Raw genomic sequence first — 110211 nt, forward strand, 5'->3', positions numbered from 1 at the left:
TGATCGACGAGCAGGGCAACGAGCTGCCTGTCGGCGAACGTGGCGAACTCTGTGTGAAAGGTCCGCAAGTGATGAAGGGGTACTGGCAGCGTCCTGAGGCCACCGAGGAGATTCTCGATGCCGAAGGCTGGCTGAAGACCGGCGACATCGCGGTGATCGACGAGGACGGCTTCGTGCGTATCGTCGATCGCAAGAAGGACCTGATCCTGGTCTCTGGCTTCAATGTCTACCCCAACGAGATCGAAGACGTGGTGATGGCCCATCCGAAGGTGGCCAGTTGCGCGGCGGTGGGCATTCCCGACGAGAAGTCCGGCGAGGCGGTGAAGCTGTTCGTGGTGGCCCGCGACCCCAGCCTGTCGGTCGAGGAGCTCAAGGCCTACTGCAAGGAAAACCTCACCGGATACAAAATTCCGCGACAGATTGTGCTCAAGGATGCATTACCGATGACGCCTGTGGGTAAAATCCTCCGTCGTGAGCTGCGCGAAATCGCCTGATAGCCTTACAAGGCTCTGAAACGGGCATTTGCCGGGGACAGGAAAGACCGTGACCGAGACTAATGTCTCGGTCATTTTTTTGACCGAATAGGTCATGTTTGGTGCTGGTCTGCCTCTGGCAAAGCTGATAATCTCGGCGCGCCTAATAGCCCTGGGTCCAGGGTTAGCGAGCAGATCACAACAAGATGCCGCCATGAGCGGTGAAGATTAGCTGTTGCTTAGGAGTGGGCTTCCATGATCGAAAACTTCTGGAAGGACAAGTACCCAGCGGGTATTGCTGCCGAGATCAATCCCGACCAGTACCCGAACATCCTGTCGGTACTGAAGGAGTCCTGCCAACGTTTTGCCACCAAGCCCGCGTTCACCAACCTGGGCAAGACCCTGACCTACGGCGAGCTGTACAAGCTGTCCGGCGACTTCGCCGCCTACCTGCAGCAGCACACCGATCTCAAGCCCGGCGACCGCATCGCCGTCCAGTTGCCCAACGTCCTGCAATACCCGATCGTGGTCTTCGGCGCCATGCGCGCCGGCCTCATCGTGGTCAACACCAACCCGCTGTACACCGCGCGCGAACTGGAACACCAGTTCAACGACTCCGGCGCCAAGGCGGTGGTCTGCCTGGCCAACATGGCCCACCTGGTCGAGGGCGTACTGCCGAAGACCGGCGTCAAGCAGGTGATCGTCACCGAAGTCGGCGACATCCTGCCGCCGCTGAAGCGCTTCATCGTCAACTTCGTGGTCAAGCACATCAAGAAGATGGTGCCGGCCTACAGCCTGCCGCAAGCCACCAAGCTGACCGACGCGCTGGCCAGGGGCGCCGGCAAGTCGTTCCAGGAAGCCGCGCCGCAGGCCGACGACGTCGCCGTGCTGCAATACACCGGCGGCACCACCGGGGTCGCCAAGGGCGCCATGCTGACCCACCGCAACCTGGTGGCCAACATGTTGCAGTGCAAGGCGCTGATGGGCGCCAACCTCAACGAGGGCTGCGAGATCCTCATCGCGCCGCTGCCGCTGTACCACATCTATGCCTTCACCTTCCATTGCATGGCGATGATGCTCACCGGCAACCACAACATCCTGATCACCAACCCGCGCGACCTGCCGTCGATGCTCAAGGACCTCGGCCAGTGGAAGTTCACCGGCTTCGTCGGCCTGAACACCCTGTTCGTCGCCCTGTGCAACAACGAGACCTTCCGCAAGCTGGACTTCTCCGCGCTGAAACTGACCCTCTCCGGCGGCATGGCACTGCAGCTGGCCACCGCGGAGCGCTGGAAGGAAGTCACCGGCTGCGCCATCTGCGAAGGCTACGGCATGACCGAGACCGCGCCGGTGGTATCGGTCAACCCGTTCCAGAACATCCAGGTCGGCACCATCGGTATTCCGGTGCCCTCGACCCTGTGCAAGGTGATCGGCGACGACGGCCAGGAAGTGCCCCTGGGCGAGCGCGGCGAACTCTGCGTGAAAGGCCCGCAGGTGATGAAGGGCTACTGGCAGCGCCAGGAAGCCACCGACGAGATCCTCGACGCCGATGGTTGGCTGAAGACCGGCGATATCGCGATCATCCAGGAAGACGGCTACATGCGCATCGTCGACCGGAAGAAGGACATGATCCTGGTCTCCGGCTTCAATGTTTACCCGAACGAGCTGGAAGACGTGCTGGCGACCCTGCCGGGCGTCCTGCAGTGTGCCGCGATCGGCATCCCCGACGAGAAGTCCGGCGAGTCGATCAAGGTCTTCGTGGTGGTCAAGCCGGGGGCGACCCTGACCAAGGAACAGGTCATGCAGCACATGCATGACAACCTGACCGGCTACAAGCGGCCGAAGGCCGTGGAGTTCCGCGACAGCCTGCCGACCACCAACGTCGGCAAGATCCTGCGCCGCGAACTGCGCGACGAAGAGCTGAAGAAAGCGGGCCAGAAGTAAGTCCGCCGTTGCCTGAAGAAGCCCCGCCGATGCGGGGCTTCTTCGTTGCAGGCAGTCGGTTGCGGGGTGAGCGGGCCTGTGCGGACGTGCCTGCAGCGCATCACCTGCCGGAGGAAACCCCCATGGCCCGCCTCGATCCTGCCCTGGCCGAAGAAATACGCCGTCTGCCGATCAGCCGGCGTCTGGAGCTGATCCAGGCATTGCTGGATCGCGCCGGCCCCGAGGTGCTCAAGCGACTGGGGCGCTGAGAGGGCCATTGCCCACCAGCAGCGTCGGCCGTATCGCGGCAGCGAGCGTTAACCGGGATTCGTCCTCTTCCGCTCAAATCTGCGACAATTCCGAATATTTTTCGCCTCGGCAGTGGCCGGAGCTTCTTCCCGTCCTCCGCGACTGCGGCACGCTCACAGCATTCGAAAAGCCTAGATGACCGACCAGACTCCTTCCCTCGACCAACTCGTCCGGCGCCTCGACCAGGCCCAGATCAGCGACCGCCACCGCTTGCGCCGGCAGCTCCACGAACTGCGCAAGCAGCCCGACGACGCGCGCCTGGCGCAGTGGGTCGAGCGCTTCCAGGCCTCGTGCGCCAAGGTCGAGGCGCGGCGCGCCAGCGTGCCGGCGATCCGCTACGACGACAGCCTGCCGATCGCCGCCAAGCGCGACGAGATCAAGGCCGCCATCGCCGCCCACCAGGTGGTGGTGATCGCCGGCGAGACCGGCTCGGGCAAGACCACCCAGTTGCCGAAGATCTGCCTGGAGCTGGGGCGCGGCATCCACGGCCTGATCGGCCATACCCAGCCGCGTCGGCTGGCGGCGCGCAGCGTGGCGACGCGGGTCGCGGAAGAGATCGGCACGCCGCTGGGCGCGCTGGTCGGCTACCAGGTGCGCTTCGAGGACCAGAGCGACGACAGCACCCTGGTCAAGCTGATGACCGACGGCATCCTCCTGGCCGAGACCCAGCACGACCGCTACCTGGAGCGCTACGACACGCTGATCGTCGACGAAGCCCACGAGCGCAGCCTGAACATCGACTTCCTCCTCGGCTACCTGAAGACCCTGTTGCACCGGCGTCCGGACCTGAAGCTGATCATCACCTCGGCGACCATCGACCTGGAGCGTTTCTCCCGGCATTTCGACGGCGCCCCGGTGATCGAGGTTTCCGGCCGCACCTATCCGGTGGAGACCTGGTACCGGCCGCTGGCGGCGGAAACCGACGAGGAGGGCAACCGGGTCGAGGACGACCTGTCGGTGGACCAGGGCATCCTCGCCGCCCTCGACGAGATCGCCGCCCACGAACGCGAGGTCGGCAAGCGGCCCGGCGACGTGCTGGTGTTCCTCCCCGGCGAGCGGGAGATCCGCGACGCCGCGGAGATGCTGCGCAAGGCCAACCTGCGCCACACCGAAGTGCTGCCGCTGTACGCGCGACTGACCCCGGCCGAGCAGCAGAAGATCTTCCAGCCGCGCCCGGGACGCAAGATCGTGCTGTCCACCAACGTCGCGGAAACCTCGCTGACGGTGCCGGGCATCCGTTACGTGATCGACAGCGGCACCGCGCGGATCAGCCGCTACAGCTACCGCGCCAAGGTCCAGCGGCTGCCCATCGAGGCGGTGTCGCAGGCCAGCGCCAACCAGCGCAAGGGCCGTTGCGGACGGGTCGAGCCGGGCATATGCGTGCGTCTCTACAGCGAGGAGGACTTCAACGCGCGTCCGGCCTTCACCGACCCGGAAATCCTCCGCACCAACCTGGCCGCGGTGATCCTGCAGATGCTGCACCTGCGCCTCGGCGACATCGAGGCGTTCCCCTTCATCGAGCCGCCGGACGGCAAGGCGATCAAGGACGGCTTCACCCTTCTGCAGGAACTGTCGGCGGTCAACCGCGAAGGCCAGCTGACCCCGCTGGGGCGCCAACTGGCGCGCCTGCCGATCGACCCGAGGCTGGGCCGCATGCTGCTGGAGGCGGCCCAGCAGGGTAGCCTCGAGGAAGTGTTGACGGTGGCCAGCGCGCTGTCCGTGCAGGACCCGCGCGAGCGTCCGGTGGAGCGGCAGCAGGCCGCCGACCAGGCGCACGCGCAATGGAAGGATCCGGATTCCGACTTCGCCGCGCTGATCAATCTCTGGCGTGGCTTCGAGGAACAGCGCCAGGCGCTGGGCTCCAACGCCCTGCGCAGCTGGTGCCGGAAGAACTTCCTCAACTACCTGCGCCTGCGTGAGTGGCGCGACGCCCATCGCCAACTGACCCTGATCTGCCGCGAACTGAAGCTGCCGTTCGGGCGTCCGGCCAAGGCCGAGGCGCGCAAGCCGGAGGCGAAGAAAGGCGCGTCGGCCGACAACGAACGCGAGGTTCCGGGGATCGATTACGCGGCGGTCCACAAAGCGATCCTGTCCGGCCTGCTCAGCCAGATCGGGCAGAAGGCCGAGGAAGGCGACTACCTCGGCGCTCGCCAGCGACGTTTCTGGATCCATCCGTCCAGCGGCATCGCTCGCAAGCGCCCGCAATGGATCATGGCCGCGGAACTGGTGGAGACCACCAAGCTGTTCGCCCGAATGGTCGCGAAGATCGAGCCGGACTGGCTGGAGCCGCTGGCCGGGCACCTTATCAAGACCAACCACTTCGAGCCGCACTGGGAGAAGCGTCGCGGCCAGGTGGTGGCGTTCGAGCAGGTCACCCTCTACGGCCTCATCGTCATCGGTCGACGTCCGGTGCACTATGGTCCGATCGACCCGCCGGTGGCGCGCGAGCTGTTCATCCGCGAAGGCCTGGTGCGCGGCGAGATCAACAGCCGCGCCAGGTGCCTGAGCGCCAACCGGCAGTTGCTGGAAAAGCTCGACGAGCTGGAAGCCAAGGCACGCCGGCGCGACATCCTGGCCGACGAGGAAACCCTGTTCGCCTATTACGACGCGCGCCTGCCGGCGGACATCTACCAGACCGCCAGTTTCGAGAAATGGTACGCCCGCGAGCGGCAGAACCAGCCGGACCTGCTGCTGATGCGCGAGGAAGACGTGCTGGCCCGCGAAGCCAGCGAAGTCACTGCGGCGCAGTACCCGGATCGCCTGCGCCTGGGCGATCTGCACCTGTCGCTGAGCTACCAGTTCGAGCCCGGCACCGCGCGCGACGGCGTCACCGTGCGGGTACCGGCGCCGCTGCTGCCGCAATTGCCGGCCGAACGCATCGACTGGCTGGTGCCCGGCCTGCTCTACGACAAGGCGGTGGCGCTGGTGCGCAACCTGCCGAAGGCGATCCGCAAGAGCTTCGTGCCGGTACCGGACTTCGTCCGCGCCGCCCTGGAGCGCATCACCTTCGGCGAAGGTTCGCTGCCGCAGGCGCTGGGCCGCGAGCTTCAGCGCATGACCGGCGTGCGGGTAGCCGATGAGGCCTGGGCCGAGGCGGCGACGCAGTTGGACGATCACCTGCGGATGAACATCGAGGTGGTCGACGCCCAGGGCAAGTTCCTCGGCGAGGGCCGCGACCTGGCCGAACTCACCGCGCGTTTCGCCGAAGCCAGCCAGGCGGCCCTGGCGATACCCCAGGCCGACAAGGAACAGCAGCGTCCGGTGGAGGCCAAGGCCTTCGCCAGCGTCGCCGAGAAGGCCCAGCAGAAGGTCGCCGGATTGTCGATGACGGTATACCCGGCGCTGGTGGAGGAGCAGGGCGAGGTCAAGGAAGGGCGCTTCCCGACCCAGGCCGAGGCCGACTACCAACACCGCCGCGCCCTGCAACGACTGCTGTTGCAGCAACTGGCCGAGCCGGCCAAGTACCTGCGCGCCAAGCTGCCGGGGCAGACCGAGATGGGCCTGCTGTACCGCGAGCTGGGACGGGTCGAGGCGCTGGTCGAGGACATCCTCCTGGCCAGTCTCGACAGTTGCGTGCTGCAGGGCGAAGGCCTGCCGCGCGACGGCGCCGCCCTGGCCGCGCTGGCCGAGCGCAAGCGCGCTGCCTGGAACGAGCACGCCGAGCGCCTGGCACGCCTGGTGCTGGATATCCTCAAGCTCTGGCACGGCCTGCAGAAGCGCTTCAAGGGCAAGGTCGAGCTGGCCATGACCGTGCCGCTGAACGACGTCAAGGGCCAACTGGCCAACCTGGTGTATCCGGGGTTCGTCCGCGCCACCCCGCTGGAGTGGTTGAAGGAGTATCCGCGTTACCTCAAGGCCATCGAGCAGCGCCTGGACAAGGTCGCCGGCCAGGTCCAGCGCGACCGGGTGTGGAGCGGCGAGCTGGGCGAACTCTGGGCGCAATACCAGGCGCGCCTCGCCAAGCACGCCCAGGAAGGCAAGCGCGACGCCGAGTTGCAGGTGTATCGCTGGATGCTGGAGGAGTACCGGGTCTCGTTGTTCGCCCAGCAACTGGGGACCCGGCTGCCGGTCTCGGACAAGCGCCTGGCCAAGCAGTGGAGCCAGGTCGAGGGCTAGTTCCAGGGATGCCGCGCGAAATGAAAAAGGCGCGCCGGTCGAAACCGGCGCGCCTTTTTCGTTCTGGTCCGATCAGTCGCGCAGGTTCAGTGCGCGACGGATGGTGAAGAACAGGTCGGTCTGGTCGGTCAGGCCGGTGACATTGGCGGCCTGCGGGCCGTAGGCGGCGATGCGCAACTGGGTGCCGGTGTGCTCCTGGGAGCCTTCCTCGGAGTTGCCGTAGCTGATCGCCAGCGGCGCGCCGTCCTTGGTCGTGAGCAGTTGGGTCAGCCCCGGCGCGGCGGTTTCCGGCGGGATGATCTGGCTGGAGTGGGCGTGGTCGGCGGTGACGATCACCAGGGTCTCGCCATCGGCCTTGGCGAAGGCCAGGGCCTTCTGCACGGCTTCGTCGAGGTCGACGGTCTCGCCGATCTGGCCGCACGGATTCGCGGCGTGGTCCTGTTTGTCGATGGACGCGCCCTCGACCTGCAGGAAGAAGCCGTTCGGATTGTCCTTCAGCAGCTCGATGGCCTTGCTGGTCATTTGCGCCAGGGTCGGGATGTCGGCGGTGCGCTTCGGGTTCGCCTCGCAGCTCACCGCCGGCTGGTTCAGGTTGCCGTGGTAGGTGGCGGTCGGACCGAGCCAGCGCACCGGCATGTTGCCCGGCGCGAACAGGCCGATCAGCGGCTGCTTCTGGTTGGCGCGGCGCACGGCTTTCAGCTCGTCGAGGTTCTCGACGATCCGGTAGCCGCGGGCTTCGGCCTGGGCGCGGAGGGTCTTGCCGGCATAGCGGCCAGCCTTGGCGGTTTCCGCGAAGGTCGCGGCGCCGCCGCCGAGGACCACGTCAGGGCGGGTCTTCAGCCACTGCTCGGTGATCGAGCCGGCGCCGCCGTTCTCCAGGGCATTGCTCGGGCACTGCTTGCTGGTGGCTTCTGGGCCGTAGCACTTGCGAGCGGTGACGTGGGCGAGCAGGGCGGCGGGGGTGGCGTCCTGCAGCTCGGCGCTGGAGACGTTGCCGGTGGCCTTGCCGTTGAGCTTGGCCAGCTCCAGCAGGTTGCGGTGTGGCTGTTCGTGGATATCCACGCCGATTGCGCCGTTGTACGACTTGACCCCGGTGGTCCAGGCGGTGGCGGAGGCGGCGGAATCGGTCACGTAGTCCGGCAGGCCGCTGTCCTTGTGCAGGGAGTAGTGGGTGTACTGGCCGGTCAGCGGCAGCGCATCGATACCCTTGAAGTAGCCGCCCGCGCCGCGCGCGTAGTTGCGCGCCACGGTGATCTCGGAGTCGCCCATGCCGTCGCCGATCAGCAGGATCACGTTCTTCGCCTTCTTCTTCGACAGCGACTGCTTCAGGGCCTGGGTCAGGTCCTGCTCGACGCGCCGTGCGCCGCCGTATTCGCTGAGTTCGCCACGGGCCTGGCGGTTGAACAGCGACGGATCGTCCTGGCGCGCCTGGGCCGGCAAGGCGCTGCCGAGCACGGCCATGGAGACGGCAAGAGAGAGGGCGAGGGGATAACCTGGGGTCATGACGCATTTCCCTATGTTGAGGAGGTGGCTGTGCGAGACGGCGGGGCCATCCGGCGAGTGCTACGAAAGTAGGGAAGGGTGATGACGGGCTTGTGACAATTTCTTTCGAAGTGTGTGGAGCGCGCGACGCATCACGTCGTGACGAGCGGGGAGCGAGCCGGTATGGTGCGCAGGTCTATTCCGGTTCGTTCAAGGAAAGCCTTCATGAGTCTGCACGGCGTTTACGATTCCCAGAACATCTTCGCCAAGATCATTCGCGGCGAAGCTCCCTGCTACAAGGTCTACGAAGACGAGGACGTGCTCGCCTTCCTCGATCTGTTCCCGCAGTCCTACGGGCATACCCTGGTGATTCCCAAGCACGCCGAGGCGCGCAACCTGCTCGAGATCGATGCGCAGAACCTGGCCAAGGTCATGGCCGTGGTCCAGCGCCTGACCCGCGCCCTGGTCGAGGAGGTGCAGCCGGACGGCGTGCAGGTCGCCCAGTTCAATGGTGCCCCCGCCGGGCAGACGGTCTTCCACATCCATTTCCACATCGTCCCGCGCTTCAGTGGCGAGAACCTCGGCATCCATGCGGCGAAGCAGGGCGACCCGGAAGTGCTCGCACAACTTCAGGAGCGTTTGGCGCAGCGTCTGCAAGGCTGATTGCGCATGGGCCGGCCCGGTTCGGGGGCGGTCCTTCGCTCGTCGGATTTTTCTGAAATATTTTGTTACATACTGTCGAGGGTCAGGCGCGCCGCGGTTTTCCGGCGATGTGCGCAACAATTTGCACAGTTTTTTTGACGTAGCATCCGCGCGATCACGCACTTCGGATCGAGCACGGCGAACAGGGACGCCAGCCGTGCAGGTTTTTCGAGAAACAGGGGACAGCGGATGTTCAACCCGGCCAACCAGACCCACTTCAGCCTCAGCCTCGACGGCCTCCGCCATGACCTGCAGGTCCTCGCCTTCAACGGCCACGAAGGCATCAGTCGCCCCTACCGTTTCGAACTCGAACTGGTCGGAGAGCGTGCCGGCCTCGACCTCGAAGCGTTCCTGCACCGGCCCGCCTTCCTCGCCTTCACCCCGCAGGGCCAGGGTGTCCACGGCCTGGTCTACGGCGCCGCCCAGGCCGACGCGGGCAAGCGCCTGACCCGCTATCGCCTCACCCTCGTGCCGCAACTGGCCTACCTCGCGCAGCGCAGCAACCAGCGGATCTTCCAGCACCTCACGGTGCCGCAGATCGTCGCCCTGATCCTCGAGGAGCACGGCATCCTCGCCGACGCCTACCGCTTCCAGCTCGGCACCCGGTATCCCGAGCGCGAATACTGCGTGCAGTACGACGAAAGCGACCTGCATTTCGTCCAGCGCCTCTGTGCCGAAGAGGGCATCCATTTCCATTTCCGGCACAGCGCCGAGGCGCACCTGCTGGTGTTCGGCGACAACCAGACGGTGTTCCCCCGCCTGGGCCGTCCCACCGCCTACGTGCACGACAGCGGGCTGGTCGCCGACGAACCGGTGATCAAGCGCTTCAGCCTGCGCCTGGCCAGCCGCACCACGCGCACCACTCGCCGCGACTACGACTTCGAGAAGCCGCGGCTGCTGCTGGAGGCCGGCAATCGCCCCGCTGCCGACGCCCCGGCCGAGCCGGACCTGGAGGACTACGACTACCCCGGTCGCTTCGTCGATCGCCAGCGCGGCAAGCTGCTCAGCCAGCGCGCCCTGGAGCGGCACCGCGCCGACCGGCGCCTGGGCGAAGGGGTCAGCGACCAGCCGCTGCTGGTCAGCGGGCATTTCCTGGAGATCGCCGAGCACCCGCGCGCGGAGTGGAACGACCTGTGGCTGCTCAGCGAAGTCTTCCACGAAGGCAAGCAGCCGCAGGTGCTGGAAGAGAACGTTACCTCCGACACGTCGGCCAGCACGGACGACTTCCAGCAGGGCTACCGCAACCGCTTCCTCGCGACGCCCTGGGAGGTGTTCTTCCGCCCGCCGCTGGAGCACCCGAAGCCGCGCGTACTGGGCAGCCAGACCGCGGTGGTGACCGGCCCGCCAGGCGAGGAAATCCACTGCGACCGCTACGGCCGGGTCAGGGTGCAGTTCCACTGGGACCGCGAGGGCCAGGGCGACGACAAGAGCAGTTGCTGGCTGCGCGTAGCCAGCGGTTGGGCCGGCAACGGCTATGGCGGCATCGTCATTCCGCGGGTCGGCATGGAAGTGCTGGTGGACTTCCTGGAAGGCGATCCCGACCAGCCGCTGGTCAGCGGCTGCGTCTACCACGCCGCCCACCCGGTGCCCTACGAGTTGCCGGCGAACCAGACCCGCAGCGTCTTCAAGAGCCTCAGCAGCCCTGGCGGTGGTGGCTACAACGAGCTGCGCATCGAGGATCGCAAGGGCCAGGAACAGATCTTCGTCCATGCCCAGCGCGACTGGGACGAGAACATCGAGCACGACCAGAAGATCCGCGTCGGCCACGAACGCCACGACACCGTGGAGGCGAACAGCTACAGCGAGTTCAAGGCCGAGGAGCATCACACCGTGCACGGAGAGCGCAAGGTCGAGCTGAAGGCCGATGACCATCTGACGGTCGGCGACAGCCAGCACGTGAAGCTCGGTCGTGCCTACCTGGCCAGGGCCGGGCGCGAGATCCACCTGAAGGCCGGGCAGAAGATGGTGATCGAGGCTGACAGCGAACTGACGGTGAAGGCCGGCGGCAGCTTCATCCGGCTCGACGCAAGCGGCATCGCCATCAGCGGCCCGCTGGCACGGATCAATGCAGGCGGCGCGCCGGGAAGCGGCTCGGGGATCGCGATCAAGATGCCGCGGGTGCCGGGCATGGCCGACCAGGACAGCCCCGGCGCGCCACCCGAGGCGGTCGCGGCCAACCTGCCGCCGCGGCAACCGGTTTGCGAAGAGTGCCTGCTACAGGCGAAGAAAAGAGGCCAGGCGCTCGCCGAGCGCTGAGGAACCGCGATGACGCCGAACCCCCGCCATTGGGCCAGCGAGCTGTGGCAGCGCTCCCGCGATCGCGGCTTGCAGACCCACATCGATGTGCTGGTCGACGCTACCGGGCTGGACGACTATCCCTTGCTTACCGAGCATGCGCGGCAAAGCGATCCTCCGGCGCTGTTCAAATTGCTGGAGCAAACCCCGGAGGCCGCCCTGGCCGACGAGGGCCCACTGCTGCTGCGCCTGGAAGACGGCCACGCGGCCTGGCTGGACGAACTGCTCGAACGCATCGACTGCCGCCGCCACCTGATGCTCCTGTTCAGCCCCTGGCCGTTGCCGCGCCTGGGCGAGCACCTGCGCAGCTGCACCCAGGCCGAGTGGAACCAGGGCCGTTCCAGCGGCGTGCTGCGTTTCTACGATCCGGGCCTGTTCATGGCCGTCAGCGACATGCTCGACCCCCGGCAGAGCCGTTACCTGCATGCCCCGGTTTCCAGCTGGCACTGGCTGGACCGCGACGGCCGGCCGAGGGCGCTGGCCGGTCATTACCAGGCCCACGAGACGCCGCCGCTGCAGGCGGCCCTCCGCCTGGAAGCGCATCAAGTCGCCGCCTTGCGCGCCTGGAGCGAGGCCGAAGCCTACCGCCGCGAATACTTCGTGCTGCCCCGCGAGCATGGCCTGGGCGGCCAGGAAAGCCTGCTCCAGCATCTGGTCCAGGCGCACCTGGCCGCCGACCGCCAGGGCTTGCAGGACTTCGACCAGCGCGATGCCTTCGTCGCCCAGTGGCTGCGCGAACAGACCCCCGGCCCCGGCTTTTCCCCGGCGGGAACGAGTCGCGCATGAACGCGCGTGGCATCGGCCTTCCCGCCCTGCTTCCGGGGCCCCTGCTGGCCGCAGGCTGCCAGAGCGGGCCAGACATGCTGGCGGCGCCGGTGATGGGTTCCAACCATACGTCCGCGGCGATCAATTGGTTTTCGGTGAATGGGGCGGGTGGACCGCGTTTAGACCCTTATCAGGGGGATGGTAGCCAGGTTTGTTGCGGAGTGATTCCAAAGAAGTGGAATCCAAATTTGAAAGCTGTCGTGGAATGGGAGAAAGATCCCAAACCGCACGCCGCTATAAGGCGAGATAAATATGGACGGCTGGATAAAGATGATTACTTGAGACATGCCTCAAGCTACACCCGACACAAGATGATCGTGGATATACCTAGATGTAGTGAAAAAATATGCCTGTTGCAGGTGCATTTCCTCCCGTGCGACCAGGTCGCGGTCTCAACAACCTATTACAGCCAGGGGCATCCAGAGTATCCAGATAGAAAGTATTTTCAGAAGAGAGAGCCTTCATGCAAAAGCTCTTGAATGCAAAGGGGTTAAGGACACCTGTTTGGCTGATTGCTTTACTGATAGGTTTTTTGTTTTTACAAGCGTGCCAGGCAGGCCCTGATATGGTGTCTACTCCTATCGGAGGATACAACCATACTTCGGCGGCTATTAACAGATTCAGTGTAAATGGTGCTGGCGGATTAAACCTTGGTCCATTTCAGGGGGGAGCAGGGCAGGTATGTTGTGGTGTCGTTCCTAGAGTTTGGAAGCCGGGCTTGAAGGCAACCGTAGAGTGGGAGGTAGATCCTGAGTCAGGGGCTTATAAAGACTGGCCGGAAAGATATTTTCAGATGGCTGGAGAAAACGTATGAGAGGGCATGGACTCTTGTATGTTCGTCATAAGGAAACTGTCGATATACCTTCTTGTGATAGTAAGGGGATTTGTTCGCTAAAAATACACTTTCTTCCATGTGATAAGGTTGCTACTTCAGTTGCCTGTTATACGCCGTTTCATCCTGAATATCCGAATAAAGGTTACTTTGATATGAGGGGTATGTCATGCAGAAGTTGATGAACTTGATCTGTGTGGGAAATAAAAAGTCCATTGGGCTGGTGGCTTTTCTCAGCACCTTCTTTGGGCTGGTGGCATGCCAAGCTGGGCCTGAAGTGCTGTCTGCACCTATCATGGGTTACAACCATACTCCGGCGGCGATTAACGAATTTACGGTGAATGGTGCTGGCGGACCGAACTTAGGTCCTTATCAGGGAGATGGTAGTCAAGTTTGTTGTGGGGTAATTCCAAAGAGATGGAATCCAAATTTGAAAGTTATTGTGGAATGGGAGAAGGATCCCAATCCCCGTGCCGTTATAAAACGAGATAAATATGGGCGGTTGGATGAGAGTGATTATTTGAGGCATGCCTCAAGTTACACCCGTCACAAGGCGACTGTGAATGTGCCTAGGTATGATGAAAAGGTGTGCTTGCTGCAGGTGCACTTCTTGCCGTGTGACGAGGTGGCTGTTTCTACGACTTGTTATGGGCCAAATCATCCAAAATATCCTGATAAGGCCTATTTCGAGATGAGAAAGTCAACGATATGTCCGGCTAACTGAAGGCAGGTGGGAAGATGCCTAATTTTGGATTTCATATAGCACCCACCCATCCTGTGGCAGGGCGCCTGATTTATGATTCTAAAAAATTATCAGAAAATATATTAAAGCAGCAGAGCGATGAACGGGTTTTTTCAAGGGTGCAAGAGCAAAAAAGGCTTTCTGAAGGTGACGTAGTCGGTGGTGCGCCTTGCTGTAAAGCTATCCATATTACACTTGGTTTTGATGGGACTAATAATAACGATAAGGCTGATGATTCATCGGTTTCTCCATCTTGCAGTAATGTCGCTAGGCTAATTCATGCAAGTATTGGGAGCGGCGATGATATAAACAGTAGGGGGATTTTTAAGTACTATTGCCCAGGTGTGGGTACGGTGTTTCCGGATATTAAAGAATTTACGCCTTCAAACATGGGGTTAATTGGTGCTGAGGGAGGCGAAAATCGAATAAACTGGGGGCTGGTTCAGTTAGTTGATGCTCTTTTCTATACTTTATTAAAAAGTAGGCTTAAACTAAATGAGGTTCAGGGCCTAGTAGAAGAAATGTCCACTAACTGGACCGTCAGTACGCTCACTGGTGGTTTATTGGAAAACGGCGAGAAAAAACGCCGAGCTGCCTTGGAGCCAAAACTCAAGGAACTGGAAGAAAAGCTTCGACAGCGTCAGAACTCTGGACAGAAACCGCATATCCTGGCCATGCGCTTGTATGTTTACGGATTCTCCCGTGGGGCGGCAGAAGCACGAGCCTTTGCCAACTGGCTGCAGGAGCTAACCCGGGTCAGCGATGCCGATGGTCGGGTGGAATATCGCTTTGCCGGTCTGCCGATCTCGATCGAGTTCCTCGGCCTTTTCGATACCGTGGCGGCAGTTGGGCTGGCGGATAGTGCGCCGTTCGCTGCCGGGCATATGGATTGGGCCGATGACACCATGCGCCTGCCCGATGAGGCCCTCTCCCAGTGCCTGCCGACCATCCTGCCGGAAGACTGTTCTTTTCTGAAACGTTGCGTGCATCTGGTTTCCTGTCATGAGCAGCGTGCCAGTTTTCCACTCGATTCGATCCGCCGTCGTGACATGGATGCCAACGGACGTCGGACGGGGCCCTCCTGCTACCGGAAGTGGACGGTGGAATATGCTTATCCTGGTGTTCACTCGGATGTTGGTGGCGGTTATGGCGTCGGCAACCAGGGGAAAGCTGTGGGAGGTTCGGAATCTCTGCTATCCCAGATAGCGTTGCAGCATATGTATGCGGAGGCTTTCGAGGCAGGTGCTCCTTTGCAAGTTCCAGCACCTGCCGTCCATCCAGACTTTCATGAAGATTGGCGGGTAATGGTGCCCAAGATTGAAGCGGAGTTCAGCGTCTCCGAAGAACTCGCCACCCGTTTCAACGCCTGGCAGGCCCAGGCCAAGGCCGGCCCCCTGGAAGAGGTGATCCGTCGCGAGACCGCGTTGATCACCGCCTGGCGCATCGACCGCTATGCCGGCGGGCTGCGCAGCAAGGCGTTCTTCGCCAATGTCCCGCCGGACATGCCGGAAGCCCAGCAGAAGGCCTGGGAGGCCCTGCACAAGCGGCGTAGCCGGGAGTACGCGGCCGCCCAGCAGGGCGAGCCGCTCCCGCCGATGAGCGCCGCCGAACAGGCGGAGTGGGATCGCAACGTGGCGCTGATCGGCGGCGAGGACCAACTGCGCGACCTGCGGGTGGAGAAGCAGTTCGACCCGCCGCTGGACCAGCGCCAACTGCTCGGCGCCGCCGCCGAATTCGCCCATGACTACAAGGGCGACTGGGGCGTGCTCGACGACGGCATGACGGTGGGGGGAGTGATCGACCTACTGCTCGGCGGCACCGTATTCCTGATCAACGAGGAAGACGAAGCCGAGGAATACAGCCAGATCCACCGCGACGGCAGCGCGCGCTACCACCAGTTGTTCAGCGCTCCCGACCGGGTGGCGCCGGGCCAGGAAAAACTGGTGGCGCTGTTCGACGATCAGGTGCACGACTCCCGCGCCTGGTTCATGAACACTTCGGCGATAGGCCCGCGAGAACCTTTCACCGACTACTTCCGCTATCGCCTGGTGCATTTCGACAACGAGTCGAACAAGCGGCTCTCGGTACTGGCCACCGCCGGGCGGGTGGTAGGCGTCGGGGTGATGCTGGCCAGCGTCGGCCTCAGCGTCAAGCGTCGCGATCCGCGGATGCTGCTCGGGCTGTTCCTGCCATCGCTGGCGCGTCCGCTGCTGAGCGGCAAGGTCGGCCTGCCGGAGATCAGCGCCTTCGACCCGCTGACCGGGATCGCCTTGCCGATGGTCGGCGGGGCGGCGCTGGACAACCTGCGGGCCTTCACCCGCGAGCCTGGCGACAAGGTCGAGCAGATCGGCCAGTTGCCGCCACCGCCGCCGCTGGCGGTCGCGGCGGTGCAATCGCCTGCATTGCAGCAGGTGCTGCTGGCTCAGCAGACCGTGGAGGCGCTCAAGGCGCGCGACCTGGGCAGCCTGGCCGGGCTGGTGGCCAAGGCCGAACTCACCCAGGCGCCCGCGGCGGCGACCCCGGCCTGGCTCGCCGAGGCGAAGCAGGCCTTGCAGGACATGGGCACGGAGCAGGCGCAACCGCCGGGCCCCGGCTCGGCGCCGGGCTGGCTGCAGCGCGGCAAGGACCTGATGGAATCGCTTTGAACCTCGACCGGGCGAACGCGGCCGACCTGTCGCCCCGGATCATTCGGCGCGGATGTCGAACCCGCTACTGGCCTCGCTGACGATGCGGAAGCGCGCGTTGCCGTCCGCGGCGATCCGGGTTCTCAGCTCGCGGTTCAGCAGGCCCTTGCCGCAGAGAGTGTCGTCCTGGGTATCGATGCCGATACCGACCACATGCTCGCCCGCCGGCACCTGGAAGCTGGCTTCCTCGCCGACGCCGATGCGCGCGGCGACCTGGCGGTCGATAAGGAACGCCACGTAGCAGCCGCCGCCCAGGTAGCCATAGTCGCGGTGGACTTCCAGCCGGCCGCCACCACTCACCGGTTGCTGGTAGCCGAGCAGGCGTTCGGCGGGGATCGCCCGGGTCTTCTCGGCGGGAACCGAGGAACAGCCAGCCAGGAGGAAAAGGATCGCTACGGCGTACATCGGGCGCATGAAGGCTCTCCGTCGAAAGGTTTCCTCAGGCTAGCCCAGTTTCACTGGAGCGCGGAGCGACGGGGCGGAGTGGGCTAGAATGCCTGGCCTGTTCTCCGGGAGCGACTACCGATGCGCCAGGCCCTGCTGATCGTCGACGTGCAACCCTGTTTCGCCCCGCCGGACTGGCTGCTGGAAGGCATTGGCCAACTGCTCGGGCGGATGCCCTCGGTGGCCAGCGTCGAGCGCCATGACGAATCCCGTACGCCGTTCCAGCGCCAGCTCGGCTGGCGACCGCCGCTCGACGATGCCTGCCTGGTGGCGGCCGACCGGGTCTTCGTCAAGCATGGCTACCTGCCGACGGCGGAACTCGTCGACCATCTGCGTGCGCTGCGAGCGGAACGGGTGCTGGTCTGCGGCATCCAGGCCGACACCTGCGTGCTCGCCGCCGGCTTCGCCCTGTTCGACGCCGGCCTGCAACCGACCCTGGTCGGCGACCTGGTGCTCGGCTCCTCGCTGGATCGCTCGGGGGAGCTGGGTGTGCGCCTGTGGAAGCATCATTTCGGCCAGGTCGTCAGCCTGGCCGAGGTGCTGGCGGATTGAGGCTCAGTGGGGCCGGCTGAGCAGCGCGACCGTGGCCTCGGCATTCATCATCCGCGCCGCCGCCAGCGGCGTCAGCCCGGCGGCGTCCTGGGCGTCACGACGGGCGCCGTGGGCCAGCAGGCTGGCGGCGACCTCGGCCTGGTTGAACATGGCCGCCATCATCAGTGCGGTCTTGCCGTCGGCCGAGGCGCCCTCGACGTCGGCGCCGCCGGCGAGGAGCAGTTCGACCATCGCCAGGTCGCCCTTGAACGCAGCGCCGGCCAGCGGTGTCTGCCCGGCCAGGTTGCGCAGGTCCGGGTCGGCCTTGTAGGCCAGCAGCAGGCGTACCGTGTCGGCGTGGCCATGGTAGCTGGCCAGCATCAGCAGGCTATCGCCCTTGTGGTTGCGCAGGTTCGGCGGCAGGCCCTGTTGCAGCAGTTGCTCGAGGCGCTGGCTGTTGCCCTGGCGGGCCAGGTCGAACAGCTGGTGGACGAACTCCTGGGTTTCCATATCCAGTTCTGGGCGAGGGCTATCGGTCATGGGGCTGCTTCCTTGTGAATACCGGGTTTGCCGAATGATAGGCGGCCTTGCCGAGGTGGGCTGTTGAGCATTGCCTATGGGGCGGGTTGGCAAATTCAATCGATGGTTGGGGTGGGAAGGTGCCAGCCTGCTGTGACCGGAAGCCGGCCTGGTTGCGTCGTCTTTACAGTTCGATACGGATATCGGTGGCGAAAACGGGGAAAATAAACCGATCGTGCGCCTATCGGCTGTGCCCGGCGCGCACTCTGGAATATCCTTGTCGCCTTCGATACCACTGAGCGGTGCGCGCGCTTGCCGAAGCGAGGCGGTGGCACACTGCGCAATGGCCGACCTTGCCCGGGCCCTGTACGAAAGCGCGCCTCCAACGTCTTTTCGTAGAGCGCCCGGCATCGCCGCGAGCGAACCCGTTTCCGGTGCCGGCCCCAGGCGGGCACCGCTATGCCTAATCGGCCCCGTTCGACGGCGGCCCAGCGAGAGAAGAGGAACAACTGTGCATAAAGCCGTCATCAGCGGAACCGGTCTTTATACTCCGCCCTACAGCATCTCCAACGACGAGCTGGTGGAGAGCTTCAATACCTTCGTGCGCCAGTACAACGACCAGCACGCCGAGGCCATCGCCAAGGGCGAACTGGAGGCGCTGGCCGAGTCCAGCTCGGCGTTCATCGAGAAGGCGTCCGGCATCAAGAGCCGCTTCGTGATGAACAAGGAAGGCATCCTCGACCCGCAGCGCATGGTTCCGTACCTTCCCGAGCGCAGCAACGACGAGTGGTCGATCCTCTGCGAGATGGCCGTGGCCGCCGCCAGGGAGGCGCTGCAGCGTGCCGGCCGCAGCGCCGCCGACATCGACGGGGTGATCGTCGCCTGCTCCAACCTGCAGCGCGCCTACCCGGCGATCGCGGTGGAGGTGCAGGCCGCGCTGGGCATCCAGGGCTACGGCTACGACATGAACGTGGCCTGCTCCTCGGCCACCTTCGGTATCCAGGCCGCCACCACCGCGATCCAGACCGGCCAGGCGCGGGCGATCCTGATGGTCAACCCGGAGATCTGCACCGGCCACCTGAACTTCCGCGACCGCGACAGCCACTTCATCTTCGGCGACGCCTGCACCGCGGTGATCGTCGAGCGCGCCGACCTGGCCGTGTCGAAGCACCAGTTCGACATCGTCAGCACCAGGCTGCTGACCCAGTTCTCCAACAACATCCGCAACAACTTCGGCTTCCTCAACCGCGCCGACGAGAGCGGTATTGGCAAGCGCGACAAGCTGTTCGTCCAGGAAGGCCGCAAGGTGTTCAAGGATGTCTGCCCGATGGTCGCCGAGCTGATCGGCGAGCACCTGGCGGCCAATGAAATCCAGGTCGCCGAGGTCAAGCGCTTCTGGCTGCACCAGGCCAACCTGAACATGAACCTGCTGATCACCCGCAAGCTGCTCGGCCGCGACGCCGAGGCGCACGAGGCGCCGGTGATCCTCGACAGCTACGCGAATACCAGTTCCGCCGGCTCGGTGATCGCCCTGCACAAGCACCAGGATGACCTGCCCAGCGGCGCCATCGGGGTGCTCAGCTCGTTCGGCGCCGGTTACTCGATCGGTAGCGTGATCCTGCGTAAACACTGATCGTGGCGGCGCCTACCGACGCCGAGCTGCTGCCGCGCCTGCTGGCCGGCGAGCAGCGAGCCTTCCGCGAGCTGGTTGGCGCCTACCAGGGCGCCATGCGGGCCGTGGCCTGGGCGATCATCGGCAGATCGCATACCGAGGAAGTGGTGCAGGACGCCTGGCTTGCGGCGGTTCGCGGGCTGGACGGGTTCCAGGGGCGTTCGAGCCTGAAGACCTGGCTGCTGACCATCACCGCCAATACCGCCAAGAGCCGCTTGCGCCAGGTTCGCCGGGAAGTTTTCCTCGACGACCTGCCGGGGCCCCATGGTACGGTGGATGAGCAGCGCTTTGCCGCCGACGGTCACTGGAGCCAGCCGCCGCACGCCTGGCACGAGGATTCGCCGGAAGCCCTGCTCACCGAGGGCGAACTGCGCGATTGCCTGGACAAGACCCTCAACGGTCTGTCCGAGCTGCAGCGCAGCGTGCTGACCCTGCGCGAACGCCAGGGCTTGGAGCTGGAGGAAATCCGTGATCTCCTGGATATCACGCTTTCCAATGTCCGGGTGCTGCTGCATCGCGCCCGCCTGAAGGTCTTCGCCACCCTGGAGCATTTCGAGGAGACCGGCCAATGCTGAGTTGCAAGGAACTGGTCGCCCGGTCCAGCGACTTTCTCGATGGGCAACTGGACTTCCGCGGACAACTGGCGGTGCGCAGCCACCTGCTCATGTGCCGGCATTGCCGGCGCTTCATCCGCCAGATGCGCCTGACCCAGGCGACCGTGCGCCATCTGCCGGAAGGGCAGGGGCCGGAACTCGACCGCCTGGCCGCGCATCTCTCCGAGTTGCGCAAGGACGCCGCGCGGCGCTGAGCCGGGGTACCCTCGACACCAAGCCGCCGCCCGCGATTCGTGGGCGGCGGCTTTTTCGTTTCCGCTATCCGGCGTGGGCGAACCGAACCCGGCCTGGCGTGGGCGGCTCTCTCTTCCGCGTGACGAGGTCGAGGAGTGTGGCTGGGCTTGGCGGATATCGCTGCGCGATATGCGCCCTACGGAGGGGCGGCAATCCGTTTCGCTGGGCGGGCATCCGAAGTCGAGGAGAATGCCTGGGACCTGGCGGATATCGCCGCCCGATATTTCTCCAGCGGGGCAAACCCTGACGCCAGGTGAAGGGACGGGAAATTTTTTTCGACGCCGCTGTAACGCCGCCGGGGGTGCTCCGTCCATTGGGGCGAGGACGCCATACCGGCGCCCGCTACCAACTTCAGGAGTTACCCATGAAAAAGATTTCCCTCGCTTCCTCCGTCGTCGGCGCTGCTCTGCTCGGCGTAGCCAGTGTCGGCGCGCATGCCGCGCAGAATCCCTTCGCCGTGCAGGAGCTGAGCAGCGGCTACAGCGTGGCTGCCGCCGAGAAGGCCAAGGAAGGTTCCTGCGGCGAGGCCAAGTGCGGTGCCGACAAGGGCAAGCGCGAAGCCTCCAAGGCCGGTCATGAAGGCAGCTGCGGTGCGGATCGCAAGGCCAAGGAAGGTTCCTGCGGTGGCGAGAAGAAGGCCGGCGAAGGCAACTGCGGCGCCGACAAGAAGAAGTCGTAAGGCCTGAGGAGACGGACCATGCAACGGGAATTCGTCAGCGGCGCCGGGCTAGGCCTGCGTCGCGCGCTGCTGGAGCCGCTCGGCGCCGGCGACGAGGGCCGGGTCGACTTCCTCGAAGTCGCCCCGGAGAACTGGATCGGCATCGGCGGCCGTCTCGGCCGCCAGTTCCGCGAGCTGACCGAGCGCCTGCCGTTCCTCTGCCATGGTCTGTCTCTCAACCTCGGCGGCTACGCCCCGCTGGACATGTCGTTGCTGCGCGCGATCAAGGGGTTCATCGAGCAGCATGGCATCCGTGCCTACAGCGAGCACCTGTCGGCCTGCGCCGACGACGGCCAGCTCTACGACCTGATGCCGCTGCCGTTCAGCGACGAGTCGGTGCGCCGGGTCGCCGAACGGGTCCGGGTGGTACAGGACGTCCTCGAGCGGCCGTTGATCGTCGAGAACGTCTCGGCGTATGCGCGCTTGCCGGGCGAGCTGGAAGAGGTCGATTTCGTCCGCGCGGTACTGGAGGAAGCCGATTGCCAATTGCTGCTGGACGTCAACAACGTCTACGTCAACGCCTGCAACTTCGGTTTCGACGCCCACGCCTACATCGCCGCGATGCCCAGCCGGAGGATCGCCTACCTGCACATGGCCGGGCACGACGAACAGGGCGCCAGCCTGAAGATCGATACCCATGGCGCGCCGGTCTGCGATCCGGTCTGGGAACTGCTGGCACATGCCTATGCCTGCCATGGCGAACGCCCGACGCTGCTGGAGCGCGATTTCAACCTCCCGCCACTGAGCGAGCTGTATGCCGAAACCGATCGCATCCGCGAGCTGCAGCGGCGCAGCGGTGAAGCGCAACTGCGCAGCCTGGGGTACGGCACATGAACCACACGACCTTGCAACGGCGTTTCGCCGCACGTATCCGCGATCCGCAGCAGGCCTTGCCGCCCGGCATCGCGACGGAGCGCATGGCGATCTACGAGGAACTGTTCTTCAACAACCTGGACGGTTTCATCAGCAGCGGTTTCCCGGTCCTGCGCCGGTTGTTCGACGAGCCGCGCTGGCATCGCCTGGTGCGTGCCTTCATGCGCGAGCATCGCTGCCGCACACCGTACTTCAGCCAATTGGGCGAGGAGTTCATCGGCTGGCTGCAGGACGGCTACCGCGCGGAGGAGGGCGATCCGCCCTTTCTGCTGGAGCTGGCTCACTACGAGTGGGTCGAGCTGGCCCTGTCGCTGGCCGAGGCGCCTGTCGAGACGCTGCCGCAGGCCTGGTCGTGGTCGCCACTGGCCTGGCCGCTGGCCTATCGCTGGCCGGTCCATCGCCTGGGGCCGAGCCATCGGCCGGTGGAGCCGCCGGCCGAGCCGACCTGCCTGCTGGTCTGGCGCGATCCGGCGGAGCGGGTGCGCTTCCTGCACCTGTCGCCATTCGCCTATCGCCTCGCGCAGCGCCTGAGCGAGGAGGGGGAGGCGTCGGTGACGCTGCTGCCGTTGTTGCGCGAGTTGGCCGGAAGCTGCGGCCTGAGCGCCGACGCGGAGTATTTCGAAAATGCCTTCGCCTTGCTGGAGGACTGGCACGCCCAGGGCATCCTCATGGGCGAGGGCGCTCTGGAGTGACGATGAAGACTGTCTTCTTGCGTTTACAGCATGCCCTCGACGTCACCCGTCGAGCGGATTTCCTCGCCCCGCTGGCGCTGCGCCTGTACCTGGCGCCGGTGTTCTGGATGGCCGGCAGCCAGAAGCTGGCGGACATGCCGGCCACCATCGAGTGGTTCGGCAATCCCGACTGGGGACTCGGTCTGCCGTTTCCCGAACTGCTGGCCTGGCTCGCCGCGCTGAGCGAGGCCGGTGGCGCCGTGCTGCTGTTGTGCGGCCTGGCCGTGCGCTGGATCAGCCTGCCGCTGATGGTGACCATGCTGGTAGCGATCTTCGCCGTGCACTGGCCGAACGGCTGGCAGGCGATCGCCGATCCGTCCGCGCCGTTCGCCAACGCCCAGGTGCTGGAGGCCGGCGAGAAGCTGGTGCGGGCCCGGGAAATCCTGCGCGAATACGGCAACTACGACTGGCTGACGTCGAGCGGAAGCTTCGCCATCGTCAACAACGGCATCGAGTTCGCCGCGACCTACCTGGTGATGTTGCTCGCGCTGTTCTTCGGCGGCGCTGGCAAGTGGCTTTCTGCTGACTTCTGGATTGCGCGAAAATTGCGCTGAGATTTCTACCCATATCGAATAACCCGAAAGGCCCGTAGTAGAGGGCTTTTCGCGTTATTCGCATTGGAGATAAAAAGTTCCTCTGTAATGAAACATTTATCTCCATGCAATTTGGCTGCAATCTGCCATCGCCAAGATTCCCCCCAACACAAAGGGGCCGCCTTACGGCCAGCGCGGAACAAGGGGCGCGCTGTAGCCAGGCACTCGCGTGTTGCCAATGCACACACCATTAAGGGGAAATCTTCGATGATCCGTAAGCACTCGCTCGGCTTCGTTGCCAGCGCTCTGGCTCTGGCCGTATCTGCCCAGGCGTTCGCCGGCACCGTGACCACCGACGGCGCCGATATCGTGATCAAGACCAAGGGCGGCCTCGAAGTCGCCACCACCGACAAGGAATTCAGCTTCAAGCTGGGCGGTCGCCTGCAGGCCGACTACAGCCGTTTCGACGGTTTCTATACCAAGAATGGCAACACCGCCGACGCCGCCTACTTCCGCCGCGCCTTCATCGAACTCGGCGGCACCGCGTACAAGGACTGGAAATACCAGATCAACTTCGACCTGTCGCACAACACCGGCAGCTCCGACAACGGCTATTTCGACGAAGCTTCGGTCACTTACACCGGCTTCAATCCGGTCAACCTGAAGTTCGGTCGCTTCGACCCCGACTTCGGCCTGGAAAAGGCCACCAGCTCCAAGTGGGTGACCGCTCCCGAGCGTAACGCCGCCTACGAACTGGCCGACTGGATCAACACCCACCAGGACGGCATGGGCGCCCAGGTCAACTCGACCCTCGCCGACATGGCCTACCTGTCCGCCGGCGTATCCGCCAAGGACGCCGACGACAGCGACGGCGACAGCGTCAAGCAGTTCAACTTCCGCGGCGTGTTCGCGCCGATGCACGAAGCCGGCAATGTTCTGCATGTCGGCGTGAACTATGCCTACCGCGACCTCGACGACACCGCCTTCGACTCGCGCATCCGTCCGCGCCTGGGCATGCGCGGCATCGCCACCAGCGGCGGCAACGACGCCGGTGACAACGGCAACCGCGCGACCTTCGGCGGCGTCTCCAACTCGCCGGCCGGTTCCTACAAGGACGACAGCGTCTGGGGCCTGGAAGGCGCCTGGGCGATGGGCCCGTTCTCGGCCCAGGCCGAATACCTGGCACGCAAGCTGAAGGCCGATGACAACGCCTACAAGGACATCAAGGCCAAGGGTTACTACGCGCAACTGGCCTACACCCTGACCGGCGAGTCCCGCCAGTACAAGCTGGAGGGCGCCAAGTTCGACTCCGTCAAGCCGGAAAACAAGGAAATCGGCGCCTGGGAAGTGTTCTACCGCTACGACAACATCAAGGTGGAAGACGACAACGTCGTCGCCGATACCGCCACTCGCGAAGTCGGCGACACCAAGGCCAAGGCCCACAACCTGGGTGTGAACTGGTACGTCAACGATGCGGTGAAGATCAGCGCGGCCTACGTCAAGGCGAAGACCGACAAGATCACCAACAACAATGGCGACGATGACGGCGACGGCTTCGTGACCCGTTTGCAGTACGTGTTCTAAGAAGCGACAACGATCTGCTCCTGTTTTCGGCCTCGCTCCGGCGAGGTCTTTTTAATCGCTTCCTTACCCGGTTGTGGCGATGTTGGCAGCCTGCAACCGGGTCTTTCTTTCGTTACAGGTCCACCCGCAGGTACTGGCAGGAATATCCGAAAGCCAGACGGTTATCGGCAGAAACTCTTGAGTTTCATTGCAGTCATGCAATCTTCGCAAGGTTGCCGCAATATATGAAACAAGCTGTTACATCTGTCGCCCGGACCTGATGCCTCTAGGCCTGCGCCCTTATCCGACGGCCTCATCCAGGCGCTATCCGGCTGCCTGTCACAAAAGCTTTCGCGCTTTGCAGTCTCGCTGTCACAACCCATCCAGATGATCCCCCTCCAGCAGCGCCGGCCGGCGACAGAACCGGCCGTTTCCGCGCTGCTCAAGACCATTCGAAATCCGAACAGGGGACTTACCTGATGATTCGCAGACACTCGTGCAAAGGGGTGGGGAGCAGTGTTGCCTGGAGTTTGCTGGGCCTGGCGATTTCCGCGCAGAGCCTGGCCGGGACCGTGACCACCGACGGTGCCGACATCGTGATCAAGACCAAGGGCGGCCTCGAAGTCGCCACCACCGACAAGGAATTCAGCTTCAAGCTCGGCGGCCGCCTGCAGGCCGACTACGGCCGCTTCGACGGCTACTACACGAACAACGGCAATACCGCCGATGCCGCCTACTTCCGCCGCGCCTACCTGGAATTCGGCGGCACCGTCTACCGTGACTGGAAGTACCAGATCAACTACGACCTGTCGCGCAACGTCGGCAACGACAGCGCCGGCTACTTCGACGAAGCCTCGGTCACCTATACCGGCTTCAATCCGGTCAACCTGAAGTTCGGCCGCTTCTACACCGACTTCGGCCTGGAAAAGGCCACCAGCTCCAAATGGGTCACCGCGCTGGAGCGCAACCTCACCTACGACATCGCCGACTGGGTCAACGACAACGTCGGTACCGGTATCCAGGCCAGCTCGGTGGTGGGCGGCATGGCTTTCCTCTCGGGCAGCGTGTTCAGCGAGAACAACAACGATACCGACGGCGACAGCGTCAAGCGCTACAACCTGCGCGGCGTGTTCGCGCCGCTGCACGAGCCGGGCAACGTGGTGCACCTGGGCCTGCAATACGCCTATCGCGACCTGGAGGACAGCGCGGTGGATACCCGGATCCGCCCGCGCATGGGCATGCGCGGCGTCTCCACCAATGGCGGCAACGATGCCGGCAGCAATGGCAACCGTGGCCTGTTCGGCGGCAGTTCGGCAGTCGAGGGGCTGTGGAAGGACGACTCGGTCTGGGGCCTGGAAGGCGCCTGGGCGCTGGGTGCCTTCTCGGCCCAGGCCGAGTACCTGCGGCGCACGGTCAAGGCCGAGCGCGACCGCGAGGATCTCAAGGCCTCCGGCTATTACGCGCAACTGGCCTACACCCTCACCGGCGAGCCGCGCCTCTACAAGCTGGACGGCGCCAAGTTCGACACCATCAAGCCGGAGAACAAGGAAATCGGCGCCTGGGAGCTGTTCTACCGCTACGACTCGATCAAGGTCGAGGATGACAACATCGTCGTCGACAGCGCCACCCGCGAGGTCGGCGACGCCAAGGGCAAGACCCATACCCTGGGCGTCAACTGGTACGCCAACGAGGCGGTGAAGGTTTCCGCCAACTACGTCAAGGCGAAGACCGACAAGATCAGCAATGCCAACGGCGACGATAGCGGCGATGGCCTGGTGATGCGCCTGCAGTACGTGTTCTGAGGCGGTCGGGCCCCGTCCGGCGGGTGGGGCCCGTTTCCGCAGGATGTTACCCGCGTCATGAAATTGCCTGGTGGATGTCCGGGCGGGCCGCCCAGCTTGACCCAGGGCACAGATCGCATGGCGGCATCTGGCTATGCTGGTCCCTCGGAAACGCTCTGGGAGGGACTGATGATCGGCTGGGGACGTGCCTGTATTGGCGTCGGGGGGCTGCTGTTGCTGGGCCAGTTGCTGGGGGGCGCCCTGCTGCTCGCGGACGACGGCGAAGCGACGCTGGCGGTCGAACACTTCTGGCAATTCGTCTTCCTGATCCCGGCGATCCTGGTGGCACTGGGAATGTTCGTCCTGCAGCATCACGTGGGTTCCTTCGCCCAGTTGTACCGCCGGCGTCTCGATGGCGCCTCCTACCTGCTGGTCTCCTGCGGCATCGCCCTGGTCCTGGGCAAGCTCTGCGTCCTGCTGCTCGCCTGAGCCCCTCGCGCGGCCCGGCATGTCCGGGTTTGCCCGAGGCATTCAGCTTCCTGATTTAGCCGGAGGCCGCTGAAACCCTTGGTTACACTGGCCTTCATCACACGAACAGGAAGGCAGGACCCCTATGCAAAACCGCATGATGATCACCGGTGCCGGCTCCGGGCTGGGGCGCGAAATCGCCCTGCGCTGGGCGCGTGACGGCTGGCGCCTGGCGCTGGCCGACGTCAACGAAGCCGGCCTGGCGGAAAGCCTGAAACTGGTGCGCGAGGCGGGTGGCGATGGCTTCACCCAGCGTTGCGACGTACGCGACTACAGTCAACTGACCGCGCTGGCGCAGAGCTGCGAGGAGAAGTTCGGCGGCATCGACGTCATCGTCAACAACGCCGGGGTCGCCTCCGGCGGTTTCTTCGGCGAGCTGTCCCTGGAGGACTGGGACTGGCAGATCGCGATCAACCTGATGGGCGTGGTCAAGGGCTGCAAGGCCTTCCTGCCGCTGCTGGAGCGAAGCAAGGGCAAGATCGTCAACATCGCCTCGATGGCGGCGTTGATGCAGGGCCCGGCGATGAGCAACTACAACGTGGCCAAGGCCGGGGTGGTGGCGCTTTCGGAAAGCCTGCTGGTAGAGCTGGCGCTGGTCGAGGTCGGCGTCCATGTGGTCTGCCCTTCGTTCTTCCAGACCAACCTGCTGGACTCTTTCCGCGGCCCGAGCCCCGAGATGAAGCACCAGGTCGGCAAGCTGCTGGAGAGTTCGCCGATCAGCGCCGCCGACATCGCCGACTACATCCACGCCGAAGTGGCCAAGGGCAGCTTCCTGATCCTGCCCCACGAGCAGGCGCGGATGGCCTGGAGGATCAAGCAGCAGAACCCCCAGGCGATCTATGACGAGATGACCGCGATGGCCGGCAAGATGCAGGCCAAGCGTCAGCGCCAGGCCTGAGGGGAAATGGCTGCAGGCCAGCAGGGGCGCGGCTTTGCACCATTGCGGTGCGGCGCAGATAGTGCTTGCCCAAGGCGGTGCGATCGAGTAGCTTGAGTCACCGGCCTGCCTGCCGAAGTACGTTGGACCCCACAAGAAGCCTCGCTCATTTGCGAGGCTTTTTGCTTTTCCGGCCTCGCGCCCTGTGCTAGAAGGCTGCCTCTGCGAGTCCGTTCTGTTCTGGAGTACCCCTGTGGAGTCTGAATCCATCGTCTATGGCTGCATCCGCGACTGGCCGGGCGATTCGATGGAACGGCGCATGCGCCGTGCCGCCAACCGCCGCGTGCTGGACAGCCTGCCGGGCGGCGAGGCCTGGCCGTTCCTCGGCCGCGAGATGTTCAGCCGCTGCGAGCAGTCCGGGGCCGGGCTCTACCAGACCCAGATCATCCACTTCGGTGCCAGCTACCAGGCCATCGAATACGAGTGGAGCCTGTGGGTCGAGCAGTTCGAGGCGTTGCTCAGGCGCCTCTACTGGGCCAGCGCGGTGGTCCACCTGGAGACCGAAGTGAACGGCAGCCATACCTTTCGCTGGGAGTCCGAGCGTGGCTTCCATACCCCCCAGGAGAGCGACCTGCAGGTCCGCTGCGCCTGGGAGCGGGAGGGCGGGCGGCGGTGATCAACTACCTCTGGTTCGTCCTCGCGGCGTTCTGCGAGATCGCCGGCTGCTACGCCTTCTATCTCTGGCTGCGGCTGGGCAAGAGCGCCCTGTGGGTGCTGCCCGGCCTGCTCAGCCTGACCCTGTTCGCCTTGCTGCTGACCCGCGTGGAGGCCAGCTACGCCGGCCGCGCCTATGCCGCCTATGGCGGCATCTACGTCGCCGCGTCGCTGTTCTGGCTGGCTTTCGTCGAGCGCTCGCGGCCGCTATGGAGCGACTGGCTGGGCGTGGCCTTGTGCGTGGTCGGTGCCAGCGTCGTGCTGTTCGGCCCGCGCCTGTCGCAGTGACTCAGGCGGGGTGGGCGGCGCGCCCGTCACGGGCGTCGGACCCCGCCGTCCCGGGCCGCCGCACCCCGAACCGGCGGATCACTGCGAAGTGTTGCGCTGTACGTCACCTTTTTCCTGATCCAGTTCCTTGAGCATCTGCGCGTAGGCATCGCAATCGCTCGGCCGGTTCTGTTCCGAGCGGGCTTCCTGGCGCTGGCGCAACTGCTCGTTGAGTTCCCTGGCCCGTTGCGGGTTCTTCTGGGTGATCGAGGCGACCTTGGTGGCGACTTCCTTGCCCATCTTTTCCGCCTCCGCTTCGGAACAGGCGAAGACCGGCGTGGCGACCAGCAGGGCGCAGGCGCTGGCGAGGGCGAAAAGCGGTTTCATGGCGTACTCCTGTGGGGTGGTCCTGAGCGGTGGAGCCCGGTCGAGCCGACAAAGTTCAGCCGCAACGCCGGACGGCGACCGATTCGAACCCTCGCGGCGGGTTGCGGGTCGCACGCATAGAGAGGGTGCGAAGGACCCTCGTCGCTTATGCCGCAGGAGGTATGCCATGACTCACGATTGGGATCTGGTCGAACGGTTGCTGCTGGAGGTCCGGCAGTCCGCCCATGAGAACTTCGCCCCGCGCGCCCATGCCGAACGCCTGGCCGAGGAACGCTCCCAGGCCGGGCAGCGGGTCGGCGACATGGATGCGTTGAAGCAGAAGGCCGCCGACTACGAGGCGATCCTGCTGGAGGGCGGCTTCATCGAGCCGCGTCCGGAAGAGCAGGGCGGCAATGGCGAGAACTTCGTCCTCACGCCGCGCGGCGAGCGCCTGCTCGGCCTGATCGGCGGCGAGACGCCGAAGGCCGCCGAGGCTCGCCGGCTGCTCGAGGAGAACGGCAGCAAAGCGCTGCACGCCGAGCGCTTCGACCGTTTCGTCGCCGGGCTCTGAAACTGCGCCCGACGGGCGATCGGCGGGGCTTGTGAGTCGCCCGCGGCGCCACCATAGTGCGGAGCATGATGCCTATTTCATCCTCTTCCGCCCGCCGCGCCGAGCCGGCTCCGCGGCCCCTGGCGGAGTTCCATCCCGCCGTCCGCCAGTGGTTCGAACGCCACTTCGCCGCGCCCACGCCGGCCCAGGTCGAGGCCTGGCCGGCGATCCGCGAGGGGCTTTCGACCCTGGTCGCCGCGCCCACCGGTTCGGGCAAGACCCTGACCGCCTTCCTCGCCGCCATCGATGCCCTGGTGGTGGAGGGGATGGCCGCCGGCGGCGAGTTGGCGGATGCCACCCAGGTGGTCTATGTCTCGCCGCTGAAAGCGCTGTCCAACGACATCCGCATCAACCTGGAGCAACCGCTGGCTGGCATCCGCGAGGAACTGGCGCGTCTCGGCCTGCCCGACGTCGATATCCGTAGCGCGGTGCGCACCGGCGATACGCCGCAGGTCGAACGCGGAGCGATGCGCAAGCGCCCGCCGCACATCCTGGTCACCACGCCCGAATCGCTGTACATCCTGCTCGGCTCGGAGTCGGGCCGGCAGATGCTCGCCGGGGTGCGCAGCGTGATCGTCGACGAGATCCATGCCCTGGCCGGCAGCAAGCGCGGCAGCCACCTGGCGCTGTCGCTGGAGCGCCTGCAGGCGCTGTGTCCGCGACCGCTGCTGCGGATCGGGCTGTCCGCCACGCAGAAGCCGATCGAGAAGGTCGCGCGCTTCCTCGTCGGCGCCAGCGGCAATCCGCGCGATCCGGCCTGCCGGATCGTCGACATCGGCTATACGCGCCCCCGCGACCTGGGCATCGAGGTACCGCCGGTGGCGCTGGAAGCGGTGATGTCCAACGACACCTGGGAGCTGGTCTACGACCGCCTGGCGCACCTGGCCGGCGAGCACCGCACCACCCTGGTGTTCGTCAACACCCGGCGCATGGCCGAGCGGGTCACCCGCTTCCTCGCCGAACGCCTCGGCAGCCGCCAGGTGGCGGCCCACCACGGCAGCCTGGCCAAGGAGCTGCGCCTGGATGCCGAGCAGCGCCTCAAGGCCGGGCAATTGAAGGTACTGGTGGCGACCGCCTCGCTGGAGCTGGGCATCGATATCGGCGACGTCGAGCTGGTCTGCCAGTTGTCGTCGCCGCGCTCCATCGCCGCCTTCCTGCAACGGGTCGGGCGTTCCGGGCACAGTGTCGGCGGCACCCCCAAGGGCCGGTTGTTTCCGACCTCCCGCGACGACCTGGTGGAATGCGCGGCGCTGCTCGACAGCGTGCGCCGTGGCGAGCTGGACAGCCTGGTGCTGCCACGCCAGCCGCTGGACGTGCTGGCGCAGCAGATCGTCGCCGAAGTGGCCTGCCAGGAGTGGCGCGAGGACGACCTCTATCGCCTGGTGATCCGCGCCGAACCCTACGCCGGGCTGGAGCGCGAGCGCTTCGACGAAGTCCTGCGGATGCTTGCCGAGGGCTACCACTCACGCCTCGGCGTGCGCGGCGCCTATCTCCATCGCGATGCGCTCAACGGCCTGCTCCGTGGCCGCCGTGGCGCGCGGCTGACCGCGCTGACCTCGGGCGGGACCATTCCCGATACCGGCGACTACAGCGTGCTGCTGGAGCCGCAGGGCCTGCTGGTGGGGACGGTCAACGAAGATTTCGCGGTGGAGAGCCTGGCCGGCGACGTGTTCCAGCTGGGCAACACCTCGTACCGGATCATCCGCATCGAGCCGGGACGGGTGCGGGTCGAGGACGCCCAGGGCCAGCCGCCGAACATTCCGTTCTGGCTGGGTGAGGCGCCGGGGCGCAGCGACGAGCTGTCGGCCAGCGTGGCGCGCCTGCGCGACACCCTCGATGAGCTGCTCTGCGAAGGCCAGGCATTGCCGGAAGGGCAGCGGCTGGAGCCAGCCATCGCCTGGCTCGGCGCCACCCTCGGGCTGGACGATGGCGCCGCGCGGCAGATCGTCGAGTACCTGGCCCGCGCCCGCCAGGCCCTGGGTGGCCTGCCCGGGAGCCGGCGGCTGGTGATGGAACGCTTCTTCGACGAATCCGGCGGCATGCAACTGATCATCCACAGTCCCCACGGCAGCCGCCTCAACCGCGCCTGGGGCCTGGCGCTGCGCAAGCGTTTCTGCCGCAGCTTCAACTTCGAGCTGCAGGCGGCGGCCACCGAGGACGCGATCATCCTCTCGCTGTCCACCAGCCACAGCTTTCCCCTCGACGAGGTCTGGCGCTACCTGCATTCGGTGAGCGCCGAGCACCTGTTGGTACAGGCCGTGCTCGACGCGCCGCTGTTCGGCGTGCGCTGGCGCTGGAACCTGACCACCTCGCTCGGTTTGCCGCGCTATGCCGGCGGTCGCAAGGTGCCGCCGCAACTGCTGCGGATGAAGAGCGAGGATCTGCTGGCCAGCGTGTTCCCCGACCAGGTGGCGTGCCTGGAGAATATCGTCGGCGAGCGCGAGGTGCCCAATCACCCGCTGGTGGCGCAGACCCTTGACGACTGCCTGCACGAGGCGATGGATTGCGAGGGCTGGCTGGCCCTGCTGCGCGACATGGAGAGCGGCGCGGTGGACTTGCTGGCGCGCGACCTGCCGGCGCCTTCGGCGTTGGCGGCGGAGATACTCACCGCGCGTCCCTACGCCTATCTCGACGATGCGCCGCTGGAGGAGCGGCGTACCCAGGCGGTACAGAATCGCCGCTGGAGCGATCCCGAGTCCGCCGACGACCTCGGCGCCCTGGACCTTGAGGCGATCGAGGCGGTGCGTGGCGAGGCCTGGCCGGAAGCGCGCAACGCCGACGAGATGCATGAGGCGCTGAACAGCCTGGGCTTCCTCACCTCGGGCGAGGCCGAGGCCAATCCGGGCTGGGGGGAATGGCTTGCGCAACTGTCGGAGCAACGCCGCGCCGGACGCCTGGACTGCGCAGGCAGCATTCTCTGGCTGGCGGCAGAGCGCCTGCCGGCGATGCGCCTGGTGCATCCCGCGGCGAAGGTGCCCGACGCTTTCCAGGCGCCTCGCGGCTATCCGCCGCCGGACTCGGCGGAAGCGGCGACCGTGGAGCTGACCCGCGCCCGCCTGGGTGGCTTCGGGCCGCGCACGGCCGGGCAGTTGGCGACCGACCTGGGCATCGGTCTGGCCGACCAGCAGTACGCGTTGGCCGCCCTGGAGCGCGAAGGCTATGTGCTGCGTGGCCGCTTCCGTCCTGGCGCGACGGAAGAGGAGTGGTGCGAACGCCATCTGCTGGCGCGCATCCATCGCTATACGGTGAAGCGCCTGCGCCGGGAAATCGAGCCGGTGCAGCGCGCCGATTTCATGCGTTTCCTGTTCGACTGGCAGCGCCTGGCGCCGGGCACCCGTGGCCGGGGAGCGGAGTCCCTGGCTACGGTGGTCGAGCAACTGGAAGGCTTCCAGGCCGCGGCGGCCGCCTGGGAAAGCGAACTGCTGGCAGCGCGGGTGGCCGACTACGCCAGCCATTGGCTGGACCAGCTGTGCCGTTCCGGACGCATCGTCTGGGCGCGCCTGGCCGGACGCAGCAAGGCCGCCGGCGGTCCGCTGCGCAGCGCGCCGATCGTGCTCCTGCCGCGCCGCGAGCTGGGGCTCTGGAGCGTCCTGCAGCGCGACGCGCCGGAGCCGGAACTGTCGCCGCGCGCGGCCAGGGTACTGGAGGTGCTGCGCGAGCAGGGTGCATCGTTCTTCGACGAACTGAGCCAGGACGCCCACCTGCTGCGCAGCGAGCTGGAGAACGCCCTCGGCGAGCTGGTCTCGGTCGGCCGGGTCAACGCCGACAGCTTCGCCGGGCTGCGCACCCTGCTGATGCCGGCGGACAAGCGCAGCCGCCAGGAGCGCCGCTCGCGCGGCCTGCCGGGCGGCATGCAGGACGCCGGGCGCTGGGCGCCGCTGCGCCGGGCGAAGGCGGAAGAGGCGGGGCAGCGTTTGCCGGCGGAGGTCCTCGAACATGTCGCCCGGACCTTGCTGCGGCGCTATGGGGTGGTCGCCTGGCGCCTGCTGGAGCGCGAGGCCGACTGGCTGCCGCCGTGGCGCGAGCTGCTGCGCGTCTACCATCGCCTGGAAGCGCGCGGCGAGATTCGCGGCGGGCGCTTCATCGCCGGCCTGGCCGGCGAGCAGTTCGCCTTGGCGGAAGCGGTCGGCCTGTTGCGCGAGGTGCGCAAGCGGCCGCCGGATGGGGCGATGCTGGTGGTGTCGGCAGTCGATCCGTTGAACCTGGTCGGCGGCCTGCTACCCGGCGAACGGGTGCCGGCGGTGACCGGCAACCGCCTGCTCTATCGAGACGGAGCGCCGCTGGCGGCGCTGGTAGCCGGCAAGGTGCGGATGCTCGCGGAAGTCGACGGCGAGACCGCGCAGCAGATCCGTGCGCTGCTGATCCGCCGTCACTGAGGCCCGCTCAGCGCAGGCTCAGATGGCGGCTGAGCAGGGCCCGCAACGCGGCCGGCTTGACCGGCTTGGACAGGTAGTCGAGGCCGGCGGCGTGGATCTCCGCCACCAGTTCCGGCCGCGCGTCGGCGCTGATCACCACGCCCGGCACCGGCTCGCCCAGGCGCGTGCGCAGCCAGGCCATCAATTGCGTACCGGTCTCGCCGTCGTCCAGGTGATAGTCGATCAACGCCAGTTGCGGGCGCATCTCGCTGTCCAGCAGCGTGGCGCATTCCTCGCGGCTGCGCGCGGTCCAGACCTGGCAGCCCCAGCGGCTGAGCAGGCTGTTCATGCCGGCGAGGATGCTGTCCTCGTTGTCCACGCAGAGCACCTGGGCGCCGTTCAGCGCCTGCGCCGGTTCGGCCTTGTGGCCGTTGGCCAGGGCCGGCGGCGCCTGTCGCGCCAGCGGTACGCGGACGCTGAAGACGCTGCCCTTGCCCGGCCAGGAACGTACCTCCAGCGGATGGCCGAGGACCTTGCAGAGCCGGTCGGCGATCGCCAGGCCGAGACCGAGGCCTTTCTCCGCGCGGGTCTGGTGGCTGTCCAGGCGCTTGAACTCTTCGAAGATGACTTTCTGCTTGTCCGGTGGGATGCCCGGCCCCTGATCCCAGACTTCCAGGCGCAGGCAGCCGTCCTCGCGGCGCACGCCGAGCAGCACATGGCCCTTGGCGTAGCGGAAGGCGTTGGTCAGGAAGTTCTGCAGGATGCGCCGCAGCAGCTTGATGTCGCTGTCCACCCGCAGTTGGCTGCCGCGCAGGCGGAAATGCAGGCCCTGTTCCTGGGCCAGCGCCTTGAACTCGACGCCGAGGGCATCGTAGAGGTTGTTCAGCGGGAACGGGTTGCGTTCGGCGCTGACCCGGCCGCTTTCCAGGCGCGAGATGTCCAGCAGGTCGGTGATCAGGTCCTCGGCGGAACGCAGCGACGAGTCGAGGTGCTGCACCAGGTCGCGGACCTCTCCGGGCAGCGCGTCCTGGTGGGCGAGGGCGGCGGAGAACAGCCGCGCGGCGTTCAGCGGCTGCATCAGGTCGTGGCTGACGGCGGCGAGGAAGCGGGTCTTCGACTGGTTGGCGGCCTCGGCGTTGCTCTTCGCCTCGCTGAGTTCCTGGTTCAACTGCGAGAGTTCCTGGGTACGCTCCTGGACCCGCTGTTCCAGCGACTCGTTGGCGCCCTTGAGGCCCTGTTCGGCCTCGCGGTAGGCGGTGATATCGGTGAAGCTCATGACGAAGCCGCCGCCGGGCATCGGGTTGCCGATCAGCTCGATGACCCGGCCGTTGGGGAACAGCCGCTCGGAGGTGTGCGGAGTGCCCTGGCGCATCCAGTACAGGCGCTTGGCCACGTGCATGTCTGGATCGCCGGGCCCGCACAGGCCGCGATCGGCGTTGTAGCGGATGATGTCAGCGATCGGTCGGCCGACGTAGATCAGCCCGTCCGGGTACTCGAACAGTTCCAGGTAGCGGTGGTTCCAGGCCACCAGGCGCAGCGACTGGTCGACCACGCTGATGCCCTGGGTGATGTTCTCGATCGCGCCCTGCAGCAGGGCGCGGTTGAATTGCAGCACCTCGGAGGCTTCGTCGGCGATCCGCACCACGTCCTCCACCTGCATCTCGCGCCCTTCGATGGCGGCCTTCACCACCGCCCGCGCCGAGGACGCGCCGAGGACCCCGGCGAGCAGGCGCTCGGTGTGCGCGATCCACTCGTTGTTGGCGGTCTGGTTCGGGGTGAAGCCCTTGCCCTGGCGGTAGGCGAAGCGGATGAAGCTTTGCCGCGCGCGTTCCTCGCCGACGAAACGCGCGGCGAGCATCAGCAGGTCTTCCACCTGCACCGCGAGCATGAAGCGCGAGTTCTGCCGCTGGGAGATCTCCTGGCCGATGAAGCGGCTGGCCTGCCAGTGCTCGGACACGCGGGTGCGCGAGAGCACCGAGACCAGGCCGAACAGGGCGAAGTTGCCGACCAGCGAGATCAGCACGCCCTGGGTTAGCGGCTCGATCGGCAGGCCGAAGGGATTGCTTGCCAGCCAGGTCAGGCCGGGGATGCGCTCCAGCGGCCAGCCAAGGCCCTTGGCCACCACCGGCAGGACCAGCGTATAGGCCCACAGCAGCGAGCCGGCGGCGAGGCCGGCGAAGACCCCGCGGCGGTTGGCCTGTTTCCAGTACAGCGCGCCGATCATCGCCGGGCCGAGCTGGGCGATGGCGGCGAAGGCGATCTGGCCGATGGTCGCCAGGCTGGCGCTGGAGCCGAGCAGGCGGTAGGCCACGTAGGCGAGCAGCAGGATCACCGCGATGCTCACCCGGCGCACGGTCAGCAGCCAGTGACGGAAGGCCTCGAAGGGCCGTTCGGTGTCCTTTTCCCGGCGTCGCAGCAGCCACGGCAGGAGCATGTCGTTGGAGACCATGGTCGACAGCGCGACGCTGGCGACGATGACCATTCCGGTGGCGGCCGAGGCGCCGCCGATGAATGCCAGCAGGGCCAGCGCCGGGTGTGCCTCGGCCAGCGGCAGGCTGATGACGAAGGAGTCCGGCATTACCCCGGCGGGCAGGTGCAACTGGCCGGCGAGGGCGATCGGCACCACGAACAACGCGGCCAGCACCAGGTAGATGGGGAACACCCAGCGCGCCAGGTTGAGGTCGCGCGGCTCGATGTTCTCCACCACGGTGACGTGGAATTGCCGCGGCAGGCACATGATCGCGGTCATCGCCACGCCGGTCTGCAGCAGCATCGCCGGCCAGTGCACGGTCTCTTCCCAGTAGTCGGCCAACTGCGGCGCGGCGCGGGCCTGGGAGAAGAGATCGGCGAAGCCGTCGTAGAGGCCGAAGGTGACGAAGATGCCCACGGCGAGGAAGGCGGTGAGCTTGACCAGCGACTCGAAGGCGATGGCCAGGACCATGCCGCGGTGGTGTTCGGTGACATCCAGGCTGCGGGTACCGAAGACGATGGTGAACAGCGCCAGCACCAGCGACACGATCAGCGCCGTGTCCTGGGCGCGGGTACCGGTGGAGTCGGCCCCGGAGCCGATCAGCAGATTCACCCCGAGGACGATGCCTTTCAGTTGCAGGGCGATGTAGGGCAGCACGCCGACCATGCAGATCAGCGCCACCACCACCGCCAGCGCCTGCGACTTGCCGTAGCGGGCGGCGATGAAGTCGGCGATGGAGGTGATGTTCTCCTGCTTGCTGATCATGATCATCTTCTGCAGCACCCAGGGCGCGAACAGCATCAGCAGCACCGGTCCGAGGTAGATCGGCAGGAACGACCAGAGCTGGTCGGTGGCCTGGCCGACCGCGCCGAAGAAGGTCCAGCTGGTGCAGTACACTGCCAGGGAGAGGCTGTAGACCCAGGCGCGCAGGCGGGGTGAGAGCGGGGTGCGGCGACGGTCGCCATAGAAGGCGATGGCGAACAGGATGGCCATGTAGACCAGGGCGACCACGGCGATCAGCCCGATGGACAGCGACATGCGAACTCCGATGATGTCCCCGCGTGAAGCTGGCGTGAGGCGGGGGTCTTGCTTTCGCGCCAGTTTCGCACTTGTCGGCCCGCGCGTCAGGCCGCCTGCGACCAAGGTCGCACGCATGCTTGAGCCGGACGCGCGGAGTTGGTAGCGTGCCGGGCTGCGTGAGCGCGGACGGCCCCGGCGGCCGGCTGTCCGTTCATCGTAGCCGGTTTCGGCTGCGGCACTAAACGCGGCCGCTACGCTCTGATGGGAGCGGAGTTTTGCGTCGATGTCGAGGAGGGCGCCCATGTTCAAGCCGCTACCGATCACCCTGCAGCGCGGAGCCTTGCGTCTCGAGCCGCTGGTGGAAGCGGACATTCCCGAGCTGGTGAGCCTCGCCGAAGCCAACCGCGAGGCGCTGCAGTACATGGACGGACCGACGCGGCCGGACTGGTACCGCCAGAGCCTCGCCGAGCAGCGCGAGGGCAGGGCGTTGCCGCTCGCCGTCCGCCTCGGCGTGCAACTGGTCGGGACCACGCGCTTCGCCGAATTCCTTCCCGCCTTGCCGGCCTGCGAGATCGGCTGGACCTGGCTCGACCAGGCCCAGCACGGCAGCGGCCTGAACCGCATGATCAAGTACCTGATGCTCAAGCATGCCTTCGACAACCTGCGCATGGTCCGCGTGCAGCTCAGCACGGCGGCGAGCAACCTGCGCGCCCAGGGCGCCATCGACAAGCTCGGCGCGCAGCGCGAGGGCGTGCTGCGCAACCACCGGCGGCTGGCCGGCGGGCGGCTAGACGACACCTTCGTCTACAGCATCACCGACCACGAATGGCCGCAGGTCAAGGCGACGCTGGAAGCCAGCTTCACCGGCTGAAGCCGGTTCCGTCGCTCCTGCGGTATGCTGGGCGGCCCGTCCGGACGGGCGAACGAGGAGACGGCAGTGCCGGACGAGACGAGCGGAGAACACACGCATTTCTGGCGCGCCGCCGAACTGGGCGGCGTCGAACTGCTGCACGCGCGCTATGTGGAGCAGCGCTTCGCGCCGCACGTGCACAGCAGCTTCGCCCTGGTCATCATCGAGCAGGGCGCGCAGCGCTTCCGCCATCGTGGCGGCGAGCACCTGGCCCCGCTGGGCAGCATGGTGCTGATCAACCCCGACGAAGTGCACACCGGCTCCAAGGCCCATGATGCCGGTTGGCTCTATCGCGGCTACTACCCGGAAATGGAGCAGATCGACGGGATTCTCGACGAGCTGGAAATCCATCATGGCGGCGTGCCGCGTTTCGCCGACAGCGTGATCCACGACCAGCCCCTGGCACGCGCCTTCGTCCACTTGCACCGCCTGCTGGCCGAGCATGCCGGCAGCCTGGAAACCCAGACCCGCTGGCGCGAGACGATGCTCGCCCTGTTCCGTCGCCACGCCCGCCTGCCAGAAGCGCCGAAGGCCGGGCAGGAGCCGTTGGCGGTGGCCCGCGCCCGCGAACTGCTGGCGGCGCGGTTGCTCGATCCGCCTTCGCTGGAGGAACTGGCGGCGGCGGTCAATCTGTCCCCGTTCCATTTTGCCCGGGTCTTCCGTCGCGCCACCGGCATGCCGCCCCACGCCTGGCTCAGACAGCGCCGCCTGGAGCAGGCCAGGGCACTGCTCAAGAGCGGCCGGGCGCCGCTGGAGGTGGCCCTGGAGCTGGGCTTCGCCGACCAGAGCCACCTCGGTCGCCAGTTCAAGCAGGCCTACGGGGTGGCACCGGGTGAATACCGCTCGGCCTGCGCGCGCTCGTCCTTGACGACATACGAATAAGTCAAGCTCACATTTGCAAATCATTTGTATTTACGTTCTTTACGATTTGCCGTAATTTTGCGCCCCACTTTTTCCTGCGTCCCTGGGGGAGCCTCGATGTCGTCCGTGAGTTCGTTGTCGCGCCTGGCCGTCGCCATCGCGCTGGGTGTGTCCATGCAGGCGGCGCAGGCCGAAGAGGAAGCCAAGGAGCTGGGCACGGTCACCGTGGTCGGCGACTGGCTGGGCGAAGCCGACCAGGCGGTGGTGCAGAACCATCCCGGCGCGCGCAGCGTGGTGCGTCGTCGGGAAATGCTCGAGAGCGGTGCGCAGAACGTCCGCGACGTGCTGCGCAAGGTGCCCGGCGTGCAAGTGCAGGACAACAACGGTACCGGCGGCAGCGACATCTCCCTGAACGTCGGGGTGCGTGGCCTGACTTCACGCCTGTCGCCGCGCTCGACGGTGATGATCGACGGCGTGCCGGCGGCGGTGGCGCCCTACGGCCAGCCGCAGCTGTCGATGATGCCGCTGTCCATCGGCAACCTGGAGAGTATCGACGTCGTGCGCGGCGCCGGCTCGGTGCGCTACGGCCCGCAGAACGTCGGCGGGGTGATCAACTTCGTGACCCGGGCGATTCCGGAGAAGTTCTCCGGCGAAATCGGCACCACCATCGAGCATGCCGGCCACGGCGGCTGGAAGAAGCTCAACCAGGCGTTCCTCGGCGGGACCGCCGACAACGGCCTGGGCGTGGCGCTGCTGTATTCCGGGGTGAAGGGCGCCGACTACCGCGACGGCAACAACGACAACGATATCGATGACGTGCTGCTCAAGACTCATTGGCAGCTCACCGACAGCGACCAGTTGGCGGCCAACTTCCACTACTACGACGCCTACGCCGATATGCCGGGCGGCCTGACCCAGGCGCAGTACGACGACGATCCCTTCCAGTCGGTACGCGACTGGGACAATTTCCGTGGTCGGCGCAAGGACTTCTCGCTGAAGTACACCCGCCAGGTCGACGACCTCACCCAGTTCGAGGTGCTCACCTACTACAGCGACAGTTTCCGCGGCAGCAGCATCGCCGCGCGCAACCTCAGGACCATCACCTCGTACCCGCGCGACTACCATGTGTTCGCGGTGGAGCCGCGGGTCTCGCGGATCTTCTTCGCCGGCCCGACCACCCAGGAGGTCGGCATCGGCTACCGCTACCTGAAGGAAGCGATGAACGAGCGCGCCAGCCAGCTGGCCCTGGTCGACAATGTGCCGACCGTGCGTCCCGGCTCGGACGGCCATACCTACCAGGACCGTACCGGCGGTACCGAGGCCAGCGCCTTCTACATCGACGACAAGATCGATGTCGGCAACTGGACCATCACCCCCGGCATCCGCTTCGAGAAGATCGACAGCGACTGGCGCGACCGCCCGGTGCTCGGCCTGAACGGCAAGCCGGTGCAGGAGAAGAAGCGCAGCAAGGACTACAACGAACCGCTGCCGGCGCTGAGCCTGATGTATCACTTGAGCGACGAGTGGAAGCTGTTCGCCAACTACTCCGAATCGTTCGGCAGCCTGCAGTATTTCCAGCTCGGCCAGGGCGGCAGCGGCAACGATACCGCCGCCGGCCTGGAGCCGGAGAAGGCTAAGACCTACGAACTGGGCACGCGCTACGACAACGGCAGTTGGGGCGGCGAGATCACGCTGTTCTACATCGACTTCGACGACGAGCTGCAGTACGTCAGCAACGACGTCGGCTGGACCAACCTCGGCGCCACCAAGCACCAGGGCATCGAGACTTCCGGCCACTATGACTTCGCCGCTCTCGATCCGCGCCTGGTCGGCCTGTCGGTCTACGGCAGCCTCACCTATACCCGCGCCACCTACGAAGGCGACATTCCCTCCTTCAAGGGGCGCGACCTGCCGCTCTACTCGCGCCAGGTGGCCACCGCCGGGGTGCGCTACGAGGTCGACCGCTGGACCTACAACCTCGACGCTTTCGCCCAGTCCATGCAGGGCGCGCCAGGGCTGAGCACCGACAGCCAGGGCAACTTCACCCACAACTACATCACCGAGCCCAGCGCCGACGGCCAGTACGGCGACATTCCCGGCTACGTGACCTGGAATGCCCGCGTCGGCTACGACTTCGGCCCGCAGGCGTCGAACCTGAAGCTCGGCCTCGGGGTGAAGAACCTGTTCGACAAGCAGTATTTCACCCGCTCCAGCGACAACAATTCGGGAATCTACGTGGGTCAGCCGCGAACGCTGTTCATGCAGGCCAGCGTCGGTTTCTGAATATTCGGATGCGACTTGGCGCATCGTCCGACGACAGGCGTCCTGCGGCAACGCGGACGCCTGTTCTATGATGGGCGCGGAATTTCCATCGGAACGCTGTGGCCTGATCCGCGGTCCATGCAGTCCAATCGATGACGGGCTTCCTTTCGGCGGCCACGCAAGGTAACAAGGACGATGACCCAACATTCGCAATTCGCCCTGCTGGGCAAGCGGCGTTTCCTGCCGTTCTTCATCACCCAGCTGCTCGGCGCCTTCAACGACAACATCTTCAAGCAGTCGCTGATCCTCGCCATCCTCTATCACCTCAGCGTCAGCGGCGACCGCAGCCTGCTGGTCAACCTCTGCGCGCTGCTGTTCATCCTGCCGTTCTTCCTGTTCTCGGCACTGGGCGGACAGTTCGGCGAGAAGTACAACAAGGACGCGCTGATGCGTGCGCTGAAGCTGGCCGAGGTGGGCATCATGCTGGTCGGCGCCGCCGGCTTCGTCTTCGGCAGCCTGCCGCTGATGTTCGTCGCGCTGTTCGCCATGGGCACCCACTCGGCGCTATTTGGCCCGGTGAAGTATTCGATCCTGCCCCAGCACCTGCACGAGGACGAACTGGTCGGCGGCAACGCGCTGGTGGAGATGGGCACCTTCCTGGCGATCCTGGCCGGCACCATCGGCGCCGGCGTGCTGATGTCCCATGCGCATTACGCGGCGGCGGTGGCCACCGCGGTGGTGCTGGTGGCCGCCTGCGGCTACCTGGCCAGCCGCGGCATTCCGCGAGCGGCGGCGGCGCTGCCGGGGTTGAAGCTCGACTGGAACATCTTCGCCCAGTCCTGGAGCATCCTCCGCCTGGGGCTCGGCCAGCGCCCGGCGGTCTCGCGCTCGCTGGTGGGCAACTCCTGGTTCTGGTTCCTCGGCGCGGTCTACCTGACGCAGATCCCGACCTTCGCCAAGGAATGGCTGCACGGCGACGAAAGCGTGGTGACCCTGATCCTCACCGTGTTCTCGGTGGGCATCGCGCTGGGCTCGATGCTGTGCGAGAAGCTCTCCGGTCGCAAGGTGGAGATCGGCCTGGTGCCGTTCGGCTCGATCGGCCTGACCGTCTTCGGCATCCTCCTCTGGTGGCACGCCGGCGGCATTCCCCCAGGCGAGGCGCCCTACGACTGGCTGGCGGTGCTGCGCCACCATGAGACCTGGGCGGTGCTGGCCGACATCCTGTTCATCGGCATTTTCGGCGGCTTCTACATCGTACCGCTGTACGCCCTGATCCAGGCGCGCACCGACGAGGACAAGCGGGCCCGGGTGATCGCCGCCAACAACATCCTCAACGCCCTGTTCATGGTCGCCGCTGCGCTGGTCTCGATCCTCTTCCTCAGCGTCGCCAAGCTGTCGATCCCACAACTGTTCCTCGCCCTGTCGCTGATGAACGTCGCGGTGAACGTGTACATCTTCAAGATCGTCCCGGAATTCACCATGCGCTTCCTGGTCTGGCTGCTCAGCCACACCATGTACCGGGTCCGGCATGTGAACCTGGAGGCGATCCCGGACGAGGGAGCGGCGGTGTTGGTGTGCAACCACGTCTCGTACGTGGACGCGCTGCTGATCGCCGGCTCGATCCGGCGGCCGGTGCGCTTCGTCATGTACTACAGGATCTTCTCGCTGCCGGTGCTCAACTTCGTCTTCCGCACCGCCGGCGCGGTGCCCATAGCGGCGCGCCACGAGGACGAAGGGATCTACGAACGCGCCTTCCAGCGCATCGCCGACTACCTGAGGGACGGGGAGTTGGTGTGCATCTTCCCTGAAGGCAAGCTGACCGCCGACGGCGAGATGAATGAGTTCCGCGCCGGGATCGAGCGGATCATCGAGGAAACCCCGGTTCCGGTGATCCCCATGGCGCTGCAGGGCCTGTGGGGCAGCTTCTTCAGCCGCGACCCGAACAAGGGCTTCTTCCGCCGCCTGTGGTCGCGGGTAAGCCTGGTGGCCGGCGAATCGGTGGCGCCGGAGGCGGTGGAGCGCCTTGACCTGCAGGCGCGGGTGACGAGCTTGCGCGGCGAAGCTCGCTGATCGATCCGCAGAAACGAAAAAGCCCCGGCGATGCCGGGGCTTTTTTTGGCGAACTACAAGTTAGATAACTTGTACTTCGTCGGCTTGCAGGCCTTTCTGGCCGTTGACGACCACGAAGGAAACCTTCTGGCCTTCCTGCAGGCTCTTGAAGCCGGTGCCCTGGATGGAACGGAAGTGAACGAACAGGTCGTTACCGCTTTCCGGGGTGATGAAGCCGAAGCCTTTGGCGTCGTTGAACCATTTTACGGTGCCGTTCTGACGATTCGACATGGTGTAACTCCTGAAACAAAGTTGATTGCGGCGACGGAAATATCCGAGCCGGTAGGTACTGAGTTGCAAAGAGTACGAGGAGCCGAGGCGATGAGCGGACCGAGATCTACCACACCAGGTCACGATTCACTGTGACCCAAGCAAGCACAGTGGTCGCAGAGTACGCGATAAAACTGCGGAAAGCGATACCCCTCGGAGCATATTCGATGGATGTCTAATGGCTCAGCTTGAGGCCGACCAGTCCGCAGACGATCAGCGCGACGCTGGCCAGGCGCAGCAATGCCATGGATTCGCCGAACAGGACGATCCCGGCGATTACCGTGCCGACCGCGCCGACCCCGGTCCAGACGGCATAGGCGGTGCCCAGCGGCAGGTGCTTCATGGCCAGGCCGAGCAGGCCCAGGCTGACCAGCATGGCGAGCGCCGTGAGGACCGTGGGAAGCGGCTTGCTGAAGCCTTCGGTGTATTTCAGACCAACGGCCCAGCCCACTTCGAACAGGCCGGCGAAAAACAGGATGATCCAGGACATGGCGATCTCCAGGGCAACGGGTGGCGGGGCCGTCCCCATTCGGTCACCGGCCGGAGGCGGGTGGTGAGGTCGTCCTCACTGCGTGCGGTATTTTGCATGGTTCATCGGTCGGGACAAGGCTTCCCGACCGGGATCCAGCTCAACGCGGCGTATCTTCCATGCGCCGGAACAGGGCGGCCAGCAGCGAACCGGAGAGATTGTGCCAGACGCTGAACAGCGCGCTGGGCACCGCTGCCAGGGGCGAGAAGTGGGCGTTGGCCAGCGCCGCGCCGAGCCCCGAGTTCTGCATGCCGACTTCGATGGCCAGGGCCTTGCGCTGCGCCAGCGGCATGCCGGTCAGCTTGCCGGTGAGATAGCCGAGCAACAGGCCGAAGCCGTTGTGCAGCATCACCACGGCCATGATCAGCAGGCCGGACTCGGCGATCCGCGCCTGGCTGGCGGCCACCACCGCGGCGATGATCACCACGATGCTGAATACCGAGACCAGCGGCAGCACCTCCGCCACCTGCCGGGTGCGCTCGCCGAGCAGGCGCTGTGCCAGCAGGCCGAGGGCGATGGGCACCAGCACCACCTGGAGGATCGACAGGAACATCGCCGCGAACGACACCGGCAGCCAAGCCGAAGCCAGCAGCCAGACCAGCGCCGGCGTGACCAGCGGGGCGAGCAGGGTGGTCACCGAGGTGATCGCCACCGACAGGGCGACATCGCCACGGGACAGCCAGGTCATCACGTTGGAAGCGGTGCCGCCGGGGCAGCAGCCGACCAGGATCACGCCCACCGCGATCTCCGCCGGCAACTGCAACAGGCGGCAGAGCAGCCAGGCCAGGCCGGGCATGATGACGAACTGGGCCAGCACGCCGATCAGCACCCGTATGGGGTGCCGGGCGACCTCGCGGAAGTCTTCGCCCTTGAGCGTCAGGCCCATGCCGAACATCACCAGGCCGAGCAGCGGCGCGATGGCGACGGTGAGCGGGAGGAACCAGGCCGGCCGGAAGAAGGCGAGGATGGCGAACAGCAGGACCCAGAACGGGAAGCTGGCGCTGACGAAACGGCTCAGGGCGGTCAGGGCACTCATGGGCTTTCCTTGTTATTGGACGGCCGCCAGTCTGCCATGCCGGGCGCGACTCTCCCAGCGGCGGGCGCCGCCGGGAGAGCGGGGCGTCAGACGCCCTGGGGGATTTCTTCGCCGCCGAGGGCCTCGAAGAGCGCCGGAAGGAATTCGGCGAAGGTCAGCATCATCAGGGTGAAGCTGGCATCGAGCTGGCCGAGGGCGTCTTCGCCGCCGTCCTTTTCCGCCTGCTCCTGCAGCAGGTCTTCGAAGCGCAGGCGCTTGACCGCCAGCTTGTCGTCGAGGACGAAGGACAGCTTGTCCGACCAGGCCAGGGACAACTGGGTGACCAGCTTGCCGGCGGTGAGATGCAGCTGGATTTCCTCGCTGGTCAGGTCCTGGCGCTTGCAACGGACCACGCCGCCGTCCTCGTGGGTGTCGCGCAGCTCGCATTCGTCGAGCACGTGGAAGTCGCCGGCGGCTTCCTGGGTCTTGACCCAGTCGGTGAGGGTCGCGGTCGGCGCGACCTTCACGCTCAGCGGGCGTACCGGCAGGGAGCCGAGCGCTTCGCGCAGCGTCGAGAGCAGGTCTTCGGCCTTCTTCGCGCTGGCCGAGTCGACCAGGATCAGGCCGAGGCTTGGCGCGATCGCGGCGAAGGTGCTGGAGCGGCGGATGAAAGCGCGCGGCAGCAGGGTCTGGACGATCTCGTCCTTCAACTGGTCGCGTTCCTTCTTGTAGACCTTGCGCATCTGCTGGGCTTCGATCTCGTCGACCTTTTCCTTCAGTGCGTCACGCACGACGCTGCCCGGCAGGATGCGCTCTTCCTTGCGTGCCGAGATCAGGAAGAAGTCCTGGCTGACGTGTACCAGCGGTGCGTCCGGGCCTTTGCCGAACGGCGCGGTGAAGCCGTAGGTGGTCAGCTCCTGGCTGGCGCAGGGGCGGGCGGGTTTTTCGCCGAGGGCTTTCTCGAGGGAATCGGCATCCAGTTGCAGATCCTGGGTGAGGCGGTAGACGAGCAGATTGCGGAACCACATGGGGTCGTTCTCTCCGGGCACAAAGGACCCATTATTCCGCCGCTGGCGGCTCAGGCCAACCCCGGTCCGTCGCTAACTCCTTGGAACGGCAGAAAATTTTTTTCATCGAGGGGCTTGCCAGGGGCCGAATCGCTCCGTAAAATGCGCCCCACTTCGAGAGTGAAGGGTGATTAGCTCAGCTGGGAGAGCATCTGCCTTACAAGCAGAGGGTCGGCGGTTCGATCCCGTCATCACCCACCAATCTCGCAAGTTACGCGCAGCGGTAGTTCAGTCGGTTAGAATACCGGCCTGTCACGCCGGGGGTCGCGGGTTCGAGTCCCGTCCGCTGCGCCATTTCCTTCCTTAGCTGTATCTCTTGCGCTTCCTTCCCGCTTCATAATTCGACGTTTTTCGACGCTTCCTTTCCGCTGTTCTTCTGTCCTCGTTCCACGCGTTCGTTCTGCTATCTCCTTCATTTTTCGGAAAGTTCGGCCTTGAACTTATCCGCGCGCACCTGTTCCTATTGCCCATAGCCACTGGTCGCGACAGCCTGCTAAGCTCGCGGCTTCATCGAATATGCCCGAGCGGCGAACAGATTAAAGGACTCAGCATGAAACAACATCGGTTGGCAGCAGCGATCGCACTGGTCGGTCTGGTTCTCTCCGGCTGCGATTCGCAGACCAACGTTGAGTTGAAGACCCCGGCGCAGAAAGCTTCCTATGGTATCGGCCTGAACATGGGCAAGAGCCTGTCCCAGGAAGGCATGGACGACCTGGATTCGAAAGCCGTCGCCAAGGGCATCGAAGACGCCCTCGGCAAGAAGAAGCAGCAGCTCACCGATGAAGAGCTGACCGAAGCCTTCGCCTTCCTGCAGAAACGTGCCGAGGAGCGCATGGCCGCCATCGGCGACGAAAACGCCAAGGCCGGCAAGAAGTTCCTCGAGGAAAACGGCAAGCGCGACGGCGTGACCACCACCGCTTCCGGCCTCCAGTACGAAATCGTGAAGAAGGCCGATGGCCCGCAACCGAAGGCCACCGACGTGGTGACCGTCCACTACGAAGGCCGCCTGACCGATGGCACCGTCTTCGACAGCTCCATCGAGCGCGGCAGCCCGATCGACCTGCCGGTCAGCGGCGTGATCCCGGGTTGGGTCGAAGCCCTGCAACTGATGCATGTCGGCGAGAAGATCAAGCTGTACATCCCCAGCGAGCTGGCCTACGGCGCGCAGAGCCCGAGCCCGGCGATCCCGGCCAACTCGGTACTGGTCTTCGACATGGAACTGCTCGGCATCAAGGATCCGTCCAAGCCGGACGCGGAGCCCGAGGCCGGTGCCGCAGCGCAGCCCGAAGCCAAGGCGGACGCGAAGAAGTAATTCTTCCGCCGCGATGCATGAAACGCCCCGTCCATGACGGGGCGTTTTCATTTGCGGATTCGACTGAACCCAGGCGCTGCCGCGAGGGTCTGAAAACAGGTCGAGGGCACGGCCGGTGTTACCCTTATGCACACATTTGTCGCACGTCGACCCGACCTACGGTATTGACCTCGGGTTGTCCGTTGCGCTAGGTCAAACCCTTGATTTTCAATGCTTTTAGAGCATTGTCTAAAAAGTGTCCGATCTGTCGGAAAGCCTGTAGCGACGGGCTTCTCGCCGACGGAAGGGGGGGCTGTTCACAAGGTTATCCACAGTATGCGTGGATAACCCGGAGAGCCTCGGCGGCAAGCGCTTGAGCGAGGTGGAAGGATGGATGCACCACGAGGATTCAGTCGTTACCTGGGGATCGCGGAACGTTTCCTGGCCCGTGGCCGGGTGCCCGCCTTGTTGATTGCGGTAGCACGCAAGCGCTCGCGCCTGAAGCTGGTGAAGAGCGACCTGCGCCTGCTGCAGGAACTGCTGGTGGCCTGGGTTCGCGGCGAATACCGCGGACTCAGCCGCCAGGCGTTGCTCTCGGTGATCGCGGCGCTGGCCTATTTCCTTTCGCCGGTGGATATCGTCCCCGACTTCATCTTCGGTGTCGGCTTGCTCGACGATCTCGCCGTCCTGGCCTGGGTAGTGCGTCGCTGGCAGTCCGAGCTGGATGCCTTCAAGGTCTGGCGCGACGCCCAGGGCGTCGAGACGCAGCAGGCGCTGCGAGAGCTGCCGGCTCCCAGGGCGGAGCGCGTTCAGGGTTCCTGAGGCGCTCGCAGGCTGTTTTCCAGCAGGCGCTCGATGCTGCCGTCCCTGACCATCTCGTCGAGCACCCGGTCCATACTTTCGACGGGGACCGGCAGTTGTCCGCCATAGATGCAGTGCATCCGATAGCTCTGCAGTACCAGCGGACTGACGCTCAGGCCCAGCTCGGGATGCTGGCGCGTCAGGTAGAGCAGCGGGCGGCGCATGTCCACCGCGGCGTCCAGGCGCGAACGCTTGAGCATCTGCACGCGACTGGCCAGGTCGCGGGTATCTTCGCGGCGAATTTCCCCGGCAGCGAAGGCCTGCATGAGATCGTCCGCGTAGACATAGCCTAGACTTGTACCCAGGGTCTTGCCGCGCAGCTCGGCGAAGTCGCGGATCGCCGGACGGTCGTCGCGCTGCAGCAGGACGTCCTGCTCTTCGAAGAGGGCGGGAGACCAATGGTAGCGTTCGGGTTTGCTATCCCATCCGGGGTTGGAGTTGCAGATCACGTGAATATGTCCGCTGGCCATGAAGCCGTCGATCCTTCGGTTCGGCGTTTCCACGAAACGCAGCGACAATCCCAGCCGCTGCGCGACCCGCTCCCCCAGCTGGCGGGTGAAGCCGCCTTGCAGCTGGTGATCGACGATGTCCACGTAGGGCATGCCGTCGGCGGGGCTGAAGCCCCAGCGCAGCTCGCCGGCGAAGGCCTGTCCGACTCCCAGCAGGATGCACAAACCAAGACTTCTCCGGCGCACCCGTGGGCTCCTCCACCAGGCAGACTGTGTGACCAGGGCAGCAGTATAGCCAGTCCGCAGCGGCGCGGTGCCTGATAAGATGGCGGCTTGCAAGGAGACCGACATGAATGTCCAAGTGATCACGCGAGACGGCGAGGCGGAATACGCGGTGTTGCCCTGGGCCGAATACCAGGCGTTGCTGGCCGCCGCTGGTCGCCCGGCCGCCAGTGTCGCGGTGGAGACGACCGCGCCGGCGCCGCCTTCCGCGAGTCTGCTGGAGCGCCGCGAGGCGCGCGGCCTGAGCCTGGAACAGGTGGCCCGGGAGGTCGGTATCAGTCCTTCCTACATGGCGATGATCGAACGCGGCGAACGTGAGGCCAGCGAGGCCATCCTGTTCGCCCTGGAGCGTGTGCTGGGCAAAGCGACGGGGGCCTGACCTTGAGTGTGCTGATCAGCCGTAAACACTGGGATAGCCTGCTGCTGGAAATCGAGGATGCGCGTCGCCAGCGTCATCTGCTCACCTACCGGGCGCTGATCGAGCGCCTGCAACTGCCGACTCCGGCGATGACCACCCTTACCGCGGCTCTCGAGCACCTGGCATCGCTGGATGCGCGCTCGGGGCGTCCGTTGCGCAGTTCGCTGGTCATCAGCCAGGGCGCAAGCCGCTTGCCACGCACCGGTTTCTTCGAGTGCGTGGAGCGCCTCGGGCGTTTTTCCGGTCCGCCGGACGGCCCGGCCGCGGCTGGCTGGCATGCGGCGGAAGTGGTCCGTGTCTTCGAATTCGAGTATCCCGATGAACTCTGAATGGATCTGGCGCCTGCGCGCCCGCCTCGGTTACGGCGTGGCCCGGCAGTTGCTGGGCTGGCCCTGGCTGGTCAAGCAGCCGCGAGCCTGGCAGTGGATGCAGGGGCAGTTCTCGCGCATGGCCAACCTCGGACACCGCGACGCCCAGGCGTTCTACGGTCACCTGCTGCTGTTCCGTGGACAGGGCTTCGGCGCGCGCGAGGAGGGCCTGCGCCTGCTGCGCCTGGCTGCCAGCGCGGGCGATGGGAAAGCGGCCTACCAGCTCGGCGTGCAGGCGCTCAAGGGCGACAGCCGGCAAGCGCCCGACGCGCTGGCAGCCAGCCGCCACTGGGCACTAGCGGCAGAGGCGGGCCACCCGCTGGCGGCGCGCAAGCTGGCGGAACTCTACCGCGATGGAGGCCCGGGCCTGGCGCCGGACAGCGAGCGCGCCGAGCACTATGCGCAACGGGCGTCCGCGCTCGGTCTATAGCTGAACGAACGGTTCAGGCGGCCTCGATCAGGTGCAGGCTGTAGCCTGGCACCGCCTTGGCCTGGCGCTTGGCCTCGGAGGCCAGCGTCGCCAGGTGCGCGGCATCCATTCCCTGGCAGGCTTCGGCCGGTAGGTGCACCACGCCGACGGACAATGACAGCAGCGGGTACTCCTCGCGCTGGCCATGGCGGTTGTGCGCAACGAAACAGCCGGCTTCCAGGTGCTCGCGGCTGTAGAAGCGCCGGCATTGGCTCTGGAAGGTTTCCAGCAACCGGTCGATCCGTGTGCGCCAGTCCTCGGGGCCGAGCACCAGCATGAAGTCGTCGCCGCCGATGTGGCCGACGAAGTCGCTGCCCGGGTCGATCCGTTCGCTCAGGCACTGTGCCAGGCACAGCAGGACCTCGTCGCCGCGGGCGTAGCCGTAGAGATCGTTGAAGGGTTTGAAGCTGTCGATGTCGATGTAGCAGATCACCGCCTCGCGCCTTTGTTGCAGCAGGCGTTCGAGGCATTGCTGGATCGGCACGTTGCCAGGAAGCAAGGTGAGCGGATTGGCGTGCCGCGCCTGCTGGAGCTTTTCCTCGGTGATCAGCCTGAGCACGTCGATCACCCGGCCCATGCCCGCATAGTGCCCGCCGCGGGTGACGATGAAATCTTCCTCGATACGCTGGCGTGCGCGGCTGGTCAGCAGGCGGCTGACCTGCTGCAGGGTCTGGCCGAGTTCCACGGCGAGAAAATCGTCGCTCATCAGGCGGCTGATCGGCTTGCGCAGGAACAGGTCGCAGGCGAAGGGCCGGAGCAAGGCGTCGGTGAGCGCGTGGCGATGGACGATGCCGATGGGACGCCCCTCTTCGTCGAGGATCGCCAGGGAGTTCAGGTTGGCCTGGCGGCGGAAGATTTCCACCACTTCCTGGGTCGAGGTGCGAACGTCGACCGCGCGCTGCTCCAGCAGCAGCGCACGCAGGTCGCCATGCTCGTCGCTGGAAGACTGGCTGGGGGCGCCAGCGCTGGGCAGCATCTGTTGTACGTCGCTTGCCGGGTGTTCCTGCGGGCGGCCGAACAGATAGCCTTGCACCAGGTCGACCCCCATCTCGCTAAGCACCGCCAGTTCCTCGGGCAGTTCGATGCCTTCGGCGATGACCTGGGCGCGAGAGGCTCGGGCCATCTTCAGGATGGAGCCGACGAACTCGCGTTTCACGGTGTCCAGGTGGATGCCATCGACGAAGTGGCGGTCGATCTTCACGTAGTCTGGACGCAGTTCCGACCACAGGCGCAGGCTGGAGTAGCCAGCGCCGAGGTCGTCGAGGGCGATGGAGAAGCCCATGGCGCGATAGTGGTGCAGCGCGGTGTCGAGCAGGTCGAAGTCGTCGATGGGGGTCTGTTCGGTCAGTTCGATCACCACCCGGTTCGGCGAGATCCCCAGCTGTTGCAGCAATTGCAGGGTGCGGCCGGGCGGATGGCCGGCTTCGAGGAGGGACTCCGGAGAGACGTTGAGGAACAGCATGGCGTCGCCCTGGATGTCGCGGAAGCGGCTGAAGGCGCGTTGTCGGCAGAGCAGTTCCAGTTCGCTCAGCCGTCCGCATTGGCGGGCCACGGCGAACAACGCCAGGGGCGAGTGCAGCGGGCTGTTGGACGGACCGCGGGTCAGCGCTTCGTAGCCGACCAGACGCCGTTCGGAAAGCGAGAGGATGGGCTGGAACAGGCAGTGCAGGTCGCCGTGGGCCAGGATGCTGTCCAGGGCGCTCAACTGCTCGGTGACGGTCATGGAACGCTCTCGTCGCAATGAAAAAGGGCCGGTTGTGCAACCGGCCCCGTATTTCACGACAGTCCCATGACTGTTTTATGACGCTCCCGCTGAACTCAGTGCTTGGCCACCGCCGAGTTGAGGTTCAGGTAGTCCAGCAGGATGTGCCCGGACTCGGTGAGGTAGGCGTCGTCCTGCGGCTTGGTCTTGTCGTCCTCTTCCGGCAGGGCATTCTCGTCCTCGCGCTTGAGTTCCTTCAGCGGCTCCTGGCCCTTGGACTTGCGCAGGGCGTTCTCCATGGCCAACTGGCGGTTCTCGATGCTGGTCTGCTGGGCGCGGCGCTTGGCCTCGTTCAGGCTGACGGTCTTCTCCTTCATCAGCTCCTGTGCCAGCGCCAGGCGCTCGCGGGCGTAGACGAAGTCGGCGTTGTTCTCGGTGCGCGCGTCGTGCTGGGCCTTGAGTTGCGCGAGGAACGGCTTGAACGGGTTGGCCTCGTCCTTCACCACCGGGCGGATGGTGTCCCAGGGCATCGAGTCGGGCAGGGCGCTTTCGCCGATTTCCTTGTCGTCGACGATGGACGGGTAGCTGATGTCCGGGATCACGCCCTGGTGCTGGGTGCTCTGCCCGGAGACACGGTAGAACTTCGCCAGGGTCAGCTTCAGTTCGCCGTGGTTGAGCGGCTGGATGGTCTGCACGGTGCCCTTGCCGAAGGTCTGTCCACCGAGGATCAGCGCGCGGTGGTAGTCCTGCATGGCGCCGGCGAAGATCTCCGAGGCGGAGGCCGAGAGACGGTTGACCAGCACCGCCAGCGGGCCGGTATAGAAGGCCTTGCCTTCGTCGTCGTTGAGCACGTCGACGCGGCCGTCGCTGTTGCGCACCAGTACGGTCGGGCCCTGGTCGATGAACAGGCCGGTCAGCTCGGTGGCTTCCTGCAGGGAGCCGCCGCCGTTGTTGCGCAGGTCGAGGACGATGCCGTCGACCTTGTCCTTCTGCAATTCGGCGACCAGCTTCTTCACGTCGCGGGTGGTGCTCTTGTAGTTCGGGTCGCCGGCGCGGTAGGCCTTGAAGTCCAGGTAGAAGGCCGGCAGGTCGATCACGCCGAGCTTGTAGCTGCGGCCTTCGTGGTCGACCTTGATGATGGATTTCTTCGCCGCCTGGTCCTCCAGCTTCACCGCCTCGCGGGTGATGGCGACGATCTTGCTGGTCTGGTCGTTCGGCGCGTTGCTCGCCGGAATCACTTCCAGGCGTACCTGGGAGCCTTTCGGCCCGCGGATCAGCTTGACCACTTCATCCAGGCGCCAGCCGACCACGTCGACCATTTCGCCCTTGCCCTGGGCGACGCCGATGATCTTGTCGGAGGTGGCGATCTGCTTGCTCTTCGCCGCCGGGCCGGCCGGCACCAGGCGTACGACCTTGACGTAGTCGTTGTCGCTCTGCAGCACCGCGCCGATGCCTTCCAGCGAGAGGCTCATGTTGATGTCGAAGTTTTCCGCGTTGTCCGGCGACAGGTACTGGGTGTGCGGATCGTAGGACTGGGCGAAGGCGTTGATGTAGGCCTGGAAGATGTCTTCGCTGCGGGTCTGCTTCAGGCGCGACAGCTGGTTCTTGTAGCGCTTGGTGAGCTGTTCCTGGATCGCCTTGTCGTCCTTGCCGGTGATCTTCAGGCGCAGGACCTCGTCCTTCACCTTCTTGCGCCAGAGGTCGTCGAGCTCTGCGGTGTCCTTCGCCCAGGGGGCCTTCTCGCGGTCGATCAGCAGGCTCTCGTCGACGCTGAAGTCGATCTTGTCGACGCCCTTGTCGAGCATCGCCAGGGCGTAGTCGAGACGGCCTTTCAGGCGGTCGAGGTGACGCTTGTAGATGACGAAGCCGGGATCGAGATCGCCGCTCTTGAGGAAGTCGTCGAACCTGTTGCGCCAGCGATCGAACTCGGCGATGTCGCCGGCGGTGAAGTACATCCGCGCCGGATCGAGCATCTTCAGGTAGCTGTCGTAGATCTTGGCCGAGCGTTCATCGTTCAGCGGCGGCTTGTTGTAGTGGTGCCGCTTGAGCAACTCCACCACGTTGAGGCTGGCGATGACCTGCTCGCGGTCCGGCTGCAGGCTGTCCCAGGAATTCTGGGCGCTGCCGACGGAGACGGCGGTCGAGGCGAACAGCGGCAGCGAACTGGCGCCGAGGAGGAGCAACAGGGCGGTACGGGGCAGAAAACGCTTCATGCTGATTCGACTGATCGCGGAGTAATGACGCATATTAGGCCTTATTAGCCGGCGCCGGGTTCCCTTGGCGCAATGCAAAAAGCCCGACTCTGGGTGATCGGGCCGTGACAACCCCACTATGGAGGCAGCGTGAACGCATTGCAAGGTATCGAAGGTCGTGTCGAGTGGTCGGAAATCGCCGCCCCGTCCTGCGGTCAGGGCGAAATCCGCATCCGCGTGGCGGCCGCCGGACTCAACCGCGCCGACCTGTTGCAGAAGGCCGGGCTCTACCCGCCGCCACCCGGCGCCAGCCCGGCGCTGGGGCTCGAGTGTGCGGGTGTGGTCAGCGAGGTGGGCGCGGGCAGCACCTGGCAGGTCGGCGACCGGGTCTGCGCGCTGCTCGCCGGCGGCGGCATGGCCGAGGAAGTGGTGGTGGACGCGCGCCACGTACTGCCGGTCCCGGCAGGGCTGAGCCTGGCGGAGGCGGCGGGGATTCCGGAGGTCTACGCCACGGCCTGGCTGAACCTGTTCCAACTGGCGGCGTTGCAGCCCGGCGAGAAAGTGCTGCTGCACGCCGGCGCCAGCGGCGTCGGTTCGGCCGGCATCCAACTGTGCAAGGCGTTCGGCAACCCCTGCTGGGTCAGCGTCGGTTCTGCCGAACGCCTGGCCTACTGCGAATCCCTGGGCGCCGCCGGTGGCGCGCTGCGCAAGCAGAGCCTGGAATCGCTGCGCGATTTTGCCCCGTTCGACGTGATCCTCGACCCGGTCGGTGCCCGCTATGCCGGGTTGAACCTGGAGCTGCTGCGGAGCGACGGGCGCTGGGTGATCATCGGCCTGATGGGCGGCCGCGAGGCGCAACTGGACCTGGCACAACTGCTAGGCAAGCGTATCCAGTTGACCGGCTCGACCCTGCGTACCCGCGATACCGAGTTCAAGGCGCAGTTGATCGCCGAGCTGGGGTTGAAGGTCTGGCCATTGTTCTCCGCCGGGAAACTCCGTGCGCAGCTGGAGCGAACCTTCCCGATCGGCGACGCCGAGGCGGCGTTCGAGGCGCTGGCGAGCAACCAGGTGCAGGGCAAGGTCGTGCTGGTGGTGGACCCATCGCTGGCCTGAGGAGCCGCTTCGGCACCGTCGAGGCGATGGAAAGCGCGATCCGCTCGCGCTTTCGCGGCGAGCCTGTCAGCGCCAGGCGTTGACCGGCCAGCCCATTTCCTTGGCGTAGGCGAGCAGGGTCGGGTCCGGATTGACCGTGTTCGGATGGCCGACCAGCTTCAGCAGCGGCAGGTCGTTGCGCGAGTCCGAATAGAACCAGGCGTCGGCCAGTTGGCGATCGTCTCCTTCCAGCAGGTCGAGCAGACGCAATACCTTGCCTTCGCGATAGGTGAGGGTGCCGAGGGTGCGGCCGGTGTAGTGTCCGTCGAGCACTTCGAGATCGATGGCGAGGACTTCGTCGACGCCGATCCGCGCCGCGATCGGCTTGACCAGGTGCACCCCGGATGCGGAGACGATCAGCACCCGGTCGTTGGCGCTGCGGTGGCGCGCCAGGCAGGCGCAGGCGTCGCTGTAGATCAGCGGCTCGATGACCTCCTCGACGTAGGCCTCCACTTCCCGCTCGACTTCCTCGACGCTGCGACCGATCAGCGGTTGCAGGGTGTAGTCCATGTACAGGTCCATGGACAGCTTGCCTTCGGCGTACTGCTCCATCAGTTCGGCGTCGCGGCGGACGAAGGATTCGTCGACCCAGCCGAGACTCGCCATGCGCTGGCTCCACAGGCTGGAGCAGTCGCCGTGGATCATGGTCTCGTCCAGGTCGAAGATCACCAGGCTCATCAAGCTACCTCTCGAATACTGTTGCGATCGATGACCAGCGTCAGCTGACTGCCGGCCGGATACAGGCGGTCTGCGCTGCGGTTGAGGACGTCGACGGTGAGTTCCACCCCGGCGGCCTCGACGCGGTAACGGATCACGTTGCCGAGCAGACTGTGCGAGCGTACCAGCGCCGGCACGCCTTCGCTCGGTTCGTTGCCCAGGCGCAGGGATTCCGGGCGGATCGCCACCTGGTGCGCGCAGGGCTGGCCGAGCAGGCGGCTGGCCTGTTCGGCGTCGAGCAGGTTGTAGTTGCCGATGAAGCCGGCGGCGAAGGCGTTTTCCGGCGCGGTGTAGAGGGTCTCCGCGTCGCCGCTCTGGACGATGCGTCCGGCGTTCATCAGGACGATGCGGTCGGACAGGGTCAGCGCTTCTTCCTGATCATGGGTGACGAACACCGTGGTCAGCCCCAGCTCCTGCTGGATGCGGCGGATCTGTTCGCGCAGGTGCTTGCGGATGCGCGCGTCGAGGGCCGACAGCGGCTCGTCGAGCAGCAGCAGGCGCGGGCGCGTCACCAGCGAGCGGGCCAGCGCCACCCGCTGGCACTGGCCGCCGGAGAGCTGGTGCGGGTAGCGTGCGGCGTACTCGCCCAGTTCCACCAGTTCGATGGCTTCGGCGACCCGCTGCTTCAGTTCCGCCGCCGGCACCTTCTGCATGCGCAGGCCGAAGGCGACGTTCTGTTGCACGGTCATGTTGGGGAACAGCGCGTAGCTCTGGAACACCATGGCGATCCCGCGCTTCTGCGGCGGCAAAGGCACCACATCCTCGCCGTCGATGAGGATGCGCCCGCTGTCGACCTCGGTCAGCCCGGCGATGCAGCGCAGCAGGGTGGACTTGCCGCAGCCGCTGGGGCCGAGCAGGGTGACGAACTCGCCGCGGGCGGCAGCGAAGTCGATATCGCGGAAGATGCTGGTGGCACCGTAGCTCTTGTCGAGCTGTTCGACGCTGACGAACGACATGATCAGGCCTTGTCCTTGTTCAGTCGGTTGGCCGCCCAGGTCAGGACCAGGACGAACACGAAGTAGGAGACCACCACTGCGCTGGTGTAGTGGCCGCTGCTGTTGCGCATGTTGTTGAGGAACACCTGCAGGGTCTCGTAGCGGGTACCGACCAGCAGGTTGGCGAAGACGAATTCGCCGATGAGGAAGGAGAACGACAGCAGCAGGGCCACCATCACGCCCTTGCGCAGGTTCGGCAGCACGACCAGCAGCGCCGCCTTCCAGGTGCTGGCGCCGAGCAGGTGGGCGGCGTCCATCAGGTCGCGCAGGTTGATCGCCTGCAGGTTGTTGGTGATCGCCCGGTACATGAACGGCAGGGCGATGGTGAAGTAGCAGCCGACCAGCACCCAGGGCGTGCCGATCATTTCCAGCGGCCCGCTGGCATAGAGTTGCAGCAGGCCCACCGAGGAGACGATCGGCGGCACCGCGAAGGGCAGCAGGATGAGCACGTTCATCACGCCGTCCAGGCGCGGGAAGTGGTAGTGGATGACGAACATCAGCGGCAGGATCAGCAACACGCTGAACGCCAGGGCGCCGAAGCAGACCAGCAGCGAGCGGGCGAAGGCCAGCAGGAAGCGCTGGTCGCTCCACAGCGTCAGGTACCACTTCAGGGTCAGGCCGTCCGGCAGCAGGGTCGCCGACCACTGGGTGGCCAGCGAGTAGAGCAGGGTCGCCGCCAGCGGCAGGACCAGGATCAGGAACAGCGCGCAGACCACCAGGCGATGGTAGAGCGCGGCAGGACGTCGATCAGCGCGCGACATGGTAGCTCCTGCGCAGCAGCCATTGGTGGACCAGGGTGATCAGGGTCATCAGGCCGACCAGCACCATGGCCAGGGCGCTGGCCATGTTCGGGTCGGGGAACACGTCGCCGGCGACCAGCGCGCCGATGCGGATCGGGATCACGTTGAAGTTGCCGGTGGTCAGCGAGTACACCGTGGCGTAGGCGCCGAGGGCATTGGCCAGGAGGATGACGAAGGTGCCCAGCAGTGCCGGGGTCAGCACCGGGATGCCGATGTGTCGCCAGTACTGCCAGCCGTTGGCGCCGAGCAGCGCGGCGGACTCGCGCCAGTCCTCGCGCAGGGCGTCGAAGGCCGGGTAGAGCAGCATCACCCCGAGGGGGATCTGAAAATAGGTGTAGAGGATTATCAGGCCGGTCTTCGAGTAGAGATTGAAGTCGTCGATCCAGCCGGCCTGCTTGAGTAACAGGGTCAGCGCGCCGTTGAAGCCGAGCAGGATGATGAAGGCGAACGCCAGTGGTACCCCGGCGAAGTTGCTGGTCATGTTGGAGAAGGCCATGACGAAGTCGCGCAGGCGGCTATCGACGTGGCGCAGCGAATGGCTGCCGAGCACCGCGATGAGCAGGCCGAGCAGGCTCGACCAGCCGGCGATCTCCAGGCTATGGCGGATCGCCTGGCGGTAGAAGGGCGAGCCGAACAGCTCGAGGTAGTTGGCCAGGCTCCAGGCATCGCTGGCCTTCAGGCTGTTCAGCGCGACCCAGGCCAGCGGCGCTATCTGGAAAATCACGAAGAACGCCGCGAAGGGCAGCAGGAACAGCAGCGCCAGCCATTTGCCGGAGAGTCGTTTCATGGGGCGAGCAGCTCCCGGCAGACGGGTTTGTCGTGGGCGGCGCCGAGGATTTCGCAGAGCGTGCCGCAGAGGTCGGTCTGCAGCGGTTGCGCCAGGTCGTCGCGGCTGAAGGCGTCGCCGAAGACGAACAGCGGCACCTCGCGCTCCTCCTCGAGGATGCCGCCGTGGCTGCGGTCCTCGTTCATTCCGTGATCGGCGGTGATCGCCACCTGGTAGCCGGTCGCCAGCCACTGGTGCAGGTATTCCGACAGCAGCGCGTCGGCGCGCCGCGCGGCGTTGCGGTAGGCGGGGCTGGCGAGGCCGTGCCTGTGCCCGGCGTCGTCGATGTTCATCGAGTGGACCAGCATGAAGTTCGGTGCGTGCCGGCGGCGCAGGCTTTCCGCATCGGCGAACAGGTGCGAGTCCGGATAGTGGTCGTTCCAGTAGAAGTGTCCGCGCTGGATCGGCAGTGCGCTGTCGTCGGTGTGGCGGTCGCGGGCCGGGTCGAACGGCGCGCGGTTGTACAGTTCGCTGACCCAGTGGTAGGCCGCTGCCGCGGTACTCAGGCCGGCCGCGCGGGCATAGTGGAACAGGCTCTGTTCCTGGCTCAGGCGGACCACGTCGTTGTGCAGGATGCCGCTATCGATCGGCGGCACTCCGGTGAGGATACATTCGTAGAGCGGCCGGGACAGCGAAGGCAACTCGCATTCCAGGCGGTACGACTGGCCGCGGCCGGCGCCGCAGAGGGCCTGGAGATGCCCCATGCAGTCGCGGGCGACGCTGTGGTTGAGGCCGTCCAGCAGGACGAGGATGACGTCGTGGCGCATTCGGGGTATCCGTCGATGCGGGGCGGCCGCCGGCGAGGGCGGCCGCGCTCCGCGTCACTGCATGTTGATGATCACCGCTTCCTGCCACTGCCGCGGCAGGCGCTTGGAGGTTTCCTCCCAGGCCTTGGCGTCCTTGATCGGCTGGGCCTTGGCGTACTGCTCGTTGGGCAGCAGTTGGGCCTTCACGTCGTCCGGCAGGGTCAGGCTCTCGGCGCGGATCGGTCGCGCGTTGCCCTTGGCCAGGTTGATCTGTCCGGCGTCGCTGAAGATGTACTCGCGGGCGAGCTTGGCGGCGTTCGGGTGCTTGGCGTACTTGTTGATGATGGTGGTGTAGCCGGAGATCACCGAGCCGTCCGAGGGGATCAGCACCTCGAAGCGCTCCGGGTCGATCTGCTGGCGGTAGCTGAGGCCGTTGAAATCCCAGACGATGCCGACTTCGACCTCGCCCTTTTCCAGGGTGGCGATCACCGGGTTGGTCAGCGACAGGCGGCCCTGCTTGGCGATCTTGCCGAAGAACTCCAGGCCGGGCTTGATGTTCTTCTCGTCGCCGCCGTTGGCGATGGCCGCGGCGAGCACCCCATTGACCGCCTGGGCGGCAGCGCTGACGTCGCCGATGGTGACCTTGTACTTGCCCTGCAGCAGGTCGGCCCAGCTGTGCGGTACGTCCTTCACCAGTTGTTTGTTGACGATGAAGGCGATGGTCCCGGTGTAGGCGAGCGCCCAGTGGCCGTCCTGGTCCTTGGCCCAGGCCGGGATCTGTTCCCAGGTGCTCGGCTTGTACGGCTGGCTGACGCCCTGCTGCACGGCGATGGGGCCGAAGGCGGCGCCGACGTCGCCGATGTCGGCGCTGGCGTTGTCCTTCTCGGCCTTGAACTTGGCCAGCTCCTGGGCCGAACTCATGTCGGTATCCATGTGCTTGAGCCCATACTTGCTCTCAAGGTCCTTCCAGGTGTCCTTCCAGTTCGCCCAGCTGTCGGGCATGCCGACGCTGTTGACCTGGCCTTCCTTGCGCGCGGCCTGTTCCAGCGCCTGCAGGTCCGCTTCGGCGGCCAACGCCAGGCCGCTGCCGAGGGCGATGGCGGTTCCCAGCAATGAAGCAAGCATGCGTTTCATTCGGTGCTCCTTCGTTCGAGAGGTTCGGTCGGGCAGCCTCGGGAGTTCTCGACGCTCCTTCGGGCGGGACTGCCGCGGGTGTGGTCTAGATCAGCAAGACCCAGGCCAATCTAGAGCCGCTGGATGACGGTTTCATGTCAGCTAGCCGCGCCTGGTATCGCCGCGGCTTGCATCCGCAGAAGCGTAGACCATGCTTAAGCCCTCGATTCCATGGGCGTCGGGCGCCTCCGGGAAGACCGCTGTCTTGTGCCTGTCACGTCCCGGTCATCTGGGTTTCCTAGCATCGGACGAGCCGGAGGCGCAGGGCGGGCCGGTGGAAGTGCCCCTGGCTGGGGCTGGACTAGACCAATAAGGAAGCAGTCGATGCGTGACGAAGCGCTACCCACCGTAACGGCGATCTGCCGGGCGCTCAGCGAGCAGATCGGCCATGGTCTGCTGCCGGCGGGTGGCAAGCTGCCGGCCGAGCGCAAGCTCAGCGAGCTGTTCGCGACGACCCGGATCACCCTGCGCGAGGCGCTGATCCAGCTGGAGTCGCAGGGCCTGATCTACCGCGAGGAGCGCCGCGGCTGGTTCGTCTCCCCCGAGCGGCTGGCCTATAACCCGCTGGTCCGCAGCCACTTCCATGCGATGGTCAGCGAACAGGGCCGGGTGCCGGCGACCGAGGTTCTGTCGGCCCGGCAGATGCCGGCGAGCGCGGCGGTCTGCGAGCTGCTGGAGCTGCCGGCGCTGTCCAGCGTCTACCAGATCCGCCGGGCGCGGCGGGTGGACGGACGGCTGGTGCTGTATGTCGAGCACTACCTGAACGCGCAGTACTTCCCCGGAATCCTCGGCCACGACCTGACCCGCTCGCTGACCGAACTCTATGCCAGCGAGTACGGCATCCACTATGGGCGGGTGCGTTTCGACATGGTGCCCACTGCACTGCATGCCGAGGCTGCGGCGCCGCTGAAGGTGGCGGTGGGCAGCCCGGCCCTGCGCATCAGCCGGATCAACCGCGACCAGCGTGGTCGGCTGATCGACTGCGACCTGGAGTTCTGGCGCCACGACGCCATCCATATCAGCGTCGAGGTACCGCAGTAACGCCACGCGTCGACGACCTGCGGCACCTTCTGCGAGGATGGGCTCCCGGGAAAAGGAGCCCTCGCATGTTCATACTGCCGATTTCGTCCGACCTGCACCTGGAGCTGCTCGACCAGCCGCGCGCCGAGGAACTGTTCCGCCTGGTGCGCGCCAACAGCGAGCACCTGGCGCCCTGGATGCCGTGGGTGCCACTGACGCAGAGCGCGGACGATACCCGCCGTTTCATTGGCGAAGGCCAGCGGTTGTGGGCGGAGCGCAGGAGTTGCCGCTGCGGGATCGTCGAATCCGGATGCCTGGTCGGCGTCATCGACCTGCACGATTTCACCGAGGACAGCCGCAGCGCCAGCATCGGCTACTGGCTGGCGGCGTCCGCGCAAGGGCGCGGGCTGCTCGCCAGGGCGCTGGGGAAGACGATCGAGCTGGGTTTCCTTGGCTACGACCGGCAGCGCCTGGTGATCCGCTGTTCCACCGAGAACCTGCGCAGCCAGCGCGCCGCCGAGCGCCAGGGCTTCCGGCGCGACGGAGTGATCCGGGCCAACGAGATCATCGCCGGGCGTGCCCACGACCATGCGATCTACACGCTGTTGCGCAGCGAATGGCACGCTGCGCACGCCTGAGTGGCCCCGGGCGAATGCCCGGGGCGTGAGCGCGGCTGGCGCTCAGGGCAGCTCGCTGCTGGCGTAGAAGGCGCCGAGCACCTTGACCAGGTGCGCCAGGTCATGGCTGCCGGCCAGCTCGCGAATCGAGTGCATGGCGAAGGTCGGCAGGCCTATGTCGACGGTGCGCACGCCGACCTGGCTGGCGGTGATCGGGCCGATGGTCGAGCCGCATCCCATGTCGCTGCGGGTCACGAAGCTCTGCACCGGCACTTCGCTGTCCTGGCAGAGGTGGCGGAAGAAGCCGGCGGTTTCGCTGTTGGTGGCATAGCGCTGGTTGCTGTTGATCTTGATCACCGGACCGCCGTTCAGCGCCGGGCCATGGTTGGCGTCGTGCTTGTCGGCGTAGTTCGGGTGTACGCCATGGGCGTTGTCGGCCGAGACCAGCAGCGAGCGCTGGATCGCCCGGCTGAAGGCGTCGCCTTCCGGCAGCAGGCGGCGCAGTACCTGTTCGAGGAACGGACCGTCGGCGCCGCAATGCGAACAGGAACCGACTTCCTCGTGGTCGGTGCAGACCAGGATGCAGTTCTCGTCGCCTTCGGCGTTGAGCAGGGCTTCCAGGCCGGCGTGGCAGGACAGCAGGTTGTCCAGGCGCGCCCCGGCGATGAACTCGTCGTTGAGGCCTACCACCGCGGCGGACTGGGTGTCGTAGAACGACAGCTCGTAGTCCAGTACCACGTCGGCGGTGATGCCGTGCTCGCGCAGCAGCTGTTCGTCGAGCAGCAGGCGGAAGTCGGCGGCCTCGCCCGGCGCCAGTTGGGCGATGATCGGCGGCAGTTCGTTCTGCGCGTTGATCGGCCAACCCTCGTTGGCGGCGCGGTTGAGATGGATGGCCAGGTTGGGGATGACCGCGATGGCCTTGCGGAAGTCGACCAGGCGGCTTTCCAGCTTGCCATTGGCGCGGAAGGTGACGCGCCCGGCCAGTGACAGGTCGCGGTCGAACCAAGGGGCGAAGAGGGCGCCGCCATAGACTTCGACGCCGAGCTGGAGGAAGCCGTTGCGAGCGATCTCCGGGTTCGGCTTGACCCGCAGGCAGGGGCTGTCGGTGTGCGCGCCGACCAGGCGGAAGCCGCTTTCCAGGGGCGAGCGACGGCCCAGGCGGATGGCGATCAGCGACGAGTCGTTACGGGTCACGTAGTAGCGGCCGCCGGCTTCGGTGTGCCAGGCGTCGCGCTCGTCGAGGCGGCGGTAGCCGGCGGCTTCCAGGCGGCGGGCGAGGCTGGCGGTAGCATGGAAAGGCGTGGGCGAGGCCTTGAGGAAATCGATCAGGCCCTGGTTGAGTTCTGCGCGCATAGTGGCTCCGGACGGCAATCCATGCAGTCTATCGTATTGTCCGACGGGGTTCAGGTCGTTGGCGGCGGGGCCGGCCAGAAAAAGCGGAAGCTGGTCGTTGTATGGCAAGACGGGGTACCGGAAATCGGCGGGCGGCGTCCCGGCGGGCCGGGACGCGGCGGGGCAGGCTCAGAACGGCGCCGGCGACTCGAAGCGCAGGCGTTCGCCGCTCTGCGGATGGGTCAGGCACAGCAGGCTGGCGTGCAGGCACAGGCGTTCGTGGGCGGCGAGGGCTTCGGGGTTGGCGTAGAGGCGGTCGCCGAGCAGCGGATGGCCGATGGAGAGCATGTGCACGCGCAACTGGTGCGAACGGCCGGTGATCGGCGTCAGCTCGACCCTGCTCCAGCGCTCATGACGCTCGACCACACGCCAGAAGGTCAGGGCGTGGCGGCCGTGCTCGAAGTCCACCACGTGACGCGGCTTGGTCGGCGGGTCGTAGCGCAGCGGCAGTTCGATGCGCCCGCTGTCCAGTTCCGGCAGGCCCCAGCAAAGGGCGGTATAGGCTTTCTCGGTCTCGCGGTCGTGGAACTGGCGGGACAGCTCGCGGTGGCTGTCGGCGTCGCGGGCGAGCACCATCAGGCCGGAGGTTTCCCAGTCCAGGCGGTGGACGATGCGGGCCTCGGGATAGCCGTTTTCCTGCAGGCGGGTGACCAGGCAGTCCTTGTTGTCATCGGCGCGGCCGGGCACCGACAGCAGCAGGGTGGGCTTGTCGACCACCAGCAGGGCGTCATCCTGGTGAACGATTCGGATCTGGGACAGCGGCATAGCGAACGGGCTCATCGCCGGGAGGCGGCAGGGAGCCTGGCGGGCAGGCTCGGTGAAACGACTGCGGCGGCCAATGGCCGCCGCAGTATGGACCCTGGGCGAATCAACGATCCGGCAGGGTGATGTTGAGTTCCAGGATCGAGCAGTTGCCCTGGTTCTCCAGTTCCACCTGGATCTGCTCCTGGTCGATCGGTACGTACTTGCGGATCACTTCCAGCAGGTCTTTCTGCAACTGGGGCAGATAATCCGGCTGTGCGCGCTGGCCACGTTCGTGGGCAACGATGATCTGCAGTCGTTCTTTCGCGATGGAAGCGCTGTTCTGCGATTTCCGACTGCGAAAGAAGTCTAAAAGGCTCATTCACGTCCTCCGAACAGTCTTTGCAGGAATCCTTTCTTCTGCACATCGAGGAATCGATGCGGTATTTCCTTGCCGAGCAGGCGGTCGACCGCATCGCTGTACGCCTGGCCGGCGTCGCTCTGCTCGTCGAGGATCACCGGCACGCCCTGGTTCGACGCCTTGAGCACGGCCTGGGATTCCGGGATCACCCCGAGCAGGCGGATGGCGAGGATTTCCTCGACGTCGTCGACGCCGAGCATCTCGCCCTTGGTGACGCGCTCCGGGTTGTAGCGGGTCAGCAGCAGGTGTTCCTTGATCGGCTCCTCGCCTTTCTCGGCGCGCTGCGACTTGCTTGCCAGCAGGCCGAGCATGCGGTCGGAGTCGCGTACCGAGGAAACCTCGGGGTTGGTCACGACGATCGCTTCGTCGGCGAAGTACATGGCCAGGTGGGCGCCTTTCTCGATGCCCGCCGGGGAGTCGCAGATGATGTATTCGAAGTCCTTGCGCAGCTCGGCCATGACTTTCTCGACGCCTTCCTTGGTCAGGGCGTCCTTGTCGCGGGTCTGGCTGGCGGCCAGGACATGCAGGTTCTCGAGGCGCTTGTCCTTGATCAGGGCCTGGGTGAGGGTGGCCTCGCCGTTGACGACGTTGACGAAGTCGTACACCACGCGGCGTTCGCAGCCCATGATCAGGTCGAGGTTACGCAGGCCGACGTCGAAGTCGACGATGACGGTCTTGAAACCGCGCAAGGCCAGGCCGGTGCCGATAGCTGCGCTGGTGGTGGTTTTACCGACGCCACCCTTACCGGAAGTGACTACGAGAATTTTGGCCAAGGTGATTCACCCCAATGAAAAACGTAAGAATTCTGGTCCCTGAAAGTGGCGGCAGTATCCGTTAAAGGCGGGTGATGTTCAACACGTCACCCGACAGGCTGACGTGCACTGCCTTGCCCCACTGCGGGCTGCGTCGCAGGTCCTCCGCGACCTTGTAGTTACCGGCGATGGAGACCAGTTCGGCGGCCAGCTGCTGGCAGAAGATTCGCGCCGTGGCGTCGCCTTTCACGCCGGCCAGTGCGCGTCCGCGCATCGGGCCGTACACATGGATGTTTCCGTCGGCGAGAAGTTCCGCGCCGGGACTGACCGCGGCCAGCACGATCAGGTCGCCGCCGGCGGCGTAGATCTGCATGCCGCCGCGCACCGGAGTCTTCACCACCTTGGTCGGGCGGCTGACGGGGTCGGCGGGCTTCTCTTCCGCCTTGGCCGGCTCGGGCCTGGCTTCACCGGCGCTCGGGCTGGGCTCTTCGGCAGGCTTGCGCGGGGCGCTGTCCTTGATGTCCAGCGGTCGTTCGCGGGCGCCCGAGGGCGGCAGCACCGGCAGGTCCAGGGCCTGGGCGGCGGCGATGTCCTCCTCGCGCCCGGCGCGGATCGCCAGGGTGCGCAGGCCGTGGCGGCGACAGACCTCGAGGAGCGCCGGCAGGTCGAGGCGGCCTTCGCCTTCGGGCAGCTTGTCGAGGGCCATGACCAGGGGGGTGTCGCGGAAGAAGTTGGGCGCTTGCGCCACCTTGTCGGCGAGTTGCCGTTCGAGCCTCGCCAGGTCGTTGTGCGCCAGTTCGAGGATGGTCACCGCGAGCATGCTGCCCTTGAGCTGGAATACGGGGTCTTGATCGAGGAGGTCGGCTTGGCTCATGGGGCTTGTCGGTCGTTGAATTGCAGGGACTTATAACGAGAACGCCGGATGCCCGCAAGCGTGGCAGATAGCCGGGGCGGCGTCGATCGGCAACGCGGCGTCCCGCCGGGACTGCGGGCAGGGTAGAATGGCGGGCTTTGATCGTCGTCGGAACCGTCCATGGATCGCCCCCGTTTCTCCAGCGCTTTCCTCCATCCCCGCTACTGGCCGCTCTGGTTCGGCCTGGGACTGCTCTGGCTGGTGGTGCAGTTGCCGTATCCCGTCCTGCTGATGCTCGGCCGTGGCCTGGGGGCGCTGATGTACCGCTTGGTCGGCTCGCGCCGCGAGATTGCCGCGCGCAACCTCGAACTGTGCTTTCCGGAAAAGTCGCCCGCCGAACGCGAGCGTCTGCTGAAGGAGAACTTCGCCTCCAGCGGCATCGCCTTCTTCGAGATGGCCATGAGCTGGTGGTGGCCGAAGGCGCGCCTGGCCCGTCTTGCCCATATAGAAGGCCTGGAGCATCTGCGCGAGGCCCAGGCCAAGGGCGAGGGGGTGATCCTCATGGCCCTGCATTTCACCACCCTGGAGATCGGCGCGGCGCTGCTCGGCCAGGTGCACACCATCGACGGCATGTACCGTGAGCACGACAACCCGGTGTTCGACTACATCCAGCGCCGTGGCCGCGAGCGGCACAACCTCGATGCCACCGCCATCGAGCGCGAGGACGTGCGCTCGATGCTCAAGGTGCTGCGTGGCGGCCGCGCCATCTGGTACGCACCGGACCAGGACTACGGCGCCAAGCAGAGCCTGTTCGTGCCGCTGTTCGGCATCCCGGCGGCCACCGTCACCGCCACTACCAAGTTCGCCCGCCTGGGCCGGGCGCGGGTGTTGCCGTTCACCCAGAGCCGCCTGGCCGATGGCAGCGGTTACCGCCTGACCATCCACCCGCCGCTGGAGGACTTCCCCGGCGAGAGCGAGGAAGCCGATTGCCTGCGGATCAACCAGTGGGTCGAGCGTTGCGTGCGCCAGCAGCCCGAGCAGTACCTGTGGGCGCACCGGCGTTTCAAGACCCGCCCGCCAGGCGAAGCCAAGCTCTATCCGAAACGGCGCAAGCGCTGAGGACGGGCATTCCGGACGCGCGCGGGGTCTGGCTATACTCGCCGCAGTTCATGACGGAAGCCCCGCTGTGTCCGATCCCCTTGCCCCACGTCCGCCGCTCACCGGCCTGATCCTTTCCGGGGGCGGTGCCCGCGCGGCCTACCAGGTCGGCGTCCTGGCCGCCATCGCCGACCTGCTGCCGGACAGCGCCGGCAATCCTTTCCCGGTCATCGTCGGTACCTCCGCCGGCGCCATCAACGCCGTTGGCCTGGCTTGCGGCGCCCTGCAATTCCGCCAGGCGATCCAGCGCCTGACCGCGGTCTGGCAGGGATTCCGCACCGAACATGTCTATCGCAGCGACTGGCCGGGCGTGACGCGCCAGGCCTCGCGCTTCCTCGGCCATAGCCTGCTCGGCCTGGGGCGGCGGGTGCCGGTGGCGTTGCTGGACAACCGGCCGTTGCATGAGCTGCTGGCACGTGAGCTGGATTTTTCCGGGATTCATGCGGCGGTGCGCCAGCGCCAGTTGCGCGCGGTGGCGGTGACCGCGTTCGGCTACGAGTCGGGGCAGGCGGTGACCTTCTACCAGGGGCGCGCGACCATCGATCCCTGGGTACGCCATCGGCGCCTGGGCATTCCCACCCGCCTGGAGCTTCGGCACCTGCTGGCCAGCGCGGCGATCCCGCTGCTGTTCCCGCCGGTGCGGATCAACCGCGAATACTTCGGCGACGGCGCGGTGCGTTCCCAGGCGCCCATCAGCCCGGCGTTGCACCTGGGCGCCACGCGGGTGCTGGTGATCGGCGTCAGCGGCAATCCGGCCACCGGTGGCGACAGTGCCATGACCGGCCTGCCGCCGTCCGACCGACCGCCGAGCCTGGCGCAGATCGGCGCCCACCTGTTGAACAGCACCTTCATCGACAGCCTGGAAGGCGACATCGAGCAGTTGCAGCGGATGAACCAGATCGGCCAGTTGGTGGCGCCGGAGGTGCGCCGCCAGGCGGGTGGGCTGGAGCCGGTGGAGGTATTGCTGGTGTCGCCGAGCCGGCCGCTGGACGAGATCGCCGCGCGGCACTACCGGGAGCTGTCGCGGGTGCTGCGGCTTTTCCTGCGCGGTCCCGGAGCGACCCGCGCCAGCGGGGCGGGGGTATTGAGCTACCTGTTGTTCGAGCGCGGCTATTGCAGCGAACTGATCGAACTGGGCTACCACGATGCGATGGGCAAGCGGGCGGAACTGGAGCGCTTCCTGCGGATCGAGCGGTAAACCTTATTCAGGACGGGACAGGCGGAAGGAAAAAGCCGCCCCGAAGGGCGGCTCGCGCACGGCTCAGACGGCCAGGACACCGTCGCGATAGTCGCGTAGCGCCTGCTCGATTTCCTCGCGGCTGTTCATCACGAACGGACCGTACTGGACGATCGGCTCGCGCAACGGCTTGCCGGCGAGCACCAGTACCCGCGCGCCGGCTTCGCTGCGCAGGCTCAGTTCCCCTTCTTCGGACAGCCGAGCCAGGCGATTGGTGGCGATTTCCACCGGGCGTTCGCCTTCCACCGTCAGGCTGCCTTCGTAGACGTACAGCAGCACGCGATGGCCGTCCGGCAGGCGCGGGGCGATGCGGCCGCCGGCAGGCAGTTGCAGGTCGTAGTAGTGCGGCTCGGTGTCCGGCCTTTCCACGGCGCCGATCTGCTGCGCCTGGCCGTCGTCGAAGCGACCGGCGATCACCGTGACCTTCACGCCTCCGGCGGTTTCCAGGCGCGGCACGTCTTCCGGCTCGATATCGCGATAGCCGGCCGGAGCCAGCTTGCTCTTCGCCGGCAGGTTGACCCACAGCTGGAAGCCACGCATCGCGCCTTCCACCTGTTCCGGCATCTCGCTGTGGATGATGCCGTGGGCGGCGGTCATCCACTGTACGCCGCCGGGCTTGAGCAGGCCGCGATTGCCGAGGTGGTCTTCGTGGCGCATACGCCCTTCGAGCATGTAGGTCACGGTCTCGAAGCCGCGGTGCGGGTGCGAAGGGAAGCCGGCGACATAGTCGTCCGGGTTCTGGGTATCGAACTGGTCGAGCATCAGGAACGGATCGAAGCGTTCCGGGGACGGGCCGCCGATCACGCGGGTCAGGCGGACGCCGGCGCCATCGGAGGCGGGGTGGCCGGTATGCAGTTCGAGGACATCACGGTAGCGGGTCATGGGAACCTCCTGGTTCGTGTATGGCTCGATGATAGTCCTCTCTGGTCGATATATGGTTGCGAGTTTTATGTAATTCCTATCGATTTATTGAATCGTTATGAGGAAAAGAAACCGCCGCACAGGGCGACGGTTCTTCGTCTCACTCGGCGATCTGCAGCTTGCGCGCCTCGGTATAGATGTAGCGCAGTTTCTCGTACTCGAACGGCGAGTTCATCTGGCCGTAGCGGAAGCTGGTGTTGTAGCGCCTGTCCACCACGCGCAGGGCGGTGATCTCCGGGTGGTCGCCGCTGGCCTGGGGAACGTTGAGGTAGTTCACCTGGTATTCGCCGACGTAGTCCACCACCAGTCCGCCGGTGTCGCGCAGGTTGGACGGGCCGAGGATTGGCAGCATCAGGTAGGGGCCGCCGCCCACGCCGTAGAAGCCGAGGGTCTGGCCGAAATCCTCGCTGCGCTTGTGCAGGCCCATCTTGGTCGCCGGGTCCCACAGGCCGAGCACGCCGAAGGTGGTGTTGAACAGCAGCCGCGCGGTGGTTTCCATCGCCGCCTTGCCCTTCAACTGGGCGAGGTTGTTCAGCAGGTTGGGCACGTCGCCGAGGTTGTCGAAGAAATTGCTCACGCCGCTGCGGACGAAGTGCGGGGTGACGTACTCGTAGCCTCGTACCACGGGCAGGAACACCCACTCGTCGAAGCGATAGTTGAAGTGGTAGACCCGGCGGTTCCAGGATTCCCAGGGATCGTACATGTTCAGTGCGTCGAGGGTGGCGCGCTCGAATTCGCGTTGATCCAGGCCGGGATTGAACTTGAGTTGGTCCAGCGGACGGCTGAAACCGTCGCCGTCGAGCTGACGTGGCGGCATTTCGACCGGCGCGGCGGCCTCGTCGGCCTGGGCGCTGGCGGCTGCGCTCAGCAGAAGGGCGAACATCCAGTGTGCGGTTCGGCTCATCGATCAGTTTCCTGCCTGCTGGGTGAGGGCCGCGCTGGCGACCTGGGTCTGTCCGGCGGCGGGCGTGGCGAAGAAGTCCAGCATGTCCTGCGCGTTGACCTTGTAGTTGAGGTTGCCGCAGTGACCGCCATAGGGATAGACGGTCAGGCGTTCGCCGAAGGTCCGGCGAAGGAAGCCGAGGTCGCCCGGGCCGAGGATGACGTCGTCGGCGTTGTGCATCACGGCGATCTTCGGGCTGTCGTGCAGATAGTCCTGCAGCTTGTAGAGGCTGACCTGGTTGACCAACTGGGTCAGGCTGCCGCCGTCGTAACGGGCTCGCCACATCGGGATCAGTTGCTCAGTCATGTAGCACTCGAAGTCGCACTGCAGCGCGCGCTTGAAGAAGGGCTCCAGGCTGGTGCCTTCGTTGATCGGGTAGTTCGGCGGGGTGATCAGGCCGCGACGGTTGACCAGGTCCGAGGTGAAGGCGATGTCGGCGGCGGAGAAACGGAACGAGGTGCCGATCAGCATGGCCATTTCCTCGTTGCTCAGGCGCTGCTTCGACTGCTGGAAGTCGTAGAGCATGGCGTCGTTGATGTCGACGTAGCCTTTCTGCCGGAAGTAGCGGGTCAGCTTGCTCAGCACCACCTCGTAGAAGGTGCGCGAGTCGGTGATGCCCTTGACCTGGGTTTCCACCAGTTTGTCGAGGTTGCTCACCGAGGTGTAGAGGTTCACCGGTGGATTGAGCAGCAGCACCTTCTTGAAGTTGAAGCTCTGGCGGCTTTCGTCGAGGTGGCTGACGAACGCGGCGTTCAGCGCCCCCAGGCTATAGCCGGTGAGGTAATAGTCGGTCACCGGCAGGTCGCGCTGCTGCGCGCGCACCGCCTGCATCACCCGGTACAGGTCATCGGCGTCGTCGCTGGAAAAGCCCGGTGTGGCGAAGCGCGAGGCGCTGGCCATGAAGTCCCAACTGGTCGGCGAGGACAACTGCACCACGTGGTAGCCGGCCTGGTAGAAGAGCTTCTTCAGGTATTCCGGGTAGCTGCTGGCATAGTGCGCGCCAGTCCCGGCGATGATGAAGATCAGCGGCGCCGCATGATCCTGGCGGGCCAGGCGGTAGCGCAGCTTCTTCACCGGCCAGAAGTTGTCCGGCAGGGCGAACTCGCGCTCCGGGCGCAATTTCAGGCTGTAGTCCTTCTGGTCGATGTCCTCGCTGTGCGGAAGCTCGGGACGCAGTTCCGGCGGCGTGGTGGCGATGGTCGCCTCGAACGGGTTGGTCAGTGGATAGCCGTAGCTCGCGGCGTCCACGTCCCGGGCCTGCGCCAGATTGGCACAACCGAGGGCGAGGCCGCCGAGCAGGGCAGCGAAACGGAGGAAGTGGGGCATCGGGGGAATCCCTTCGAGGGAAAAGTACTGAGTGAATATACTGCCGCTATGACAACTGCAAGCCTCAGTAGTGCAGTGGGTTATTGCAGCCAGCGTTCCAATCGGTCTTTCCCGCCTCTTGCCGTGCCTCGCGAATATCCCTTCAGGCGTGGCGGTGCAGCCAGCCGTGGGCGCTAGCCGGGCGCGGCGCGCCGTCTTTCTCGAAGCGTTTCCAGATCTTCTCGTGGAAGTAGAAACCGACCGAGTTGCACAGCGGCTCGACCGCCGCCACCAGCCCGCCGACCGCTATGCTGCCGGTCAGCGCGTAGGCCACGCTGAAGGCGATGATGAAATGCATGACGGTGAAAGTCAGGGTCTTGAGCATGGTGGCTCTCCTTTAACGAGAATCGTTCCTCTTTGTAGGGAGCCTATCCAGGCGGCCGGCCAAGCGGAAATCGGCCTGTCCAATCGAGAGCATAGAGCGCTTCGATCGCACCGTCGCGGAGCACATCCTTTGAGGGCCGCAGCGCAGTTCGGGACATGTCGTTATCGGGTGCGATGGGTGTCGTTCTCAGAGCAGTCCGCCGTCCGGGCGCGCCGATGATGGACGGCGGCACCGCAGAGTGCCGCGACCGCCGGGGAGCGTCCCCGGCGGCATAGAACAAGGGGTACGTCTGATGCGAATGATGCGACGACTGTTGTGCTGGAGTGCGGGCCTGGCAATGTCGGCGGCGGTGGGGATGGCGGCCGCGGCGGACAAGCCGGTGATCACCATCGGTTACGTGGACGGCTGGTCGGACAGCGTGGCGACCACCCATGTGGCCGCCGAGGTGATCCGCGAGAAACTCGGCTACGAGGTGAAGCTGATGCCGGTGGCGGCGGGGATCATGTGGCAGGGCGTGGCGCGCGGCAAGCTCGATGCCATGCTCTCGGCCTGGCTGCCGGGCACCCACGGTGCCTACTACGAGAAGATGAAGGATAAGGTGGTCAACCTTGCCATCAACTACCCGGACGCACGCATCGGCCTGATCGTCCCCGAATACGTGAGCGCCAACGGCATCGCCGACCTCCAGGCGCAGAAGGACGCTTTCGGCGGCCGCGTGGTGGGCATCGATGCCGGCGCCGGGGTGATGATCAAGACCGACGAGGCGATCAAGCAATATGGCCTCGACTACAAGCTGGTGGCCAGTTCCGGCAGCGGCATGATCGCCGAGCTGACCCGTGCCGAGAACGAGAAGAAGCCGGTGGTGGTGACCGGCTGGATTCCGCACTGGATGTTCGCCAAGTGGAAGCTGAAGTTCCTCGACGACCCGAAGAAGGTCTATGGCGATACCGAGCATGTCGACACCGTCGCCAACCCGGCGCTGGAAGCCAAGGCCAAGCCGGTCTGGGAGTTCCTGAAGAAGTTCGGCTGGAAGGATGGCAACGAGGTCGGCCAGGTGATGCTGGCGATCCAGGAGGGCGCCAAACCCGAGGATGCGGCGAAGCAGTGGGTGGCGGCCAACCCGGGACGGGTCAAGGACTGGGTGCAGTAGCACGGCTGGTTCGATTGGGGAACGCCGTGCCCGGGCAACCGGGCACGGCGTTTTTCCTTGCCGAAGGCTGGCTCCGGAATCTGCCGGAAGGCCCGGGAATACCGGTCTAGAGCGGCTGGCGAAACGCTACGACTAAAGTCGTCTGGAGCGCTTGCACCAGCGTCCTACAGTGGATATCGACGACATTCCGCGTCACCCCGCTGTGAGGATAAAAACAATGAACGACAGCATCTACCAGCGGATTGATACCAATCCGCGCTTCAAGGAGTTGGTGGCCAAGCGAGAGCGTTTCGCCTGGATACTTTCTTCGATCATGCTTGGCCTCTACGTGATATTCATCCTGCTGATCGCTTTCCAGCCGCAGCTGCTGGGCGCGCGTATCAGTCCCGATTCGTCCGTGACCTGGGGTATCCCGATGGGTGTCGGACTGATCCTTGCCGCGTTCATCCTGACCGGCCTGTACGTGCGTCGCGCCAACGGCGAGTTCGACAGCCTGAACCAGGAAATCCTCAAGGAGGCGCAGCAATGATCGCTCGTCTCCTTGCCGCGCTCGGCCTTGCGGCCTTCGCTCCGGCCCTCTGGGCCGACGCGCTGACCGGCGACGTGCAGCGCCAGCCGCTGAACGTCTCGGCCATCGTCATGTTCGTCGCCTTCGTCGGCGCGACCCTCTGCATCACCTACTGGGCATCCAAGCGCAACCGCTCGGCGGCCGACTACTATGCCGCAGGCGGCCGCATCACCGGCTTCCAGAACGGCCTGGCGATCGCCGGCGACTACATGTCGGCGGCATCCTTCCTGGGTATTTCGGCGCTGGTCTTCACTTCCGGCTACGACGGCCTGATCTACTCGATCGGCTTCCTGGTCGGCTGGCCGATCATCCTCTTCCTCATCGCCGAGCGCCTGCGCAACCTGGGCAAGTACACCTTCGCCGACGTCGCCTCCTACCGTCTCAAGCAGAAGCAGATCCGCACCCTGTCGGCCTGCGGCTCGCTGGTGGTGGTGGCGTTCTACCTGATCGCGCAGATGGTCGGCGCCGGCAAGCTGATCGAGCTGCTGTTCGGCCTCAACTACCATGTCGCAGTGGTCCTGGTGGGCATCCTGATGGTGCTCTACGTGCTGTTCGGCGGCATGCTGGCGACCACCTGGGTGCAGATCATCAAGGCCGTGCTGTTGCTCTCCGGCGCCTCGTTCATGGCGATCATGGTGCTCAAGCACGTCAACTTCGACGTCAGCACGCTGTTCTCCGAAGCCATCAAGGTGCATCCGAAGGGCGAGGCGATCATGAGTCCGGGCGGCCTGGTCAAGGATCCGATCTCGGCATTCTCCCTGGGCTTCGCGCTGATGTTCGGCACCGCCGGGCTGCCGCACATCCTGATGCGCTTCTTCACCGTCAGCGACGCCAAGGAAGCGCGCAAGAGCGTGTTCTACGCCACCGGTTTCATCGGCTACTTCTACATCCTGACCTTCATCATCGGTTTCGGCGCGATCCTGCTGGTCAGCACCAACCCGGACTTCAAGGACGCCACCGGCGCCCTGATCGGCGGCAACAACATGGCGGCGGTGCACCTGGCCGACGCGGTGGGCGGCAGCCTGTTCCTCGGCTTCATCTCGGCGGTGGCCTTCGCCACCATCCTCGCGGTGGTCGCCGGGCTGACCCTGGCCGGGGCCTCGGCCGTCTCCCATGACCTGTACGCCAGCGTGTTCAAGGGCGGCAAGGCCAACGAGAAGGACGAGCTGCGGGTCTCGAAGATGACCACCGTGGCCCTGGGCGTGGTCGCCATCGTGCTCGGCATCCTCTTCGAGAAGCAGAACATCGCCTTCATGGTCGGCCTGGCCTTCTCCATCGCCGCCAGCTGCAACTTCCCGGTGCTGCTGCTCTCCATGTACTGGAAGAAGCTGACCACCCGCGGCGCCATGATCGGCGGCTGGATGGGCCTGATCACCGCGGTGGGCCTGATGGTCCTCGGCCCGACCATCTGGGTGCAGATCCTCGGCCACGAGAAAGCCATCTACCCGTACGAGTACCCGGCGCTGTTCTCGATGATCGTCGCCTTCGTCGGTATCTGGTTCTTCTCCATCACCGACAAGTCGGCGGCGGCCGACGAGGAGCGGGCGCGCTTCTTCCCGCAGTTCATCCGTTCCCAGACCGGCCTGGGCGCCTCTGGCGCGGTGGCCCACTAAGCGCTACGTGAAGGCGTAGCCCGAGGCGGCGGCCGGGTTTCCGGTCCGCCGCCTTTCGTTTCAGCGTCCCGGTCACAGCGAGATGAGCCATGCCTGACAGTTTCAACTTCGCCTCGCCGCCCTTCGACCAGTTGCGTCCCCATCAGCGCGAGACCCTCAAGCAGGCCCTCAGCGTAGGCTACTACGCGCCGGGGGAAACCTTGCTGGAGGCCGGTTCGGCGGTCCCCGGGCTGTTCGTCCTGCTCAAGGGCGTGGTCGAGGAGCGCGGCGACGACGGGCGGGTATTCGCCCAATACGCCGCGGACGACCTGTTCGACGTCCGCGGGCTGTTCTCCGGCAGCAGCAAGCACCGCTACCTGGCGATCGAGGAAAGCATCGTCTACGAGTTGCCGGCCAGTTGCTTCCACCAGTTGTGCGGGGAGAACCCGGGGTTCGCCCGCTTCTTCCAGGCCGACCTGGCGGCCAAGCGCCAGTTGGCCCAGCGCGACGGGCAGAACCTTGCCGAGTTCATCCTTACCCGCATCGCCCGCGAGCACTTGCTGCCGGCGCTGGAGGTGGAGGCCTCGCTGTCCCTCGGCGACGCCGCGCGCCTGCAATTGAGCCACGGCGCCGATGCCCTGCTGGTGCGGCTGGAGAGGGACGGGTCCGAACTCGGCATCGTCACCCGCACCGACCTCATGAGCGCGCACTTCCGCGACGGGCGCAGCGAGCTGGAGGCGATCGGGCCGTTGGCCCATGGTCCGCTGGCCAGCGTCGAACTGGGCGATTTCCTGTTCGACGCGATGATCCTCATGACGCGCCAGCGTATCGAGCGGGTCGCGGTCACCGAGGACGGCCAGGTGATCGGCCTGTTGCACCTGACCCAGGTGCTCAGCCTGTTCTCCACCCATTCCCACGTCCTGGCGCTGCGCATCGCCCGCGCCGACGACCTCGGCGACCTGCGCCGCTGCGCGGAAACCCTGGACACCCTGATCGCTACCCTGGCCGGCAACGGTATCCGCCTGCGCTTCATCATGCAGCTGGTCAGCGCGCTCAACGAGCAATTGCTCGAACGGCTTTTCGAATTGTTGCTGCCGCCAACCCTGCGCGGGCGCTGCTGCTTGCTGGTGATGGGCAGCGAAGGACGCGGCGAGCAGTTGCTGAAGACCGACCAGGACAATGCCCTGGTCCTGGCCGACGATCTGCCGCAGGAACAGGCCCTGGCGATGATGCAGCGCTTCAGCGCGGCCTTGCTGGAGTTCGGCTATCCGCCCTGTCCCGGTGGAGTGATGGCCAGTCGGCCGGAATGGTGCAAGCCGCTGGCGGCCTGGCAGGCGGAGCTGCGCACGACGCTGCTGGAGGGCAAGCCGGAGCAGCTGTTGCGCCTGTCGATCCTGGCCGATGCCTGGCCGGTGGCCGGCAACCTGCAACTGTTCGAGCCGTTGCGTCGGCAACTGCGCGGTTTCGCCGACGGCGGCGAGCGCTGGCTGGCGGATATCGCGGCGGCGGCCCTGCAATTCGATACGCCGCTGACCTTCCTCGGCCAACTGAAGACCCAGGACGCCCGCCTCGATCTCAAGCGCGGCGGGATCTTCCCCATCGTCCACGGCATCCGCACCCTGGCCCTGCGCGAAGGCCTGGAGACCCGCGGGACCCTGGCACGGATCGAGGCGCTGAAGCGACACAAGGTCCTCGAAGCACGCCTGGCGGACGACCTGAGCGAGTCTTTCGAGCTGTTCCTGCAACTGCGCCTGACCCGCCAGTTGGCCGGCCAACGCGACGGTCGCCAGCAGGGCCTGGACGTCAGCGGCATGAGCCGCCACGATCGCGACATGCTGCGCTACGGCCTGCATGTGGTGAAGAAGTTCAAGCAGAGCGTGGCCCGTCAATTCCACCTGGAGACCCGATGAACACCATGGTCAAGTTGCCCGACAGCCGCTGGCCGGGCTGGCGCCGCCGGCTGTATTGGTGGATGCACGAGGCGGTCGAGGCGGAGGAAGTGATCTCCCTCGATCTCGAGACCACCAGCCTCGACCCGCGTCGTGCCGACATCCTCAGCATCGGCGCGGTGCTGGTGCGGCGCGGCAAACTGGTCATGGGCGAGCGCCTGGAACTCTACGTCGAGCCGCCGCCGAGCCTGGACGCGGAGTCGATCCGCATCCACAAGCTGCGCCGCGCCGACCTGGAGGGACAGTTGCAGCTGGAGCAGGCCCTGCGCCAGTTGCTGGCGTTCATCGGCGACCGGCCGCTGCTCGGCTACTACCTGTCGTTCGATGTCGCCGTGCTGAACCGGCACCTGCGCCAGCTCTTCGACCGACAGTTGCACAACCCTTCCATCGAGATTTCGTCGCTGTACCACCGGAAGGTCAGCCGGCATTTTCCCGACGCACACATCGACCTGCGCTTCGACACCCTGGCGCGGGCCCTGGATGTGCCGGTCAGCGGTCGCCATACCGCCCTCGGCGACGCCCAGGCGGTGGCGCTGATGTTCATGCGCCTGCTCAAGGGGCCGGCGCCCAAGGTCATCCACTGAGGCTGGAGGGCGCGAATTTATTGAATCTTCGTTGCTCGGCGGGGGTCGAGAACTACAAGGGCGGAATCTGCCGCCCTTTGCCCCATGAGCCGAACAGGAGCGACGCCCATGAGTCTCGGTACGATTCTTCTGATCATCCTGATCCTGCTGCTGATCGGCGGCCTGCCGGTCTTTCCTCATTCGCGCAACTGGGGCTACGGACCCTCGGGGATCGTCGGCGCATTGCTGGTGGTGCTGTTGGTCCTGTTGCTGCTGGGCATGATCTAGGGCCCGACCGGGAATGCCGTCGTGGTTGTCCGCCGTCGCGACGGGTATCGGCGGATAACGCCTCCGGCGTTATGCGCCCTACGCGGAGGGTTTCCCTGCTTTCGCTCCGCCCTGGGGTAGGGCGAATAACCGCATCGCGGTTATCCGCCGTTGCGACGGGTATCGGCGGATAACGCCGTTGGCGTCATGCGCTCTACGTAGGATGGTTCGAAGCCTTCGCTTGGTGAAGGGCGGTTTCATCGCGGGGTCCGCCGGGCGCTTTTTTTCCATCGACCGGCTTCACTTGCCTTGCGTCTCGCGCCAGACTGGCGCGCATGCCGATCCAGACGCTCGCCACCCTTGCCGATATCGACGCCGCCGAGTGGGACGCCTTGTTGCCTCCCGCCCAGCCATTCCTGCGTCATGCTTTCCTGTCCGCGCTGGAAGACAGCCGCAGCGTGACGCCCGCCACCGGCTGGCGCCCGGCCCATCGCGTGCTGCGCGATCCGCAAGGGCGCCTGAGCGCGGCGCTGCCGGCCTATGTGAAGGCGCACTCGTACGGCGAATACGTGTTCGACTGGAGCTGGGCCGACGCCTGCCAGCGGGCCGGTATCCGCTACTACCCGAAGCTGCTGGTAGGGGTGCCCTTCACCCCGGTCGCCGGTGCGCGCCTGCTGGGCGAGGACGAAGGGTTGCAGGGGCTGCTCGCGTCCCTTGGCGAGGAGGCCGAGGCGAGCGGTCTGTCGAGCATCCATGTGAATTTCACCGACGCCCGGGCGGACACCTTGCTTGCCGCGCGTGACGGTTGGCTCGAACGCCTGGGCTGCCAGTACCACTGGCACAACCGCGGCTATCGGGACTTCCAGGACTTCCTCGAGGCCCTCAGTTCGCGCAAGCGCAAGCAACTGCGCAAGGAGCGCGAACAGGTCGGCGGACAGGGCATCGAGTTCGAATGGCGGGAAGGCGGCCAGTTGTCCGAACTGGAGTGGGATTTCGTCTATCTCTGCTATGCCAACACCTACCTGGTGCGCGACCGCGATCCCTACCTGAGCCGCGAGTTCTTCGGCCTGCTGGCCGAGCGCATGCCGGAGGCGATCCGCGTGGTCTTCGCCCACCAGCGTGGCAAGCCGGTGGCGATGGCGTTCAGCCTGGTCGCTGGAGACACCCTGTACGGGCGCTACTGGGGATGCCTGGCCGAGTTCGACCGGCTGCACTTCGAGACCTGCTTCTACCAGGGCCTGGAATTCGCCATCGGCGCCGGCCTGGCGCGCTTCGACGCCGGCGCCCAGGGCGAACACAAGCTGATCCGCGGTTTCGAGCCGGTGCTGACGCGCTCCTGGCACTACCTGGCGCATCCCGGTCTGCGCGATGCCGTGGCGCAGTTCCTCGAACAGGAGCGGGCGGGAGTGCGCGCCTACGCCGAGGAGGCCCACGGCCTGTTGCCCTACCGCCAGGCCTGAAGGGAGCCGGAACGATAGGGCGTGGCGTCAGCTCAGCCGTTGCTGGTGCTGCCGCCCCATTCGAGGAAGCGGATCTTGTGCAGCTCGCCGCTATGGTCCTCGTAGACCACGGTCACCGGCACTACGCCGGTCCTGGTCGAATTGTCGGTACGGTGCAGGACATTCTTCACGTCCAGTTGCATGCCGTAGTGGTATTCCTCGACCGGCAGGCCGCGGCCCGGGTCCTTGTCCACGTCCTGGGCGAAGGCCATGGGGGCGAGGCTGGTGATGACGGCGGACACGACAGAGGCAAGTTTCATTCTGTGATTCTCCGTAGCGATGGGGCGAAACCCCCGGTACCGAGCACTGGCATCCTTGGTCGTCCGTGGCCGACGCCAGGTGGACGGGGACGATGCGGCAGGCGTCGGGATCGAGCCGGGGCACGGGTTCGATAAGAACACCGTTTTGCTGGCGGAAAAAATCGAAGCGCGTGTTAGTCGAGATCGACGGCGGTGATGATTGCCGCGCAAAGGCCCGTTGCAGAGCCGTTGACAAGGTCACCCAAGCCGGGCGGCGCGAGCCGCCGCCCGGTGCCGAGGCTTCAGTCGACGCCGACGAAGCCGCCGGTCTGGTGTTGCCAGAGGCGCGCATAGAGGCCGCCATGGGCGAGCAACTCGGCATGCGTGCCGCTTTCGGCGATGTGGCCCTTGTCCAGCACCACCAGGCGGTCCATGCGCGCAATGGTCGACAGGCGGTGGGCGATGGCGATCACCGTCTTGCCCTGCATCAGGGTCTCCAGGCTTTCCTGGATCGCCGATTCGACTTCCGAGTCCAGCGCCGAGGTCGCTTCGTCGAGGATCAGGATCGGCGCGTCCTTGAGCAGCACCCGGGCGATGGCGATGCGCTGGCGCTGGCCGCCGGAGAGCTTCACTCCGCGTTCGCCGACATGGGCGTCGAAGCCGCGGCGGCCCTCGGCGTCGCTGAGCAGCGGGATGAACTCGTCGGCGCGAGCCTTGCGCACCGCTTCCATGAGTTCCGCGTCGCTGGCGCCGGGCCGGCCGTAGAGCAGGTTGTCGCGGATCGAACGGTGCAACAGCGAGGTGTCCTGGGTGACCATGCCGATCTGCGCGCGCAGGCTTTCCTGGGTCACCCCGGCGATGTCCTGGCCATCGACCAGGATGCGTCCGCTCTCCAGGTCGTACAGGCGCAGCAGCAGGTTGACCAGGGTCGACTTGCCGGCGCCGGAAGGTCCGACCAGGCCGATCTTCTCGCCGGGCCGGACCTTCAGGTCGAGACCCTGGATCACGCCGCTGCCCTTGCCGTAGTGGAAGGCGATGTGCTCGAACTCCACCTCGCCGCGCTCTACCCGCAGCGGCTGGGCGTCCTCGCGGTCGACCACCTTGCGCGGCAGGGCGATGGTCTGCATGCCATCCTGGACCTGGCCGATGTTCTCGAAGATGCCGCCGACCACCCACATGATCCAGCCGGACATGTTGTTGATGCGGATCACCAGCCCAGTGGCCAGGGCGATGGCGCCCACCGAGATCAGCTCCTGGCTCCACAACCACAGGGCCAGGCCGGTGGTGCCGGTGATCAGCACGCCGTTCATCACCGTGATGGTCACGTCCATGGAGGTCACTACGCGCCCGGCGCGTTGCGACTTGAGGGTCTGGTCGCCGATCGCTTCGCGGGCGTAGTCCTCTTCCTGGCGGGTGTGGGCGAACAGCTTCAGCGTGGTGATGTTGGTGTAGCCGTCGACGATCCGCCCCATCAGCTTCGAGCGCGAATCCGAGGCCTCCACCGAGCGGCGCTTGACCTGGGGAACGAAGTAGGCGAGGGCGCCGACGTAGGCGAACACCCACAGCACCAGAGGGATCATCAGGCGCCAGTCGGCCTCGGCGAACAGCACCAGGGCGCTGACGGTATAGATCAGCACGTGCCAGAGGGCGTCCACCACCTGCACCGCCGAATCGCGCAACGAGTTGCCGGTCTGCATGATGCGCTGGGCGATGCGTCCGGCGAAATCGTTCTGGAAGAAGCCGAGGCTCTGCTTGAGCACGTAGCGGTGGTTCTGCCAGCGGATCAGGTTGGTCATGCTCGGGTTGATGCTCTGGTGCACCAGCATGTCGTGCAGGGCGTTGAACAGCGGGCGCAGGACCAGCGCCACCACCGCCATCCAGATCAGTTCGTTGGCGTGCACGCGGAAGAATTCCGCGCTGGGCGTGCTCTGGGCGAGATCGACGATGCGACCGAGATAGCTGAACAGCGCCACCTCGATCAGCGCGACGATCAGGCCGACCACCAGCAGGGCCAGGAACACCGGCCAGACCTGGCGCAGGAAGTAGACATAGAAACGCAGCACTTCGCTGGGCGGCATGCGTTCGGAAGCGCTGCGGAACGGGTCGATCAGACGTTCGAAACGACGATAAAGCATGATGGCTCTCTTCTGGAGCGGGCCCGTCCTGGGCCCGCCGGATCAAGCCCCTGCGGCTGGACTCAGAGGCGTTTGGCGGACAGGATCACCACGTCGTCGCTCGGCACGTCGGCGAAGCCGTTGCGGCGGGTGGTGGGAACCTTGGCGATCTGGTCGACCACGCCCATGCCACGCACCACCTTGCCGAACACCGCATAGCCGAAGTCGCGGGCACCATGGTTGAGGAAGTCGTTGTCGGTCAGGTTGATGAAGAACTGGCTGGTGGCCGAATCGACCACGCCGGTGCGGGCCATGGCGAGGGTGCCGCGCTCGTTGAGCAGGCCGTTGTCGGCCTCGTTCTTGATCGGTGTGCGGGTCTTCTTCTCCTGCATGCCGGCGCTGAAGCCGCCGGTCTGCACCATGAAGCCCGGGATCACGCGGTGGAACAGGGTGCCGTCGTAGTAGCCGCTGTCGACGTACTCGAGGAAGTTCTTCACGCTGATCGGCGCCTTGGTCGGATCGAGTTCTACCTCGATCTCGCCGAGGCTGGTGGCGATCAGGACGTGCGGCTTGGCGGCAGGCGTGGCGGCCAGCAGGGAACCGGCGAAGAGCAGGGTGCAGGTGGCGATCAGGAGACGTTTGAGCATGGTTGTTCCTTGGTTTTATCGATATCGGCGAGGAAGCCGAGCAGGGTGGTGTTGAAAATCTCGGGTTGGTCCATCGGCGTGGCGTGGCGGGAGTCCTCCACCACCACCAGGCGGGCGTCGGCGATCCGCTCGCAATAGGCCTGCTTCAGCGATACCGGCGTGTAGTCGCGATCCGCGCTGATCACCAGGGTCGGACAGGCGATCTCGGCCAATCGTTCCTGCACGCCCCAGCCGATGATCGCGTCGAGGCTGGCCAGGTAGGCGCGCTTGTCGTTCTCCGCCCAGCGCGCCTCGATCTTTTCTCGCAGCCCGGCCTGTTCCGCCTTGGGAAACAACAGCCGGCCGAGGGCGCGGCCGATGGTCCGCAGGCTGAGCAGGCGCGAGAGGAGCCTGCGCTTGGCCACTTCCAGGTGTTCGCGGGGCTTGCGCGGGATGACTTCCGGAGTGCTGTTGACGATGGTCAGGCTGCGCAGCAGGTCGGGGCGGTCGCAGGCCAACTGGAAGCCGATCATCCCGCCCATGCTGATGCCGACCAGGTGCACCGGGCCGCAGCCGAGCCGGTCGAGCAGCGCCGCGCAGTCATCGGCGAAGCCGGCCATGCTGTAGCCGCCGCGCGGCTTGCCGGAGCGGCCGTGGCCACGCAGGTCCGGGACCAGCAGGCGGTAGCGGCCCAGCAGGGCCGGCAACTGGTATTCCCAGTCGCGGGCGCTCGAACCGAGACCGTGCAGCAGCAGGACCGGCGCGCGCTCGGCGGGTCCGGGGTGGTCGTCGTAGACGAGGGTGCAGTCGCGGTGCTGGAAGTCAGGCATCTGCGTTCACTCGGCGGCCGGTTCGGGCGCCGCGAAGGGTGCGTTGAGCGGTACGTTGGCGAACGACTTGAGCATTTCCATGAGGATCTGGCTGGCCGGGCCGAGCGGCTTCTCCTTGTTGGTGTAGAGGTAGAAGCGGCTCTGCCGCACGCCGCCCTGGCTCAGCGGCAGCGGCTTGAGCTGGCCGCTCTGCAGTTCGCGCTCGATGATGTGTCGCGGCAGCCAGGCGAAGCCCAGGCCGTTGCCGACGAAGGTCGCCGCGGTAGCCAGGCTGCCCACCGTCCAGCGCTGTTCGGCACCGAGCCAGCCGTGGTCGCGCGGCTGTAGCCGGCCGCTGTCGCGGATCACCACCTGCATCTGGGTTTCCAGGTCCTGGTGGGTCAGCTCGCGTTGCAGGCGGTGCAGCGGATGGTCGGGGTGGGCCACGGCGACGAACTCGACCACGCTGAGGTCGGCGCCGAGGTGGCCGGGAATGATCAGGCCGCTGATCGCCAGGTCGGCGGCGCCCTGGATCAGCGCTTCCTCGACGCCGGAGAGCACTTCCTCGCGCAGCAGCACGCGACAGCCGCGGCTCTGCGGCATGAAGGCGGACAGCGAGCGGACGATCCGCGCGGTGGGGTAGGCGGCGTCCACCACCAGACGCACCTCGGGCTCCCAGCCCTGTTCCATGTGGTGGGCCAGTTCCTCCAGTTGCCCGGCCTGCTTGACCAGTTGCCGCGAGCGGCGCAGCAGCACTTCGCCGGCCTCGGTCAGCACCGCCTTGCGTCCGTCGATGCGCAGCAGCGGCACGCCGAGCTGTTCCTGCATGCGCGCCACGGTATAGCTGATCGACGATTGCGAGCGGTGCAGGGCTTCCGCGGCCTGGGCGAAGCCGCCGTGGTCGACCACCGCCTGCAGGGTCCGCCATTGGTCCAGGGTTACGCGTGGCGCTTTCATTTCCGCCTCCTCGAATGCAGGGATGCCTCGCCGGCGTTTCCGCGGCCGGCAGGCGATGACGAGTGCGCCGGAGGGGCGACTTCGCTTATCGTGTCGTCGGCATCCTGTACGGGATGGCTGTCCATTCTCTTGACGTACGGGATGCCGTGGTTTTCAGGGTGTTGCCATTTTTCCATCTGTCGCTACCGGGAGTCCGGCCATGAAAAGGCTTTGCTGTTTCGCACTATCGCTGCTGCCCCTGTCCGCTTTCGCCTATCCGATCGAGGTCGACCCGCAACTCAACGGCACCGAGGTCTCCTACAGCACCCAGGACATCGGTCGCGACATGGGCGCCATCCTCCTCACCAACCTGGGTGGCCAGGCGGCGGAATGCACGGCGGTGTTCCGCAACGGCCCGGAGACCCCGAAAGTGCGCAAGGGCGTGATCCAGCCCGGGCAGAACAGCAACTTCACCGCGCAGTTCGGCCGCGACATCATCAAGTTGCGGATCAAGCTGACCTGCAAGATCGCGAAATAGAGCGTTCTCTCACCGAAAGACTAGGTGTTGCCTGTTTATAAATCAATATGGTCGATATTTAACAGCGGTTTTTTCAACTTTTTAATCGATTAATCATTCTCTACCCTCACCTCCATCGTTGTATCGCAGTGGGTGGAGGTCGAGTCATGTCCCGTGTCCTGGTTATCGAGAGCAGTGCCCGCCAACGGGGCTCGGTTTCCCGCCTGCTGACGGCGGAATTCATCTCCCACTGGAAAGCCGCGCATCCCGCTGATCGCTTCCAGGTCCGCGACCTGGCGCGCGAGCCGCTGCCGCACCTCGATGAATTATTGCTGGGAGCCTGGACCACTCCCTGCGATGGCCATAGCGCTGCGGAAAGGCGCGCCCTCGAGCGTTCCAATCGCCTGACCGAGGAGTTGCGGATAGCGGACGTGCTGGTGCTGGCGGCGCCGATGTACAACTTCGCCATTCCCAGCAGCCTGAAGAGCTGGTTCGACCATGTGCTGCGCGCCGGCCTGACCTTCCGTTACGCCGAGCAGGGGCCGGAAGGCCTGCTACAGGGCAAGCGCGCCTTCGTTCTCACCGCCCGTGGCGGAATCTACGCCGGCGGCGGTCTCGACCACCAGGAACCCTATCTGCGCCAGGTGCTGGGCTTCGTCGGCATCCACGACGTCACCCTCATCCACGCGGAGGGCATGAACATGGGCCCGGAGTTCCGTGAGAAAGGCCTGGCGCGAGCCCGCGAGCGGATGCTGCAGGCGCTGGAAACGAACACTTCCCTTTGCGTCCCTCTGCCAACGCTCCGGTGATTGGACGCAGCACCCGGTCGAACCCCTTCCCCCCGCGTGTTCGACCGGGTTTTTTTATTTCGCGATGGTTCCAGGCCCCGGATTCCGGAGCGCAGACAGTCTGGCAGGGGCTTTCGCGCTGGCGTTGTCGCATCGACACGGGTGAACGGCGCCAGGGGGCCGCGGGGACTGTTGCAAGGAGGACGGTGAACCCTGCCCGCAGAATGCTGTTGGCGGGCCGTGCATTGCGCCACCCGCCTCGCCGGCCCGGGTGTTCAGTCGGTGCGCGCGCCCAGCAGATATTCGATACGTTCGATCACGCTTGCCGCTGTGGTGGCGCCTGAACTCAGTTGCTTCAGATCACCAGCCAGGTCAAGCAGAAGGGTGGGGAATGCGCGTACGCCCCACTCTCCACACTGGGCGAATTGCCGATAGACGGCTTGCCGTGCAGCGGCAGTGGCGAAATGCGCGCGGAAGTCTTCGAACGATAGCGAAGCGTCTTCGCAAATGGATCTATAAAAGTCCACGTTCTTGGGGTCCTCGCCTTCGACATAGAACTTGCGCTGCACGGCAGAGAAAAATGCCAGGGTCGCGGAGGCGACAGGCCGCTTCTGGTCGAGCATTTGCTCGGCGACCACAACGGCTCGGCAGGCAGGCTCCGTGTCATAGTCGAAATGCTTTGTCGACAGCAGGGAAAAACCGAATGGTTGACCGGTGACCTTGGCGATATGGGTCCATTCCCGGCGTAGAAACTCCCGGAACTCCGGCCCCCATGCGTCGCCCCCGCCCGCGCGCAGGCCGCCCATGGTGAGGGTGAAGCCGATACCCTTCTGTTCGCAGTACCGTGCGAGTTCTTCGAGCGTGGAGGAAATACCCCAGCACCAGGAGCACATGGGGTCGCCGATGTACCTGAGCGTGACTTCGCCGCCAGGGGCCTGCTTCGCCCCCTGGGGAAGGATGGGAGCAGCGTCGGGAATCCGGCAACTGCCGGTGGCCGGATCGCAGTTCATGAGTGTCATGGTTGGAGTCCACAGGTTGAGGCTGTATGGAGGTCTGCCGCGGCTATCGCGCCGCCAGCGCAGTGCCGGCCAGCCAATCGGTCGTCACGGGGCCCAGAACAGTTCGGCATAAGCCTTCTCGTCGAGCAGCGCATCCAGTTGCCCCGGGTTGCTGAGTTTGACCCTGAAGAACCAGCCGGCGCCCAACGGGTCGGTGTTGGCAAGCGTCGGGGTGTCGCGCAAGGCCGCGTTGACGGCGATGATTTCGCCGGAGACGGGGGTGTACAGGTTCGTCACCGCTTTGTCCGACTCGATCTCGGCCGCGGCGGCTCCCTGCGCCAACGTCTCGCCGACGTTGGGCAGGATCACCGAAATCAGGTTGCCCAGGCCGTCCAGCACCCGTGGGGTGACACCGACGACAACGCTGTCGATAGCGTGGCCATCGAGGGTATCGGCGAGGCGAACCCAGTAATGGTCTTTGGAAAATTGCATGGACACGGTCGTCTCCCGTTCAACCCGGAAAAACAGAGGTTATGCTGGCGCCCCCAGGCGTTTCTGGTCGGCGCCAGCGACTTTCGACGCCCAAGGCGCCGCAGCCTGGCCCTAGGCCGTCAGGGCGGCGACCTTGTCTTGTGCGTATTCCCGCAGTGTCCGCGGTCTCTTGCCGGTGAGCTTCATGACATCGTCGGTCACCAGGCTCATCCAGCCTTGGCGCACCGGGTGGAAGATCGAGGCCATGTGCGCCGCATTGGCGGCGGGCACACCGTTGTTCTCCAGCATGTCGATGAACGCCTTGTCCGATGTCGCGGCGTATCGCACGGGCTTGCCGGTCACTTCGGACAGAATCGCCGCGGCATCGGCATAACTGAGCGCTTCGGGACCGGTGAGGTTGAATGCTTTGCCGTCGAAAGCGGTTGAGGTGAGCGCGGCGATGGCGCTGGCCGCAATATCGCGCACATCGATGAAACTGGTCCTGCTATCGCCGGCTGGCAAGGCGATCTGACCCTGGTCGAGGCCGGCTTTCCAGAATTGATGGAAATTGTCGGAGAACCAGTTCGGCCGCAAGATCACATGGGGCGTGCCGGATTTCTCCAGCAGGATTTCCATTTGGCGCATGGGGTTGGCGTCATTCGCATCCACGCCAAAGGCGCTCTGGAAGACTATTTTCACCTTGCGGCTTGCGGCGGCTTCGACGAACGGCAGGAGCAGATCGCGTACGTTTAGGTAGCCGGCGGGCAGGAGCATGTAAGTGCGATCCACACCCTCCAGGGCGGCGGCGATGGTTTCCGGTTTGCCGAAATCGAAGGGCGTACTCTCGACTCCATCCATTTTCCGATTTGCGCGGGAAGCGGCCTTGACGGCCTCTCCCTTGGCCAGCAGGCCTTCGACTAACGGCTTGCCGACTGTTCCCGTCGCACCTAGAACAAGAATTTTCTTCGACATATCGATCTTCAGGATGTCCGCCTCGAGCAGCGGGACGCGTTCAGGAAAGTCCAGGGGGGCTGACGTCGGCTGCGAAACCCAGCCACGGGTCTCGTCTGCGCTAGCGCTGGCGTCAGTCCGCGTAGAACCGGTACCTAGCGAGGGCTCAGCACTGGTCGGGGTGTTCCTCCAGTCCTTCGGCCTGTAGCGCGGCCCTGACTGCCGGACGGGCTGCAGTCCTGGCCATGAAATCCATCAAGGCTGGGAATGGGGCCAGCGAAATGCCGAATTGGGGGCACCAGCGCGTAAGGGCGAAGAGATGTGCGTCCGCGACGGAGAACTCGTCACCCAGGATGTATGGGCGGCCGTCCGCGAGGAGGTTGTTCAGGTAGGCCACTTTGGCTATCACTGGGCGCTGCGCGGCCGTGGGGTCGTCCGAAGGGGAGAGGTAGAACAGCGGGGTGAAGGACTTGTGGTAATCCGAAGAGAGGTAATTCAGTATCTCGTGCAAACGGCTGCGTTCCAGCGTTCCGTTGGCTGGCACCAACGTTGGGGCGTAGCGATCCGCGAGGTATTGGCTGATGGCGGCGCCTTCGGTCAGCAAGCCGCCTTCGAACTCGAGGGCGGGCGCCGTGCCCTTCGGGTTGATCTGGAAGTAATCGCCGCCCGAGGCGGTCTTGTGCTGCCACAGGTCGACCTTGGCCAGTTCGTGAGGCACGTTGGCCTCGCGAAGCACGATGTGGATGGCCAGCGAGCAAGAGCCGGGGGAGTAGTACAGTTTCATGATCGATATCCTTCGAGGTAGTTGCAGGTTCAAGCGACGCGCGCAGGGTGCGCCGGTGATTCATCGGCGCCTGGCTCAGGCGTGCAGCTGTTGTCCGATCCTGGCGACGCGAGCGGCGTAGAGCTTCACGGTCTCGAGATCGCCGCTGGGAATGGCCTGGGCATCCGCGTCGGACGGCGACTGCACCAGCGCGCCGACCGAGGCGCCGAGGTTGTTGATATCCGCGCGGCTCGAGGCCGAGGTGTTGGCGGGAGCCAGGCCCAGGCTGACCCAGATGCCGCCGTGCTGGGACGCCAGCGTGTGCATGAGGATCAGGGAAACCTGCTTGTCGCCGTTCAGGCTTGCGCTGTTGGTGAAGCCGCCGAAGACCTTGTCCTGCCACTGCCGAACAAACCACTTCTTGGAAGTGGCGTCCGCGAACTTCTTGAATTGCCAAGGCACCGAGCCCATGTACGTGGGCGCGCCGAAGAGGATGGATTGCGCCTGGTCGAGCAGGTCCCAGGCTGCCTCGGGAATGTTGCCCTCGCTATCGATCTCGATCAGCGAAGCCTGTGCGCCTTCCGCCGCCGCTTGTGCTACGCGCTTGGTATGGCCATATCCGGAGAAATAAACAACGACTGCTTTTGACATGATGGTTCCCTGGTGGGTGGACGGAAGGAACCATAATTGGGATTGAGAATAAGAAAAATATTATCCAAAGTTACTCTTGGTTCAATAATCGCGAACAATCTATGGACAAACTCACCGCCATGGCCACCTTCGTGAAGGTGGTGGACGCCGGCAGCTTCACACGCGCGGCCGATGCCCTGGGCCTGCCGAAAGCTCGCGTTTCGCAGCGCGTCAGCGATCTTGAAAAGCATCTAGGCGTGCGCTTGCTCAATCGTACGACCCGTGCCCTGAGCCTTACGCACGATGGCAGCGCGTACTTCGACAAATGCCAGGTCCTGCTGCAGCAGATAGACGAACTGGAGGCCACGCTCAGGGGCGGGACGGCGACGCCCATCGGCCGGCTCAGAGTGGACTCCCTGATCACCATCGCCCGATGGGTGATCGCTCCAAGGCTGCACGACTTCCAGGCGCGCTACCCGAGGATCCAGCTGCGGCTGAGTAGTTCGGACCGGATCAGCAATCTGCTGGAGGACGGCATCGATTGCACGATCCGGGGAGGTGCGCTCAAGGACTCCAGCATGATCGCCAGGCATCTTTGCGACATCCAGATGGGCTTGTATGCCTCGCCCGAGTACCTGGCCTCCATAGGCGGCGTAGACAGTCCGGACGATCTATCGCAGTTCAGGCGGTTGAGCTGGTTCAGCGGCAGGGAGCGCAACCCGTTCATGTGGGAGCTGGAGTCCGGCCCGGAGCGTTTCGTGGTGCAGTCCGGCGATGGAATGCAGTTCGACGAACCCGACGTGGCTATTTCGGCCTGCGTGGCGGGCAGCGGCATCTGCCCTGGCGCCCCATTCGCGGTGGCTGGATTCGTACGCGCAGGGAAACTTGTTCCGGTACTGCCGCAATGGCACTTTTCTGCGGCGCCGGTGCATGTCATCTACCCGGGCTCCAGGCACCTGTCGGTTCGTGTGCGCTGCTTTGTGAACTGGGTCATGGAGCTGTTCGCGGAGAACCCCGAGATACAGCTCACGCCCATCGCGCTGGCGCTCGAGTCCGGCCTCGCGCAACGAACCTGAGGCCCGCCGCCGCCATTCCGGGGCAGCTCGTACCTTCCGCTATCCGGTGTGCGTGACCCGGATGCAAGGCTCGGCGGGTTCAGCCCCGGTTAGCGGACAAGCCGTTGTCCGGGACCGGCCGGTTCCTGGCGCCGAGTCGCGCCGACAGCACGATGGCGAGGACGATCAGGGCGCCGCCGAGGAACATCCGCGGCCCCGGTGTCTCATGGAACAACAGCCAGGCGAAGGCGATCCCGTAGACCGGCTCCAGGGCGAATACCAGCGCCGCGGTGCGGGCCTTGACCACCGCCAGGCTGGCCACGAACAGGCTGTGCGCCAGGCCGGTGCAGAACACGCCCAGCAGGGCCAGCCAGAGCCAGTCGAGAGCGGGTAGCGCCGGTAGTTCGCCGACCGCGAACGGCAGCAGGCACAGGGCGACTACCAGGTTCTGCCAGAGCGCCGCCTGCACCGGGCCGACCTGCCCGCTGTTGCTGCGGTTGGCCAGCGACAGCAGGGCGAACAGCAGGCCGGAAAGGATCGCCCAGAGCAGGCCGAGGGTGGCGCCGCTGGCGAGGTCGAAGTTCGGCGTGACCAGCACCAGGCCAAGGCTGACCAGGACTACCAGCAGTCCTTCCGCGAGATGAATGCGCTCGCGGAAGAGCAGCCCTTCGAGGATTACCGTGAAGGCCGGGAAGCTGGCGAAGCCGAGGGTGGCGATGGCCACGCCGGCGGTCTTCACGGCGATGAAGAAACTCACCCAGTGCCCGGCCAGGAGCAGGCCGCAGAGCGCCAGGCGCAGCCATTGCGCGGATCCCAGGGCGCGCCAGGCCTGGCCCGCGAGGCGGGCGAAGAGGCCGAGGGCGAGCACCGCGAACAGCGCGCGACCGAACACGATCACCCCGGGGGAGGCGCTGGCCAGCTTGCCGAATACCCCGGTCAGGCCGAAGAGGAGGGCGCCGCCGTGCAGGGCGGCGAGGGCGGAACGTCGATTCATGGGGATCCTTCAGGCCAGGCGCGCACCGTTGGGCAGGGGCTTGTCGAAGCCGGCCAGGACCACCTTGTCCTCGCTATCGTAGACCCCGGTGACCAGGACCTCCGAGCGCACTCCGGCGATCTGCTTCGGAGCGAAGTTGCAGACGCAGAGAACCTGACGGCCGACCAGTTCCTCGGCCTGGTAGTGCGCGGTCAGTTGCGCACTGGAGGTGCGCAGGCCGAGCGGACCGAGGTCGACCTCGAGGATGTAGGCGGGTTTGCGTGCCTTGGGGTTGGGCGCGGCGCCGAGGATGGTGCCGACGCGCAGTTCGACGCGTTCGAAATCCTGCCATTCGATGATGTCCATGCTGACTCCTGGTCTGTCGATGGGCAGAGAGTAAGGGGTCGCGACGGATTTGTCTGTCGTGCGGCTAGCCGGTTTTGTCGCGGGACTCGCGACGCAATTGCCGCGGGGTGACGCCGAACTCGCGGACCAGCGCCGCGGTGAAGGCGCTCTGCGAGGCGTAGCCGACCCGGGCGGCGATCTCGCCCACCGCCAGGCTGCTCTCCAGCAGCAGTTCGTGGGCCTGGTGCAGGCGCCGGCTGCGCGCGTAGTCCATGGGCGTCTGCCCGGTCTCGGCGAGGAACAGGCTGTGGAAGCGCGCCACCGAAAGACCGGCCAGCCGTGCCAGGTCGGCGACCTGCAACGGATGGGCGGCATGGCGGTCGAGGTAGGCGTCCAGGCTGGCCAGCGGCAGGCGGGGCTGCTGGCGCGGCGGCTGGCGCTCGCTGGCCAGGCTGGCGAGGAGCAGGCCGGCGCCCTGGTGGGCGATCACCGGGTCGTTGATCGGGCCGCTGGCCAGCCAGTTCACCAGTTGGCCCTGGGCGGGCGTCAGCGACAGCGCCTGCGGTCGCTCGAACAGCCGCCTGCCGGCTTCGGCGTGTTCGCCCAGGCCCAGCAGCAGGCTGCCGTCGCAGGGCAGGTCGAGGACCAGGCAGCGGCTGCCGGCGGGACTCGAGCAGGCATGCCGGGCTTGCGCCGGCACCACCGCGAAGGTCTGCCGCAACACGCGGCTGCCGCGCCCCTCGACCTCGAACTCGAGGCAGCCGCTGAGGCCCAGGACCAATTGGGCATGGTCATGGCTGTGGACGATCTGGTCGTGGCTGTAGTGGCGCAGGGAAAGGATCGAACCCATGGCGAAGCTCCCGGAGGCAGGCGCCCAGTCTACCCGCTGGCGCCGGCGACAGACAGTCGCGCCCTGTCACGCAACGGTCGCCGGCCTGTCACAGTCGTTTCACCGGCGCCGTCCAAGATCGGAAAAACACCGTCGGAGACCCGCCGATGAGCACCGCGCAACGCTTCACCTCGAACCGCAAGCAGCGGGTTCGGACCCTGTGGATCTCGGATGTCCACCTGGGGACGCGGGATTGCCAGGCCGAACACCTGGCGGCGTTCCTCAAGCGCTACCACGCCGATCGCATCTACCTGGTGGGCGACATCATCGACGGCTGGAAGCTGCGCGGCGGCATCTACTGGCCGCAGGCGCACACCAACGTGATCCGCCGCCTGCTCACCCTGAGCAAGCGCGGCACCGAGGTGATCTACGTCACCGGCAACCATGACGAATTCCTGCGCCGCTATTCGAGCCTGATCCTCGGCAACATCCGCCTGGTCGACGAGGCGGTGCACAGTACCGCCGACGGCCGCAAGCTGCTGGTGATACACGGCGACCAGTTCGACGTGATCACCCGCTACCACCGCTGGCTGGCGTTCCTCGGCGATTCCGCCTACGAGTTCACCCTGCTCCTCAACCGTTGGCTGAACCACTGGCGGCGGCGCTGGGGCTACGGCTACTGGTCGCTGTCGGCGTACCTCAAGCACAAGGTCAAGACCGCGGTGAACTTCATCAGCGACTTCGAGGAAGCCATCGCCCACGAGTGCCACAAGCGCGGGCTCGACGGGGTGGTCTGCGGGCACATCCACCATGCCGAGATCCGCCGCATCGAGGGCGTCGACTACCTCAACTGCGGCGACTGGGTAGAATCCTGCACGGCGCTGATCGAACATTGGGACGGCAGCATCCAGCTCTACCGCCTGGCCGAGGAGCAGGCGCGTCTGGCGGCGCAGGCCGCGGCGGTCGAGCCGGCGGCATGAGGCTATTGATCGTCAGCGACGCCTGGTTACCGCAAGTCAACGGAGTCGTCACCAGCCTGCTGGCCCTGCAGCGCGAGCTGGAACTGCTGGGCCACCAGGTACGGGTGCTGTCGCCCGCCGACTTTCGCTGCCTGCCCTGTCCCAGCTATCCGGAAATCCCCCTGGCCTGGAATCTCTGGCGCCTCGGCGGGCTGATCGAGGCCTTCGCCCCGGATGCCGTGCACCTGGCCACCGAGGGGCCGCTCGGCTGGGCCGCGCGGCGCTGGCTGGGCAAGCGCGGCCTGGACTTCACCTCGGCGATCCATACGCGTTTTCCCGAATACCTGCGTGACCGCTGTCCGTGGCTGCCGCTGTCCTGGGGCTATGCCTTCCTGCGCGCCTTCCATCGGCCGAGCCGGGCGGTGCTGGTGAGCACCCCGCGCCTGCGCGACGAGTTCTGCGCCTGGCGCTTCCAGCACCTGCGGCTGTGGCGCAAGGGCGTCGATACCGAACTGTTCCATCCCGCCGAGACACCCCCGGCGGAAGAGCGGCCGCCGGTGTTCCTGTATGTCGGGCGGCTGGCGACGGAAAAGAACCTGGAGGCGTTCCTCGATCTCGAACTGCCGGGCGAAAAATGGCTGGTGGGCGACGGCCCGCAGCGGGCGGCGCTGGAGCAGCGCTATCCACAGGCGCGTTTTCTCGGCTACCGCCATGGCCGCGCACTGGCCGACGCCTACCGGGCGGCCTCGGTGCTGGTGTTTCCCTCGCTGACCGATACCTATGGCCTGGTGATGCTCGAAGCACTGGCCTGCGGCGTGCCGGTGGCGGCCTTCGCCGTGCCGGGGCCGCTGGATGTATTGCAGCAGGGCGTGACCGGGGTCATGCACGAGGATCTTGGCGAAGCCTGCCGCCAGGCGCTGGCGCTGGATCGCCAGGCCTGCGGGCGCTGGGCGCGGGAGCAGTCCTGGCGGGTTTCGGCGGAGGAGTTCCTGGCGCTGCAGGCGAGCGGTCCGCGGACTGCGCCGGAATGGCGCGACGAACTGCCGGCGGCGCTCGACGAACTCAGAGGATGACCTTGTCGCGTAGGCGCTCGGCGGCCTGTTGCAGGGCCTGGATGACCCGTTCCTTGTCGTAGTTCTGGATGTTGTTGGTGTCCAGGTACATGGAGAAGCCGGGCAATTCGTGCTCGACGTAGCTGGGCGCGGCGCCGAGGTCGCGGCGCGAGTCCACCACCTGGTAGATCTGCACCGGGCGGCTGAAGCCCTTGACCGCGATCTGGCCCTTGTCGCGGCACATGATCACGTCCTTGATCAGCGAGTAGGTCTCGTGGGAAATGAGGATTTCGCCGGCTTCCGAGGCGCTTTCCAGGCGGCTGGCGAGGTTCACCTCGCGGCCGATGATGGTGTAGTCCATGCGCGTGTCGGCGCCGAAGTTGCCCACCGTGCAATAGCCGGTGTTGATGCCCATGCGGATTTCCAGCGGCTTGGTGATGCCCTGGGCCCGCCACTGCTGGCGCAGCACCTTCATGTGCTTGCGCATGGCGATGCCCATCGATACCGCAGCCACCGCGTCCTTCTTCGCGCCCTGAGTGCTGGGGTCGCCGAAGAACACCATGACGCAGTCGCCGACGAACTTGTCGATGGTACCGCCGTACTTGAGGGCGATCTTCGACATTTCGTTGAGGTAGTTGTTGAGCAGGTCGGTCAGGGCCTCGGCTTCCAGCTCCTCGGATAGCTCGGTGAAGCCGCGGATGTCGGAGAAGAACACGGTGAGCTTCTTGCGCTGGGTTTCCAGGCGCACGCTCTTCTTGCCGCTGAAGATCATTTCCCAGACCTGCGGCGACAGGTACTTGGCCAGGTTGCGCGCGAGCCGCGCGGCCTTTTCCTGCTCGCGGGCGATCTCCTGGCGCACCTGGGCCAGGCGCAGGCCCTGCTGGTGGCCGAAGAAGGCGGTGATGCAGATGTACAGTCCGCAGAACAGGATGCTGACCGCGGCCACCTCGACCGGGGTATTGCCCAGCAGCGGCGGGGCGACGAGCACGGCGACCAGCAGGGCGCTGCTGGCCGATACCAGCAGGGCCATGCCGAGCAGGCGCAGGCCGCCGATGACCAGCGCGGTGAAGCTCAGCACCAGCAGGAACATCAGGCTGGGCACCACGGAGAAGCCGAGCAGCGCCATGCCCAGGCCACAGTGCACGGCGTCGACCGCGAGCAGGGCGCGGGTCACCTTGCGCGGGTCGTGCTGGCGGAAGCGCTGGCCGAGGTGGTACGCCAGGTGCGGGTAGAGCAGCGCATAGGGCACCATCCAGAGGATGCCGTAGCTGAAATACTGGGTGTAGGTTCCCGCCGCGATGCTGGCGCCACAGGCGATATAGGCCAGCACGCGCGAATAGTATTCACGCATGGACGCGACGGACCGGCTCGTCGGCGAGCGGTCGGGGAGGGTAGGCTTCATGCGCTGGAGAGGATCCCTGTGTATTTTCGTCCCGGCTCGGCCTCGTGAGCTTTCCGCCTGAGGAATGGCGGTTGGCCAGGTTGCTGGCGGAATCTTAACCAAGCGTTTGCGCGGCGGCCAGTGACAGCTGAGCGATAGTTCAGGAAAGCGCACCGATCCGGGACCGACGGTCGTCCCGGCGGAGCGACCGGCCCGGGCGGCCGGCCGCGCGGGACGGGTCAGAAGCGGATGCGGCCGGTGAAGGCGTCCTTGAGCATCACCCAGTCGCCCATGAACGACCACAGCGGGTACTTGAAGGTGGCCGGGCGGTTCTTCTCGAAGACGAAGTGGCCGACCCAGGCGAAGCCATAGCCGACCAGCGGCAGCGCCAGCAGCCATAGCCACTGCTGGCTGGCCACGGCGAGGAACAGCACCGCCAGCACCAGCAGGCTGCCGACGTAGTGCAGGCGCCGGCACACCGCATTGCTGTGTTCCTGCAGGTAGTAGGGGTAGAACTCGGCGAAACTGTGGAAACGCTCGTCGTCAGGGCTGCTCATGGAATGCCTCCTCTCGTTGTGTCCGCGCAGTGTAGTGCGGGCCGCACGATGTCGCGGATGACATACAGGGCCAGTTTAGTATCCTTGGGCCGCCAGGCCGGTCGACGGTCGGCGTGCCTCCCGCCAGAACAAGAAGAGACCGATGCCGGAACGTACAACCTTGTCCAGCTGGGTCCAGGGCATCGTCCTCGCCCTGGAGCTGGAAGGCCTCGACGGACGCCAGCTGTTCGCCGAGCTGGGCCTCGACTACCAGGCCTTGCAGGACCCCGACGCGCGCTTCCCGCAGGATGCGATGAGCCGTCTGTGGCAGCGTGCGGTGGCGCTCAGCGGCAACCCGGCGATCGCCCTGAACATCGCCCGGGTCCGGCGCCCGGCTTTCCACGTCGTCGGCTATGCGCTGATGTCGAGCCGCAACCTGGCGGAAGGCTTCGCGCGCCTGGAACGCTACCAGCGGATCATCGCGGAAGCCTCCGACCTGACTTTCCGCCGCACGCCGCAGGGCTATCGACTCGGCGTCACGGTGCATGGTGATCGCCTGCCGGCGCCGCCGCAGAGTGCCGAATGCTCGCTGGCCTACCTGGTGGACATGGTCCGCTGGATCACCGGCCGGCCGCTGGACCCGCTGGCGGTGGAACTGCCCGGCGCGCCCCGCGAGCCGCTGGTACCCTATGCCGAGCTGTTCCGCGCGCCGCTGCGCTTTCACGCCGAGGAGTTCGCGCTGGTGTTTTCCCGCGTCGACCTCGAGACGCCGCTACCCTCGGCCAACGAGGCGCTGGCCCAGTTGCACGATCGCTTCGCCGGCGAATACCTGGCGCGTTTCAGCACCAGCCGCATCACCCATCTGGCCCGGCAGACCCTGTGCCGGCTGTTGCCGCAGGGAGAACCCAAGCGCGAACGAGTGGCCCAGGCGCTGCACCTGTCGCAGCGCACCTTGCAACGACGCCTCCAGGAGGAGGGCACCAGCTACCAGCAACTGCTCGACGACACACGTCGGGATATGGCCGATCAGTATCTCCAGCAGCCCGGCCTGACCTTGCTGGAGGTCGCCTACCTGCTGGGTTTCGCCGATCCGAGCAATTTCTTCCGGGCATTCCGCCGCTGGTTCGGCTGCACGCCCAACGAATACCGGGCGCGCCGCCAGGAGCGCCCGGGCTAGTCGCCAGGCCAGGCGGTACGCTTCAGGGCTGCCCGGCGGGTTGCGCCGAGGCCTGGCGCAGGGTCCAGTCGAGGACCTGGGCCGACAGCGTGTCGCCGGCCTTGCCGAAGGCGCTGACCACCGCCGCGACCTTCTTGCCGTCCACCGGCTGGCTGACCTCGAAACGCCGGCTGGCGACCACGCGCTTGTCGTCGGTACGCACCAGGCGCGCGTCGTAGCGGATCAGCGCGCTGGCCTGGCCGTTCGGGTACTCGGTCTGGAAGGCGCGAAGGTCGCCGCCCAGTTCGAAATCGGCCTGCAGGTTGCTGTCGTCGCTGCTCAGGCCGCGGACCCGGCCGTCGGCCTGGAACGCCTGCATCAGACGGTCACGCAGCAGCGACGGTGCCGGATCGCTCCAGCGCGCGCCCTGGTACACGCTGATTTCGTCGCCGTGCGGGCGCACCGCGATGCGCGGGCTCTCCAGCACCAGGCTGGTACGCGGCCGGGCGATCCGCAGCGACCAGTCGACCGGCCGCGCGGCGGCGCTGGCCGGAGGGTTGTGCACCGGTAGCAGGTAGACCTGGAGGACCTGCGCTTCCGGCAGGATCGAGCAGGCGCCGAGGGTGGCGAGCGCGGCCAGGGACAGGCGACGCAGCGGGCGAAGGGCGAGCCTCATGGGGTGAACTCCTTGGTTTTTTCCCGGCCCAGCAGGTAGTTCGCCGGGTTCTCTTCCAGGCGCCGGCTGATTCCGCGCAGTGCCGCCAGGGTATCGCGCAGTTCGCTGACCGCCGGGCCCAGCTCGGCGAGTCCCTGGATGCCGCCGTCCAGCGAGTGGCGATTCTCGCTGATCAACTGGTCGAGGGTGGCGCTGGTGCGCTCCAGCGAAGCCATGGTCTTGTTGGCGTTTTCCAGCATCCCCTTGCCTTGCTCGTTGAGCAGGCCGTTGGCGCTGCGCATCAACTCGCTGGCCTGGGCCAGCGCGGCGTTGGCCTGCCTGCTCGCCTGGGCCAACTGCTGCATCACCGCGCTGACGTTCTCGCGCTCGGCGGAGAGCGCGCCGGTGGCCTGGTCGAGATGGTCGAGGGTGCGGCTGATGCGCGCTGTGTTTTCCTCGGAGAGCAGGTTGCTGAAGCGCGCGATGAGCTGGTTGATGTTGCCCATCAGGTCTTCGCCGTTGCTCAGCAACTGGGTCAGCGGCGAGGGCGTGGCGACGATCACCGGGATCTTCCCGTCCTTGCCCTCCAGCATCGGGCTGGCGGGCGTGCCGCTGCTGAGCTGGATGATCGAGGTGCCGGTGATCCCGGTGAGCGCCAGCTTGGCGGTGGTGTCCTGCTTGATCGGCGCGCTGGCCACCACGCGGATGCGTGCCCAGACCTTGCGCGGGTCCTGCGGATCGAGGCGGAGGAAGGCCACGTCGCCGACCTTGATCCCGCTGTACTGCACCGAGCTGCCCTGGGAAAGGCCGCTGACCGCTTCGTTGAAGACGATGTCGTAGTAGTTGAACTTGCCCTCCGAGCCGGACTTGGCCAGCCACAGGCCGAAGAGCAGGGCGGCGCCGATCACGATCACGCTGAACAGGCCGATCAACACATGGTGGGCTCGGGTTTCCATCTCAGTGATTCTCCGGCACGGCGGCGGCTTGGTGGGCGGCGCGCCCGCGCGGCCCGTGGAAGTATTCGCGGACCCAGGCGTCGTCGGTGGCGGCGACCCGTTCCAGGGTATCGACCACCAGGACCTTCTTCTGCGACAGCACGGCGACCCGGTCGCAGATGGTGTACAGGGTGTCCAGGTCATGGGTGACCAGGAACACCGTCAGGCCGAGGGCGTCGCGCAGGGTACGGATCAGGTTGTCGAAGGCCGCCGCGCCGATCGGGTCGAGGCCGGCGGTGGGCTCGTCGAGGAACAGGATGTCCGGGTCCAGCGCCAGGGCGCGGGCCAGGGCGGCGCGCTTGATCATGCCGCCGGAAAGCGAGGCCGGATACTTGTCGCCGGCGTTGGCCGGTAGCCCGGCCAGGGCCAGCTTGACCTGGGCCAGGTGCTCGGCGTCGGCGCGCGGCAGGCCGGCGTTCTCGATCAGCGGCAGGGCGACGTTCTCCACCACGGTAAGCGAGGAAAACAGCGCGCCCTGCTGGAACAGCACGCCGAAGCGCCGTTCGACCAGGGAGCGGCGCTCCTCCGGCAGTTGCAGCAGGTCTTCGCCGAACACCCGCACGCTGCCGGAGGTCGGCCGGCGCAGGCCGACGATACTGCGCAGCAGCACCGACTTGCCGGTGCCGGAGCCGCCGACCACGCCGAGGATCTCGCCGCGACGGACGTCGAGGTCGAGGTGCTCGTGGACCGCCTGGGCGCCGAAACGGTTGCACAGGTCGCGGACCTGGATGATCGCCTGCGGGTTGTCCTGGCTCACCAGCCCATCTCCATGAAGAACAGCGCGGCGAGGGCGTCGAGCAGGATCACCACGAAGATCGAGTGGACCACGCTGGTGGTGGTGTGCTCGCCCACCGACTGGGCGCTGCCGCTGACCTTGAAGCCTTCCAGGCAGCCGATCACGGCGATCAGGAAGGCGAACAGCGGGGCCTTGCTGATACCGACCAGGAAATGCTGTACGCCGATTCCGTCCTCCATGATCGACAGGAACATCGCCGGCGGGATGTCCAGGGTCCAGGCGCAGACGGTCATGCCGCCGACGATGCCGCAGAGCATGCCGACGAAGGTCAGCATCGGCAGCGATACCAGCAGCGCCAGCACCCGCGGCAGCACTAGCAGCTCGATGGGGTTGAGGCCGAGGGCGCGGATCGCGTCGATCTCCTCGTTGGCCTTCATCGAACCGATCTGCGCGGTGAAGGCGCTGGCGGTGCGGCCGGCCATGAGGATCGCGGTGAGCAGCACGGCGAACTCGCGGAGGAAGGAGAACACCACCAGGTTGACCGTGTAGATGGTCGCGCCGAAGTTGGCCAGCACCGTGGCGCCGAGGAAGGCGATCACCGCGCCGACCAGGAAGGTCAGCAGGGCGATGATCGGCACCGCGTCCAGGCCGCTCTTCTCGATGTTCGCCACCAGCGGCGTGACCCGCCAACTGGCCGGGCGGACCAGGCTGCGGAACAGGGTCTCCAGGGTCAGGCCGATGAAGCCGAGGAGTGCCTTGAGGTGCAGCCAGAAGGTCTCCATGGCACAACCGATGCGAGCCAGCAGTTCGATGGCGGTGGTCGGCGGCTTGGGTTTCTCCGGCTCGCAGAAGTCGTGCAGGGCGTGGCCGACGGTCTTCAGCAGGGCCTGGCGCTCGCGCGGCAGGCCGGGCTCCAGCTCGGCGAGGTCGGCCAGGCGCTCGGCGCCGAGCAATTCGGCGAGCAGGGCGGCGCCGGCGGTATCCAGGGCGCCCAGTTGGCTCAGGTCGAAGCTGGCGTTGCCCGCCACTTCGCTGCGCAGGCGCGTCACCTCGCGCTCCAGAGCCGTGTAGTGGGCGAGCGTCCAATCACCTATGGCTCTGACGCGGGCGGGCTGGGTGGAGCTATCCAGGCTCACGTGGCCGGGTTGCGGCTGTGTCGTCATGGTGCAGAAGCTTACACCGGCTTTTCAGTCCCTGAGTAGAGCCATTGCAGACAGGCCCGTGAGCGCTCAGTGGCGCCAGAACGCCGGGGTCAGCAGGACCAGCACGGTGATGATCTCCAGGCGGCCGAGCAGCATGCCGGCGGCCAGCAGCCACTTGGCGGCGTCCGGCAGGCTGGCGAAGTTGCCCGAGGGGCCGATGATGGGGCCCATCCCCGGGCCTACGCCGGCCACGGTGCTGGCGGCGCCGGTGAGGGCGGTCATCCAGTCCAGGCCGATCAGCGACAGGCAGAGGGCGAGCAGGCAGACGACGATGGCGAAGAAGAACGAGAAGGTCAGGATCGAGCGGACGATTTCCTCGTCCAGCCGATGGCCGTTGTAGTTCTGCTTGAGCACCGCGCGCGGGTGGATCAACTGGTAGAGGTTGGCCTTGAGCAGGGTGTAGGCGACCTGGAAGCGGAAGATCTTGATGCCGCCGGCGGTAGAGCCGGAGCAACCGCCGATGAAGCCGAGGTAGAAGAACAGCATGATCGAGAAGTGCCCCCACATGCTGTAGTCGCCGAGGGCGAAGCCGGTGGTGGTGACCACCGAGGTGACATTCACCGCGACGATGCGGAAGGCATCCATCCAGGGCAGCTTGGAGGTTACCGCGTACCAGGTGCCCATCAGCAGCCAGGTCACCAGCAGCAGGCCGAGCAGGCCGCGGACCTGCTGGTCCTTGATCAGCGCCTTGCGGTGTCCGCGCAGGGTGGCGACGTAGAGCGCGAACGGCAGGCTGCCGAGGATCATCACCACTACCGCGGTCCAGTGCACCGCCGGCTGCTTCCACTTGGCCAGGGATTGGTCGGAGGTGGAGAAACCGCCGGTGGAAATCGCCGACATGGCGTGGTTGACCGCGTCGAACGGGCTCATGCCGGCGCCCCAGAAGGCCAGGCTGCCGAGCAGGGTGATGCCGACATAGGTGGCGACGATGTACTTGGCGACCATGTGCGAGCGTGGCAGGACCTTTTCCGAGCGGTCCGAGGATTCGGTCTGGAACAGGCGCATGCCGCCGATCCGCAGCATCGGCAGGATCGCCACGGCCATGGCGATGAAGCCGATGCCGCCCAGCCAGTGCAGCAGCGAGCGCCAGATGAGGATGCCCGGGGACATGTCGTCCAGCCCGCTGAGCACGGTGGAGCCGGTGGCGGTGATCCCCGACATGCTTTCGAAGAAGGCATCGGTGTAGCTGATGTGCTGCTGCAGGACGAACGGCAGGGCGGCGAAGATGCATACCAGCACCCAGCTCGATACGGTGAGCATGTACATGTCCCGCGGGCGCAGGTGGACATGCTCGGGACGCCCCGGCAGGACCAGGCCGAGGCCGGTGACGAAGGTGGCGACGCTGGACCAGATGAACGCCTGGATGCCTTCGGTACGGTCGAAGGCGAGCATGGTCAGGATCGGGACCAGCATGCTGGCGGCCAGAGTGATCAGGAAGATGCCGATGATGAAACCGAGGATGCGTAGGGTCGGCAAGGCCATGGATCGTGGGGCTCTGGGCGGTGGCGGACCGGTCATTCTACCAGCCGTCCGCGGAGAGTAAATCTGCCGCTGCGCCCCTCTTCACAGCAGCCGCGAAATCGCTAGAATCTCGCTTCGCCCGCCGGCGCTCGCCGGTTTCTCTGGTGTTCTGCCAACCATGTCGACTGACAATCCGTGTCTTACCTGCGGCGCCTGCTGTGCGCATTTTCGTGTGTCTTTCTATTGGGGCGAGTGCCGTTCCGCAGGCGGCGTCGTACCCGACGAACTGACCGTCCGCATCAGCCCGCAGATGGTCGCCATGAGCGGTACCGAGAACAAGCCGGCGCGCTGCGTCGGGCTGCTCGGCGAGGTCGGTTGCGGCGTTCGCTGCACCGTCTACGAGCAGCGCTCGAGTACCTGCCGCGAGTTCGAGGCGGCCTGGGCCAACGGCCAGCCCAACCCGGCCTGCGATGCCGCGCGCGCCGCCTACGGCCTGCCACCGTTGACCCCGCCGCTGCAGCCGCACCTGGCGCCGGGACGGGTCGCCTGAGAGCGGGCGTGAGCCTGGCGATTGCGTCTACAATGGCGATTTCGTTTCTGACAGGAGTTCGCCCATGGAGGCTCTCGACGCCTTGCTCACTCGCGTTTCCCACGCCCGCCTGAGCGATCCCGCGCCCTCGCCGGAGCAGCTCGACCGGCTGTTCCGGGTCGCCTTGCGTGCCCCGGACCACGGGCAACTGCGGCCCTGGCGCTTCATCGTGGTAGAAGGCGAAGGCCGCCGGGCCCTGGGCGACCTCTACGCCCGCGCCCTGGCGAGCCGCCAGCCGGACGCCGCCGAGGAAGCGCTGGCCAAGGCCCGCAACATGCCGCTGCGCGCACCGCTGCTGGTCGTGGCGGTGGCCTGCCTGCAGGATCATCCGAAGGTGCCGCATGGCGAGCAACTGCTGGCCGCCGGCTGCGCTGCCCACGGCCTGGTGCTGGGCGCCTATGCCCAGGGACTGGGGGCGATGTGGCGGACCGGCGAGATGGCCACCGATCCGGTGGTGCACGCCGGCCTGGGGCTCGGCGAGCAGGAGCGGATCATCGGCTTCGTCTACCTGGGTACGCCGATGGGCGAGTTGCGCACGCCGACGGAACTCGACCCGACGGCCTTCGTCAGCGCCTGGCCGGGCTGAGCGGCAACAGCAGGCGTACGCACCAATACGCGCCCTGGGCGTGCCAGAGCAGTCGTCCGCCCTGCCAGCCGGCCAGTCGTCGGGCGGCTTCCACGGCCGCCGGCAGCCAGCGCCGGCCTTCTTCCGCCTGGCCGAGGATGTCCAGGCGCAGCCGGCCGTGGCGCGCGTCCAGCGCCGGATTCAGCGTGATGCGCTGCCACGGGCGGGCCTGCGCGGCGCCGCCGAGCAGGCCGTAGAGCGCCTCGTGCAAGGCCGGGCGCCAGCTCTCCAGCGGCCAGGTGCCGCGCTCCGGCAGGCTCAGGTCGAGGCGCGCCCAGCGTTGCCGCAGTTGCTGGGCGACCTGTCCCAGCTCGACCGCCAGGACCAGCGATTGCGGCTCGTCGCCGGGAAGTTCCGGCGGCGCGATGGCCTGGACGAGCGGGCGTTCATCGAGGAACAACGAAGCGGGAAGAGTCATGCCGGATGCTCCTGGGGGAAGTGCCGCGCATCGGGGCGTGGCGTCATTCGGTCGCCTTGCGCCGTAGCGGCAGGCTGAGGGTGGCGATGAAGCCGCCGTCGGGATGGTTGCCCAGGCGCAGGTGCCCGCCGTGGCGCTCGATGGCGCGGCGGGCGATGGCCAGGCCCAGGCCGTGTCCCGGGCTGCTCTGGTTGGGTGCGCGGAAGAACGGTTCGCCCAACTGCTCCTGCAGTTCGACGGCGATGCCTGGCCCATGGTCGCGGACGCTCAGGCGCAGGTAGTCGCCGGCGCTGCTGGCACGCACCTCCAGCGGTTGGCCGGCGGGGTTGAAGCGCACGGCGTTGCGCAGCAGGTTGTCCACCGCGCGCTCGAACATGTCCGGCCAGCCGTCGATGCTCAGGTCAGGCGCCACTTCCAGGCGGATATCCTGCTCCGGAGCCAGCAGCAGGGCGTCTTCGCGCAGCCGCTGGAGCAGCGGCAGCAGGGCGATCCGTTGGCTCGCGCCGGGTTCGGCGTCGAGCCGGGCGAGGGCGAGGATCTCGCCGATCAGCGCTTCCAGGCGGTCGCATTCCTGTTCCAGGCGCGGCCACATCTGCGCCCGCGCTTGCGGTTCGGCGCGCTCGGCCAGGGCCAGGGCGATGCGCAGGCGCGCCAACGGCGAGCGCAGTTCGTGGGACACGTCGCGGAGCAACTGTCGCTGGCTGCCGATCAGGCTTTGCAGGCGTTCGCCCATGCGGTTGAAATCGCGCGCCAGGGTGCCCAGTTCATCACCGCGCCGCGCCAGGCGGGCCAGGCTGTCCTTCTGGTAGGCGGTCTGGCCGAGGTCGTGCACGGCGCGCCGCAGACGGTTCAGCGGACGGGTGATGGACAGCGTCAGCAGCAGGCTGAACAGGGTCAGCACCACCAGTGCGATGCCCAGCGCGCTGAGCGGCCAGAGCAGGCTGCCGCGGTGCCAGGCCTCCAGCTCCGGGTGCGGGATGCGGTAGATGAACAGATAGGTATGGTTGCTCTGCGGGCTGACATATTCCTGGCTCAGTTGGCGCCAGGGGAAGCGCGGCAGGTTGCGGTCGCTGGTGCGCGGCGGGCGGTGGCGGGGGCGCGGCAGGTAGGTGCCGTCGACCAGGCGCTGGCCGCTTTCGTCGAGCACCTGGATGGAAATCCCGTAGTCGCGGCGGCGTTGCTCCAGCAAGCCCTGGGCCGCGTAGCTGCCCTGTTCTTCGTAGAGGGCGGTCCACTGCTCGGCGAGATCCTTCAGGCCGGGATGGCGGGCGATGATCCAGGTGTCCTGGTTCAGCGCGCGACCCAGCAGGATGGAAAGCCCGGCTACCAGCAGCAGGGCCAGCCAGAAGGCGGCGAGGATTCGCCAGAAGAGTGAACGCATGGTTTTCCTGTTGAATCGCATGTCGGGCCGGCCGCGTGGGTAAACCCCTAGGATATGCGATTCCGGCTGGTCGGAAGACCGCTACCGGAGGACCCGGTAGCGGTGGCTCGGACGTCAGTTGGACTTCTTGTCGGCCTTCCATTGCTGGAATTCGGCCCACTCTGCCTTGCGCTGCTCGCGCTTCTTCTGCAGTTCGTCGAACTTCTTCTGCTGCTCGGGGGTGAGCAGGGCGCGGATGTCCTTCTGGGTCTTCTCGTGGCTGGCCTTGAGTTCGTCCTTCAGGGCCTTCTGCTCGGCCGCCGGCAGCTTGGCCAGGTAGCGCTGGGTGATCTCGTGGCGGGCCTTCATCTGTTCGCCCATCAGTTTGCCCATCTGCTGGCGCTGTTCGCGGGTCAGGTTCAGTTCCTTCATCGGGCCGCCATGCCGGGGACCGTGCTGGCCCATCATGTGGCCGCCTTCCATCGGCGGGGGCGGCAGGTCGTTGGCGGCGGGCGCGGCCATGGCGAAGGTCGGCAGGGCGGCGGCGATGAACAGGGCGGTTAGCGTCTTGCGCATGGTGTTTCTCCTTTCTGGGTCCGGCCATTTACCGGATGAGCCCAGTCTAGGGAGGTCAAGGTCAAGCGCGGTCAGCCCTGGGTAAAGCTTGGGTAAAGACCTTGTGTCGGCGGGCTGACGAAACCCGCTCAGTGGCTGTAGTAGTAGCCGCGGCCGCGCAGGGCGAGGATGCGCGGGCTGCCGTCGGGGTGGCTGCCGAGCTTCTTGCGCAGGTTGCTGACGTGCATGTCCAGGCTGCGGTCGTAGAGGGTCAGCTTGCGGCCCAGCGCCAGTTGCGCCAGGGCCTGCTTGTCCAGCGGCTCGCCGGGCTGGCGCAGGAGCGCTTCGAGGATGCGGCTTTCGGAAAGGGTCAGGCTGATCTCCTGGCCGTCGATCTGCGCCACGCCGCGCGTCAGGTTCAGCGACAGGTCGCCCAGTTGCATCTGCGCGCTGGGCTGCGCCGGGTGGGTTCGCCGCAGCACGGCGCGCAGCCGTGCGGTGAGTTCGCGCGGGTCGCAGGGCTTGGCCAGGTAGTCGTCGGCGCCCAGTTCCAGACCGAGGATGCGGTCCAGCGGCTCGCCGCGGGCGGACAGCATCAGCACCGGCAGGTCGGGATGGTCGCCGCGCAGTTGCTTGAGCAGTTCCAGGCCGCTGCCGTCCGGCAGCATCACGTCGAGCACCACGGCATCCGGCGTCTGCTCGGCGAGGGCGCGACGGGCCTGGGCGCCGTCGTGGCTGGCACGCACGGAGAAACCTTCCTGGACCAGCCAGGTACCGAGCAGCTCGCAGAGCTCCCGGTCATCGTCGATCAACAGCAGTTCGCTCATCGGGTGTCGCTCAATTGATCCATTCGCGTCGCTGTCGCCGGCGGCCGCGGCTCAGGGCGCCGAGGACGAACGCGAGCAGGGCGGTGGCGGCGCCGGCGACATACCAGGTCTGCTCTTCTGTGAGCAGCGGCGGTTGCCGCTGCGCCTGGGCCGCCTGCAACTGCTCGCGCAACTGGCGGTTCTCCTGGCGCATACGACTGACCAGTTCGTCGCGCTGGCGTTCCGTTTCCACCAGGCGGCGCTCCAGTTCGGCGGTAGCCTGCGCAATGGAAGGCTGCGCGGCTGGAATCGGTGCTGGCGCGGGTTCCTCGGCCTGGGCCAGGGAAGCTCCCAGGCTCAGGCTCAGCAGCAGGCAATGGGCAGTGGATGGACGCATCATGACTCCTTGTACCGATGAAGCGACGGATTGCACTGTCTTCCGGTTCGCCCTTCCGGCTTGGCGAAAGCGCCGGGCCGGCCTGGTTGCGCTGCGGCGGGCACCGGAAAGCGGCGTCCGGTGCGAAAACGTTTGCCGGGAGGGCGACCGGGCCGGCCGCCGGTACCCGGCGACTGCCTCAGGGCAGGACTTTCTTGAACGGCTTGACCACCACCTCGGCATACACCCCGGCGGCCCGGTAGGGGTCGGCCTCGGCCCAGCTCTGCGCCGCGGCCAGGGAATCGAATTCGGCGACGATCAGGCTGCCGGTGAAGCCGGCGGCGCCCGGGTCGTTGCTGTCGATCGCCGGGTGCGGGCCGGCGAGTACCAGGCGGCCTTCTTCCTTCAGCTGTTCGAGACGGGCCAGGTGGGCCGGGCGGCTGGCCAGGCGGCGTTCCTGGGAAGCGGGGATGTCACGGGCGATGATCGCGTAGAGCATGTCAGTCCTTGGGCTTTTCGCCGGTATCGGCGTCGTGCAGGTGGCGAGCCAGGAACAGGCCCTGGCCGATCAGGAACAGCAAGGTCATGCCGAGGCTGCCGAACACCTTGAAGTCCACCCAGAAGTTCGGATAGGTGAAGACCACGTACAGGTTGGCGAAGCCGCACACCAGGAAGAACACCACCCAGGCGATGTTCAGGCGCACCCAGAGGCCCTGCGGCAACTGGATGGCATGGCCCATGATGCGCTGGATCATCGGCTTGTCGCCGATGAAGTGACTGCCGGCGAAGGCCAGGGCGAACAGCCAGTTGACCAGCGGCGCCTTCCATTTGAGGAAGGTGTCCTCGTGGAAGGCCAGGGTCAGGCCGCCGAGGACCAGGCAGGCGCCGAGGGTGAACCACTGGCTCTTTTCCAGGTGGCGGTGCTTGAGCCAGAGGGCGCCGTAGACGATCACCGAGGCGAGGATCAGGGTCGCGGTCGCGCCGTAGATGCCACTCAGATTGAACCCGGCGAACTCGACGTTCTGAGGGTCTATCTTGTAGACGATGAAGAACAGGATCAGTGGGATGAAATCGATGAATTGCTTCATGGTGGCAGTCAGGACACGGTTGAAGCGGCATAATAGCAACCTCTGGATGTTCTGAAACAGTCATCCTGTCTTTCCGAATGCGTCAGGCCTGTGCCGCAGGCGCATTCGCCAGGTGGAGCAGGCTCCCCGGACCCATGAACGGTACGTCTCGATACCGCGAGGCAGCGAATCGGCGTTGCTTCATCACCATTCTTCACTGGAATCAGGATTCAGCCATGCGTGTCGATCTGCATTGCCACAGTACCGCCTCCGATGGCGTTCTCGCGCCCGCCGCCCTGGTGCAGCGGGCCCACGAGAAAGGCGTCGGGCTGCTGGCGCTGACCGACCACGACACCCTGGAAGGCTTGCCGGAAGCCCACCAGGCGGCCGCTCGACTCGGTATCGAACTGGTCAACGGCGTCGAGCTGTCCTGCACCTGGGGTGGCGCCACCATCCATGTGCTGGGCTACGGTTTCGACCTCGACGCCGCTCCCCTGCGCCAGGCCACCGAAGCCCTGCACCGCGGCCGCTGGGCGCGCGCCGAGGAAATCGACCGACGGCTGGCGGCCAAGGGTATGCCCGGGGCGCTGGAGGGCGCGCGGGCGATCCAGCGGGCCCTGGGCGACAGCGGCAACGCG

General features: G+C 66.0%; 110 protein-coding genes, 2 tRNA genes and 1 pseudogene (2 of these 113 only partly in view). 59 read left to right on the top strand and 54 right to left on the bottom strand.

What is annotated here, in order from left to right; translation table 11 throughout:
* The 4 genes from fadD2 to hrpA all read left to right on the top strand — a co-directional run.
* A protein-coding gene (fadD2, locus tag VQ067_RS08960) for a long-chain-fatty-acid--CoA ligase FadD2 (protein ID WP_033990726.1) crosses the window boundary here: on the top strand, window positions 1–494 show its final stretch. Its footprint begins 1195 nt before the window's first position; the window shows 494 of its 1689 coding nt (coding positions 1196–1689); the start codon falls outside the window, past its left edge; its stop codon occupies window positions 492–494.
* Between the two features lie 234 nt (window positions 495–728).
* Window positions 729–2417: a long-chain-fatty-acid--CoA ligase FadD1 gene (gene fadD1 / locus VQ067_RS08965; protein WP_003091643.1), complete on the top strand. Its 1689-nt coding sequence runs from the start codon at window positions 729–731 to the stop codon at window positions 2415–2417.
* 122 nt (window positions 2418–2539) lie between these two features.
* Entirely contained in the window at window positions 2540–2665 is a 126-nt protein-coding gene (locus tag VQ067_RS08970) for a hypothetical protein (RefSeq protein ID WP_021265085.1), read from the top strand.
* A 175-nt stretch (window positions 2666–2840) separates the two neighbouring features.
* Entirely contained in the window at window positions 2841–6821 is a 3981-nt protein-coding gene (hrpA, locus tag VQ067_RS08975; RefSeq protein WP_003138298.1) for an ATP-dependent RNA helicase HrpA, read from the top strand.
* A 72-nt stretch (window positions 6822–6893) separates the two neighbouring features.
* On the opposite strand, the gene phoA is transcribed toward hrpA, so the two are convergent.
* Window positions 6894–8324 (bottom strand): alkaline phosphatase, encoded by a 1431-nt coding sequence (phoA, locus tag VQ067_RS08980; protein WP_033990725.1) that lies wholly within the window; start codon window positions 8322–8324, stop codon window positions 6894–6896.
* A gap of 204 nt (window positions 8325–8528) precedes the next feature.
* Between phoA and VQ067_RS08985 the strand changes: the two genes are divergently transcribed.
* The 7 genes from VQ067_RS08985 to VQ067_RS09015 all read left to right on the top strand — a co-directional run bounded on the left by VQ067_RS08985 (window position 8529) and on the right by VQ067_RS09015 (window position 16344).
* A complete protein-coding gene (locus tag VQ067_RS08985) occupies window positions 8529–8966 on the top strand; it encodes an HIT family protein (RefSeq protein ID WP_003091638.1) in 438 nt (145 codons plus the stop codon).
* 228 nt (window positions 8967–9194) lie between these two features.
* Window positions 9195–11261, top strand: a complete 2067-nt coding sequence (gene tssI, locus VQ067_RS08990) for a type VI secretion system Vgr family protein (protein ID WP_060853386.1) — start codon at window positions 9195–9197, stop codon at window positions 11259–11261.
* 9 nt (window positions 11262–11270) lie between these two features.
* Window positions 11271–12086 carry a DUF4123 domain-containing protein gene (locus VQ067_RS08995; RefSeq protein WP_023095339.1) on the top strand — a complete coding sequence of 272 codons (816 nt, stop codon included), beginning with the start codon at window positions 11271–11273 and terminating at the stop codon, window positions 12084–12086.
* Entirely contained in the window at window positions 12083–12604 is a 522-nt protein-coding gene (locus VQ067_RS09000) for a DUF3304 domain-containing protein (RefSeq protein ID WP_031636319.1), read from the top strand. Before VQ067_RS08995 ends, VQ067_RS09000 begins: the two co-directional genes overlap by 4 nt.
* The gene (locus tag VQ067_RS09005; RefSeq protein WP_171894134.1) at window positions 12589–12939 is read left to right on the top strand and encodes a DUF3304 domain-containing protein; all 351 of its coding nucleotides are present in this window, start codon (window positions 12589–12591) and stop codon (window positions 12937–12939) included. Before VQ067_RS09000 ends, VQ067_RS09005 begins: the two co-directional genes overlap by 16 nt.
* Before the next feature lie 187 nt (window positions 12940–13126).
* The gene (locus VQ067_RS09010; RefSeq protein WP_003138323.1) at window positions 13127–13681 is read left to right on the top strand and encodes a DUF3304 domain-containing protein; all 555 of its coding nucleotides are present in this window, start codon (window positions 13127–13129) and stop codon (window positions 13679–13681) included.
* A 14-nt stretch (window positions 13682–13695) separates the two neighbouring features.
* Window positions 13696–16344 carry a T6SS phospholipase effector Tle1-like catalytic domain-containing protein gene (locus tag VQ067_RS09015; protein WP_071534866.1) on the top strand — a complete coding sequence of 883 codons (2649 nt, stop codon included), beginning with the start codon at window positions 13696–13698 and terminating at the stop codon, window positions 16342–16344.
* A 39-nt stretch (window positions 16345–16383) separates the two neighbouring features.
* On the opposite strand, the gene VQ067_RS09020 is transcribed toward VQ067_RS09015, so the two are convergent.
* The gene (locus VQ067_RS09020; RefSeq protein ID WP_003091632.1) at window positions 16384–16797 is read right to left on the bottom strand and encodes a hypothetical protein; all 414 of its coding nucleotides are present in this window, start codon (window positions 16795–16797) and stop codon (window positions 16384–16386) included.
* Window positions 16798–16876: 79 nt separating this feature from the next.
* Here VQ067_RS09020 and VQ067_RS09025 point away from each other — a divergent pair.
* A pseudogene (locus VQ067_RS09025) lies at window positions 16877–17379 on the top strand (cysteine hydrolase family protein).
* Window positions 17380–17382: 3 nt separating this feature from the next.
* Here VQ067_RS09025 and VQ067_RS09030 read toward each other — a convergent pair.
* Window positions 17383–17898, bottom strand: a complete 516-nt coding sequence (locus VQ067_RS09030) for an ankyrin repeat domain-containing protein (protein ID WP_003091630.1) — start codon at window positions 17896–17898, stop codon at window positions 17383–17385.
* Window positions 17899–18388: 490 nt separating this feature from the next.
* Here VQ067_RS09030 and VQ067_RS09035 point away from each other — a divergent pair, with 490 nt between their 5' ends.
* The 13 genes from VQ067_RS09035 (at window position 18389) to VQ067_RS09095 (ending at window position 29003) form a co-directional block, all read left to right on the top strand.
* Complete coding sequence (locus VQ067_RS09035) at window positions 18389–19510, top strand: beta-ketoacyl-ACP synthase III (RefSeq protein WP_003104436.1); 1122 nt, start codon at window positions 18389–18391, stop codon at window positions 19508–19510.
* A gap of 2 nt (window positions 19511–19512) precedes the next feature.
* Window positions 19513–20124: an RNA polymerase sigma factor gene (locus tag VQ067_RS09040; RefSeq protein ID WP_033990942.1), complete on the top strand. Its 612-nt coding sequence runs from the start codon at window positions 19513–19515 to the stop codon at window positions 20122–20124.
* On the top strand, window positions 20118–20357 hold the full coding sequence (locus tag VQ067_RS09045) for an anti-sigma factor family protein (protein WP_003091627.1): 240 nt from the start codon (window positions 20118–20120) through the stop codon (window positions 20355–20357). Before VQ067_RS09040 ends, VQ067_RS09045 begins: the two co-directional genes overlap by 7 nt.
* 404 nt (window positions 20358–20761) lie before the next feature.
* Window positions 20762–21076, top strand: a complete 315-nt coding sequence (locus VQ067_RS09050) for an HvfA family oxazolone/thioamide-modified RiPP metallophore (protein ID WP_003091625.1) — start codon at window positions 20762–20764, stop codon at window positions 21074–21076.
* 18 nt (window positions 21077–21094) lie between these two features.
* Complete coding sequence (locus tag VQ067_RS09055; RefSeq protein ID WP_015649212.1) at window positions 21095–21949, top strand: HvfB family MNIO-type RiPP peptide maturase; 855 nt, start codon at window positions 21095–21097, stop codon at window positions 21947–21949.
* Window positions 21946–22680 (top strand): HvfC family RiPP maturation protein, encoded by a 735-nt coding sequence (locus tag VQ067_RS09060; RefSeq protein ID WP_003138335.1) that lies wholly within the window; start codon window positions 21946–21948, stop codon window positions 22678–22680. Before VQ067_RS09055 ends, VQ067_RS09060 begins: the two co-directional genes overlap by 4 nt.
* A gap of 2 nt (window positions 22681–22682) precedes the next feature.
* Window positions 22683–23273 (top strand): HvfX family Cu-binding RiPP maturation protein, encoded by a 591-nt coding sequence (locus tag VQ067_RS09065; RefSeq protein ID WP_031635915.1) that lies wholly within the window; start codon window positions 22683–22685, stop codon window positions 23271–23273.
* 246 nt (window positions 23274–23519) lie between these two features.
* Window positions 23520–24836 (top strand): outer membrane porin OprO, encoded by a 1317-nt coding sequence (gene oprO / locus VQ067_RS09070; RefSeq protein ID WP_003104423.1) that lies wholly within the window; start codon window positions 23520–23522, stop codon window positions 24834–24836.
* 458 nt (window positions 24837–25294) lie between these two features.
* Entirely contained in the window at window positions 25295–26617 is a 1323-nt protein-coding gene (oprP, locus tag VQ067_RS09075) for an outer membrane porin OprP (RefSeq protein WP_003122437.1), read from the top strand.
* A gap of 168 nt (window positions 26618–26785) precedes the next feature.
* Window positions 26786–27085 carry a hypothetical protein gene (locus tag VQ067_RS09080; RefSeq protein ID WP_003091621.1) on the top strand — a complete coding sequence of 100 codons (300 nt, stop codon included), beginning with the start codon at window positions 26786–26788 and terminating at the stop codon, window positions 27083–27085.
* Between the two features lie 124 nt (window positions 27086–27209).
* Complete coding sequence (locus VQ067_RS09085; protein ID WP_003091619.1) at window positions 27210–28022, top strand: SDR family oxidoreductase; 813 nt, start codon at window positions 27210–27212, stop codon at window positions 28020–28022.
* Window positions 28023–28254: 232 nt separating this feature from the next.
* Window positions 28255–28677, top strand: coding sequence for a hypothetical protein (locus VQ067_RS09090; protein ID WP_003091617.1), 423 nt, complete (start codon window positions 28255–28257; stop codon window positions 28675–28677).
* A complete protein-coding gene (locus tag VQ067_RS09095) occupies window positions 28674–29003 on the top strand; it encodes a YnfA family protein (RefSeq protein WP_003091616.1) in 330 nt (109 codons plus the stop codon). Before VQ067_RS09090 ends, VQ067_RS09095 begins: the two co-directional genes overlap by 4 nt.
* Window positions 29004–29081: 78 nt before the next feature.
* On the opposite strand, the gene VQ067_RS09100 is transcribed toward VQ067_RS09095, so the two are convergent.
* Window positions 29082–29369, bottom strand: coding sequence for a hypothetical protein (locus VQ067_RS09100; RefSeq protein ID WP_003091615.1), 288 nt, complete (start codon window positions 29367–29369; stop codon window positions 29082–29084).
* Window positions 29370–29535: 166 nt separating this feature from the next.
* On the opposite strand from VQ067_RS09100, the gene VQ067_RS09105 reads away from it, so the two are divergent.
* Together VQ067_RS09105 and VQ067_RS09110 are read left to right on the top strand one after the other, a co-directional pair.
* Window positions 29536–29919 carry a hypothetical protein gene (locus VQ067_RS09105; RefSeq protein WP_033990939.1) on the top strand — a complete coding sequence of 128 codons (384 nt, stop codon included), beginning with the start codon at window positions 29536–29538 and terminating at the stop codon, window positions 29917–29919.
* A gap of 68 nt (window positions 29920–29987) precedes the next feature.
* The gene (locus VQ067_RS09110) at window positions 29988–34334 is read left to right on the top strand and encodes a DEAD/DEAH box helicase (RefSeq protein ID WP_033990937.1); all 4347 of its coding nucleotides are present in this window, start codon (window positions 29988–29990) and stop codon (window positions 34332–34334) included.
* Window positions 34335–34341: 7 nt separating this feature from the next.
* Here the strand turns inward: VQ067_RS09110 and VQ067_RS09115 are convergent, their stop codons facing one another.
* Window positions 34342–37821: a PAS domain-containing hybrid sensor histidine kinase/response regulator gene (locus VQ067_RS09115; RefSeq protein WP_003091610.1), complete on the bottom strand. Its 3480-nt coding sequence runs from the start codon at window positions 37819–37821 to the stop codon at window positions 34342–34344.
* A 265-nt stretch (window positions 37822–38086) separates the two neighbouring features.
* Between VQ067_RS09115 and VQ067_RS09120 the strand changes: the two genes are divergently transcribed.
* The 4 genes from VQ067_RS09120 to VQ067_RS09135 all read left to right on the top strand — a co-directional run bounded on the left by VQ067_RS09120 (window position 38087) and on the right by VQ067_RS09135 (window position 43906).
* A complete protein-coding gene (locus VQ067_RS09120) occupies window positions 38087–38674 on the top strand; it encodes a GNAT family N-acetyltransferase (protein ID WP_074198311.1) in 588 nt (195 codons plus the stop codon).
* A 66-nt stretch (window positions 38675–38740) separates the two neighbouring features.
* Window positions 38741–39595, top strand: coding sequence for an AraC family transcriptional regulator (locus tag VQ067_RS09125; protein ID WP_003091607.1), 855 nt, complete (start codon window positions 38741–38743; stop codon window positions 39593–39595).
* Window positions 39596–39691: 96 nt separating this feature from the next.
* Entirely contained in the window at window positions 39692–41857 is a 2166-nt protein-coding gene (locus VQ067_RS09130; protein ID WP_033990934.1) for a TonB-dependent receptor family protein, read from the top strand.
* A 174-nt stretch (window positions 41858–42031) separates the two neighbouring features.
* Entirely contained in the window at window positions 42032–43906 is a 1875-nt protein-coding gene (locus VQ067_RS09135; RefSeq protein WP_003117607.1) for an MFS transporter, read from the top strand.
* Between the two features lie 60 nt (window positions 43907–43966).
* Here VQ067_RS09135 and VQ067_RS09140 read toward each other — a convergent pair whose 3' ends face one another.
* The 4 genes from VQ067_RS09140 to rdgC all read right to left on the bottom strand — a co-directional run bounded on the left by VQ067_RS09140 (window position 43967) and on the right by rdgC (window position 46787).
* On the bottom strand, window positions 43967–44176 hold the full coding sequence (locus VQ067_RS09140; RefSeq protein ID WP_003091604.1) for a cold-shock protein: 210 nt from the start codon (window positions 44174–44176) through the stop codon (window positions 43967–43969).
* A 214-nt stretch (window positions 44177–44390) separates the two neighbouring features.
* Entirely contained in the window at window positions 44391–44705 is a 315-nt protein-coding gene (sugE, locus tag VQ067_RS09145; protein WP_003091603.1) for a quaternary ammonium compound efflux SMR transporter SugE, read from the bottom strand.
* Between the two features lie 139 nt (window positions 44706–44844).
* Window positions 44845–45780, bottom strand: a complete 936-nt coding sequence (locus tag VQ067_RS09150; RefSeq protein WP_033990933.1) for a bile acid:sodium symporter family protein — start codon at window positions 45778–45780, stop codon at window positions 44845–44847.
* Between the two features lie 86 nt (window positions 45781–45866).
* Window positions 45867–46787 carry a recombination-associated protein RdgC gene (gene rdgC, locus VQ067_RS09155; RefSeq protein ID WP_003091601.1) on the bottom strand — a complete coding sequence of 307 codons (921 nt, stop codon included), beginning with the start codon at window positions 46785–46787 and terminating at the stop codon, window positions 45867–45869.
* A gap of 164 nt (window positions 46788–46951) precedes the next feature.
* On the opposite strand from rdgC, the gene VQ067_RS09160 reads away from it, so the two are divergent.
* From VQ067_RS09160 to VQ067_RS09175, 4 genes are all read left to right on the top strand, one after another.
* Window positions 46952–47027: transfer RNA gene (locus tag VQ067_RS09160), tRNA-Val, on the top strand.
* A gap of 16 nt (window positions 47028–47043) precedes the next feature.
* Window positions 47044–47120: transfer RNA gene (locus tag VQ067_RS09165), tRNA-Asp, on the top strand.
* 256 nt (window positions 47121–47376) lie between these two features.
* Window positions 47377–48138 (top strand): FKBP-type peptidyl-prolyl cis-trans isomerase, encoded by a 762-nt coding sequence (locus tag VQ067_RS09170; RefSeq protein WP_003091600.1) that lies wholly within the window; start codon window positions 47377–47379, stop codon window positions 48136–48138.
* A gap of 369 nt (window positions 48139–48507) precedes the next feature.
* Window positions 48508–48939, top strand: a complete 432-nt coding sequence (locus VQ067_RS09175) for a YkvA family protein (protein ID WP_003109163.1) — start codon at window positions 48508–48510, stop codon at window positions 48937–48939.
* Here VQ067_RS09175 and VQ067_RS09180 read toward each other — a convergent pair.
* The gene (locus VQ067_RS09180; protein ID WP_023128712.1) at window positions 48927–49673 is read right to left on the bottom strand and encodes a substrate-binding periplasmic protein; all 747 of its coding nucleotides are present in this window, start codon (window positions 49671–49673) and stop codon (window positions 48927–48929) included. The two genes, VQ067_RS09175 and VQ067_RS09180, sit on opposite strands and share 13 nt — an antisense overlap.
* Before the next feature lie 103 nt (window positions 49674–49776).
* On the opposite strand from VQ067_RS09180, the gene VQ067_RS09185 reads away from it, so the two are divergent.
* From VQ067_RS09185 to VQ067_RS09195, 3 genes are read left to right on the top strand one after another with little or no spacing between them, the layout of a single operon-like run.
* Window positions 49777–50088: a helix-turn-helix domain-containing protein gene (locus tag VQ067_RS09185; RefSeq protein ID WP_003114792.1), complete on the top strand. Its 312-nt coding sequence runs from the start codon at window positions 49777–49779 to the stop codon at window positions 50086–50088.
* A 2-nt stretch (window positions 50089–50090) separates the two neighbouring features.
* Window positions 50091–50456, top strand: coding sequence for a hypothetical protein (locus tag VQ067_RS09190; RefSeq protein WP_003114793.1), 366 nt, complete (start codon window positions 50091–50093; stop codon window positions 50454–50456).
* Window positions 50446–50925, top strand: coding sequence for a sel1 repeat family protein (locus VQ067_RS09195; RefSeq protein WP_003109166.1), 480 nt, complete (start codon window positions 50446–50448; stop codon window positions 50923–50925). Before VQ067_RS09190 ends, VQ067_RS09195 begins: the two co-directional genes overlap by 11 nt.
* Before the next feature lie 13 nt (window positions 50926–50938).
* On the opposite strand, the gene VQ067_RS09200 is transcribed toward VQ067_RS09195, so the two are convergent.
* Both VQ067_RS09200 and VQ067_RS09205 read right to left on the bottom strand, forming a co-directional pair.
* Window positions 50939–52687 carry a bifunctional diguanylate cyclase/phosphodiesterase gene (locus tag VQ067_RS09200; RefSeq protein ID WP_003109167.1) on the bottom strand — a complete coding sequence of 583 codons (1749 nt, stop codon included), beginning with the start codon at window positions 52685–52687 and terminating at the stop codon, window positions 50939–50941.
* A gap of 95 nt (window positions 52688–52782) precedes the next feature.
* On the bottom strand, window positions 52783–54879 hold the full coding sequence (locus VQ067_RS09205) for a carboxy terminal-processing peptidase (protein ID WP_003091593.1): 2097 nt from the start codon (window positions 54877–54879) through the stop codon (window positions 52783–52785).
* Window positions 54880–55008: 129 nt separating this feature from the next.
* Between VQ067_RS09205 and VQ067_RS09210 the strand changes: the two genes are divergently transcribed.
* Window positions 55009–55971: an NAD(P)H-quinone oxidoreductase gene (locus tag VQ067_RS09210; RefSeq protein ID WP_003091592.1), complete on the top strand. Its 963-nt coding sequence runs from the start codon at window positions 55009–55011 to the stop codon at window positions 55969–55971.
* 66 nt (window positions 55972–56037) lie between these two features.
* Here VQ067_RS09210 and VQ067_RS09215 read toward each other — a convergent pair whose 3' ends face one another.
* Genes VQ067_RS09215 through VQ067_RS09240 form a run of 6 tightly spaced genes read right to left on the bottom strand, consistent with a single transcriptional unit; the run spans window position 56038 to window position 61228 of the window.
* The gene (locus tag VQ067_RS09215) at window positions 56038–56688 is read right to left on the bottom strand and encodes an HAD family hydrolase (RefSeq protein WP_003091591.1); all 651 of its coding nucleotides are present in this window, start codon (window positions 56686–56688) and stop codon (window positions 56038–56040) included.
* On the bottom strand, window positions 56688–57683 hold the full coding sequence (locus VQ067_RS09220) for an ABC transporter ATP-binding protein (protein ID WP_003091590.1): 996 nt from the start codon (window positions 57681–57683) through the stop codon (window positions 56688–56690). The genes VQ067_RS09215 and VQ067_RS09220 overlap by 1 nt, the downstream gene beginning before the upstream one ends.
* 2 nt (window positions 57684–57685) lie before the next feature.
* Window positions 57686–58483, bottom strand: coding sequence for an ABC transporter permease (locus VQ067_RS09225; RefSeq protein WP_003091589.1), 798 nt, complete (start codon window positions 58481–58483; stop codon window positions 57686–57688).
* Window positions 58470–59309 carry an ABC transporter permease gene (locus tag VQ067_RS09230; protein ID WP_003091588.1) on the bottom strand — a complete coding sequence of 280 codons (840 nt, stop codon included), beginning with the start codon at window positions 59307–59309 and terminating at the stop codon, window positions 58470–58472. Before VQ067_RS09230 ends, VQ067_RS09225 begins: the two co-directional genes overlap by 14 nt.
* Window positions 59306–60115, bottom strand: coding sequence for an alkaline phosphatase family protein (locus tag VQ067_RS09235; protein ID WP_003091587.1), 810 nt, complete (start codon window positions 60113–60115; stop codon window positions 59306–59308). Before VQ067_RS09235 ends, VQ067_RS09230 begins: the two co-directional genes overlap by 4 nt.
* A gap of 54 nt (window positions 60116–60169) precedes the next feature.
* Window positions 60170–61228: an ABC transporter substrate-binding protein gene (locus VQ067_RS09240; RefSeq protein ID WP_003091586.1), complete on the bottom strand. Its 1059-nt coding sequence runs from the start codon at window positions 61226–61228 to the stop codon at window positions 60170–60172.
* Between the two features lie 363 nt (window positions 61229–61591).
* On the opposite strand from VQ067_RS09240, the gene VQ067_RS09245 reads away from it, so the two are divergent.
* Both VQ067_RS09245 and VQ067_RS09250 read left to right on the top strand, forming a co-directional pair.
* Complete coding sequence (locus VQ067_RS09245) at window positions 61592–62308, top strand: UTRA domain-containing protein (protein WP_003091585.1); 717 nt, start codon at window positions 61592–61594, stop codon at window positions 62306–62308.
* Window positions 62309–62373: 65 nt separating this feature from the next.
* Complete coding sequence (locus VQ067_RS09250; protein ID WP_003091584.1) at window positions 62374–62925, top strand: GNAT family N-acetyltransferase; 552 nt, start codon at window positions 62374–62376, stop codon at window positions 62923–62925.
* Window positions 62926–62967: 42 nt separating this feature from the next.
* Here the strand turns inward: VQ067_RS09250 and VQ067_RS09255 are convergent, their stop codons facing one another.
* The 5 genes from VQ067_RS09255 to minC form a co-directional block, all read right to left on the bottom strand.
* Window positions 62968–64257 carry a M18 family aminopeptidase gene (locus VQ067_RS09255; protein WP_003091583.1) on the bottom strand — a complete coding sequence of 430 codons (1290 nt, stop codon included), beginning with the start codon at window positions 64255–64257 and terminating at the stop codon, window positions 62968–62970.
* A 168-nt stretch (window positions 64258–64425) separates the two neighbouring features.
* Window positions 64426–65061, bottom strand: a complete 636-nt coding sequence (locus VQ067_RS09260; protein ID WP_003091582.1) for an RluA family pseudouridine synthase — start codon at window positions 65059–65061, stop codon at window positions 64426–64428.
* A 103-nt stretch (window positions 65062–65164) separates the two neighbouring features.
* Window positions 65165–65419 (bottom strand): cell division topological specificity factor MinE, encoded by a 255-nt coding sequence (gene minE / locus VQ067_RS09265; protein ID WP_003091581.1) that lies wholly within the window; start codon window positions 65417–65419, stop codon window positions 65165–65167.
* Window positions 65416–66231, bottom strand: coding sequence for a septum site-determining protein MinD (gene minD, locus VQ067_RS09270; RefSeq protein ID WP_003091579.1), 816 nt, complete (start codon window positions 66229–66231; stop codon window positions 65416–65418). The genes minE and minD overlap by 4 nt, the downstream gene beginning before the upstream one ends.
* A gap of 61 nt (window positions 66232–66292) precedes the next feature.
* Complete coding sequence (gene minC / locus VQ067_RS09275) at window positions 66293–67084, bottom strand: septum site-determining protein MinC (protein WP_003109174.1); 792 nt, start codon at window positions 67082–67084, stop codon at window positions 66293–66295.
* 159 nt (window positions 67085–67243) lie between these two features.
* On the opposite strand from minC, the gene VQ067_RS09280 reads away from it, so the two are divergent.
* Window positions 67244–68182: a lipid A biosynthesis lauroyl acyltransferase gene (locus VQ067_RS09280; RefSeq protein ID WP_003091577.1), complete on the top strand. Its 939-nt coding sequence runs from the start codon at window positions 67244–67246 to the stop codon at window positions 68180–68182.
* A gap of 67 nt (window positions 68183–68249) precedes the next feature.
* On the top strand, window positions 68250–69419 hold the full coding sequence (locus tag VQ067_RS09285; RefSeq protein ID WP_003091575.1) for a patatin-like phospholipase family protein: 1170 nt from the start codon (window positions 68250–68252) through the stop codon (window positions 69417–69419).
* A gap of 63 nt (window positions 69420–69482) precedes the next feature.
* Here VQ067_RS09285 and VQ067_RS09290 read toward each other — a convergent pair whose 3' ends face one another.
* From VQ067_RS09290 to VQ067_RS09305, 4 genes are all read right to left on the bottom strand, one after another.
* Window positions 69483–70340, bottom strand: coding sequence for a pirin family protein (locus VQ067_RS09290; RefSeq protein WP_003109175.1), 858 nt, complete (start codon window positions 70338–70340; stop codon window positions 69483–69485).
* 139 nt (window positions 70341–70479) lie between these two features.
* Complete coding sequence (locus tag VQ067_RS09295; RefSeq protein ID WP_021265068.1) at window positions 70480–71283, bottom strand: MlaA family lipoprotein; 804 nt, start codon at window positions 71281–71283, stop codon at window positions 70480–70482.
* Window positions 71284–71286: 3 nt separating this feature from the next.
* Window positions 71287–72648, bottom strand: a complete 1362-nt coding sequence (locus VQ067_RS09300; protein WP_003091553.1) for an alpha/beta fold hydrolase — start codon at window positions 72646–72648, stop codon at window positions 71287–71289.
* A gap of 142 nt (window positions 72649–72790) precedes the next feature.
* Entirely contained in the window at window positions 72791–73012 is a 222-nt protein-coding gene (locus VQ067_RS09305) for a DUF2061 domain-containing protein (RefSeq protein WP_003091551.1), read from the bottom strand.
* Between the two features lie 292 nt (window positions 73013–73304).
* Between VQ067_RS09305 and VQ067_RS09310 the strand changes: the two genes are divergently transcribed.
* The 7 genes from VQ067_RS09310 to VQ067_RS09340 all read left to right on the top strand — a co-directional run bounded on the left by VQ067_RS09310 (window position 73305) and on the right by VQ067_RS09340 (window position 80561).
* The gene (locus VQ067_RS09310) at window positions 73305–74162 is read left to right on the top strand and encodes a glycine betaine ABC transporter substrate-binding protein (RefSeq protein ID WP_021265067.1); all 858 of its coding nucleotides are present in this window, start codon (window positions 73305–73307) and stop codon (window positions 74160–74162) included.
* Window positions 74163–74379: 217 nt separating this feature from the next.
* Window positions 74380–74691, top strand: a complete 312-nt coding sequence (locus VQ067_RS09315; RefSeq protein ID WP_003091547.1) for a DUF485 domain-containing protein — start codon at window positions 74380–74382, stop codon at window positions 74689–74691.
* Window positions 74688–76343, top strand: coding sequence for a cation acetate symporter (locus VQ067_RS09320; RefSeq protein ID WP_003091546.1), 1656 nt, complete (start codon window positions 74688–74690; stop codon window positions 76341–76343). Before VQ067_RS09315 ends, VQ067_RS09320 begins: the two co-directional genes overlap by 4 nt.
* A gap of 89 nt (window positions 76344–76432) precedes the next feature.
* Entirely contained in the window at window positions 76433–78232 is a 1800-nt protein-coding gene (locus VQ067_RS09325) for a CBS domain-containing protein (RefSeq protein ID WP_033990927.1), read from the top strand.
* The gene (locus VQ067_RS09330) at window positions 78229–78855 is read left to right on the top strand and encodes a 3'-5' exonuclease (RefSeq protein WP_003091543.1); all 627 of its coding nucleotides are present in this window, start codon (window positions 78229–78231) and stop codon (window positions 78853–78855) included. The genes VQ067_RS09325 and VQ067_RS09330 overlap by 4 nt, the downstream gene beginning before the upstream one ends.
* A 108-nt stretch (window positions 78856–78963) precedes the next feature.
* Window positions 78964–79122: a DUF3309 family protein gene (locus VQ067_RS09335; RefSeq protein WP_003091542.1), complete on the top strand. Its 159-nt coding sequence runs from the start codon at window positions 78964–78966 to the stop codon at window positions 79120–79122.
* A 314-nt stretch (window positions 79123–79436) separates the two neighbouring features.
* On the top strand, window positions 79437–80561 hold the full coding sequence (locus VQ067_RS09340; protein ID WP_003091541.1) for a GNAT family N-acetyltransferase: 1125 nt from the start codon (window positions 79437–79439) through the stop codon (window positions 80559–80561).
* Between the two features lie 32 nt (window positions 80562–80593).
* Here the strand turns inward: VQ067_RS09340 and VQ067_RS09345 are convergent, their stop codons facing one another.
* From VQ067_RS09345 to VQ067_RS09365, 5 genes are all read right to left on the bottom strand, one after another.
* On the bottom strand, window positions 80594–80860 hold the full coding sequence (locus tag VQ067_RS09345) for a DUF2790 domain-containing protein (protein WP_003091540.1): 267 nt from the start codon (window positions 80858–80860) through the stop codon (window positions 80594–80596).
* A 281-nt stretch (window positions 80861–81141) separates the two neighbouring features.
* Entirely contained in the window at window positions 81142–82974 is a 1833-nt protein-coding gene (locus VQ067_RS09350) for an ABC transporter ATP-binding protein (protein ID WP_003109184.1), read from the bottom strand.
* A gap of 62 nt (window positions 82975–83036) precedes the next feature.
* A complete protein-coding gene (gene ppiA / locus VQ067_RS09355; RefSeq protein ID WP_033990925.1) occupies window positions 83037–83600 on the bottom strand; it encodes a peptidylprolyl isomerase PpiA in 564 nt (187 codons plus the stop codon).
* Window positions 83582–84409, bottom strand: a complete 828-nt coding sequence (locus tag VQ067_RS09360; RefSeq protein WP_003091537.1) for an alpha/beta fold hydrolase — start codon at window positions 84407–84409, stop codon at window positions 83582–83584. The genes ppiA and VQ067_RS09360 overlap by 19 nt, the downstream gene beginning before the upstream one ends.
* A gap of 6 nt (window positions 84410–84415) precedes the next feature.
* Complete coding sequence (locus VQ067_RS09365; RefSeq protein WP_003091534.1) at window positions 84416–85345, bottom strand: LysR family transcriptional regulator; 930 nt, start codon at window positions 85343–85345, stop codon at window positions 84416–84418.
* 199 nt (window positions 85346–85544) lie between these two features.
* Here VQ067_RS09365 and VQ067_RS09370 point away from each other — a divergent pair, with 199 nt between their 5' ends.
* Complete coding sequence (locus VQ067_RS09370; protein WP_003091533.1) at window positions 85545–85862, top strand: hypothetical protein; 318 nt, start codon at window positions 85545–85547, stop codon at window positions 85860–85862.
* 146 nt (window positions 85863–86008) lie between these two features.
* Window positions 86009–86650 carry an FMN-dependent NADH-azoreductase AzoR3 gene (azoR3, locus tag VQ067_RS09375; protein ID WP_317951680.1) on the top strand — a complete coding sequence of 214 codons (642 nt, stop codon included), beginning with the start codon at window positions 86009–86011 and terminating at the stop codon, window positions 86648–86650.
* Between the two features lie 254 nt (window positions 86651–86904).
* Here azoR3 and VQ067_RS09380 read toward each other — a convergent pair whose 3' ends face one another.
* From VQ067_RS09380 to VQ067_RS09400, 5 genes are all read right to left on the bottom strand, one after another.
* Window positions 86905–87648, bottom strand: a complete 744-nt coding sequence (locus VQ067_RS09380; protein WP_023097368.1) for a DsbA family protein — start codon at window positions 87646–87648, stop codon at window positions 86905–86907.
* 84 nt (window positions 87649–87732) lie between these two features.
* Window positions 87733–88119 (bottom strand): glycine cleavage system protein H, encoded by a 387-nt coding sequence (locus tag VQ067_RS09385; RefSeq protein ID WP_015502610.1) that lies wholly within the window; start codon window positions 88117–88119, stop codon window positions 87733–87735.
* Between the two features lie 111 nt (window positions 88120–88230).
* On the bottom strand, window positions 88231–89070 hold the full coding sequence (locus tag VQ067_RS09390) for an SDR family oxidoreductase (protein WP_023100910.1): 840 nt from the start codon (window positions 89068–89070) through the stop codon (window positions 88231–88233).
* 145 nt (window positions 89071–89215) lie between these two features.
* Entirely contained in the window at window positions 89216–89833 is a 618-nt protein-coding gene (locus VQ067_RS09395; protein ID WP_021265061.1) for a glutathione binding-like protein, read from the bottom strand.
* Window positions 89834–89908: 75 nt separating this feature from the next.
* Window positions 89909–90463, bottom strand: coding sequence for an NAD(P)H-dependent oxidoreductase (locus tag VQ067_RS09400; RefSeq protein ID WP_003091518.1), 555 nt, complete (start codon window positions 90461–90463; stop codon window positions 89909–89911).
* A 101-nt stretch (window positions 90464–90564) separates the two neighbouring features.
* Between VQ067_RS09400 and VQ067_RS09405 the strand changes: the two genes are divergently transcribed.
* Window positions 90565–91518, top strand: coding sequence for a LysR family transcriptional regulator (locus VQ067_RS09405; RefSeq protein ID WP_009313729.1), 954 nt, complete (start codon window positions 90565–90567; stop codon window positions 91516–91518).
* A 79-nt stretch (window positions 91519–91597) separates the two neighbouring features.
* On the opposite strand, the gene VQ067_RS09410 is transcribed toward VQ067_RS09405, so the two are convergent.
* The 3 genes from VQ067_RS09410 to VQ067_RS09420 form a co-directional block, all read right to left on the bottom strand.
* The gene (locus VQ067_RS09410) at window positions 91598–92491 is read right to left on the bottom strand and encodes a DMT family transporter (RefSeq protein WP_003130462.1); all 894 of its coding nucleotides are present in this window, start codon (window positions 92489–92491) and stop codon (window positions 91598–91600) included.
* 9 nt (window positions 92492–92500) lie between these two features.
* Window positions 92501–92836, bottom strand: a complete 336-nt coding sequence (locus tag VQ067_RS09415) for a tRNA-binding protein (protein WP_003091512.1) — start codon at window positions 92834–92836, stop codon at window positions 92501–92503.
* Window positions 92837–92900: 64 nt separating this feature from the next.
* Window positions 92901–93665 (bottom strand): helix-turn-helix domain-containing protein, encoded by a 765-nt coding sequence (locus VQ067_RS09420; protein ID WP_003091511.1) that lies wholly within the window; start codon window positions 93663–93665, stop codon window positions 92901–92903.
* A 146-nt stretch (window positions 93666–93811) separates the two neighbouring features.
* Between VQ067_RS09420 and VQ067_RS09425 the strand changes: the two genes are divergently transcribed.
* Window positions 93812–94624, top strand: coding sequence for a UDP-2,3-diacylglucosamine diphosphatase (locus VQ067_RS09425; RefSeq protein ID WP_003091510.1), 813 nt, complete (start codon window positions 93812–93814; stop codon window positions 94622–94624).
* Window positions 94621–95676 (top strand): glycosyltransferase family 4 protein, encoded by a 1056-nt coding sequence (locus VQ067_RS09430; RefSeq protein ID WP_033938783.1) that lies wholly within the window; start codon window positions 94621–94623, stop codon window positions 95674–95676. Before VQ067_RS09425 ends, VQ067_RS09430 begins: the two co-directional genes overlap by 4 nt.
* On the opposite strand, the gene VQ067_RS09435 is transcribed toward VQ067_RS09430, so the two are convergent.
* Together VQ067_RS09435 and VQ067_RS09440 are read right to left on the bottom strand one after the other, a co-directional pair.
* Complete coding sequence (locus VQ067_RS09435) at window positions 95666–97057, bottom strand: protein CyaB (RefSeq protein ID WP_003124349.1); 1392 nt, start codon at window positions 97055–97057, stop codon at window positions 95666–95668. The two genes, VQ067_RS09430 and VQ067_RS09435, sit on opposite strands and share 11 nt — an antisense overlap.
* 218 nt (window positions 97058–97275) lie before the next feature.
* The gene (locus VQ067_RS09440) at window positions 97276–97593 is read right to left on the bottom strand and encodes an Mpo1-like protein (protein ID WP_003091504.1); all 318 of its coding nucleotides are present in this window, start codon (window positions 97591–97593) and stop codon (window positions 97276–97278) included.
* A 142-nt stretch (window positions 97594–97735) separates the two neighbouring features.
* Between VQ067_RS09440 and VQ067_RS09445 the strand changes: the two genes are divergently transcribed.
* The gene (locus VQ067_RS09445; RefSeq protein WP_033990924.1) at window positions 97736–98749 is read left to right on the top strand and encodes an AraC family transcriptional regulator; all 1014 of its coding nucleotides are present in this window, start codon (window positions 97736–97738) and stop codon (window positions 98747–98749) included.
* Window positions 98750–98771: 22 nt separating this feature from the next.
* Here the strand turns inward: VQ067_RS09445 and VQ067_RS09450 are convergent, their stop codons facing one another.
* The 5 genes from VQ067_RS09450 to VQ067_RS09470 form a co-directional block, all read right to left on the bottom strand.
* Window positions 98772–99404, bottom strand: coding sequence for an ABC-type transport auxiliary lipoprotein family protein (locus VQ067_RS09450; RefSeq protein WP_003091501.1), 633 nt, complete (start codon window positions 99402–99404; stop codon window positions 98772–98774).
* The gene (locus VQ067_RS09455; RefSeq protein WP_003091500.1) at window positions 99401–100339 is read right to left on the bottom strand and encodes an MlaD family protein; all 939 of its coding nucleotides are present in this window, start codon (window positions 100337–100339) and stop codon (window positions 99401–99403) included. The genes VQ067_RS09450 and VQ067_RS09455 overlap by 4 nt, the downstream gene beginning before the upstream one ends.
* A 1-nt stretch (window position 100340) precedes the next feature.
* Window positions 100341–101135: an ABC transporter ATP-binding protein gene (locus VQ067_RS09460; protein ID WP_003091499.1), complete on the bottom strand. Its 795-nt coding sequence runs from the start codon at window positions 101133–101135 to the stop codon at window positions 100341–100343.
* Window positions 101132–102277, bottom strand: a complete 1146-nt coding sequence (locus VQ067_RS09465; RefSeq protein ID WP_003116404.1) for an MlaE family ABC transporter permease — start codon at window positions 102275–102277, stop codon at window positions 101132–101134. The genes VQ067_RS09460 and VQ067_RS09465 overlap by 4 nt, the downstream gene beginning before the upstream one ends.
* Window positions 102278–102343: 66 nt before the next feature.
* Window positions 102344–103798, bottom strand: coding sequence for a TrkH family potassium uptake protein (locus tag VQ067_RS09470; RefSeq protein ID WP_003091497.1), 1455 nt, complete (start codon window positions 103796–103798; stop codon window positions 102344–102346).
* A 157-nt stretch (window positions 103799–103955) separates the two neighbouring features.
* On the opposite strand from VQ067_RS09470, the gene VQ067_RS09475 reads away from it, so the two are divergent.
* Together VQ067_RS09475 and VQ067_RS09480 are read left to right on the top strand one after the other, a co-directional pair.
* Window positions 103956–104327, top strand: a complete 372-nt coding sequence (locus VQ067_RS09475; protein ID WP_003114826.1) for a YkgJ family cysteine cluster protein — start codon at window positions 103956–103958, stop codon at window positions 104325–104327.
* A 64-nt stretch (window positions 104328–104391) separates the two neighbouring features.
* Window positions 104392–104952: an NAD(P)H nitroreductase gene (locus VQ067_RS09480; RefSeq protein ID WP_003130478.1), complete on the top strand. Its 561-nt coding sequence runs from the start codon at window positions 104392–104394 to the stop codon at window positions 104950–104952.
* Here VQ067_RS09480 and VQ067_RS09485 read toward each other — a convergent pair.
* From VQ067_RS09485 to VQ067_RS09515, 7 genes are all read right to left on the bottom strand, one after another.
* Window positions 104933–105409 carry a hypothetical protein gene (locus VQ067_RS09485; RefSeq protein WP_023099379.1) on the bottom strand — a complete coding sequence of 159 codons (477 nt, stop codon included), beginning with the start codon at window positions 105407–105409 and terminating at the stop codon, window positions 104933–104935. The genes VQ067_RS09480 and VQ067_RS09485 overlap by 20 nt on opposite strands.
* Before the next feature lie 43 nt (window positions 105410–105452).
* Complete coding sequence (locus tag VQ067_RS09490) at window positions 105453–106790, bottom strand: sensor histidine kinase (RefSeq protein WP_003091493.1); 1338 nt, start codon at window positions 106788–106790, stop codon at window positions 105453–105455.
* A 114-nt stretch (window positions 106791–106904) separates the two neighbouring features.
* Window positions 106905–107345 carry a Spy/CpxP family protein refolding chaperone gene (locus VQ067_RS09495; RefSeq protein WP_003091492.1) on the bottom strand — a complete coding sequence of 147 codons (441 nt, stop codon included), beginning with the start codon at window positions 107343–107345 and terminating at the stop codon, window positions 106905–106907.
* 128 nt (window positions 107346–107473) lie between these two features.
* Window positions 107474–108151 (bottom strand): response regulator transcription factor, encoded by a 678-nt coding sequence (locus tag VQ067_RS09500; RefSeq protein WP_003091491.1) that lies wholly within the window; start codon window positions 108149–108151, stop codon window positions 107474–107476.
* A 10-nt stretch (window positions 108152–108161) separates the two neighbouring features.
* The gene (locus VQ067_RS09505; RefSeq protein ID WP_003111064.1) at window positions 108162–108530 is read right to left on the bottom strand and encodes a hypothetical protein; all 369 of its coding nucleotides are present in this window, start codon (window positions 108528–108530) and stop codon (window positions 108162–108164) included.
* Window positions 108531–108705: 175 nt separating this feature from the next.
* Window positions 108706–109005: a YciI family protein gene (locus tag VQ067_RS09510; RefSeq protein WP_003091489.1), complete on the bottom strand. Its 300-nt coding sequence runs from the start codon at window positions 109003–109005 to the stop codon at window positions 108706–108708.
* Window position 109006: 1 nt separating this feature from the next.
* Window positions 109007–109594, bottom strand: a complete 588-nt coding sequence (locus tag VQ067_RS09515) for a septation protein A (protein WP_003091488.1) — start codon at window positions 109592–109594, stop codon at window positions 109007–109009.
* Between the two features lie 215 nt (window positions 109595–109809).
* Here VQ067_RS09515 and VQ067_RS09520 point away from each other — a divergent pair, with 215 nt between their 5' ends.
* Window positions 109810–110211, top strand: the 5' portion of a protein-coding gene (locus VQ067_RS09520) for a PHP domain-containing protein (protein ID WP_003091487.1). Its footprint extends 486 nt past the window's final position; only the first 402 of its 888 coding nucleotides appear in the window; it begins with the start codon at window positions 109810–109812; its stop codon lies off the right edge, out of view.

This window comes from Pseudomonas sp. KBN12P06040, assembly GCF_037574965.1.
GTDB classification, from domain to species: Bacteria; Pseudomonadota; Gammaproteobacteria; order Pseudomonadales; family Pseudomonadaceae; genus Pseudomonas; species Pseudomonas aeruginosa.

What these genes read in the sequence shown, in the direction of transcription:
- fadD1 (WP_003091643.1), top strand. Translation starts at nt 729, where the DNA reads ATGATCGAAAACTTCTGGAAGGACAAGTACCCAGCGGGTATTGCTGCC.
- VQ067_RS08970 (WP_021265085.1), top strand. Translation starts at nt 2,540, where the DNA reads ATGGCCCGCCTCGATCCTGCCCTGGCCGAAGAAATACGCCGTCTGCCG.
- hrpA (WP_003138298.1), top strand. Translation starts at nt 2,841, where the DNA reads ATGACCGACCAGACTCCTTCCCTCGACCAACTCGTCCGGCGCCTCGAC.
- phoA (WP_033990725.1), bottom strand. Translation starts at nt 8,324, where the DNA reads ATGACCCCAGGTTATCCCCTCGCCCTCTCTCTTGCCGTCTCCATGGCC.
- VQ067_RS08985 (WP_003091638.1), top strand. Translation starts at nt 8,529, where the DNA reads ATGAGTCTGCACGGCGTTTACGATTCCCAGAACATCTTCGCCAAGATC.
- tssI (WP_060853386.1), top strand. Translation starts at nt 9,195, where the DNA reads ATGTTCAACCCGGCCAACCAGACCCACTTCAGCCTCAGCCTCGACGGC.
- VQ067_RS08995 (WP_023095339.1), top strand. Translation starts at nt 11,271, where the DNA reads ATGACGCCGAACCCCCGCCATTGGGCCAGCGAGCTGTGGCAGCGCTCC.
- VQ067_RS09000 (WP_031636319.1), top strand. Translation starts at nt 12,083, where the DNA reads ATGAACGCGCGTGGCATCGGCCTTCCCGCCCTGCTTCCGGGGCCCCTG.
- VQ067_RS09005 (WP_171894134.1), top strand. Translation starts at nt 12,589, where the DNA reads ATGCAAAAGCTCTTGAATGCAAAGGGGTTAAGGACACCTGTTTGGCTG.
- VQ067_RS09010 (WP_003138323.1), top strand. Translation starts at nt 13,127, where the DNA reads ATGCAGAAGTTGATGAACTTGATCTGTGTGGGAAATAAAAAGTCCATT.
- VQ067_RS09015 (WP_071534866.1), top strand. Translation starts at nt 13,696, where the DNA reads ATGCCTAATTTTGGATTTCATATAGCACCCACCCATCCTGTGGCAGGG.
- VQ067_RS09020 (WP_003091632.1), bottom strand. Translation starts at nt 16,797, where the DNA reads ATGCGCCCGATGTACGCCGTAGCGATCCTTTTCCTCCTGGCTGGCTGT.
- VQ067_RS09030 (WP_003091630.1), bottom strand. Translation starts at nt 17,898, where the DNA reads ATGACCGATAGCCCTCGCCCAGAACTGGATATGGAAACCCAGGAGTTC.
- VQ067_RS09045 (WP_003091627.1), top strand. Translation starts at nt 20,118, where the DNA reads ATGCTGAGTTGCAAGGAACTGGTCGCCCGGTCCAGCGACTTTCTCGAT.
- VQ067_RS09050 (WP_003091625.1), top strand. Translation starts at nt 20,762, where the DNA reads ATGAAAAAGATTTCCCTCGCTTCCTCCGTCGTCGGCGCTGCTCTGCTC.
- VQ067_RS09055 (WP_015649212.1), top strand. Translation starts at nt 21,095, where the DNA reads ATGCAACGGGAATTCGTCAGCGGCGCCGGGCTAGGCCTGCGTCGCGCG.
- VQ067_RS09060 (WP_003138335.1), top strand. Translation starts at nt 21,946, where the DNA reads ATGAACCACACGACCTTGCAACGGCGTTTCGCCGCACGTATCCGCGAT.
- VQ067_RS09065 (WP_031635915.1), top strand. Translation starts at nt 22,683, where the DNA reads ATGAAGACTGTCTTCTTGCGTTTACAGCATGCCCTCGACGTCACCCGT.
- oprO (WP_003104423.1), top strand. Translation starts at nt 23,520, where the DNA reads ATGATCCGTAAGCACTCGCTCGGCTTCGTTGCCAGCGCTCTGGCTCTG.
- oprP (WP_003122437.1), top strand. Translation starts at nt 25,295, where the DNA reads ATGATTCGCAGACACTCGTGCAAAGGGGTGGGGAGCAGTGTTGCCTGG.
- VQ067_RS09080 (WP_003091621.1), top strand. Translation starts at nt 26,786, where the DNA reads ATGATCGGCTGGGGACGTGCCTGTATTGGCGTCGGGGGGCTGCTGTTG.
- VQ067_RS09085 (WP_003091619.1), top strand. Translation starts at nt 27,210, where the DNA reads ATGCAAAACCGCATGATGATCACCGGTGCCGGCTCCGGGCTGGGGCGC.
- VQ067_RS09100 (WP_003091615.1), bottom strand. Translation starts at nt 29,369, where the DNA reads ATGAAACCGCTTTTCGCCCTCGCCAGCGCCTGCGCCCTGCTGGTCGCC.
- VQ067_RS09105 (WP_033990939.1), top strand. Translation starts at nt 29,536, where the DNA reads ATGACTCACGATTGGGATCTGGTCGAACGGTTGCTGCTGGAGGTCCGG.
- VQ067_RS09110 (WP_033990937.1), top strand. Translation starts at nt 29,988, where the DNA reads ATGCCTATTTCATCCTCTTCCGCCCGCCGCGCCGAGCCGGCTCCGCGG.
- VQ067_RS09115 (WP_003091610.1), bottom strand. Translation starts at nt 37,821, where the DNA reads ATGTCGCTGTCCATCGGGCTGATCGCCGTGGTCGCCCTGGTCTACATG.
- VQ067_RS09120 (WP_074198311.1), top strand. Translation starts at nt 38,087, where the DNA reads ATGTCGAGGAGGGCGCCCATGTTCAAGCCGCTACCGATCACCCTGCAG.
- VQ067_RS09130 (WP_033990934.1), top strand. Translation starts at nt 39,692, where the DNA reads ATGTCGTCCGTGAGTTCGTTGTCGCGCCTGGCCGTCGCCATCGCGCTG.
- VQ067_RS09135 (WP_003117607.1), top strand. Translation starts at nt 42,032, where the DNA reads ATGACCCAACATTCGCAATTCGCCCTGCTGGGCAAGCGGCGTTTCCTG.
- VQ067_RS09140 (WP_003091604.1), bottom strand. Translation starts at nt 44,176, where the DNA reads ATGTCGAATCGTCAGAACGGCACCGTAAAATGGTTCAACGACGCCAAA.
- sugE (WP_003091603.1), bottom strand. Translation starts at nt 44,705, where the DNA reads ATGTCCTGGATCATCCTGTTTTTCGCCGGCCTGTTCGAAGTGGGCTGG.
- VQ067_RS09150 (WP_033990933.1), bottom strand. Translation starts at nt 45,780, where the DNA reads ATGAGTGCCCTGACCGCCCTGAGCCGTTTCGTCAGCGCCAGCTTCCCG.
- rdgC (WP_003091601.1), bottom strand. Translation starts at nt 46,787, where the DNA reads ATGTGGTTCCGCAATCTGCTCGTCTACCGCCTCACCCAGGATCTGCAA.
- VQ067_RS09170 (WP_003091600.1), top strand. Translation starts at nt 47,377, where the DNA reads ATGAAACAACATCGGTTGGCAGCAGCGATCGCACTGGTCGGTCTGGTT.
- VQ067_RS09175 (WP_003109163.1), top strand. Translation starts at nt 48,508, where the DNA reads ATGGATGCACCACGAGGATTCAGTCGTTACCTGGGGATCGCGGAACGT.
- VQ067_RS09185 (WP_003114792.1), top strand. Translation starts at nt 49,777, where the DNA reads ATGAATGTCCAAGTGATCACGCGAGACGGCGAGGCGGAATACGCGGTG.
- VQ067_RS09195 (WP_003109166.1), top strand. Translation starts at nt 50,446, where the DNA reads ATGAACTCTGAATGGATCTGGCGCCTGCGCGCCCGCCTCGGTTACGGC.
- VQ067_RS09200 (WP_003109167.1), bottom strand. Translation starts at nt 52,687, where the DNA reads ATGACCGTCACCGAGCAGTTGAGCGCCCTGGACAGCATCCTGGCCCAC.
- VQ067_RS09205 (WP_003091593.1), bottom strand. Translation starts at nt 54,879, where the DNA reads ATGAAGCGTTTTCTGCCCCGTACCGCCCTGTTGCTCCTCCTCGGCGCC.
- VQ067_RS09215 (WP_003091591.1), bottom strand. Translation starts at nt 56,688, where the DNA reads ATGAGCCTGGTGATCTTCGACCTGGACGAGACCATGATCCACGGCGAC.
- VQ067_RS09220 (WP_003091590.1), bottom strand. Translation starts at nt 57,683, where the DNA reads ATGTCGTTCGTCAGCGTCGAACAGCTCGACAAGAGCTACGGTGCCACC.
- VQ067_RS09225 (WP_003091589.1), bottom strand. Translation starts at nt 58,483, where the DNA reads ATGTCGCGCGCTGATCGACGTCCTGCCGCGCTCTACCATCGCCTGGTG.
- VQ067_RS09230 (WP_003091588.1), bottom strand. Translation starts at nt 59,309, where the DNA reads ATGAAACGACTCTCCGGCAAATGGCTGGCGCTGCTGTTCCTGCTGCCC.
- VQ067_RS09235 (WP_003091587.1), bottom strand. Translation starts at nt 60,115, where the DNA reads ATGCGCCACGACGTCATCCTCGTCCTGCTGGACGGCCTCAACCACAGC.
- VQ067_RS09240 (WP_003091586.1), bottom strand. Translation starts at nt 61,228, where the DNA reads ATGAAACGCATGCTTGCTTCATTGCTGGGAACCGCCATCGCCCTCGGC.
- VQ067_RS09245 (WP_003091585.1), top strand. Translation starts at nt 61,592, where the DNA reads ATGCGTGACGAAGCGCTACCCACCGTAACGGCGATCTGCCGGGCGCTC.
- VQ067_RS09250 (WP_003091584.1), top strand. Translation starts at nt 62,374, where the DNA reads ATGTTCATACTGCCGATTTCGTCCGACCTGCACCTGGAGCTGCTCGAC.
- VQ067_RS09255 (WP_003091583.1), bottom strand. Translation starts at nt 64,257, where the DNA reads ATGCGCGCAGAACTCAACCAGGGCCTGATCGATTTCCTCAAGGCCTCG.
- VQ067_RS09260 (WP_003091582.1), bottom strand. Translation starts at nt 65,061, where the DNA reads ATGCCGCTGTCCCAGATCCGAATCGTTCACCAGGATGACGCCCTGCTG.
- minE (WP_003091581.1), bottom strand. Translation starts at nt 65,419, where the DNA reads ATGAGCCTTTTAGACTTCTTTCGCAGTCGGAAATCGCAGAACAGCGCT.
- minC (WP_003109174.1), bottom strand. Translation starts at nt 67,084, where the DNA reads ATGAGCCAAGCCGACCTCCTCGATCAAGACCCCGTATTCCAGCTCAAG.
- VQ067_RS09280 (WP_003091577.1), top strand. Translation starts at nt 67,244, where the DNA reads ATGGATCGCCCCCGTTTCTCCAGCGCTTTCCTCCATCCCCGCTACTGG.
- VQ067_RS09290 (WP_003109175.1), bottom strand. Translation starts at nt 70,340, where the DNA reads ATGACCCGCTACCGTGATGTCCTCGAACTGCATACCGGCCACCCCGCC.
- VQ067_RS09295 (WP_021265068.1), bottom strand. Translation starts at nt 71,283, where the DNA reads ATGAGCCGAACCGCACACTGGATGTTCGCCCTTCTGCTGAGCGCAGCC.
- VQ067_RS09300 (WP_003091553.1), bottom strand. Translation starts at nt 72,648, where the DNA reads ATGCCCCACTTCCTCCGTTTCGCTGCCCTGCTCGGCGGCCTCGCCCTC.
- VQ067_RS09305 (WP_003091551.1), bottom strand. Translation starts at nt 73,012, where the DNA reads ATGCTCAAGACCCTGACTTTCACCGTCATGCATTTCATCATCGCCTTC.
- VQ067_RS09310 (WP_021265067.1), top strand. Translation starts at nt 73,305, where the DNA reads ATGCGAATGATGCGACGACTGTTGTGCTGGAGTGCGGGCCTGGCAATG.
- VQ067_RS09315 (WP_003091547.1), top strand. Translation starts at nt 74,380, where the DNA reads ATGAACGACAGCATCTACCAGCGGATTGATACCAATCCGCGCTTCAAG.
- VQ067_RS09320 (WP_003091546.1), top strand. Translation starts at nt 74,688, where the DNA reads ATGATCGCTCGTCTCCTTGCCGCGCTCGGCCTTGCGGCCTTCGCTCCG.
- VQ067_RS09325 (WP_033990927.1), top strand. Translation starts at nt 76,433, where the DNA reads ATGCCTGACAGTTTCAACTTCGCCTCGCCGCCCTTCGACCAGTTGCGT.
- VQ067_RS09330 (WP_003091543.1), top strand. Translation starts at nt 78,229, where the DNA reads ATGAACACCATGGTCAAGTTGCCCGACAGCCGCTGGCCGGGCTGGCGC.
- VQ067_RS09335 (WP_003091542.1), top strand. Translation starts at nt 78,964, where the DNA reads ATGAGTCTCGGTACGATTCTTCTGATCATCCTGATCCTGCTGCTGATC.
- VQ067_RS09340 (WP_003091541.1), top strand. Translation starts at nt 79,437, where the DNA reads ATGCCGATCCAGACGCTCGCCACCCTTGCCGATATCGACGCCGCCGAG.
- VQ067_RS09345 (WP_003091540.1), bottom strand. Translation starts at nt 80,860, where the DNA reads ATGAAACTTGCCTCTGTCGTGTCCGCCGTCATCACCAGCCTCGCCCCC.
- VQ067_RS09350 (WP_003109184.1), bottom strand. Translation starts at nt 82,974, where the DNA reads ATGCTTTATCGTCGTTTCGAACGTCTGATCGACCCGTTCCGCAGCGCT.
- ppiA (WP_033990925.1), bottom strand. Translation starts at nt 83,600, where the DNA reads ATGCTCAAACGTCTCCTGATCGCCACCTGCACCCTGCTCTTCGCCGGT.
- VQ067_RS09360 (WP_003091537.1), bottom strand. Translation starts at nt 84,409, where the DNA reads ATGCCTGACTTCCAGCACCGCGACTGCACCCTCGTCTACGACGACCAC.
- VQ067_RS09365 (WP_003091534.1), bottom strand. Translation starts at nt 85,345, where the DNA reads ATGAAAGCGCCACGCGTAACCCTGGACCAATGGCGGACCCTGCAGGCG.
- VQ067_RS09370 (WP_003091533.1), top strand. Translation starts at nt 85,545, where the DNA reads ATGAAAAGGCTTTGCTGTTTCGCACTATCGCTGCTGCCCCTGTCCGCT.
- azoR3 (WP_317951680.1), top strand. Translation starts at nt 86,009, where the DNA reads ATGTCCCGTGTCCTGGTTATCGAGAGCAGTGCCCGCCAACGGGGCTCG.
- VQ067_RS09380 (WP_023097368.1), bottom strand. Translation starts at nt 87,648, where the DNA reads ATGACACTCATGAACTGCGATCCGGCCACCGGCAGTTGCCGGATTCCC.
- VQ067_RS09385 (WP_015502610.1), bottom strand. Translation starts at nt 88,119, where the DNA reads ATGCAATTTTCCAAAGACCATTACTGGGTTCGCCTCGCCGATACCCTC.
- VQ067_RS09390 (WP_023100910.1), bottom strand. Translation starts at nt 89,070, where the DNA reads ATGTCGAAGAAAATTCTTGTTCTAGGTGCGACGGGAACAGTCGGCAAG.
- VQ067_RS09395 (WP_021265061.1), bottom strand. Translation starts at nt 89,833, where the DNA reads ATGAAACTGTACTACTCCCCCGGCTCTTGCTCGCTGGCCATCCACATC.
- VQ067_RS09400 (WP_003091518.1), bottom strand. Translation starts at nt 90,463, where the DNA reads ATGTCAAAAGCAGTCGTTGTTTATTTCTCCGGATATGGCCATACCAAG.
- VQ067_RS09405 (WP_009313729.1), top strand. Translation starts at nt 90,565, where the DNA reads ATGGACAAACTCACCGCCATGGCCACCTTCGTGAAGGTGGTGGACGCC.
- VQ067_RS09410 (WP_003130462.1), bottom strand. Translation starts at nt 92,491, where the DNA reads ATGAATCGACGTTCCGCCCTCGCCGCCCTGCACGGCGGCGCCCTCCTC.
- VQ067_RS09415 (WP_003091512.1), bottom strand. Translation starts at nt 92,836, where the DNA reads ATGGACATCATCGAATGGCAGGATTTCGAACGCGTCGAACTGCGCGTC.
- VQ067_RS09420 (WP_003091511.1), bottom strand. Translation starts at nt 93,665, where the DNA reads ATGGGTTCGATCCTTTCCCTGCGCCACTACAGCCACGACCAGATCGTC.
- VQ067_RS09425 (WP_003091510.1), top strand. Translation starts at nt 93,812, where the DNA reads ATGAGCACCGCGCAACGCTTCACCTCGAACCGCAAGCAGCGGGTTCGG.
- VQ067_RS09430 (WP_033938783.1), top strand. Translation starts at nt 94,621, where the DNA reads ATGAGGCTATTGATCGTCAGCGACGCCTGGTTACCGCAAGTCAACGGA.
- VQ067_RS09435 (WP_003124349.1), bottom strand. Translation starts at nt 97,057, where the DNA reads ATGAAGCCTACCCTCCCCGACCGCTCGCCGACGAGCCGGTCCGTCGCG.
- VQ067_RS09440 (WP_003091504.1), bottom strand. Translation starts at nt 97,593, where the DNA reads ATGAGCAGCCCTGACGACGAGCGTTTCCACAGTTTCGCCGAGTTCTAC.
- VQ067_RS09445 (WP_033990924.1), top strand. Translation starts at nt 97,736, where the DNA reads ATGCCGGAACGTACAACCTTGTCCAGCTGGGTCCAGGGCATCGTCCTC.
- VQ067_RS09450 (WP_003091501.1), bottom strand. Translation starts at nt 99,404, where the DNA reads ATGAGGCTCGCCCTTCGCCCGCTGCGTCGCCTGTCCCTGGCCGCGCTC.
- VQ067_RS09455 (WP_003091500.1), bottom strand. Translation starts at nt 100,339, where the DNA reads ATGGAAACCCGAGCCCACCATGTGTTGATCGGCCTGTTCAGCGTGATC.
- VQ067_RS09465 (WP_003116404.1), bottom strand. Translation starts at nt 102,277, where the DNA reads ATGACGACACAGCCGCAACCCGGCCACGTGAGCCTGGATAGCTCCACC.
- VQ067_RS09470 (WP_003091497.1), bottom strand. Translation starts at nt 103,798, where the DNA reads ATGGCCTTGCCGACCCTACGCATCCTCGGTTTCATCATCGGCATCTTC.
- VQ067_RS09475 (WP_003114826.1), top strand. Translation starts at nt 103,956, where the DNA reads ATGTCGACTGACAATCCGTGTCTTACCTGCGGCGCCTGCTGTGCGCAT.
- VQ067_RS09480 (WP_003130478.1), top strand. Translation starts at nt 104,392, where the DNA reads ATGGAGGCTCTCGACGCCTTGCTCACTCGCGTTTCCCACGCCCGCCTG.
- VQ067_RS09485 (WP_023099379.1), bottom strand. Translation starts at nt 105,409, where the DNA reads ATGACTCTTCCCGCTTCGTTGTTCCTCGATGAACGCCCGCTCGTCCAG.
- VQ067_RS09490 (WP_003091493.1), bottom strand. Translation starts at nt 106,790, where the DNA reads ATGCGTTCACTCTTCTGGCGAATCCTCGCCGCCTTCTGGCTGGCCCTG.
- VQ067_RS09495 (WP_003091492.1), bottom strand. Translation starts at nt 107,345, where the DNA reads ATGCGCAAGACGCTAACCGCCCTGTTCATCGCCGCCGCCCTGCCGACC.
- VQ067_RS09500 (WP_003091491.1), bottom strand. Translation starts at nt 108,151, where the DNA reads ATGAGCGAACTGCTGTTGATCGACGATGACCGGGAGCTCTGCGAGCTG.
- VQ067_RS09505 (WP_003111064.1), bottom strand. Translation starts at nt 108,530, where the DNA reads ATGATGCGTCCATCCACTGCCCATTGCCTGCTGCTGAGCCTGAGCCTG.
- VQ067_RS09510 (WP_003091489.1), bottom strand. Translation starts at nt 109,005, where the DNA reads ATGCTCTACGCGATCATCGCCCGTGACATCCCCGCTTCCCAGGAACGC.
- VQ067_RS09515 (WP_003091488.1), bottom strand. Translation starts at nt 109,594, where the DNA reads ATGAAGCAATTCATCGATTTCATCCCACTGATCCTGTTCTTCATCGTC.